Origin of the sequence: Chitinophaga sp. Ak27, from assembly GCF_012726295.1 — a bacterium.
GTDB lineage: Bacteria > Bacteroidota > Bacteroidia > Chitinophagales > Chitinophagaceae > Chitinophaga.
The window spans coordinates 1-115,343 of the sequence record NZ_JABAOB010000006.1 but is presented as its reverse complement, the minus strand read 5'-3'; the positions used below and the strand labels follow the sequence as shown (position 1 = coordinate 115,343).

At 45.6% G+C, this 115,343-nt stretch carries 103 protein-coding genes (1 of these 103 running past the window's edge); 49 read left to right on the top strand and 54 right to left on the bottom strand.

The window, feature by feature from the left end:
- The 3 genes from HGH90_RS20155 to purH all read right to left on the bottom strand — a co-directional run.
- On the bottom strand, positions 1-707 hold the 5' portion of the coding sequence (locus tag HGH90_RS20155) for an energy transducer TonB (protein ID WP_169191782.1). 553 nt of this gene lie to the left of the window's left edge; only the first 707 of its 1,260 coding nucleotides appear in the window; it begins with the start codon at positions 705-707; its stop codon lies beyond the left edge, outside the window.
- Complete coding sequence (locus tag HGH90_RS20150) at positions 700-1,254, bottom strand: RNA polymerase sigma factor (RefSeq protein ID WP_248277042.1); 555 nt, start codon at positions 1,252-1,254, stop codon at positions 700-702. Before HGH90_RS20150 ends, HGH90_RS20155 begins: the two co-directional genes overlap by 8 nt.
- A 176-nt stretch (positions 1,255-1,430) precedes the next feature.
- The gene (purH, locus tag HGH90_RS20145; protein ID WP_168765139.1) at positions 1,431-2,945 is read right to left on the bottom strand and encodes a bifunctional phosphoribosylaminoimidazolecarboxamide formyltransferase/IMP cyclohydrolase; all 1,515 of its coding nucleotides are present in this window, start codon (positions 2,943-2,945) and stop codon (positions 1,431-1,433) included.
- A 395-nt stretch (positions 2,946-3,340) separates the two neighbouring features.
- Here purH and HGH90_RS20140 point away from each other — a divergent pair, with 395 nt between their 5' ends.
- Positions 3,341-4,321 carry a hypothetical protein gene (locus HGH90_RS20140; protein WP_169191780.1) on the top strand — a complete coding sequence of 327 codons (981 nt, stop codon included), beginning with the start codon at positions 3,341-3,343 and terminating at the stop codon, positions 4,319-4,321.
- A 101-nt stretch (positions 4,322-4,422) separates the two neighbouring features.
- Here HGH90_RS20140 and HGH90_RS20135 read toward each other — a convergent pair whose 3' ends face one another.
- Both HGH90_RS20135 and carB read right to left on the bottom strand, forming a co-directional pair.
- Positions 4,423-6,522 carry a ComEC/Rec2 family competence protein gene (locus HGH90_RS20135; RefSeq protein ID WP_169191779.1) on the bottom strand — a complete coding sequence of 700 codons (2,100 nt, stop codon included), beginning with the start codon at positions 6,520-6,522 and terminating at the stop codon, positions 4,423-4,425.
- A 448-nt stretch (positions 6,523-6,970) separates the two neighbouring features.
- Positions 6,971-9,787: a carbamoyl-phosphate synthase large subunit gene (gene carB, locus HGH90_RS20130; RefSeq protein WP_168765136.1), complete on the bottom strand. Its 2,817-nt coding sequence runs from the start codon at positions 9,785-9,787 to the stop codon at positions 6,971-6,973.
- Positions 9,788-10,153: 366 nt separating this feature from the next.
- Between carB and HGH90_RS20125 the strand changes: the two genes are divergently transcribed.
- Genes HGH90_RS20125 through HGH90_RS20115 form a run of 3 tightly spaced genes read left to right on the top strand, consistent with a single transcriptional unit; the run spans position 10,154 to position 12,030 of the window.
- The gene (locus HGH90_RS20125) at positions 10,154-10,393 is read left to right on the top strand and encodes a hypothetical protein (protein ID WP_168765135.1); all 240 of its coding nucleotides are present in this window, start codon (positions 10,154-10,156) and stop codon (positions 10,391-10,393) included.
- 52 nt (positions 10,394-10,445) lie between these two features.
- Positions 10,446-11,372, top strand: coding sequence for a DUF692 family multinuclear iron-containing protein (locus tag HGH90_RS20120; RefSeq protein ID WP_169191778.1), 927 nt, complete (start codon positions 10,446-10,448; stop codon positions 11,370-11,372).
- A gap of 4 nt (positions 11,373-11,376) precedes the next feature.
- Positions 11,377-12,030: a hypothetical protein gene (locus tag HGH90_RS20115; RefSeq protein ID WP_169191777.1), complete on the top strand. Its 654-nt coding sequence runs from the start codon at positions 11,377-11,379 to the stop codon at positions 12,028-12,030.
- A gap of 2 nt (positions 12,031-12,032) precedes the next feature.
- On the opposite strand, the gene HGH90_RS20110 is transcribed toward HGH90_RS20115, so the two are convergent.
- Positions 12,033-13,187, bottom strand: a complete 1,155-nt coding sequence (locus HGH90_RS20110) for an MFS transporter (protein WP_168765132.1) — start codon at positions 13,185-13,187, stop codon at positions 12,033-12,035.
- 26 nt (positions 13,188-13,213) lie between these two features.
- Positions 13,214-13,963, bottom strand: coding sequence for a DeoR/GlpR family DNA-binding transcription regulator (locus tag HGH90_RS20105; protein WP_247679922.1), 750 nt, complete (start codon positions 13,961-13,963; stop codon positions 13,214-13,216).
- Between the two features lie 79 nt (positions 13,964-14,042).
- Between HGH90_RS20105 and HGH90_RS20100 the strand changes: the two genes are divergently transcribed.
- Positions 14,043-14,576, top strand: a complete 534-nt coding sequence (locus tag HGH90_RS20100) for a 5' nucleotidase, NT5C type (protein WP_168765131.1) — start codon at positions 14,043-14,045, stop codon at positions 14,574-14,576.
- A 77-nt stretch (positions 14,577-14,653) separates the two neighbouring features.
- Here the strand turns inward: HGH90_RS20100 and HGH90_RS20095 are convergent, their stop codons facing one another.
- Positions 14,654-15,253 (bottom strand): helix-turn-helix domain-containing protein, encoded by a 600-nt coding sequence (locus HGH90_RS20095; RefSeq protein ID WP_168765130.1) that lies wholly within the window; start codon positions 15,251-15,253, stop codon positions 14,654-14,656.
- 478 nt (positions 15,254-15,731) lie between these two features.
- On the opposite strand from HGH90_RS20095, the gene HGH90_RS20090 reads away from it, so the two are divergent.
- The 4 genes from HGH90_RS20090 (at position 15,732) to HGH90_RS20075 (ending at position 20,369) form a co-directional block, all read left to right on the top strand.
- The gene (locus HGH90_RS20090; protein WP_145661455.1) at positions 15,732-16,007 is read left to right on the top strand and encodes a hypothetical protein; all 276 of its coding nucleotides are present in this window, start codon (positions 15,732-15,734) and stop codon (positions 16,005-16,007) included.
- A gap of 176 nt (positions 16,008-16,183) precedes the next feature.
- Entirely contained in the window at positions 16,184-17,329 is a 1,146-nt protein-coding gene (locus tag HGH90_RS20085; protein WP_169191776.1) for a hypothetical protein, read from the top strand.
- A gap of 112 nt (positions 17,330-17,441) precedes the next feature.
- A complete protein-coding gene (acs, locus tag HGH90_RS20080) occupies positions 17,442-19,355 on the top strand; it encodes an acetate--CoA ligase (RefSeq protein WP_168765128.1) in 1,914 nt (637 codons plus the stop codon).
- A 72-nt stretch (positions 19,356-19,427) separates the two neighbouring features.
- The gene (locus HGH90_RS20075) at positions 19,428-20,369 is read left to right on the top strand and encodes an alpha/beta hydrolase (RefSeq protein ID WP_168765127.1); all 942 of its coding nucleotides are present in this window, start codon (positions 19,428-19,430) and stop codon (positions 20,367-20,369) included.
- A gap of 177 nt (positions 20,370-20,546) precedes the next feature.
- On the opposite strand, the gene HGH90_RS20070 is transcribed toward HGH90_RS20075, so the two are convergent.
- The 6 genes from HGH90_RS20070 to HGH90_RS20045 all read right to left on the bottom strand — a co-directional run bounded on the left by HGH90_RS20070 (position 20,547) and on the right by HGH90_RS20045 (position 27,263).
- Positions 20,547-21,113, bottom strand: a complete 567-nt coding sequence (locus HGH90_RS20070; RefSeq protein WP_169191775.1) for a murein L,D-transpeptidase family protein — start codon at positions 21,111-21,113, stop codon at positions 20,547-20,549.
- Positions 21,114-21,242: 129 nt separating this feature from the next.
- Positions 21,243-24,179: a M16 family metallopeptidase gene (locus tag HGH90_RS20065; RefSeq protein WP_169191774.1), complete on the bottom strand. Its 2,937-nt coding sequence runs from the start codon at positions 24,177-24,179 to the stop codon at positions 21,243-21,245.
- 162 nt (positions 24,180-24,341) lie between these two features.
- Complete coding sequence (locus HGH90_RS20060) at positions 24,342-24,671, bottom strand: hypothetical protein (protein ID WP_168765124.1); 330 nt, start codon at positions 24,669-24,671, stop codon at positions 24,342-24,344.
- A gap of 31 nt (positions 24,672-24,702) precedes the next feature.
- Positions 24,703-25,653 carry an outer membrane beta-barrel protein gene (locus HGH90_RS20055; protein WP_169191773.1) on the bottom strand — a complete coding sequence of 317 codons (951 nt, stop codon included), beginning with the start codon at positions 25,651-25,653 and terminating at the stop codon, positions 24,703-24,705.
- A 16-nt stretch (positions 25,654-25,669) separates the two neighbouring features.
- Positions 25,670-26,737 (bottom strand): anti-sigma factor family protein, encoded by a 1,068-nt coding sequence (locus HGH90_RS20050; protein WP_169191772.1) that lies wholly within the window; start codon positions 26,735-26,737, stop codon positions 25,670-25,672.
- 40 nt (positions 26,738-26,777) lie between these two features.
- Positions 26,778-27,263, bottom strand: coding sequence for an RNA polymerase sigma factor (locus HGH90_RS20045; RefSeq protein ID WP_145661482.1), 486 nt, complete (start codon positions 27,261-27,263; stop codon positions 26,778-26,780).
- Positions 27,264-27,629: 366 nt separating this feature from the next.
- Between HGH90_RS20045 and kbl the strand changes: the two genes are divergently transcribed.
- The 4 genes from kbl (at position 27,630) to HGH90_RS20025 (ending at position 31,760) form a co-directional block, all read left to right on the top strand.
- Positions 27,630-28,817 (top strand): glycine C-acetyltransferase, encoded by a 1,188-nt coding sequence (gene kbl, locus HGH90_RS20040; RefSeq protein ID WP_168765121.1) that lies wholly within the window; start codon positions 27,630-27,632, stop codon positions 28,815-28,817.
- A gap of 146 nt (positions 28,818-28,963) precedes the next feature.
- Positions 28,964-29,734: a penicillin-binding transpeptidase domain-containing protein gene (locus HGH90_RS20035; protein WP_248277041.1), complete on the top strand. Its 771-nt coding sequence runs from the start codon at positions 28,964-28,966 to the stop codon at positions 29,732-29,734.
- 187 nt (positions 29,735-29,921) lie between these two features.
- Positions 29,922-30,944, top strand: a complete 1,023-nt coding sequence (locus HGH90_RS20030) for a VWA domain-containing protein (RefSeq protein ID WP_168765120.1) — start codon at positions 29,922-29,924, stop codon at positions 30,942-30,944.
- 15 nt (positions 30,945-30,959) lie between these two features.
- Complete coding sequence (locus HGH90_RS20025) at positions 30,960-31,760, top strand: tetratricopeptide repeat protein (protein ID WP_169191771.1); 801 nt, start codon at positions 30,960-30,962, stop codon at positions 31,758-31,760.
- 368 nt (positions 31,761-32,128) lie between these two features.
- On the opposite strand, the gene HGH90_RS20020 is transcribed toward HGH90_RS20025, so the two are convergent.
- From HGH90_RS20020 to HGH90_RS20005, 4 genes are all read right to left on the bottom strand, one after another.
- Positions 32,129-33,253, bottom strand: a complete 1,125-nt coding sequence (locus HGH90_RS20020) for an efflux RND transporter periplasmic adaptor subunit (protein ID WP_211093008.1) — start codon at positions 33,251-33,253, stop codon at positions 32,129-32,131.
- 38 nt (positions 33,254-33,291) lie between these two features.
- The gene (locus tag HGH90_RS20015; protein ID WP_169191770.1) at positions 33,292-36,534 is read right to left on the bottom strand and encodes an efflux RND transporter permease subunit; all 3,243 of its coding nucleotides are present in this window, start codon (positions 36,532-36,534) and stop codon (positions 33,292-33,294) included.
- Positions 36,535-36,589: 55 nt separating this feature from the next.
- Positions 36,590-38,005 carry a TolC family protein gene (locus tag HGH90_RS20010; RefSeq protein WP_169191769.1) on the bottom strand — a complete coding sequence of 472 codons (1,416 nt, stop codon included), beginning with the start codon at positions 38,003-38,005 and terminating at the stop codon, positions 36,590-36,592.
- A 112-nt stretch (positions 38,006-38,117) separates the two neighbouring features.
- Positions 38,118-38,981: a helix-turn-helix domain-containing protein gene (locus tag HGH90_RS20005; protein ID WP_168765116.1), complete on the bottom strand. Its 864-nt coding sequence runs from the start codon at positions 38,979-38,981 to the stop codon at positions 38,118-38,120.
- 174 nt (positions 38,982-39,155) lie between these two features.
- On the opposite strand from HGH90_RS20005, the gene ispG reads away from it, so the two are divergent.
- From ispG to HGH90_RS19975, 6 genes are all read left to right on the top strand, one after another.
- Positions 39,156-41,114 (top strand): (E)-4-hydroxy-3-methylbut-2-enyl-diphosphate synthase, encoded by a 1,959-nt coding sequence (gene ispG, locus HGH90_RS20000; protein WP_168765115.1) that lies wholly within the window; start codon positions 39,156-39,158, stop codon positions 41,112-41,114.
- 83 nt (positions 41,115-41,197) lie between these two features.
- Complete coding sequence (locus tag HGH90_RS19995) at positions 41,198-41,533, top strand: hypothetical protein (RefSeq protein ID WP_168765114.1); 336 nt, start codon at positions 41,198-41,200, stop codon at positions 41,531-41,533.
- Positions 41,534-41,756: 223 nt separating this feature from the next.
- Positions 41,757-42,752, top strand: a complete 996-nt coding sequence (locus HGH90_RS19990; protein WP_168765113.1) for a c-type cytochrome — start codon at positions 41,757-41,759, stop codon at positions 42,750-42,752.
- A gap of 21 nt (positions 42,753-42,773) precedes the next feature.
- On the top strand, positions 42,774-43,193 hold the full coding sequence (locus tag HGH90_RS19985; RefSeq protein WP_168765112.1) for a DsrE family protein: 420 nt from the start codon (positions 42,774-42,776) through the stop codon (positions 43,191-43,193).
- Positions 43,194-43,203: 10 nt separating this feature from the next.
- On the top strand, positions 43,204-44,121 hold the full coding sequence (locus tag HGH90_RS19980) for a molybdate ABC transporter substrate-binding protein (RefSeq protein ID WP_168765111.1): 918 nt from the start codon (positions 43,204-43,206) through the stop codon (positions 44,119-44,121).
- Positions 44,122-44,143: 22 nt separating this feature from the next.
- On the top strand, positions 44,144-45,037 hold the full coding sequence (locus HGH90_RS19975) for a LysR family transcriptional regulator (protein WP_168765110.1): 894 nt from the start codon (positions 44,144-44,146) through the stop codon (positions 45,035-45,037).
- A gap of 16 nt (positions 45,038-45,053) precedes the next feature.
- Here HGH90_RS19975 and HGH90_RS19970 read toward each other — a convergent pair whose 3' ends face one another.
- The 7 genes from HGH90_RS19970 to HGH90_RS19940 form a co-directional block, all read right to left on the bottom strand.
- On the bottom strand, positions 45,054-45,560 hold the full coding sequence (locus HGH90_RS19970; protein WP_168765109.1) for a GNAT family N-acetyltransferase: 507 nt from the start codon (positions 45,558-45,560) through the stop codon (positions 45,054-45,056).
- A 25-nt stretch (positions 45,561-45,585) separates the two neighbouring features.
- On the bottom strand, positions 45,586-46,338 hold the full coding sequence (locus tag HGH90_RS19965) for a metal-dependent hydrolase (RefSeq protein ID WP_169191768.1): 753 nt from the start codon (positions 46,336-46,338) through the stop codon (positions 45,586-45,588).
- A 188-nt stretch (positions 46,339-46,526) separates the two neighbouring features.
- On the bottom strand, positions 46,527-47,018 hold the full coding sequence (locus tag HGH90_RS19960) for a lipocalin family protein (RefSeq protein ID WP_168765107.1): 492 nt from the start codon (positions 47,016-47,018) through the stop codon (positions 46,527-46,529).
- A gap of 127 nt (positions 47,019-47,145) precedes the next feature.
- Positions 47,146-47,637, bottom strand: a complete 492-nt coding sequence (locus HGH90_RS19955; protein WP_168765106.1) for a hypothetical protein — start codon at positions 47,635-47,637, stop codon at positions 47,146-47,148.
- 131 nt (positions 47,638-47,768) lie between these two features.
- A complete protein-coding gene (locus HGH90_RS19950) occupies positions 47,769-48,248 on the bottom strand; it encodes a hypothetical protein (protein WP_168765105.1) in 480 nt (159 codons plus the stop codon).
- A complete protein-coding gene (locus HGH90_RS19945) occupies positions 48,239-48,739 on the bottom strand; it encodes an RNA polymerase sigma factor (RefSeq protein WP_168765104.1) in 501 nt (166 codons plus the stop codon). Before HGH90_RS19945 ends, HGH90_RS19950 begins: the two co-directional genes overlap by 10 nt.
- Positions 48,740-48,861: 122 nt before the next feature.
- Entirely contained in the window at positions 48,862-49,365 is a 504-nt protein-coding gene (locus HGH90_RS19940) for a GNAT family N-acetyltransferase (protein ID WP_169191767.1), read from the bottom strand.
- A gap of 144 nt (positions 49,366-49,509) precedes the next feature.
- On the opposite strand from HGH90_RS19940, the gene HGH90_RS19935 reads away from it, so the two are divergent.
- The 3 genes from HGH90_RS19935 (at position 49,510) to HGH90_RS19925 (ending at position 52,497) form a co-directional block, all read left to right on the top strand.
- Positions 49,510-50,781 (top strand): acetyl-CoA hydrolase/transferase family protein, encoded by a 1,272-nt coding sequence (locus HGH90_RS19935; RefSeq protein WP_169191766.1) that lies wholly within the window; start codon positions 49,510-49,512, stop codon positions 50,779-50,781.
- Between the two features lie 129 nt (positions 50,782-50,910).
- Positions 50,911-51,438, top strand: a complete 528-nt coding sequence (locus HGH90_RS19930) for a hypothetical protein (RefSeq protein WP_168765101.1) — start codon at positions 50,911-50,913, stop codon at positions 51,436-51,438.
- A gap of 39 nt (positions 51,439-51,477) precedes the next feature.
- Positions 51,478-52,497: a lipid A deacylase LpxR family protein gene (locus tag HGH90_RS19925; RefSeq protein ID WP_169191765.1), complete on the top strand. Its 1,020-nt coding sequence runs from the start codon at positions 51,478-51,480 to the stop codon at positions 52,495-52,497.
- Here the strand turns inward: HGH90_RS19925 and HGH90_RS19920 are convergent.
- Positions 52,492-52,965: an SRPBCC family protein gene (locus HGH90_RS19920; RefSeq protein WP_168765099.1), complete on the bottom strand. Its 474-nt coding sequence runs from the start codon at positions 52,963-52,965 to the stop codon at positions 52,492-52,494. The two genes, HGH90_RS19925 and HGH90_RS19920, sit on opposite strands and share 6 nt — an antisense overlap.
- Before the next feature lie 107 nt (positions 52,966-53,072).
- Between HGH90_RS19920 and HGH90_RS19915 the strand changes: the two genes are divergently transcribed.
- Positions 53,073-54,533 (top strand): Ig-like domain-containing protein, encoded by a 1,461-nt coding sequence (locus HGH90_RS19915; RefSeq protein ID WP_168765098.1) that lies wholly within the window; start codon positions 53,073-53,075, stop codon positions 54,531-54,533.
- A gap of 61 nt (positions 54,534-54,594) precedes the next feature.
- Complete coding sequence (gene recR / locus HGH90_RS19910; RefSeq protein WP_168738168.1) at positions 54,595-55,215, top strand: recombination mediator RecR; 621 nt, start codon at positions 54,595-54,597, stop codon at positions 55,213-55,215.
- A gap of 85 nt (positions 55,216-55,300) precedes the next feature.
- Here the strand turns inward: recR and HGH90_RS19905 are convergent, their stop codons facing one another.
- Positions 55,301-55,519, bottom strand: coding sequence for a hypothetical protein (locus HGH90_RS19905; protein WP_168765097.1), 219 nt, complete (start codon positions 55,517-55,519; stop codon positions 55,301-55,303).
- A 419-nt stretch (positions 55,520-55,938) separates the two neighbouring features.
- Between HGH90_RS19905 and HGH90_RS19900 the strand changes: the two genes are divergently transcribed.
- From HGH90_RS19900 to HGH90_RS19875, 6 genes are all read left to right on the top strand, one after another.
- Positions 55,939-56,955, top strand: coding sequence for a homocysteine S-methyltransferase family protein (locus HGH90_RS19900; protein WP_169191764.1), 1,017 nt, complete (start codon positions 55,939-55,941; stop codon positions 56,953-56,955).
- Positions 56,956-56,999: 44 nt separating this feature from the next.
- Positions 57,000-59,762 (top strand): methionine synthase, encoded by a 2,763-nt coding sequence (gene metH / locus HGH90_RS19895; RefSeq protein ID WP_168765095.1) that lies wholly within the window; start codon positions 57,000-57,002, stop codon positions 59,760-59,762.
- Between the two features lie 83 nt (positions 59,763-59,845).
- Entirely contained in the window at positions 59,846-60,610 is a 765-nt protein-coding gene (locus HGH90_RS19890) for an exodeoxyribonuclease III (RefSeq protein ID WP_168765094.1), read from the top strand.
- 18 nt (positions 60,611-60,628) lie between these two features.
- On the top strand, positions 60,629-60,931 hold the full coding sequence (locus HGH90_RS19885; protein ID WP_168765093.1) for a DUF4286 family protein: 303 nt from the start codon (positions 60,629-60,631) through the stop codon (positions 60,929-60,931).
- A 316-nt stretch (positions 60,932-61,247) separates the two neighbouring features.
- Positions 61,248-61,517 (top strand): HU family DNA-binding protein, encoded by a 270-nt coding sequence (locus tag HGH90_RS19880; RefSeq protein WP_012788562.1) that lies wholly within the window; start codon positions 61,248-61,250, stop codon positions 61,515-61,517.
- Positions 61,518-61,667: 150 nt separating this feature from the next.
- Positions 61,668-61,787 carry a 30S ribosomal protein THX gene (locus HGH90_RS19875; protein ID WP_145661582.1) on the top strand — a complete coding sequence of 40 codons (120 nt, stop codon included), beginning with the start codon at positions 61,668-61,670 and terminating at the stop codon, positions 61,785-61,787.
- Between the two features lie 118 nt (positions 61,788-61,905).
- Here the strand turns inward: HGH90_RS19875 and pdxH are convergent, their stop codons facing one another.
- Positions 61,906-62,553: a pyridoxamine 5'-phosphate oxidase gene (pdxH, locus tag HGH90_RS19870; RefSeq protein ID WP_211093007.1), complete on the bottom strand. Its 648-nt coding sequence runs from the start codon at positions 62,551-62,553 to the stop codon at positions 61,906-61,908.
- Positions 62,554-62,639: 86 nt separating this feature from the next.
- Here pdxH and HGH90_RS19865 point away from each other — a divergent pair, with 86 nt between their 5' ends.
- Positions 62,640-63,758 carry a DUF3298 and DUF4163 domain-containing protein gene (locus tag HGH90_RS19865; protein ID WP_169191763.1) on the top strand — a complete coding sequence of 373 codons (1,119 nt, stop codon included), beginning with the start codon at positions 62,640-62,642 and terminating at the stop codon, positions 63,756-63,758.
- A gap of 121 nt (positions 63,759-63,879) precedes the next feature.
- Here the strand turns inward: HGH90_RS19865 and pyrH are convergent, their stop codons facing one another.
- The 6 genes from pyrH to HGH90_RS19835 all read right to left on the bottom strand — a co-directional run bounded on the left by pyrH (position 63,880) and on the right by HGH90_RS19835 (position 68,712).
- On the bottom strand, positions 63,880-64,593 hold the full coding sequence (gene pyrH, locus HGH90_RS19860; RefSeq protein ID WP_145661588.1) for a UMP kinase: 714 nt from the start codon (positions 64,591-64,593) through the stop codon (positions 63,880-63,882).
- Positions 64,594-64,784: 191 nt separating this feature from the next.
- Positions 64,785-65,609: a translation elongation factor Ts gene (gene tsf / locus HGH90_RS19855; RefSeq protein ID WP_145661593.1), complete on the bottom strand. Its 825-nt coding sequence runs from the start codon at positions 65,607-65,609 to the stop codon at positions 64,785-64,787.
- Between the two features lie 155 nt (positions 65,610-65,764).
- On the bottom strand, positions 65,765-66,760 hold the full coding sequence (rpsB, locus tag HGH90_RS19850; RefSeq protein WP_168765091.1) for a 30S ribosomal protein S2: 996 nt from the start codon (positions 66,758-66,760) through the stop codon (positions 65,765-65,767).
- Between the two features lie 92 nt (positions 66,761-66,852).
- Complete coding sequence (gene rpsI / locus HGH90_RS19845; RefSeq protein WP_145661599.1) at positions 66,853-67,242, bottom strand: 30S ribosomal protein S9; 390 nt, start codon at positions 67,240-67,242, stop codon at positions 66,853-66,855.
- Between the two features lie 14 nt (positions 67,243-67,256).
- Entirely contained in the window at positions 67,257-67,700 is a 444-nt protein-coding gene (rplM, locus tag HGH90_RS19840; protein ID WP_145661602.1) for a 50S ribosomal protein L13, read from the bottom strand.
- Between the two features lie 322 nt (positions 67,701-68,022).
- Positions 68,023-68,712 (bottom strand): zinc metallopeptidase, encoded by a 690-nt coding sequence (locus HGH90_RS19835; RefSeq protein WP_168765090.1) that lies wholly within the window; start codon positions 68,710-68,712, stop codon positions 68,023-68,025.
- A 558-nt stretch (positions 68,713-69,270) separates the two neighbouring features.
- Between HGH90_RS19835 and radA the strand changes: the two genes are divergently transcribed.
- The 6 genes from radA (at position 69,271) to HGH90_RS19805 (ending at position 75,551) form a co-directional block, all read left to right on the top strand.
- Entirely contained in the window at positions 69,271-70,647 is a 1,377-nt protein-coding gene (gene radA / locus HGH90_RS19830) for a DNA repair protein RadA (RefSeq protein ID WP_168765089.1), read from the top strand.
- A 21-nt stretch (positions 70,648-70,668) separates the two neighbouring features.
- Entirely contained in the window at positions 70,669-71,358 is a 690-nt protein-coding gene (locus HGH90_RS19825; protein ID WP_168765088.1) for a ComF family protein, read from the top strand.
- 140 nt (positions 71,359-71,498) lie between these two features.
- On the top strand, positions 71,499-72,020 hold the full coding sequence (locus HGH90_RS19820; protein ID WP_168765087.1) for a glutathione peroxidase: 522 nt from the start codon (positions 71,499-71,501) through the stop codon (positions 72,018-72,020).
- Positions 72,021-72,148: 128 nt separating this feature from the next.
- Entirely contained in the window at positions 72,149-72,703 is a 555-nt protein-coding gene (locus HGH90_RS19815; protein WP_168765086.1) for a hypothetical protein, read from the top strand.
- Positions 72,704-72,758: 55 nt separating this feature from the next.
- Complete coding sequence (locus tag HGH90_RS19810) at positions 72,759-73,898, top strand: ATP-binding protein (RefSeq protein WP_168765085.1); 1,140 nt, start codon at positions 72,759-72,761, stop codon at positions 73,896-73,898.
- 147 nt (positions 73,899-74,045) lie between these two features.
- Positions 74,046-75,551 (top strand): stage 0 sporulation family protein, encoded by a 1,506-nt coding sequence (locus HGH90_RS19805; protein ID WP_168765084.1) that lies wholly within the window; start codon positions 74,046-74,048, stop codon positions 75,549-75,551.
- A 204-nt stretch (positions 75,552-75,755) separates the two neighbouring features.
- Here the strand turns inward: HGH90_RS19805 and HGH90_RS19800 are convergent, their stop codons facing one another.
- Positions 75,756-76,808, bottom strand: a complete 1,053-nt coding sequence (locus HGH90_RS19800; RefSeq protein WP_168765083.1) for a nucleoid-associated protein — start codon at positions 76,806-76,808, stop codon at positions 75,756-75,758.
- A gap of 156 nt (positions 76,809-76,964) precedes the next feature.
- On the opposite strand from HGH90_RS19800, the gene HGH90_RS19795 reads away from it, so the two are divergent.
- Entirely contained in the window at positions 76,965-77,870 is a 906-nt protein-coding gene (locus HGH90_RS19795; protein ID WP_168765082.1) for an SMP-30/gluconolactonase/LRE family protein, read from the top strand.
- Between the two features lie 90 nt (positions 77,871-77,960).
- On the opposite strand, the gene HGH90_RS19790 is transcribed toward HGH90_RS19795, so the two are convergent.
- The 8 genes from HGH90_RS19790 to lptB form a co-directional block, all read right to left on the bottom strand.
- Entirely contained in the window at positions 77,961-80,981 is a 3,021-nt protein-coding gene (locus HGH90_RS19790; protein ID WP_248277040.1) for a glycoside hydrolase domain-containing protein, read from the bottom strand.
- A gap of 116 nt (positions 80,982-81,097) precedes the next feature.
- Complete coding sequence (locus HGH90_RS19785; RefSeq protein ID WP_168765081.1) at positions 81,098-82,555, bottom strand: RagB/SusD family nutrient uptake outer membrane protein; 1,458 nt, start codon at positions 82,553-82,555, stop codon at positions 81,098-81,100.
- A 21-nt stretch (positions 82,556-82,576) separates the two neighbouring features.
- A complete protein-coding gene (locus tag HGH90_RS19780; protein ID WP_169191762.1) occupies positions 82,577-85,747 on the bottom strand; it encodes a TonB-dependent receptor in 3,171 nt (1,056 codons plus the stop codon).
- 255 nt (positions 85,748-86,002) lie between these two features.
- Positions 86,003-87,103: a FecR family protein gene (locus HGH90_RS19775; RefSeq protein ID WP_169191761.1), complete on the bottom strand. Its 1,101-nt coding sequence runs from the start codon at positions 87,101-87,103 to the stop codon at positions 86,003-86,005.
- Positions 87,104-87,178: 75 nt separating this feature from the next.
- Positions 87,179-87,709, bottom strand: a complete 531-nt coding sequence (locus tag HGH90_RS19770) for an RNA polymerase sigma-70 factor (protein ID WP_168765078.1) — start codon at positions 87,707-87,709, stop codon at positions 87,179-87,181.
- 153 nt (positions 87,710-87,862) lie between these two features.
- A complete protein-coding gene (gene fabG / locus HGH90_RS19765; RefSeq protein WP_168765077.1) occupies positions 87,863-88,612 on the bottom strand; it encodes a 3-oxoacyl-[acyl-carrier-protein] reductase in 750 nt (249 codons plus the stop codon).
- 17 nt (positions 88,613-88,629) lie between these two features.
- Positions 88,630-90,162 carry a GH3 auxin-responsive promoter family protein gene (locus HGH90_RS19760; protein WP_169191760.1) on the bottom strand — a complete coding sequence of 511 codons (1,533 nt, stop codon included), beginning with the start codon at positions 90,160-90,162 and terminating at the stop codon, positions 88,630-88,632.
- Positions 90,163-90,184: 22 nt separating this feature from the next.
- Entirely contained in the window at positions 90,185-90,946 is a 762-nt protein-coding gene (gene lptB, locus HGH90_RS19755) for an LPS export ABC transporter ATP-binding protein (RefSeq protein WP_145661658.1), read from the bottom strand.
- Positions 90,947-91,105: 159 nt separating this feature from the next.
- Between lptB and metF the strand changes: the two genes are divergently transcribed.
- Complete coding sequence (gene metF, locus HGH90_RS19750; RefSeq protein ID WP_145661661.1) at positions 91,106-92,059, top strand: methylenetetrahydrofolate reductase [NAD(P)H]; 954 nt, start codon at positions 91,106-91,108, stop codon at positions 92,057-92,059.
- 284 nt (positions 92,060-92,343) lie between these two features.
- Here the strand turns inward: metF and HGH90_RS19745 are convergent, their stop codons facing one another.
- From HGH90_RS19745 to HGH90_RS19735, 3 genes are all read right to left on the bottom strand, one after another.
- On the bottom strand, positions 92,344-93,030 hold the full coding sequence (locus HGH90_RS19745; RefSeq protein ID WP_168765075.1) for an outer membrane beta-barrel protein: 687 nt from the start codon (positions 93,028-93,030) through the stop codon (positions 92,344-92,346).
- 179 nt (positions 93,031-93,209) lie between these two features.
- Complete coding sequence (locus tag HGH90_RS19740; protein ID WP_168765074.1) at positions 93,210-93,827, bottom strand: porin family protein; 618 nt, start codon at positions 93,825-93,827, stop codon at positions 93,210-93,212.
- Positions 93,828-94,082: 255 nt separating this feature from the next.
- Positions 94,083-95,489 carry a TlpA family protein disulfide reductase gene (locus tag HGH90_RS19735; RefSeq protein ID WP_168765073.1) on the bottom strand — a complete coding sequence of 469 codons (1,407 nt, stop codon included), beginning with the start codon at positions 95,487-95,489 and terminating at the stop codon, positions 94,083-94,085.
- Positions 95,490-95,573: 84 nt separating this feature from the next.
- Here HGH90_RS19735 and rlmD point away from each other — a divergent pair, with 84 nt between their 5' ends.
- The 10 genes from rlmD (at position 95,574) to HGH90_RS19685 (ending at position 107,173) form a co-directional block, all read left to right on the top strand.
- A complete protein-coding gene (rlmD, locus tag HGH90_RS19730) occupies positions 95,574-97,025 on the top strand; it encodes a 23S rRNA (uracil(1939)-C(5))-methyltransferase RlmD (protein WP_169191759.1) in 1,452 nt (483 codons plus the stop codon).
- Positions 97,026-97,031: 6 nt separating this feature from the next.
- Positions 97,032-97,856: a rhomboid family intramembrane serine protease gene (locus HGH90_RS19725; RefSeq protein ID WP_168765071.1), complete on the top strand. Its 825-nt coding sequence runs from the start codon at positions 97,032-97,034 to the stop codon at positions 97,854-97,856.
- A gap of 47 nt (positions 97,857-97,903) precedes the next feature.
- On the top strand, positions 97,904-98,833 hold the full coding sequence (locus HGH90_RS19720; RefSeq protein WP_168765070.1) for a rhomboid family intramembrane serine protease: 930 nt from the start codon (positions 97,904-97,906) through the stop codon (positions 98,831-98,833).
- Positions 98,834-98,929: 96 nt separating this feature from the next.
- On the top strand, positions 98,930-100,018 hold the full coding sequence (locus tag HGH90_RS19715; protein WP_168765069.1) for an endonuclease/exonuclease/phosphatase family protein: 1,089 nt from the start codon (positions 98,930-98,932) through the stop codon (positions 100,016-100,018).
- Positions 100,019-100,046: 28 nt separating this feature from the next.
- Positions 100,047-101,189, top strand: coding sequence for an endonuclease/exonuclease/phosphatase family protein (locus tag HGH90_RS19710; protein ID WP_168765068.1), 1,143 nt, complete (start codon positions 100,047-100,049; stop codon positions 101,187-101,189).
- Positions 101,190-101,347: 158 nt separating this feature from the next.
- Positions 101,348-102,847 (top strand): cysteine--tRNA ligase, encoded by a 1,500-nt coding sequence (cysS, locus tag HGH90_RS19705; RefSeq protein ID WP_168765067.1) that lies wholly within the window; start codon positions 101,348-101,350, stop codon positions 102,845-102,847.
- Positions 102,848-102,869: 22 nt separating this feature from the next.
- Positions 102,870-103,862 carry a M28 family peptidase gene (locus HGH90_RS19700; RefSeq protein ID WP_211093006.1) on the top strand — a complete coding sequence of 331 codons (993 nt, stop codon included), beginning with the start codon at positions 102,870-102,872 and terminating at the stop codon, positions 103,860-103,862.
- Between the two features lie 60 nt (positions 103,863-103,922).
- Positions 103,923-104,564, top strand: coding sequence for a DNA-3-methyladenine glycosylase family protein (locus HGH90_RS19695; protein WP_168765065.1), 642 nt, complete (start codon positions 103,923-103,925; stop codon positions 104,562-104,564).
- A 157-nt stretch (positions 104,565-104,721) separates the two neighbouring features.
- Positions 104,722-105,627, top strand: a complete 906-nt coding sequence (locus HGH90_RS19690) for a hypothetical protein (RefSeq protein WP_169191758.1) — start codon at positions 104,722-104,724, stop codon at positions 105,625-105,627.
- A gap of 109 nt (positions 105,628-105,736) precedes the next feature.
- Positions 105,737-107,173 (top strand): META domain-containing protein, encoded by a 1,437-nt coding sequence (locus HGH90_RS19685; protein WP_169191757.1) that lies wholly within the window; start codon positions 105,737-105,739, stop codon positions 107,171-107,173.
- Between the two features lie 75 nt (positions 107,174-107,248).
- Here the strand turns inward: HGH90_RS19685 and HGH90_RS19680 are convergent, their stop codons facing one another.
- From HGH90_RS19680 to HGH90_RS19645, 8 genes are all read right to left on the bottom strand, one after another.
- A complete protein-coding gene (locus tag HGH90_RS19680; protein WP_168765062.1) occupies positions 107,249-107,677 on the bottom strand; it encodes a VOC family protein in 429 nt (142 codons plus the stop codon).
- A 45-nt stretch (positions 107,678-107,722) separates the two neighbouring features.
- Positions 107,723-108,484 (bottom strand): helix-turn-helix domain-containing protein, encoded by a 762-nt coding sequence (locus HGH90_RS19675; RefSeq protein ID WP_169191756.1) that lies wholly within the window; start codon positions 108,482-108,484, stop codon positions 107,723-107,725.
- Positions 108,485-108,574: 90 nt separating this feature from the next.
- Positions 108,575-108,919 (bottom strand): IPT/TIG domain-containing protein, encoded by a 345-nt coding sequence (locus tag HGH90_RS19670; RefSeq protein WP_168765060.1) that lies wholly within the window; start codon positions 108,917-108,919, stop codon positions 108,575-108,577.
- A gap of 217 nt (positions 108,920-109,136) precedes the next feature.
- Positions 109,137-109,883, bottom strand: coding sequence for a succinate dehydrogenase/fumarate reductase iron-sulfur subunit (locus tag HGH90_RS19665; protein ID WP_169191755.1), 747 nt, complete (start codon positions 109,881-109,883; stop codon positions 109,137-109,139).
- 13 nt (positions 109,884-109,896) lie between these two features.
- Entirely contained in the window at positions 109,897-111,807 is a 1,911-nt protein-coding gene (locus HGH90_RS19660) for a fumarate reductase/succinate dehydrogenase flavoprotein subunit (RefSeq protein ID WP_211172660.1), read from the bottom strand.
- Positions 111,808-111,813: 6 nt separating this feature from the next.
- Entirely contained in the window at positions 111,814-112,482 is a 669-nt protein-coding gene (locus HGH90_RS19655) for a succinate dehydrogenase cytochrome b subunit (protein ID WP_169191754.1), read from the bottom strand.
- 21 nt (positions 112,483-112,503) lie between these two features.
- Positions 112,504-113,934 (bottom strand): anion permease, encoded by a 1,431-nt coding sequence (locus HGH90_RS19650; RefSeq protein ID WP_168765057.1) that lies wholly within the window; start codon positions 113,932-113,934, stop codon positions 112,504-112,506.
- Between the two features lie 11 nt (positions 113,935-113,945).
- Positions 113,946-115,118 carry a porin gene (locus tag HGH90_RS19645; RefSeq protein WP_168765056.1) on the bottom strand — a complete coding sequence of 391 codons (1,173 nt, stop codon included), beginning with the start codon at positions 115,116-115,118 and terminating at the stop codon, positions 113,946-113,948.
- Positions 115,119-115,343: the final 225 nt, after the last annotated feature.

Below are 115,343 nucleotides of genomic sequence, written 5' to 3'. Positions count from 1 at the left end.
TTTCTTTTGTATAAGTTAGAAGATACGACCACCTGATCACCTTCGCTACGGCCAGTTGGCTTCGCGGGAGGCGCTCCAGGCGTCAAGCTAGCCGGACTGGCTGATTTTAATACTGGTGCTGCTACAGGCGCCGGTGCAGCGGTCACCGTGGGAGGTGGAGGTGTTACCGCAGGTGCAGCTTCCTGCACTTCGTCTTGAGTGGATGACAGTTCAGCAGGTGGCGCATTTTTCCTGTTTTTAGATAACACTTGCGGCGCCCGGGACGTTTCCGGGGCAATTTTTTCGGCATTAGCTAATTTATCTGTACCGGGCACCGGCGCAGGTACCGCTGAATCTGCTGCCGGCGTGGGCGCAGCAGGGATACCTGCAATCGGAGGAGCTGCTTGTTGCTGATTCCAGAGGAACCACCCGGCTGAAAACATAAGGAACAAGATAGCGGCGGCAGCGGCCCATCGATAGTATAGTGTCCTGATTCCCCCCTTCTCCGGGGCTATCCGCCGGGCCAGTCTGGCTGTAAGATCGGCCTGTTGCGCCTGTTGATCCGCTGAATGCTGGGCGTACCCATCCAGGGCATCGGCCAGGAACGGGTCGTCAAGCGCCTGCCGCTCCAGGTTATGCATAGCTTTATCATCCAGCTCTCCCTCCAGGTATTGGCGGATTAAGCCAGCCAGCTCTTCCGGTTTTATATGTTGACGCTTGTCAGACATTTTGTTGTTCCATACATATTTTCAGGTTACGCTTTCCGTTCTGGATATAGCTTTTCACCTTGTTCATTTCGTAACCAGTAATAATACTTACTTCCCGGTAGCTTTTTTCCTGAAGATAAAACAGGTCTACACTCCGCTTCTGTTCTTCCGGCAAAGTCTCCAGGCACTTTTCCATGCTCTGGAGATTGTCCTCCAGCGTTATTCCGTTCACATGATGCCCTATTTCCTCATTTTCCACAACTGGGTGGGCATCTATAGACACCTGCCGGGATTCCTTGTTTTTCATGGCTCTCAGCTTCATCAGGCAGTGGTTACGGCTCAGCACATGCAACCAGCTTTTGAAATTCTGTACCTCATGAACCTTCAACTTATCGATTAGTTCTTCAAATATCTGCATTACCGCATCCTTACTGGCTTCTTCATCAAAATATTTCAGGCATACCCCATATACCAGGTTCATATAACGCTGGTAAAGGGCTGCAAGAAAATCCAGTTTGCCGGAGGCTTTATACTCCCGGATCAAATCTGCATCTGCTGCATCTTGCATGATATTTTGCTGAATAAAGGGCATTGGGTAGCCGCTGGCTTTCGCCGCTTAGCGGTAGCATACTATTGGTTTACAAAGCAACAATACTATTATTTTTTTTCGAATATTAAGCTATTAAAACCGGAAAGCGCCGGAGAATTCCGGCGCTTTCCAAGCTATTGCTTTGTATACGTTTATTAGTGTCTGAAATGACGCATCCCCGTCATTACCATCACCATATCGTGTTCTTTGCAGAATTCAACGGAATCATTATCCCTTACTGAGCCACCAGGCTGAATCACCGCGTTAATACCCTGTTCATGCGCAATGCTTACGCAGTCGTTGAATGGGAAGAAAGCGTCGGACGCCATTACAGCGCCTTTCAGATCAAAGTTGAACTGTCCTGCCTTTTCGATGGCGTGACGTAAAGCATCGATACGGGAAGTCTGGCCACAGCCTTTACCAATCAGTTGTTTATCCTTTACCAGCGCGATAGCGTTTGATTTCAGGTGTTTACATACGATGTTGGCAAATTCCAGGTCAGATTTCTCTGCTTCAGTAGCCGGACGAGCACCTACTTCATTCCATTCTTTGTAGTTGCCATTATCGCTGTCCTGTAGTAATACACCGTTCAGTACATTTTTGAACATGTATTTACTCTTCACTGGTTGCTTTTGTTCGAGTAAGATGCGGTTCTTTTTGGCTTGCAATACGGTTAGTGCATCGGCATCAAAGCCAGGTGCGATCAGGATTTCAAAGAATATTTCGCTGATAGATTCCGCGGTGGTTTTATCAATGATTTTATTGGTTACCAGTACGCCCCCAAAAGCACTTTCCTTATCGCCTGCCAGCGCTGCTTCCCAGGCTTCCTTCAGCGTGGTACGGGAGGCAATACCGCATACGTTGGTATGTTTGATAACAGCAAAAGTGGTGGCTTCAAACTCCTGGATCAGCTGGCATGCGGCATCTACGTCTACCAGGTTGTTGAAGGATAATTCCTTACCATGCAGTTTATTAAATATTTCGTTAAGGTTGCCGTAGAAAACACCGCGTTGATGAGGGTTTTCACCATAACGGTTTACCTGCCCTTCAGGAACAGACAGCTGGAAGTTAGCCCCTGGCTCGTTGTTCAGGAAATATTGGGAAATGGCTACATCATAGTGGGCACAGATCTCAAATGCCTTGGCTGCAAAGCCTCTGCGTTCTTCAACAGAGGTAGCTCCGTTGTTATCGGTTAATACCTTTTCCAGGTCGGCATACTGATCTTTGGAAGCTACAATCACTACATCTTTGTAGTTTTTGCCAGCTGCACGGATCAGTGAAACACCCCCTATATCAATTTTCTCAATGATTGTTTGTTCTACGCTGGTACTCTTTACAGTTTCCTCAAAAGGGTACAGGTCTACTATTACCAGGTCTATTTCCGGTATCTGGTATTCCTTCAGCTGCTCCAAGTCCTGCGGGTTATCGCGACGGGCCAGAATACCACCAAACACTTTAGGGTGCAGGGTTTTTACACGTCCCCCTAAAATAGAAGGGTAAGCGGTCAGGTCTTCAACTGCTACGCATTTCACACCCAGGTCCTCAATAAATTTTTGCGTACCGCCGGTAGAGTAGATGGTAACACCTTGTTCACCTAACTTTTTAACAATGTTCTCCAGGTTATCTTTATAGAAAACGGAGATCAAAGCTGATTTAATTTGCTTTTGCATGAATGGAAAACATTAGAAATTAATAACATAGGTCCCCTGGTCTGGAACCGAAAAGAAGCGCAAAGTTAACACGTAACAATCATTTTTCCATTCTTCTACCCCGTAGAAATAGAATCTGACGCTAAAAAATCACAAAAAAATGTGGGTAACTTATTCGTTGATAACTGCTTAGATACCCATAAAGTTTATATCTTGGTTTCACTGTAGCCCGTTTGTACCCGTTTAAAACAACTCCCTATATGAAAAACATCCTCTTATTGTTTTTCCTTACATGCATACTTTCTGGCCTAAAGGCTCAGATCTTTTGTGATACCGTAGTTACGTATGCCCGAGGCTCCAATCCGACTAATGGGGTTAAGATTAAAACTAATTTACCATTTAGTAATGGTGTGGAAATGCCTACGATAATCCTGGAGGGTTATAACTATGGCACATCATCGCCTATTGGGCTGATCATTAACTTCTATGTTTATGACAATATCTTCCAGAGCGTACGGGCCTCGTCATTTGGAGCTTATACTCCACGCTTGTACCTAGCCAATGAAAATGGCAAGGTGATAATTTTCATTGATAGTAAAGATTATTTTCAACGCTTTGCTATCAGGGCTTTTGCAAAGGGTCTGCCGATGGACGTTCCATCCAGTTACCAGGGATGGAGCTTGTTAGATGAGGCCATTTCCGCTTCTGCTACGCAGAAAACCGAAATCACTTACTATAACAAATTTGGCGGCACTGTTTCATTCCCCGGAAATGGCATCTGGGCACAATCGGGGCGTGTTGGGATCAACAACGGCTCGCCCCGGGCGCCTTTAGATGTTGTTGCTACCGCTACCGACACGGCTAATGGAATTAAACTGGCAGCTGTTCTTGGCAACGCATATAATGAATGGACCACTTTTGGTGCTCCAACCGGGGGAAGAATCCGGGGTAGTAACGAAGGTTATCTTGTGCTCGAAACCAATTCTGCCGGCACTGATAACAAACTATATATGAATACCGCTTCTACAGGCAACATTATTATGGCAACCGGCGGTGGCAGTGTTGGCATAGGAACCGTTAATCCAGGTGCTTGTAAATTGGCCGTAGAAGGGCTACTTGGTGCAAGAAAAATAAAAGTTACCCAATCTCCCACCTGGGCAGATTATGTATTCCATGATGACTACACCATTATGCCGCTTTACGACACGGAAAAATTCATCAAAGCGAATAAACATCTTCCCGGTATCCCTACGGCCAAAGAAGTGGCCGAAAACGGATATGATGTTGGAGAGATGAACAGGTTGTTACTGGAAAAAGTAGAGGAAATGACCTTGCACCTGATTCGTATGCAGAAGAAAATTGACGAGTTGGAAAGCAAGCTGCAAACAACGCTGTAAAAGGCCAGCTATAGACCAACAAGACATATGTCAGCCAATGCATGAGTGACGAAATTCTGCATCGCATGCATTGGCTGACAGCTATCCGGGGTTGTATTCCTTTATCTTATCTCTGCTACGAATGCCCCTTGCTCGCCAACAACGTAATAAGGATGCCCTATCGCTTCGCAAGCCTGCTTCCAGCGCAATATCCGTTTAGCATAATTGTTGGCAGCAAAAATGACTAGCCGGTAGTCATACAAACTATCCAGCTGGCTGATATCAACCCTGGGATTATGGGTAAGCAAGATATAATCGGTCTGCAACTTTCTGCCAGTCACTTTCTGTGGCAAGATACTATCGATGATCAACAGGCTTCTTCCATAAAAGCAACTGTAATGCCCGTGCTGTAGAAAGCCATTTGGAACACCTGCATGTATACCCATCTCATTCCTTGCGGCCAGCAAAGCCTGGGCGCTGGCAGCTTGCCAGATGCTGTCATCGCCAATAAACCGGGCCTGCCGTCCATATATACAGTCAATTGCCGTATAGGCGGATACGTTATACACAACAATTTTAGATTGTTGCTGCACCCGTGCGAGCCATACAGCCCGCGTAACCAGGCATCCCCACAGGCTCAATGCGGCCAGCCAGGCACCCGGCCGCCAGCCGCTAAGCCACCATAGAGTAATTCCTGCCAGCAGCGAGTACAAACATATCATGAGTAACAGCGAACAATGGATATTCATGACAAGCGCATGGGGTAGCGTTCCTAACCACCTTACACAACTATTCATAGCAAAAATAAGGAACCGGATAACCAGTCCTGCGAACGCGGCTAATACCGGAAATGGAGAAAGCCCCAATAGTATCACTTCTCCATAAATAATAACAGTAGATAATGGCACTGCCACGAGATTAGCTAATAAAAAGTAATTGGGAAACTGGTGAAAGTAAAACAGGCTCACCGGAGTAGTCATTAACTGTGCGGCCAGCGATACCGACATCATTTGCCAGAGTATTATCATCCACTTCCGCTTAATGTTCCACAATTCGTACAAGGGCTGATAGAAAAGCAATATGCTGAGTACTGCCAAATATGACAACTGAAAGCCGGCATCTATAGCCAGATATGGCTGATAGGCTAATAACAAAAACGCGGATGCAGCCAGGGTATTATAAATGCTGCTGTAACGCTCCAGTATAAAACGGCCAAGCGTAATGCCGGTAAACATCACCGCGGAACGGAGCACAGAAGCCGATGCCCCGGTAAGCAGTGCAAATCCCCATAGCACTCCCAAAATAAGAATCGCTTTCAATGCACCTGCCCATTTGCCGGGCGGCAACCAGCGCAAACACCAGAGGAGCGTACCATACAACAGCGCCAGGTGCATCCCGGAAATAGCGATAATGTGCACAATACCAGTGTTACTATAGTCTTGCACCACTGCCTTATCCAGATCCTGTCGGTACCCTATCAGCAATGCTTCTGCCATTCCGGCTTCCGGCCCTGCCCCAATATATCTCCTAAAACAGGATAAACAGTAATCTCTCGCATGCAACAACCAACGATTTATGACACTGCCACCCGTGCCGGATAATTTGTAATAATCGGTAGCCTGTAAATACAGCTGCTGATAAAGCTGTTGAGATTCACAATATTGCAGATAGTTGAAGCCTCCGGGATTGCCGTTGTTCCTGATCAATTCTGGCTTTTTACGGACAACGAGCCGGTTGCCATACGTAAGCAGCGGAGGCATAGTATCCCGGGCAATATAAAGCAGCAAATTGCCTTTTGCGGGCACCCACCGGTGTTGTATAAATAGCGCTATCACCCTGGCAATGGATTTAAATGATCTTGCTTTCGGTTGCAACGGCTCTTCTATCTGCAATAAAACCAGGGATGTATCCGTTCTGTTATCCTGGAAAAAGCCCTGTTGATGCCGGGTATCTGCTTTATATAAAACCAGGGCCCCACTTCCGGCCACGCTTATCTGTAACAGCATACCTGGCAACCACGCCTGTTTAAACCGCCATTGTACAGGCAGATAGCGAAACTGCCATGCACAACAGGTACAAACAACCACTGTACATAGCCACAAAAGTGGCGGCAACGCTGTATAAAATTGTATACTTATCCCCGCCAGGAAGGGTAAAATAAGGCGTAAGAATGGTGCTTGTTTCCAGCACATCACAGTAAATGCTGTAGACTCAAAATGCATGTGGGGTTAACTTTTATCAAAAACAAACCTAACTTTTAACATCCTGTAAAGTGTTTCAAAAATGTTAAAAATGGGTTTAGTTAATAGATAATATCTTTATATGATGTCTTGAAAACTTCTCCTTATAATGAGAAAAATGGCTGAAATCGGTAACAAATGTCTCTTGTCTAGACAATTAATAATCAATTATTAAAATATTATATATTATTTCATCTGTTATTGATTAGTTAACATCTCTTTTAAATATAATATTATTTGTAAACTGCATTACCGGTCACGCTATATGAATTGTATCAAGATTCAATAGTCGTGTCTTTAATGGTTATTTTGAGGGAAAAGAAGGAGCCTGATTTTTATCAGGCTCTGTTTTTTTGACAACCTTACTTTATATAAAAAGCCCTCCCCGCTATAGCGAGGAGGGCTTTTCGTTAACACTTAGCTAACAATATTATTTACTCAGGTACATACTCTTTTCTTTGAAGAGTTGTCTGAAATATGGATCGCGCAGATCTTTGATAAAGCGTATTGCTTCTCCGGTTGATTTCATTTCAGGTCCGAGTTCCTTGTTTACCCCCGGGAACTTGTTGAAAGAGAATACAGGCTCCTTGATAGCAAAACCGGTAAGTTTCTTTTCAATGGTAAAGTCTTTCAGCTTTTTGGCGCCAATCATCACTTTGGTAGCAATGTTCAGGTAAGGCACCTGGTAGGCTTTAGCAATAAACGGTGTAGTACGGGAAGCACGCGGATTCGCTTCAATCACATATACATTGCCATCTTTAATTGCAAACTGGATATTAATTAAGCCCTGGATATTCAGTGCACGCGCAATCTTTTCTGCATAGTATTCCATGGTAGTTACTTCGATCGGCGACAAGTTGAAAGCTGGTAACAACGCATGACTATCGCCACTGTGGATACCCGCCGGCTCAATATGCTCCATCACACCCATTACATGGAAATCAGTACCATCAAAGATGCCATCTATTTCTGCTTCCTGGCAGCGATCCAGGAAGTGATCGATCAATATCTTGTTACCAGGCAAGTGTCTTAACAGGCTCAGTACAGATTCTTCCAGCTCCTCTTCATTGATAACGATTCTCATACGCTGCCCCCCTAATACATAGGAAGGACGCACCAATACCGGGTAACCTACTTCTTTCGCCACTTCTATCGCGTCGTCTGTATTGTAAGCAGTGCCATATTTAGGATAAGGAATACCCAGTTCTTTCAGCATATCGGAGAAACGACCGCGGTCTTCTGCAATATCCATGTTGTCGAAAGAGGTACCGATGATTTTCACCCCTTTCTCTTCCAGCCGTTTGGCCAGCTTCAACGCGGTTTGTCCACCCAACTGCACAATCACGCCTTCCGGTTTTTCCAACTCAATGATCTCCCAGAGATTTTCCCAGAATACCGGCTCGAAGTATAGTTTATCGGCCATGTCGAAGTCGGTGGAAACCGTTTCAGGATTACAATTCACCATGATAGCTTCATAACCGCAATCCTGGATCGCCTGTAAACCGTGTGTACAGCAGTAGTCGAACTCAATACCCTGCCCGATTCTGTTAGGACCGGACCCCAATACAATGATCTTCTTTTTATCGGTTACCTTGCTTTCATTTTCGGTATCGAACGTAGAGTAGAAGTAAGGTGTTTTTGCTTCAAACTCCGCGCTACAGGTATCTACCATTTTGAAAGTCCGGGTAATGCCCAGTTCCTTACGCTTAGCGTATACTTCGTCTTCATCGCAATCACCAAACAGAATCGCCAGTTGCTTGTCAGAGAAGCCCATTTTCTTGGCATCTTTCAGCATTTCTACTGAAACGCTCTGCAGATCAAGCTCCAGCAATTGTTTTTCCAGGTTTACGATGTCCTGGATCTGGTGCAGAAACCAGCGGTCGATATAAGTGAGCTGGTGAATATGCTTTACGGAAACTCCTGCCATCAAAGCATCTTTGATGCGGAAAATACGATCCCAGGTAGGACGTTTTAATTTCTCGATCAGTTGCTCACTCTTCAGGAGAGACTTACCATAGTAGCCGAGGCCGAGTGCATCATTTTCGAGACTCTGACAGGCTTTCTGTAATGCTTCAGGGAAAGTACGTCCGATAGACATTACTTCTCCCACTGATTTCATTTGCAGGCCCAGGGTATCATCGGCTCCTTTAAATTTATCGAAGTTCCAGCGCGGCATTTTTACGATCACGTAGTCCAGTGCTGGTTCAAAGAATGCGGAAGTAGTTTTGGTGATCTGGTTTTCCAGTTCATCCAGTGTATAACCAATAGCCAGTTTGGCAGCAATTTTCGCAATCGGGTAACCCGTTGCTTTAGAGGCCAATGCAGAGGAACGGCTCACACGAGGGTTGATTTCGATAGCAATCAGCTCTTCTGTTTCCGGGTTCAGCGAAAACTGTACGTTACAACCACCGGCAAAATTGCCCAGGTCGCGCATCATCATCATCGCTTTGTTACGCATCTCCTGGAAAGCCGTATCGCTCAGGGTCATTGCTGGCGCCACCGTAATGGAATCACCTGTGTGGATACCCATCGGGTCGAGGTTCTCCACAGTACAAATGATTACTACGTTATCATTCTTGTCGCGCAACAGTTCCAGTTCATATTCTTTCCATCCGAGTACCGCTTTTTCTACCAGCACTTCATGGATAGGAGAAGCTTTCAAACCGCGGTCCAGCGCTTCATCCAGGTCGTCTTTGCTGTGTACAAATCCACCACCGGTACCACCTAGGGTAAAGGAAGGACGGATTACCAGCGGGAAACCTATTTCCTGTGCAAATTCTTTTCCTTCGAGGAAAGAGTTAGCTGTTCTGGCGGGCGCCACCGGGATACCCAGTTGGATCATCCACTGACGGAATTGTTCACGATCTTCTGCTTTATCAATCGCTTTAATGTCTACCCCGATCAGGCGAACATTGTTCTTTTCCCAGATGCCCAGTTCGTCTACTTCTTTACAAAGGTTCAGCGCAGTTTGGCCGCCCATGGTGGGTAATACGGCATCTATCTGGTTTTCTTCCAGGATCTGCTCAATGCTTTCCACGGTCAATGGCAGCAAATAAACCTTATCGGCCATCATTGGATCCGTCATGATGGTAGCCGGGTTGGAATTAATCAATATCACTTTAATTCCTTCTTCCCGCAGCGAACGCGCTGCCTGAGATCCGGAATAATCAAATTCGCAAGCCTGACCAATAATAATGGGTCCAGAACCGATAATGAGAACAGATTTGATAGATGAGTCTTTTGGCATTTGTGTAATCTATTGAAAATGAAAAACCAAATTGATCTTTATGCCGTGTGAGGGACCAAAAAAATCGTGCAAAGTTACGTGATTAGAATCTTTTTAGCGCAAAAAATTTAAAAAAATGGAAGTTTTTTTTGACGATAGTCTAATAACTAATATAGATTTAATTACTAATATCTACTCCGGTCGGCCTAACGTAGTTTTGACCGGCATCCACTTTCCGTATAAATACTTATCGAGATATTCATTTATTCTCCTAACTTTATGGTACAGCATTCTCAAAAGACTGGCGCAACGAATACAAGAGCTTCTACCCCAAAGAATCGTTTTCGTTTTTTACACATACATTTTACACCCCAAAAATCAAACGTCATGCGTACAGCTGAAGTTCATTACGGCGCAAATGGTCATATCGACCTCACCGTTCCCAAAGGCACTAAACTGGAAGACGTCACCAAATTACAAGCATTGGTGCTGAGACAAATTAACCCCCGCGGTTGCCAGGCCTGCCTGTCTGGCGTACACTTCAATATCCGGGAAAAACTGGAAGAAGTGATTAACGTAGACCTGGAAAAAATGGCTATTACCAAGGCAGCCGTTGCGCAACATTAATCCGGTGATACCGTCCTGGCCTGTGCCAGGACGGTATTTAAATGTTCCTGTCATGTTACAAGTAATATCACCTGCCCGTACAACCCAGCTGTACCAACAAACTATTCCCCGGCTAGGCGTAGGGCTGCTATACAACCCCTCCCTGGAGCTATACCTGGAAGCTTGTCCGGGGATTTGCGATTATGTGGAAATCATTCCCGACATGTTCTGGACAGATCGTGGAAACCGCCAGCAGGAACGGTTTGAAGAGATTGAATCCTGGATGATTGTGCTGGATAAGATAGCCGCTACCTACCCATTAACCGCTCATAACATATCTTACTCGCTTGGCAGCGCCGGCATTTTTGATAAAACATACCTTCAGAAAATGCAGGAATGGCACCAGCGTTACGCATTTAAATGGCATAGTGATCACCTGTCTTTTGTAAAAGTACATAACGATCAACAGGAAGAACATAATGCAGGACTCGCAGTACCGGTGCCGTACGACTATGAAGTGCTGGATATGATCAGCGGCCGTATCAATGCCATCGAAAGGGCTATCAGTACCCCTTTCCTGGTAGAGAACAATGTATACTTTATCGATTTGCCGGAGCAGGAACTCAGCGAAACGGCTTTCCTGAATGAGTTATCAGATCGTACCTCCTGTGGGCTGCTACTCGATATTCACAACGTATATACTAATGCCGTTAATCATCATTTTGATCCCAAGGAATTTATCAACCAGCTACAGTTGGATAAAGTGATCGAAATCCATATAGCCGGCGGCAACGAGATGGCTGGCATGTACACTGATTCTCATGCAGGCCCTTGTCCACCGGAGGTATGGGACTTGCTCGATTATACATTACCGTTAGTGCATAACCTATGCGGCATTACCTTTGAATTTCATGAATCTTACTTTCACCTGTTGCAGTTTGAGGGTATTACCCGCGAACTAAACCGGGCGAAAGCTACCTGGAACCTTTATCATACCTGATGATATGTCATTACTCTCTTTCCAGAAAGCGATCACAGATCTAATTGCCTCCCCGCAATTGTGCCTGGCGTTACGGGAGCAGCCGGCGGAAATTCTCTCCCGGTATGATCTTACCCCCCGCGAGCAAATGCGTTTGCAAACGGTAGTACGCCAACCGGGCATGTCAGTGAGTTGTACCTTATATCGTGTAAACAGGATCACCCCTATCTATACGATGCTTCCCTATACCTGTTTTTTATTAGGCACATCATTGATGCCGCTTGTAGAAGCATTCTGGCGTATTTGCTATAAATCCGATTTGCAGTTTAAGCGGGAGATCAATGTATTTGGTGATTTTTTACTTGAGAAGATAGCTGCGGGGGCCCTTGAAAACCCATATTTGCAGGAGATTTTGTTAATGGAACTAGCCATTAATGACCTGAAATTTTTGCCTAAAGAAGCTTTACTGCATACACCTGCGGAAGAAGAAGCACTACACCCATTAATAAGACTGGTTCCTTTTGATCATTCACCGGAGCCTTTACTGACAGCCCTTGCCGGCATGCAACTGCCGCCGGCTCTTCCTGCCACCGGGGAATTTTTACTGTTAGTAGATTACCGCGGAGAGGAACTCTCCTTCAGCACACTGCCCCGCAAAAGCGGCGCAGTGGCAGTGTAAGTTTATAATTTTATCCTGGCAGACATTACGGCGATAGCTGCTCCCATTACAGCAATCATGGTGAAGGCAACTCCCAGGTTAGTAGCTTGGGCCACAAATCCAATCAGTGGCGGGCCAAAGAGGAATCCCAGGTAACCGATAGTGGATACGGTAGCCAACGCCATACCGGGAGATAGTGTTTTTGATTTGCCGGCAGCACTGTATACCAGCGGTACTACGGCTGATACGCCGGCGCCTACCAACATAAAGCCAAACATTGCTGTGTAGAAATAAGGGAAAATAACGGCTACCAGTAACCCTGCTGCGGTAAGGCTTCCGCTGATCAGCAGCATCTTCTTTACACCCAGCCTGGTGGTAAGCCGATCGGCAATAAATCGTCCGGACGCCATAGTGCTCATAAACGCAGCATAGCCTGCACCGGATAAACCATCCTTCACGGCTATCACTCTACGGAAATATACACCGCTCCAGTCGAACATTGTTCCCTCACAAATCATAGAACACATGGCAATGATACCCAACGTAATCAGGAAAGCATCAGGTTTTCCAAATAGAGAAGGTGCATTATTTTCGTTGGGCACGGTAGTTACCAGCTTATTCATGGTTAATACAATCAGCGTCCAGGCGATACCGGCAATGATTAAGAAGTGATATACCGGTGCCAGGTGTAGCCCAGACATGCCGGCTCCTATGGCGGCGCCTGTAAACCCCGCTACGCTCCACAAGCCGTGGAAGGAAGCCATAATAGACCGTCCATATATTACCTCTACACCTACTGCCTGTGTGTTTACCGCTATATTGGCAATGTTGCCGCAGAAGCCGAACAATACCAGGAAAATACTCAGCTCCCATGCATGCTGGGCCAGGCCAAGGGCAGGTAATACGGCGGCATAGGCTACACCGGCAATCAATAATACCTGCCGGCTGCCGTATTTTGATACCAGTAGTCCCGCCACCGGGAGGGAAATCAGGGATCCTACCGGCAATGCCAGTAACAGGCTACCCAGTCCTGCGTCATTTAAGCCCAGGGCTTGCTGGATATCCGGTATCCGGGAGGCCCAGCTGGAAAAACATAAACCAGTAAGGAAAAATAAAGCGCTGACGGCAATACGCGTTGCTCTCTTATTCGTCGCCACCATCGATAGATCCTGTAACATCTTTGTTAAGATAAAAATTTAAATAATCAGATCACCTGGATTCCCAGGTTGATATAGGGCTTTAATGAAGGCAGGTCGGGATTATCGGTAATAATAGTATCCAAACCTGTAATATCACATACTTTAAAAGGCTCCGCCGTACCCATTTTATCGCTGGTGGCCAGTGCAATGGCCTTGTTGGCCGATTCCACCATCACGCTTTTAACATCTGCCTCTCCAAGATCCAGACCGGTTACGCCGGCAACAGGATGGAGACTGCAAATACCGAGGAAGCAAATGTCGGCCCGCAATTTCTCGAGCATACGAATGGTATCCATTCCACCGGAGGTCTGCGAGTTCTTGCCAATTAATCCGCCGGTAAAGATCAGTTCAATACCTGGATGATCCATCAACTGCGAAACAATCGGAACGCTGTTGGTAATGACCGTCAGGTGCAGGTTTGCGGGAATTAATTTGGCCAACATTAACGTGGAAGTACCTCCATCAAGCATAATGGTTTGTCCATTACGCAAGAATGACAAGGCTTTGGTGGCAATATGTTTTTTATCTTCTTCGTGATATTGTATGCGTTCCTTGAACGAATAAGGGTTGGGAGAATGGGGAATAGCCCCTCCCCGTACTTTAATCAATTGCCCGTTTTGGGCAAGAGATTCGAGGTCTCTCCTTACCGTATCTTCCGACACCTGCAAATCGCTGCTGAGTTCTGCCTGCAGTACTTTATGATCTGTTTGCAGCTTCTTCAGGATATATTCCAGCCTTTCTTCCTTTAACATCATTTGCCGTTTTGTGCAAAATTATGAAAGATTATGCAATAATCTGCAACATACTGCATAACTTTGCAAAAAACAGCAAATTATGGCAAGAATAGCAATTGACATGGACAATGTAATGGCAGACCTGCAACAACATGTATTAGCCGTGTACGCTAAGGAATACGGGGAAGTAATAGATCCCAGGCGTTTGGATAATGTGCCGGAAGGCAGCGTGTTCCCTGAAGGAGTAATGGCAGAAATGTTGAATACACCCGGCTTTTTTAGGAACATCCCGGTGATGAAAGGTAGCCAGGAAGTGGTAAAAGCCCTGGCAGCGCAACATGAAGTATTTATTGTTTCTGCGGCGATGGAATTCCCTTTTTCACTAGCGGAGAAACTGGCCTGGCTAAATGAGCACTTCCCGTTTATCCACTGGCGGAATATTGTGTTCTGCGGCTCAAAAACTATTGTAGAGGCGGATTACATGATAGATGATCACGACAAAAACCTGCGTTCATTCAAGGGCACTCCCTTATTATTTAGCGCTCCGCATAATTTACCATTGACTGGTTACAAACGTTTAAACAACTGGGAAGAAGTAGCAACATTTTTTGAATTAAGTGAAGTAGCCGCCTAACGGTGTCCCAGTACAGGTTAGCTATTAAAGAAACCCCGCTTTATAATGAATATTATTATAGTGACCGGTGTATTTCTTTAATCTTTTTGTTTACGCAGTGTGGTTATTTCTTTTTTCACCTGTAACAACTCATCTTTTATGGTGGCATAGCTTTTCAGTAACTGGGTATGCTCTTCAAGCAATTTGTAATACTTCTCCCTCATCAACATCATTTCTTCACTGTCAGTAACTCTTGACTCCTGTACCGTACCTGGATTCAGGAAGCCTTCTACGGTCATGTCCAATCCTTTGGCGACACGCTCCAGCTCATCGGGCGAGAAGCTTTCCTTTTCGAAGAGATTGTACATGGTACGACGGCTCATATCCAGGCGGCCGGCCAGTTTACTCTTATTAAGGCCTTTTTCAGCAATAATCTGCTGTAAGCGGTCGCCGTGGTGAATATTTTTGCCCTGGCTAAGTTGCATAGCGCCATTCCACCGCATAAACTCGTCGGGAGTAATATCTATTAATGTGCAGAAACGCTCCATGGTAGCACGTTTCATATCATTTTTGCGTAAATGATAATGGGCTATCTGGTTGGTAAAACCGGCCATGGCAGCAAAGTCTACGATCTTTATCTTCTTTTGCTTCAATATCTGCTTCAAGCGGTGTCCCATGTGTATCAGGCTCGACTGCATCCTTTATGTTTTAAATTATGATGCTACAGACAGGATGGCCCCTGTTGTATTATCGTATAATTTAACAATTAATATTTCATTTTGTAAATAAATATATCAATTTAACAAAAAAATATACACCTGTCGGCAGCATTAATCAACCATAACAATTATATAACGGTAACGTATATACGCAATATGGTAACAACAAACATTTATCAATATGACAACATAAAAATCGTAGTGATAATCACAATAAAATGACTGATAATTATTGTGTAAACGATACACATCAACTAACCTTTACAAACAGCCTCAAACCGTTTACCACACTATATTACATGGGGCATTATTTTTTTTAAAGAAAGTAATGTTTTATCATTATAAATTGCACGATTATGAATATATTTGTTTACACATAAAATATTGTTTTATATGCTTAAAATAATCGTCAATCTTTTTGTTAACCATAACCAATAATTAGAAAATAATACCCATTATGAGCAAAGAATCACTGAATGTTCTGCTTGACATTCACACAAAACTCTCCGGACTCCCGGTGGCCTTTAGAGAAAGAGTGTGTGAAGAATGCAATTGGAGTACACCTACTTTTTATCGTAAAATGCGCGGTAAAGACAAACCAAATCCTAATGAGAAAGGCAAGATTATTCCTGCACTTAGCAACGCTGAAAAGCAAAAAATCATCGAAGTAATGGACGAGGTGTACGCATTGGGACAAGAGTACTTCGAAAAGTACCAGCGATCTTCTAAATAATATGAGGTAATATTTCTTTCGCTGTCTGTAGAAACTTACTCCTAAATGGCATCCTCATATAATAAAGCCTTGTACCCCTACCCGGGATTACAAGGCTTTTTTATTTACTTATCTTTATCAACTAAGTTTTTCTTTTTAAAACTAAATTCTTAGTTTTAAAAAGAAAAACGATATTTATGTACACCATTTTAACCCGCGGCCTAGCGCTGCTACTGCTGCTATGTTCTTTAGAAACGGTACTGGGCCAGCAGCCCATTGACCGCGATCAACTGATGGAATACCTGCAGCACCAGGAATACGACCAGGCCATCGGCTACCTGCAACCAAGGGTACAGGAAAACAATATTTCGCAATTATCGTTACTCGCCTACACTTACTATCTCTCCGGGAAAACAAAGGATGCCGGCGCCACCTATGAAAAAGTACTACAGTTGGATAGCAACAGTCTCACCGCACATCAGTACCTGGCCAGTATTGCCATGCAAATGGAAAATCCCCTGGCGGCTATCAGCCATTACCGGTACATTGCCAGCATACAACCTAATAACGCCATTGCCTGTAAACAACTTAGCTTTGCCTGCTATGCCGTCCAGCAGTTCGATACCGCCTTTGTATGGCTCCTGAAGGCATATCATCTCAATCCTTCCGACCCCAAAGTAGCAGCCCGTCTGGCCGAAGAGTGGCTGGGGAAGGAAAATTACCAGCAAGCTGATAGTATCACCTGCGCCTTTATGGCCTCCGACTCCCTGCAACCACCTGTGATAATGACCGCCATCCGGGCCGCCTGGTTCCTGAAAGATTATACCCGCTGCACTACATTGGGCACGCAATTAATGAACATGAAAATTGTTTCACCCAATACCTTCAGTATAGTAGCCGCCGCCTGGTATACCCTTAAAAAATACCAGGAGTGCATCGGCATACATGAATATATGACCGCCAACAGGGGACAGTCGGAAAACATTATGTACTACGCGGCCCTCTCCTATACCGCGCTAAAAAATTACACTGCCAGCAATGAGCTGCTACAAACGTGTATTGACCTCGCCATGTCCCAAAGCCTGGATAGCTATTTCAGTGGTAAATCGGTCAATTATGAAGGATTGCAGCAATATAAAACAGCCATTGCCCAACTGGATACGGCGTATTATCTTTCCCGCAAACCGCTGCGCCAGTATAGCATTGGCCGTATCTACGACATGCATCTCCACAATAAACCACTGGCTACGAAATACTATAAACGCTACCTGCAGCTAAGCACACCCGGCAACCCCGCAGCGCCAGAGATTTACAAATACCTGAAGTCTTACGTTGAAAAATAATCCGCTTTTAACATGTTTTTTTAGATTATTTCTATTAAACCACCTGGTTTTTCTTAAATTTAAACCCCGTTAGGAAAATGCTTGTACTTAACCAATAAACAAATACGGTGCTATGTCGTACCCATACCAGATTAAGAGTATCGAAGATTATCAACAGGCTTATCAACAAAGTGTCATTGACCCCGAGGGCTTTTGGGCCAATGTAGCAGACCATTTTTACTGGCGTCGCAAGTGGGATAAGGTTTTGGACTGGAATTTCAAAGAGCCGGATATCAAATGGTTTACCGGTGCTAAACTGAACATTACGGAAAACTGTCTGGACCGCCACCTGGGTACATTAGGCAACACTCCGGCCATTATCTGGGAGCCCAACGATCCGGAAGAACGCCACCGCATTATTACTTACCGCGACTTATACAATAAAGTTTGCCAGTTTGCGAATGTGCTAAAGAACAATGGGGTTAAGAAAGGTGATCGCGTATGTATTTACATGGGAATGATTCCTGAACTGGCTATTGCCATACTGGCCTGCGCCCGCATCGGTGCTGTACACTCCGTAGTATTCGGAGGATTCAGCGCTCAATCGATCGCCGACAGGATCCAGGATGCCCAGTGCAGCCTCGTTATCACCTGTGATGGCGCTTATCGCGGTGCTAAAGATATTCCGCTGAAATCGGTAATGGACGACGCCCTTATGGCCTGTCCGTCTGTAAAGAAAGTAATTGTTTGTACACGTACCCGCACCCCGGTTAGCATGCTGAAAGGCAGAGACGTTTGGTGGGAAGATGAAATCAAGCAAGTAGAAACCATGGGAAATCCTCCCTGCCCGGCAGAAGAAATGGATGCAGAAGACCTGCTGTTCATTCTCTATACTTCCGGTTCTACCGGCAAGCCTAAAGGCGTGGTACATACCTGTGCAGGCTATATGGTATATGCCAACTATACCTTCGTAAATACCTTCCAGTATCAACCCGGCGAAGTATACTTCTGTACTGCAGATATCGGCTGGATCACCGGCCACAGTTACATCGCCTATGGCCCGCTCAGTGCAGGGGCTACCACTCTCATGTTTGAAGGAGTACCTACCTATCCCGATGCAGGGAGATTGTGGGAAATTGTAGATAAATTCCGTGTAAACATCTTATATACTGCTCCTACAGCTATACGCAGCCTGATGAGCTATGGCCTCGGCCCTGTAAATCATAAAGACCTCAGCTCACTCCGTAAACTGGGTAGCGTAGGTGAACCTATTAATGAAGAGGCCTGGCATTGGTTTAAAGACAACATTGGTAAAGGCAAGTGCCCGATTGTAGATACCTGGTGGCAAACTGAAACCGGTGGTATCATGATTACCCCAATAGCCGGCATTACCAAAGAAAAACCAGGCTATGCTACCCTGCCTCTTCCCGGCGTACAGCCTGTGCTGGTAGACGAAAACGGCAAGGAGCTCAACGGAAATGGCGTAAGCGGCAATCTCTGCATCAAGTTCCCATGGCCTGGTATGCTCCGCAGCACATACGGCGATCATGAGCGTTTCCGTAAAACTTATTTCTCTACCTACGAAAACATGTACTTCACGGGCGATGGCTGCTTAAGAGATGAGGACGGATACTATAGAATTACCGGCCGTGTAGATGATGTACTCAACGTTAGTGGTCACCGTATTGGTACCGCAGAAGTAGAGAACGCTATCAATATGCACGCCGGCGTGGTGGAAAGCGCTGTAGTGGGCTATCCGCACGATATTAAAGGTCAGGGCATTTATGCATATGTGATCATGGAACGCTTAACGCACGATGCGGAACTCACTAAAAAAGATATCGCACAAACCGTTAGTCGTATTATTGGTCCTATCGCCAAACCAGACAAAATACAGATTGTAGGCGGTTTACCCAAAACGCGTTCCGGTAAAATCATGCGCCGTATCCTGCGCAAGATAGCCGAAAATGACCTGGATAACCTGGGCGATACTTCTACCCTGCTGGATCCGGCTGTAGTAGATGAAATCAAAAGAGGCAGACTATAAGTCATTTTTAATATTTTCAGAGAAGGGGTGCAGAAGTGGTTTTTCTGCATCCCTTCGTTATAAGACGGACCCATGAAACGTTTTTTCAAAAAGGCTGGCTGGACGTTGCTCTGCCTCTTTATACTCCTCAATATCGTCGGCGCCTTCCATGCATGGAAGTTTACCCATTTCTACGATGATGGCGGCAAAAAGAATAAGCTACCGGAGCAGATGAGCGCCGGAGAAAAGCTAGGTATCGTCCTGTTTGGCGTCCGGATCTCCAAATCTGCCACCACCCAATATCCTACAGTTCCTTATGATACAGTGCACCTTCATACCACCAACGGATTATCCCTGGAAGGCTGGTGGATACCCGCCCCAAATCCTGTAGGCACGGTGGTCCTGTTTCATGGCTATAATGGCAATAAAGGCTCGCTATTACCCGAAGCCGATCGATTCAGATCACTCGGCTATAACACTTTTCTACTCGATTTCCGAGGGCATGGCAACAGTGAGGGTACTACCTGCAGTGTAGGATTTAAAGAAGCGGAAGATGTAAAGCTGGCATGGGAGTATGTAAAACAAAAAACAACCCAGCCAGTTGTACTCTGGGGAGTGAGCATGGGCGCAGCCGCCATTCTGAAGGCCGTCCCTGAATATGGGCTTACCCCGCAAAAGCTGATCATCCAATGCCCTTTTTCCACGCTGACAGATGCCGTAAAAAGTCGTATGAGAGCTGTACACCTGCCTGCATTTCCCTTATCACAAATCCTTACCTTCTGGGGCGGAATAGAGCAGGGATTCTGGGGAGCTGGGTTTAAGCCTGAAAGCTATGCCCGCCGGATACATATGCCCGTATTATATTTTTACGGTCAAAAAGACATCCGGGTAATGCCCCATGAAACTAACGAGGTATTTTCTCACCTCGGCACCACCCAAAAGAAATTATATGTATTTCCCAATGCAGGCCACCAGTCGTTTTGCGGGAAAGACAACGATGCCTGGATGAGAGAGGTAAGCGCCTTCTTGCAATAAAAAAGCGTGCACCATACGAGTGGAGCACGCTCTTCACAGGATCCTACCCGCCATTTTATATTGGAATCATGACGTGGATTTACCGCGTCACTAGATGCAATCTCTTATAAGCAATCGTTACAAATTTATATTAGCTGGCTGCCACCAGGAGACACCTTACCGGTAAACAGCAAAATCTTACCTACGTATTACAACAGGCGTACCTACTTTCAGCACATCATATAATTCGTTGACATCGGCGTTTTTCATACTGATACAACCGAGGGTCCAGTTGATCCTGTTATCTACATAATTATCCCTGATACCGGAAGCATATTCCACACCATGAATACCAATTGCCCCACCAATTGTGGCAGTGGCAGATACCAGCCCATCCGATTGCCGCTGGTGGAACTTAGCCCAGGAACTCTCATTGGGATAATCCAGCAACATAAAACGGCTCCAGCTTTTATCTACTCTTTTCGTTAAAATATGAAAGGTGCCTTCAGGCGTTCTGCGATCGCCTTCGGTTTGTTTATCCGTTTGGTCACGGTTACCAAATACTACTTTGTAGATCTTTCTCAACGTAACATCTTCATAAACATACAAGCGGTAGTCGCTTTTATCTATCAGCAGGAAAACTTTATCCGGATCGACGTTGGCAGCATTTAACCTTACATTATATAAATCTGGTTCGTTGATAAATCCACTTAATGGCAACAGCAACAGGATAACTGTCAGCCAGTAATAACAACACTTCTTCATAGGAGTAATAAATATGCAGATAACGTAACGGAATAAAGATTTATTGTCTTGTTACATCCTATAAAAACTAAAGGCACAAAGCGTTATGCCTTGTGCCTTTAGTTCCGTATGGATAATAAGTGGATACTATTAGTAGCCGAAAATCTCCTCCAGGGAGAGTTTCTTCACTTCTCCATATTTCTTCAGCTCTTCGCCCACTTTCTTCTCAGATGCAACGATGCAATAAGTATATGGTTTATGAGCGAGATATTCATCATGGAATTTCTTCACTTCATCAAAGTTCATTTTATCGATAGACTCATACACCTGCTTACGGATATCTGTGTTCAGCCCCAGCTTTTGTGCGGCCAGGTAGCTAAAAATAATACCATCGTTGGTGATACGTTCTGTTTCGATATCTTGTTTCATGCTTTCCTTAGCTGTTTCCAGCAGTTTATCGGAACGAGGAATATCATTCAGTAATTCGTTCATACCAGTAATCGCATCATTCATTTTGTCGGCCTGGCTACCTACGTAAGCGATGGCAGAATAACGTTCGCTCTTCCTATCTGGCGATGCCAGGAATGCATAAGTTGAGTAAGCCAATGCCTTAGATTCACGGATAGTCTGGAATACTACGGAACCCATTCCACCCCCAAAGTAGCTGTTAAACAGCGTTACAATACCGGTTTTAGCAGGATCGTACACATCGGCATTTCTCAACCAGTTTACTTCTGTTTGTACCATATCGTAGTCAGCAAACAGTACCTGGTTTTGAGCCTGGTTGTCCTTTACAAACTTAACGGCTGCCGGTGCTGCCTTAAAGCTGGCGGGCAGTGTATGTAGTTTTTTCACATCAGCAGCAGCTGTTTCCAGTGGCTGAGGTCCCCAATAAATGATCGTATGTTTATAGGTAGGCAGTTCGTGCAGCATATCAGTCAACTCAGCAGCAGTGATTGCATCCAGTTCTGCCTGGCTTAATTGGTTATTGAACGGGTTTTTAGCGCCATACATGGCATAGTTTACCACACCTTTCATGATAGCGCCTTTATTCAATTTACTATCTGCACGGGCTTTCTGTAAACGGCCTTTCAGCGCGGCCAAAGCAGCTTCGTCTGGCTTACAGTTAGCAATTACATGTTCAAATAAAGCAACGGCTTTATCGAAGTTATCCTGCAAACCCGAGATGGAAATAGTGGTATTGTCTGTAGAGGCTGATATATTGAAGTTACAAGCGATGTTATAAAACTCTTTGCTGATCTGCTCGGAAGTGTATTTATCCGTACGCAGGAATTGCAGGTATTGCGCTGCCAGCGGGAGTTTTTTGTTATTCCAGCTCCCCATATCGAAACGATAGTATAGGTGGAACAGACCATTGTCTTTGTTCTGCACATACATCATATCGGTATTACCAACAGTGGTTTTCTGGATATCTTTTTCATAATCCAGCCACTGTGGCTTTACTGGAGTAGCAGGCATAGCAGCCACCTGTTTCAGGAATGCAGATTGTGCTTCCCTGTTTACTTCTACCGGTGTAATAGCAGGCTTCTCTACTTTCTGGATATTTTTATCTTCGCCTTTGCGTTTGTAGATGATCACATAATTATCGTTGAGGTATTTATTGGCATAGTCAACGATTTGTTTTTTGGTAACAGTACCCATATCATCTACATAGGCTACATCATGTGCCCAGTCCTGTGCCCGGCTTTTAATAAAAGCATCCATCAGGGAGGTAGCGCGATTATTGTTGTTTTCCAGTCCCTGGAGCTCGCTCAGCTTGGCGTTGTTAACGATGGCTTTTACCAGGGTTTCATCAAATTCGCCTTTTTTCAGGATTTCCAGCTGGCCCAGTAACAGTGCTTTTACGTCTTCCAGGGTTTGGCCTTGTTTGGCTTTACCGCTGAGAGAGAAGATAGAGTAATCTTTCAGGCTCATTACACCTGCGCTGGCATTCAACACCTTTTGTTGTTTGTTGATATTCAGGTCGAGCAGGCCCGCTTTTCCATTTTGGAGGATAGCACCCATTACGCCCAATACGAGGTTAGATTTAGTATCCAGCGCACCGGGCATTCTGAAGGCGATATCTACGCTTTCAGCATCGGGACCCAACACTTCCTTTACAACGGGCGATTTGATAGGCGCTTCCGGTGCAGGCTTATATTCCTTTACCGGCTTAGCTTTCATGTAAGCGAACTTTTGATCAATCAATTTGATTACATAATCCGGGTCGAAGTCACCCGCCATTACTACCGCCATATTGTTAGGTACATAGTATTCATTGTAGAACTGGCGAATCGCCTTCAGGTTGGGATTCTTGAGGTGTTCAATGGTACCTATGGTAGATTGCTGGCCGTAGTTATGTGTTGGAAACAAGGCAGCAAGCATAGTTTCATATACTTTGCGGCCATCATTATCCAGTCCACGGTTCTTTTCTTCGTACACGGCTTCCAGCTCTGTATGGAACAGGCGGAAAACGGGGTCGCGGAAGCGTTCTGCCTGAACGGTCAGGTACTTATCGATGGCGTTGGATGGGATGTCTTCTTCATAGATGGTTTCTTCCACCCAGGTGTGGGCATTGGTGCCCTGGGCGCCCATACCGGTCATCATTTTATCGTATTCGTTGGCAATCGCATATTTGGCGGCGATACCGGATACGCTGTCGATTTCATGATAAACAGCTTTGCGGGCAGCTGGATCCACCGTTTTGTTGTACTTATCGTACAAATCGGAGATTTTGCCGATCAGTGGTTTTTCTTTTACCCAATCAAGGGAACCGTATTGCTGGGTACCTTTAAACAGCAAGTGCTCCAGATAATGGGCCAGTCCTGTATGATCTTTCGGATCATTATCGCTACCCGCGCGGGTTCCGATCAGGGTCTGGATTCTGGGGTCTTTTTTGTTGACACTCAGGATAACGGTCAATCCGTTTTTCAACGTGTAAAAACGGGCCTTCATCGGGTCATTGGAGATGTACTTATAGGTGTATCCACCAGAAGTACCCTCTTTCCATTGATATTTTTCCTGGGCTCCTGCGGTTTGTAGGGTGCAGGCAAACAGGAATAGTGATACGACTCTTTTAAGACTCATACAATAGTTGGTTTTTTGAAATTTGTCTGTCAAATATACCGGAAGTGAAAAATAAATAAATATAAAAAAGGGGAGAATTGTATGAGCGGTAGACAAAACGAGGGGGCAACCGATTGTTAAACCGGTCATTATCTTAACAAGTGGATGATTTCAGGGATAATTTCAGGGAATATTGTTGTTATACAAGGAATATTTTCCTTTGGCCAGGGCCTGGCGAAACAACAGGGAATCAAATGCTTTGGGAGCGTGATCGGGCTTTTTAGCGCGGCTCCTGATCCTGGAAGGATTTGCTGGCAGGGTAACAAGGCTAGCCGCATGGGCAATATAATTAACAGGTTTGGCCGGAGCCTCCATCGTTACATATATCTCTGGTGAAGGAGTTACCTTATTTTCGTTATTTTTTTCAAGTCTTACACCCAAAAGGCGCTTCTCACAGGAATGAATCCATGCAATGCAGACAATACATGTCATCAGAGCAACAAAAGAACGCATAAATACAATTTTGGACTGGCTAAAATAGAGCTTAGAAGCCGTTCAACCGGATACCGATTGAGAACGGATATTGCTGTAACCCATAATCATGCAACGGCGTGAGGGCAAAATTTGCATACAACTTCACAGGACCATAGCCCAACTCACTGGTTAAACCGAAACGCCATTTGTTGAGATTAAAGTCATCGGTTTTCCTTACTTTACCTCTTTCCTGGCTGATTTGTTTTGTCCGGGATTTGAGCAGATAACCACCAGAGACACCAAAGCTCGCCTGGAACGCGCGGCTCGGGCGGGCGGGGTTAGAATTAAAATTAAGCATTACCGGTACGGATATATATTCGGCGAATAGCTTATTCTTTGAAAATTCTACGGTATCCCGGATTATTTGTGTAGGATAGCCCGGCAGATATGTAATACTGCGGGCAAACCTATAGTTATTCATTTCTAATCCTAAAGCGTATAACAAGTTTAGTTTGTGTTTTGTTATATTAAGTCGCTGTTCAAACAACCAGATATTAAAATTGATCGATTTTCCGGTGATAAGTTTAAATTCAGATGGTGTTAAAGGTTCACTTGCTTCCCGGGGAGCAAAGGTAGCCAGTCCGGCTGCAGAGTAATCGTATGACCGCTGGACCGCGGCGTTCATGGCCACAGCGCCATTATAATAATTGCTGTTATTGGGATAATAATTGATAAAGCTGGCGCCTGTATAATCGCTGCGATCGATATAGTTATTGAACCCCAGGTCAAATACAAACCATTTGGTTTGCAGGTTTTTCTTCAGCTTATGCCGGGTATAGGCGGTATCATTATAAAACTTATAACTGGTACGCCCCTTATCATTCTTCCCTTTTATGATGATGAGTCCTTTTATCTGTATGGTATCCGGGGTAGCCGGGGTGTTTTTTGTATCTGCCTTTTGCGCATGAGCCCATTCGCCACATAATACCAGTAACAAAATGAGTAAAATTTTATGCTTCATATGCTATGACCATGATTTATTGTTTGTTCCGTTTACGGGAGAAAAACTTTGCTACGTTGGTTACTTTGTCGAGTAATTTACTGTCGCTGCCGCTTACAGACATAATCAGCTCACCCTGAATGGGCTGTGGTGCTTCAGCGGGCGCTATTTTATTAATACCGGCGCTATTAGGAATTTTAGTGTTGGCAGCCAGCATGGGTTCGTTACTCACTTCCGGATGAATGGCCGTCGAAATAGGTGTATTATCTGTTTGTTGCCTGTGCTGTGCCACTACTTCTTCCACTGAATTACGTTGTGGAGGTAGCTGCGACATAACCGGCGCATCTGTTTTTGAAGTTGCGGCGATGGCCTGCTCTTGTGGTGTCTTTACAGCAGTGGTTGTTTTTCTTTCCCGGGTAGCCAATTTTTTATGATTGGTAGCCAATAGCGGTGACGGGGTTGAAGAGGTAGGTGTTGCTACCGGCGGGGCTGTTACGGGAGTTTCAGCGATTGGCGTGGCTGTTGGAGCTGTGACAACCGGCTTAGGAGCCGTTATGGTTCCTTTATCTGCCAGGGTAGGCACTCCGGCAGGGTGATTGCCTGTTGGCAGCAGCCAGATAACCAGGCCGGCTACCACCGCGGCGGCAGCTGCTACCCATCCCAGGCGGCGATAAATGGGTGCTGTTTTGTGCCCGCTGCTCCGATAGAGGGACGTTTTATCTGTAAATACCAGGCCGGTATCAGGTGTTAATTTGGTAGCCTGCAGCAATGCCAGCTCTTTCCGGGCGGCCGGATGTTGTTCCAGGTATTCCTGCAATGCTTTCTCTTCTTCCGCTGTCAATTCTCCGTCGATATAGCCCAGCATGAGTTCTTCTATGTCAGGCAATGCCGGAACTCCGGTTCTGTATAAAGCAGATTTATTACTAAAGGAAATCGCTTCATCCGGAACCAACCGCGTGCCTTCCAGCAATTCCAGTTCCTGCCGGAATTGAGGATGCTCCTGGAGAAAAAGTTCCAGGGCTGCCTGTTCTGCCTCATTCAACTCGCCATCGATATAGCTGAGCAGAAAGGACTCATAATTTGATATGTTAATCTCGTTTGACAAGATTCTTATTTATTATCAATATTTTATAAAATAAAAATAATTATATTACATTTTCCATCTTTACCAGGTAATTTTTAAGATGAATCCTGGCTCGATGCAGGTACACTTTTACCTGGGATGGGTTTAAACCCATCATTTCTCCAATTTCGTCGTAAGAGTATCCTTCATAATCCTTCAGCATTACGAGGGAGCGCTGCACTTCACTCAATTTGGACAAAGCTTTTTCAATCACTTCCTTGGCATTGTGCACTTTATGATCCGATATTTTCTCTTCGTCTTTAAATTGTTCTACCAGTGTAACCCGCTTAACCTTACGTACATGGTCGATCATATTGTGGTAGCCCACTGTAAACAGGTATGACTTTGCCTTTTCGAAAGGCACATCCTGACAGTGTTTCCACAATATTTCGAATGAATTCTGTACTACGTCCCTGGCGTCTTCCGCATGTTCCAGATTTTTAACGATAAAGCGGAACAGGTTGTCTGAATACAGATCCACGCATTTATTGTACTCCTTTTCCGTCATTCCGGTGGTGCGGGATTTTAGTGCTAAGATCCGACAAATACTTTAATACCCATCATTGACAAATCCATCGTAGTTACCCACACCAGCTCTAAAGTCCGAAAATTCATTCCTCCACAGTTGTAGTAACATCATTTAAACTAATAATCAACCCTTTATCCAATATGCTCTTTTAGCATTTCTTTGCGGGAAGTCGTTTATCAGTTTTTCATTTCATGGCATTTATAATCATGATAGTACTATGACGCAGTGCAACGGCTAAATGTTACACCTGGGTCAAACTTTTTGGTTATCCACCCGTTACTCATTTACGCGAGCAATTATCGTAATACATTTATTGCTAGATTCAATCTAAATATTGGAATTTTTATGAACGAGCAGTTTATCACCCGTTTACGGGAAGAACTCGGCGATATTAACAAAGCCGGCCTGTATAAGAGAGAACGTATTATTACATCAGAACAGGGAGCTGAAATACAGGTGGGAGGTAAAACGGTGCTGAATTTCTGTGCCAACAACTACCTGGGGCTGTCTTCTCATCCGGCGGTTATCAAAGCAGCCAAGGACGCAATTGATACTCACGGCTATGGAATGAGTAGCGTACGCTTCATTTGCGGTACACAGGATATTCACCGGGAACTGGAAGAAAAGATTTCTAAATTCCTGGGTACAGAAGATACTATTTTATATGTATCCGCTTTCGATGCCAATGGAGGTGTATTTGAACCCCTGTTTAACGAACAGGATGCCATTATATCTGATGCTTTGAACCACGCCTCCATTATCGACGGGGTGCGCCTGTGTAAAGCACAGCGTTTTCGTTACGAGCACAACAATATGGCCGACCTGGAGACGAAACTCCAGGAAGCTAAAGATTGTCGTAGCCGTATCATCGTAACAGACGGATCTTTCAGCATGGACGGCACCATAGCCCAGCTGGATAAGATCTGTGAACTGGCCGATAAATATAATGCCATTGTCATGTCTGATGAAAGCCACTCCTCCGGCTTCCTGGGCAAAACAGGCCGTGGCACCCATGAATACAGAGGCGTAATGGGTCGCGTAGATATCATTACTGGTACTTTGGGTAAGGCTCTCGGTGGAGCTTCCGGTGGATTTACCAGCGGTCGCAAAGAGGTGATAGACATCCTGCGCCAACGTAGCCGTCCTTATCTCTTTTCAAATTCCGTGGCGCCCTGCATAGTAGGGGCCTCCATTGCAGTGCTGGATATGCTGAGCGAAACCACCGCCCTGCGTGATAAGCTGGAATATAACACCAAATATTTCCGCACTAAAATGACGGAAGCTGGCTTTGATATTAAACCCGGCGATCACCCGATTGTGCCGGTAATGCTGTATGATGCCGTATTAAGTGCCCAGTTTGCCGACAAACTGCTGCAAGAAGGCATTTACGTTATAGGCTTCTTCTTCCCGGTGGTCCCTAAAGGTCAGGCACGTATTCGTGTACAGCTGAGTGCGGGCCACGAACAGGAACACCTCGACAGGGCCATTGCCGCCTTCACCAAAGTGGGCAAGGAACTGGGAGTTATTAAATAAGGGAAAAACTGAAAGCATAAAGCAAAAAGCTACTGAGGCGAAGCATCTCTGCGGGTATTAAAGTCGCGCTGGTCATTCACCTCAGTAGCTTTTTGCTTTATGCTTTCAGCTTTTTGCTACTTTTGCAGCTCATAATTCAATCATTTATGCTGATGAAACGGTTTGGCTGGATGTTATTAGCGATAGGTTTGTCGCTCGCGGCCTGCGCGCCCAATAACGTAAAAGAAGAAAAAGGCTGGGAAAAATACTTCGCCCAATACAAGGTAGAAGGCACTTTTATGTTATTTAACAATAGCCAGGGCACCTTCCAGGTATACAATCTAGAAAGAGCCCAGAAACGCTTTCAGCCAGCTGCATCTTTCGATATATTCACTTCGCTTATAGGCGTACATACCGGTGCTATCAAGGATACCAACATGGTGATCCAGGACCTGAGCATGGCTCAGGCTTTTAAACAGTCGAACGTTCCTTATTTTCAGGAAGTGGCCCGCCGTATTGGTCAGCCGACCCTGAAAATGTGGCTGGATTCTATCAAATATGGTAACATGAAAATCAGCCGGGTAGATACTTTCTGGTTGGACAACTCCCTGCTGGTATCTGCGGATGAAGAACTGGGTTTTGCCAAAAAGCTGTATTTCGATCAGCTGCCGTTCGCTAAAACCACGATGAAAACCGTGCGGGATGTGATGCTTATGGAAAAAACGCCGAAATATGAACTGTCCTATAAAACCGGGTGGGATAGCGCCGATGTAAAAAAGCTGGGCTGGATAGTAGGTTGGATAGAAGAAAACAGGCACCCTTCGTTCTTTATACTGAATATAGAAACAGAAGATCCCAAAGTGGATATCCCTGCCGTACGCATGGCTATCCTCAAAGATATCCTGACAGATGCCGGATATTTTAAAGGAGAAATGTAATTTTTTATACTATAGTGGTTTGCAGGCAACAAGACCTGCAAACCACCACCAGGTTCCCCGCTCCCACACTGCCGATCGTTAAAAAAACGATAAAACCCCACCCCAACGGCTTGCAATACGTGACAAAAAAATTATTTTTGATACCTTACCAGGTTTACTACCGGTAACGGATATCTTAAAATCGAATATGTTACGATTTCAGCATAGTGAGTATTTATGGGCTTTGATACTGCTACTGGTACTGCAGGTGGCCTTTTTGGGTGTATCCTGGTGGAAACGCCGTTCCATACGCCGCATTGGCGACCAGGCACTGGTAGAAAAGCTTTTTACCGGCTATTCCCGCAAACTCTTTGTAGTAAAGTTTCTGCTTATCTTCCTGGCCTTCTTCTTTGGAGTTGTGGGTCTTGCCAACCTGCAGAAAGGCAGCCGTATGGAAAAGATCACCCGTAAGGGCGTAGATGTGATGATAGCCCTGGATGTGAGTAAAAGTATGCTGGCTACAGATGTGCAACCTGATCGTCTCACCCGTGCCCGTCAGCTCGTTAGCAAGTTAATGGACAAACTGGATAATGACCGGATTGGGCTGGTAGTATTTGCCGGCAACGCTTATCTCCAGATGCCGCTGACGGTAGATTATTCGGCCGCGAAAATGTATCTCAGTACCGTATCTCCAGAAATGATTCCCTCACAGGGAACCGCTATCGGGCAGGCCATACAGGTAGCAGATGATGCTTTCAATAAAAAGGAACGCAAACATAAAGCCCTCATTATCATATCAGATGGGGAAGATCATGATGAAACCGCCATCCAACATACCAAAGCTGCCTTCGAAAACGGAGCAGTTACCAACACCATCGGCATTGGCTCTCCATCCGGATCCCCGCTGCCCGACCCGGAAACCGGCGGTTATAAAAAAGACAGGGAAGGCAAAACCGTTATTTCCAAACTGAATGAAACGGAACTCAAATCTATTGCGGCCGCAGGTAAAGGCATCTATCAACATCTGGATAATAATACAGATGATGTAGTAGCCACGCTGGTGAACAAGATAGATAGCATGGAGCAGAAAGAATTTGGAGAAAACGTTTTCACTGACTACAATAGCTATTTTCAATATTTTCTGGGCGTATGCCTGGCACTGCTGCTGATAGAATTTTTTATACCTGAAGTACGGCGCAAACGTACTACTGATACTACCTCAGCAGCTTAATTATAATAATGGCTCATGAAAATTATTTTTTTAAAATATTGTTTTATTACCACGGTAGCCTTGCTTTCCAGTGTTAGCCTGTTTGCACAAAACGGCGCCAATAAATACATTCGCAAGGGAAATGAACTGTATCAAAAACAACAGTTCTCCGATGCTGAAGCAGCCTATAAAAAAGCGGTAGAACAAAATACACAATCGCCTATAGGGAGCTATAACCTCGGAAATTCATTGTACCAGCAAAAACGCTACGATGATGCCCGTACCCAATACGCCAACAGCCTGAAACTGGGCAACAAGCAGGGCCTTAAATCCGATGCCGATTACAACATCGGCAACACTTACATGGAAGGGAAAAAATGGGAGGAAAGTATTAAATCCTACAAACAAGCATTGAAACTCAACCCTTCTGATGAAGATGCCAGGTATAACCTGGCGTACGCTCAGGCTATGCTAAAAAAACAACAGCAAGGCGGCGGCGGTAACGATAAAAACAAAGACAAGAATAAAGACAAGAACAAGGATAAAAATAAGGACCAGGACAAAAAAGATCAAAACAAAGACCAGGACAAAAAAGACAAAAACAAAGATCAACAGGATAAAGACAAAAACAAAGACCAGAATAAAGATCAGAACAAAGACCAGCAGAATAAAGATAAAGAAGATCAGGAGCAGCAGAAACCGCAGCCACAGCCCAGCAAAATGAGCAAACAGGAAGCGGAACGCTTATTACAGGCATTGTCGCAGGAAGAAAAGAAATTGCAAGATAAAGCCAAGAAAGTAAAAGGACAACCGATGCAGGCGGAAAAAGACTGGTAATTGGTAATAGCGTCAAATGATATCAACCTCCCGGAGTATTTCTTTGGGAGGTTTTATTTTTTACAAAAGGGTAAGTAATAAAAAACCGGAATAAGACTATTCCGGCCGTTTTACCTAAACCTACAACTGTTACCCGTTGGTAACAATTCTCTTTGCTTGTGGTTTAAAGCAACAGCGCCTCCTTTTACAGAAGCGCTGATAGCTCATTCATCAGGGAAATAGTTTGCCTGCTATAGGTCACTCTTTACATTACCGTATATAGGCCGATTTATTGATGCTTCATTATTGATCCGTTTAACCATTGTATTGATTCATCTACCAAATTGATTCATCTGTTCACAAACTATTCCCTTCCTTAAACACACACATTATTTTGCTATCACCTGCAAAGGTGTTCCGTCTTTTATTTCATCACTACCGTTTTGCACCAGCTGATCATTGTCCGATAGATCACCAAATACTTCTACCTTCCCGTTCGATTCGTTACCGCATTTCACCGGTGTCCATACAGCCTTATTCATTACTGATTTAATTACAAATACTTTCTCTGAATTGCTTACCACGGCAGACTTAGGCACCACATAGACGTCTTTTTTCCCTGGCAGCGGCATTTGTACTTCTGCATACATACCCGGTAATAATCTGGCGCTTTTGTTGGCCACATCCATCTCAAGGGTTTCAGAGCGCAGTTTCACATCCAGGCTACCGGCTACACGGCTCACCTTTGCGGTAAAAGTATCGCCTGGCAGGGATTTTACCGTAAAGCGAACATTTTCTGCCTGATGCGCCTCTTCTGTATATACTTCTGGAACGGCAATGGATAAACGTAGTTTTTGCTGTTCTTCTATGCGAAACAGCGGCTTGTCTGATCCTTTGCCTGCAGGGCCTACATAAGTTCCGGGGTGTACGTTACGCTGACTGATAACGCCACTGAAAGGCGCCCGGATCACCAGGTAGCCCAGCATTTGCTGTACCTCGTGATAAGAGGAACGGGCAGACAACAGCTCGGCGCTGTCGGCGCTCATCTTTTCAAAGGCCATATCCAGGTCGTTGGGAGAAATAGTTCCAGGCACCTTGCTCGTTTTCAGTAAACGCTCGTAGGTGGCCCTGCTGGCGCGGAACATGGCTTCTTTGGTATGAAGGCGGGACTGCGCTTCCAGCAGCTGTGTATTCATTTCCGGCGCATCGAGGGTAGCCAGTACCTGTCCTGCTGTTACCTGGCTTCCCAGGTCTACATTCACATTCTTCACATAGCTATTCACTTTGGCATACAGGTCGGCAAACTGGAAAGGCTTTATTTCACCCGGCAGCCGGAGGGAAGCGTCCAACTGGCTTTTCTGCAAATGAATCACTTTTACCTGCACACTATGACTCTCAGTGCCGGATTCATCTTCTGCATGGGAGCTGTGGCAGGATGCGAAAAATAATCCAAGGGGCAGCAATGCAGCAGCCGTCATTACAGTATACGACAGGCTGTATTTATTTATGTTCATGATATTGATATGTCGTTTAGTCATTATAGTTATACTCATTAAACGCGCGAAGCGCCGGGCACATAATACTCGCTATTTTCATCTTCCGGATCGAGCGACACTGACTTTACGCTGGTTTTCTGTTGTACCCAGGAGAAGATCAGTGGCAGAATAAACAGGGAAGCCATGGTACTGGCAATTAAGCCGCCAATAACCGCGCGTCCCAGCGGAGCGGTCTGATCGCCGGCCTCACCCAGGCCGGAGGCCATTGGAATCATACCGGCTACCATTGCAATACTGGTCATCAGGATAGGACGCAAACGGATAGACGTTCCTTCCAGCGCTGATCTTCGGGCATCATGGTTTTCAAGTCGCAATTTCTCTGCGTTGGTAATCAACAGGATTGCATTGGCTACCGACACGCCCACCGACATGATAATACCCATATACGATTGCAGGTTCAATGTGGATCCCGTAACCAGCAACATAATTAAAGATCCCGCCAATACTGCAGGGATGGTAGACACTACCACCAGCGCTACTTTAAACGACTGGAAGTTGGCTGCCAGGAGTAGCAGGATCACCACGATAGCTACCAGCAAACCAGATTGCAGGCTGTCCAAAGTTTCATTCAACAGGTTCATTAAACCGCGTTTCTCCACGGAAATGCCACGGGGAGGCTCACCGGCTCTTTTTATTGCTGCTGCTACCGCTTCAGATGCCTTGCCCAAATCTTTCTTATGAATATTAGCGCCGATAGATACAATCCTTACCGGGCCAATACGGTCATACTCTCCCACTACCGTATCAGGTGTTAAGGTGGCCACATCTCCCAGGGAAGGACGGGTTTTATCCTTGCTGACAGGAATGGCTGCCATATCACTGATAGAAGTCATTTCATTTTCAGGCACCGATATCTGTACAAAATACGAAGTGGCATTACGTTCATCCAACCAGTTATTTTTTTCTGTAAAGCGGCTGGATGAAGTAGAGGCTGTTAATGACTTGGCAATATCTGTAATACTTACCCCCAGCTGACCAGCCCTCTCGCGATCAATGTTGATACGGATAGCAGGGTAGTTCATAGGCTGGTTGATTTGTACATCCCGCAGATAAGGAATCTTCTTCATTTCTTCCATTACTCGTTCTGCGTAGGGTACACTTTCTTTCAGGTTTTTGCCCATTACTGCAATTTCAATAGGAGTAGACGCTCCCTGGCTCATCACTTTATCTGTGAGGTCTATCGGCTCAAAACTCATTTTCACTTCCGGCATTTGTTCATGGATACGCTTACGCAGCTTTTCCTTGAATTCGTCCATATTCACCTTGTAATCTTCCTTCAGATTTACCTGCAATACGGCTTCGTTAGGGGTAGCCATAAACAGGTAGATGGGATTGGTGGAATAGGACGATGGGTGGGTACCGATGAAGGAGGAGGTGATATCGATATTCTTTTCGCCCACCAACTCCTTCAGGATATCCGTTGATTTTATAACCATGGTTTCCGTCCGTTCCAGCCGGGTACCAGTTGGCTGCCGGAGACGCAACTGGAATTGCCCGTTATTCAGTTTAGGTAATATATCACGGCCTATAACGCTTATACATAATACTACAATGGCGATAACACCAATAAAATAAGCGCCTATTACCAGTTTGCGTCTTTTCAGTAATGTTTCCAGCCAGCCTATGAAACGCAACTTAAACCGGTCGAAGCCTGAAATGGTTTGTTGGTGCTGCTTTTCATCGGCAATCTCTGTTTCAATATAGCTGGCGGTTTTATGTGGATCACCGCTGTGTACATGTGGCCGGGCATGATGCTGGAATTTTTCTGTTTTCAGCATCCAGTTAGCCAGGATGGGTACCAATGTTTGCGATAGCAAGTAAGAAGCGATCATGGAAAAACCGATGGCCAGCGACAATGGCATAAACATCGACCTGGGCACACCCACCATCGTAAAGGAAGGTGCAAATACCGCCAGGATACAAAACAGGATCAGCAGCTTTGGGAAAGCTATTTCCTGGCAGGCATGCCACACCGCCTGGGCCTTGGTTTTGCCCATTTCCAGGTGTTGGTGAATATTTTCAATGGTTACTGTTGACTCATCTACCAGGATACCAATAGCCAGCGCTAATCCGCTCAACGTCATAATGTTGATGGTTTGCCCGGCCAATCTCAGGCACATTACTCCAACGATGATGGAAACCGGGATGGTAATGATAACGATATAGGCGCTGCGGCGGTCACCCAAAAACAGGAGCACCATTAAAGCCGTCAATACCGCCCCTATAACCCCTTCACTGATCAGGCTTTTTACCGCATTGATCACATACACACTCTGGTCAAATACGAAAGATATCTTCACGTCTTCCGGCAGCAGTTTCTGGATATTCGGCAACGCCGCTTTCAGATTATTTACCACCGTCCAGGTAGAGGCATCTGCGGTTTTAATTACGGGGAGATAAACAGAGCGTTTCCCGTTGATTACTGCGTAGCTGGTGGTTACGTCTGCCGCATCTTCGACCTTCGCCACATCTCTTACAAACACGGTAGGTCCATCTCCCATGATCAGCGGAATATTTTCAAATTCCTTTACTGTACGGATAACGGTATTGGTGGGTGTGAGGTAGGTAATATCACCGATACGTACGTTACCTGCGGGAGATATCTGGTTATTGTCTTTGATAGCAGCTACTACCTGGTCGGCTGTAAGATGGTGACTACGCATCTGCTCAGGGTCCACATGAATTACAATGGTACGGGAGTTTCCTCCAAATGGCGCCGGGGAGGTAAGTCCTGCGATACGGCTGAAAGACGGGCGTACCACGGTCATCGCCAGATCCTGCAGTTCGTTGTTAGAGCGCTTGGGACTACTGAGCGCCAGCTGCCCGATGGGTAAAGTAGAAGCATCAAAACGGATAATGAAAGGCGGTTGTGTACCAGCTGGCATAGCAGAAAACGCACGATTGGCCATGGCGGTAACTTCTGCGGCTGCCTGCGCCATATTGGTCCCTTCGTAAAAAGAAATCTTGATCATGGTGAGGCCCTGTATGTTCTTGGCCTCAATATCTTTTACCCCGGTTACATACAGGAACAGGTTCTGGTAGTTGGTAGCAATAAACCCTTCCATCTGCTGTGGCGACATACCACCATAAGGCTGTGATACGTAAATGGCAGGCAGGTTGAGGTCGGGGAAAATATCTATCTTAATATCCCGCGTAGCTTTAATACCAAAAAACAATAATCCCATCACGACTACGATGACGGCTATTGGTTTTTGTAAGGCGGTTTTAATCAGGTTCATAAATACTCGTTCAAAAAATGATGATTGGCTGTTTAACGCTCACTTTCACTCCCACTCAAAGCTGGTTCAGAAACAACTGCAAATCTCCTACGGTAGCAGACTTATACAGGATGGCCTGCCATACGCCGTTGTAGGCAATATCACGGTCTGTTTCTGCACGATTAATATTATAAAGGGCCTGGGCCAGGTCTGCGATATTGGATAACCCGTTTTCATACAGCGTACTTTTCTGTAGGAAAGCGTCACTAGCGGCTTTCAGACCAACGGGGGCTTCCCGGTATTTCTTCACTGCATTTTCTATTTGTTGTTCCGACAATTGCAGCTGGTGTTGCAGGCGATTATATGTTTGGTTGTATTCGTTCTTAAGTCCTTCTGTTGTGTAATGCTGACGGGCTACCTGTGCATGGGTGCGCCACAGGTCGGTCACTGTCCAGGAAAGATTCAGCCCAACCAGATAGTTGGCTACCTGTGGCTTTATGCCTGACCAATACCCCTGGCTGAAATGCGAAGGGTTAGCAACCCCGTAGTCGTAATCAAAGCCAGAGCCACGGGTTTGCATGACGCCCATAAATGACAGGCGGGGCATGGCATTTTTGCTAAGCAGCTGCTGATTGGCTTCGCTCAATGATATCCTGGAGCCAAATAAACGGAGCAGGGGTTGTGCCTTTAGCGACACAGTATCCTCCGCTGATACAGTTTCCAGCAGCTGATTAGGTATTTTGATCACGAAAGTAGTATCCAGTGTAAAATCCTGGTCGGGTATATCCATCATTTCCGCAAGCTTATTGCGTTGCGCATTTTCATAGTTCACGGCATCTATAAGCGTTAGCTGTGCTTTGGATACTTCTGCATTGGCGATAGAGCTGTCTACTCCGGCAGTGAGACCATTCAAAGCCCTAGAAACGATCAGGCGCCGAAGGTCTTCCGCCCTTTTGAGGTTAGACTCCATAGACCCTCTGAGCCGCTGTGCAGCCAGCAGGTTGAGATAGGCGCCGGCGATACGTACCTGTTGTTCAAATTTTTCCTGTTCCAGGTCGGCCTGGCTGGTGTTCAGTTGTTCTTTAGCGGCCAATACTTTGGCATGTTGACGTCCGAATGTAATCACATCCCAGCTGATATTGGCCAGGTATAGCCCGCCGAAGGCGGCATTCCAGTTTTGTGACGGCATAGCCGGGCCGGAAGCGCCGGTAGTCCAGCCTTTATATCCCCAGGTGGGGCCATTTTCTCCATTTACGGTACCATAACTATTCTGTGCGGCGAGATTCAGATCAGGTAGATATTCCCTTTTAACTGCGCTGATGTTTTCTGTAGCTGCTTTAGCATAGTTTTCTTTAGCCTTAATGGACTGATAATTTTTCAGGCCTGTTTGTAATGCTTCCTGCAGGGTTAGCGGGCGGGTTTGACCCATCACAGCCGCTGTACTGCAACCTGCCGACAATGCCAGCAGGAAAAGCGGTTTCCAGATGTTCATATATTAATCTATAGCGTCTAAAAATTGCCGTTGATAAGGGTTGGCAAATAAGTACGCAAATATACCCCGGGGTAAAAGGAGGGTGTTAGGACTATTTATCCATTGACTTGGACTATTTGAACATCATGTCCCGGAAATCCTGTGGAGAGATCCCTGTATTATTTTTAAAAAAACGGCTAAAGTAAGCAGGGTCCTCAAATCCAAGCTCATAGCAGATCTCCTTGACACTTTTATGACTAAAGGCCAGATTACGTTTGGATTCGAGTACAATACGATCGTGAAGTAGTTCGGTAACGGTGCGGCCCGCCGTTTCTTTAGTGATTTCGTTTAGTCTTTTAGGCGTGAGTGCAAAGGCGTTGGCGTAAAAAGCCACCTGGTGCTCCGTTCTGTAATGTTGTTCGAGCAAGCGGCGTAATTGCACTACGCGGGCGTCGTGGGTAAAAGGCATCATCGTTTCTGCCGCATTGCGCTTTTTCTCCCGTTCAATAAGCAACAGAAAGGCGTTGAGGTAATGCTTTACAATCCCCTGGCTACAATGAGGCGCGGTAGTTTTCTCCTGCGCCATGAGCGAGATCAGGCCGTGCAATGATGTTGAGGTATGATTACTGATGGTAATAGGAGCATATCCATGCCAGTTGTCGAACAAGTTGGTAAAATCGTAGAGCGTTTCCTTATCATGCTTATTGGTAAAATAAAACTGCTCGGTGAAGTACAGGAAATGGCCTTCCCGTTCGCAGTCCAGCTGATGTACCTGTCCCGGACGGAGCAGAAAAATCATATTGTCCTCTACTTCATACCAAACAAAATCCACCATATGCCTGCCTTTGCCCCTGGTTATCCAGATAATCTGGAAATGATCATGGCGATGGGGCTGGTCGGTGAGCTCATTGCGGAATATACCCAATGGTGCTACATTGAACTGCCCTTTGAAAGGTAGTTGCTGATAAGGAATATCTATGCTTTTATTCACTAACATATGGAAGTCCGAAATTACGCCTTTATCCCCTATTTCCTGTCCCCTGCTTCTGCCGTTCGTGGAATTTAATGTAGCTTTAAGCCGTAGCGGTAATTGCCGGCTTTCGGAGCGCCATTTTAGCAAATTTTTACCCTACATGTTTACTAACTTTGCTCCGCAGGAAAACAAAAATGTATGCAACTCTATTGCAACTCTTTAACAGAATATAAGCGACTGGCCACCCTGGAAGTAAAGGTGGGAGATCTGATCATTGGTAACTTTAACCCGGTGCGCATTCAAACGATGACCACCACCGATACCATGGATACTGCGGCCACTGTAGCCCAAACCATCCGCTGTATTGAAGCAGGGGCTGAGCTGGTAAGAATTACCGCTCCCAGTAAGAAAGAAGCGGATAACTTATTGGTTATCAAGAACGAACTTCGTAAACAAGGATATACAACTCCCCTGGTAGCCGATATTCACTTTACTCCCAATGCCGCGGAAATTGCTGCCCGTATCGTGGAAAAAGTGCGTGTAAACCCCGGGAATTATGTAGATAAAAAGAAATTTGAACAGATTGATTATACCGACAGCGAATACCAGGAAGAGATAGACCGTATCCGGGAGCGTTTTTCCCCGCTGGTAAAGATCTGTAAAGAATACGGTACCGCTATGCGCATAGGCACCAACCATGGTTCCCTTAGCGATCGCATCATGAGCCGCTATGGCGATACCCCCATGGGTATGGTGGAAAGCGCCATGGAGTTCTTACGTATCGCGGAAGATCTGCACTACCGCAACATAGTGTTGAGCATGAAAGCCAGCAATCCGCAGGTAATGGTACAGGCGTACCGCCTGCTGGTACAAACCATGCAACAGGAGCTGGGACATTGCTACCCGCTGCACCTGGGCGTTACAGAAGCCGGCGATGGTGAAGATGGCCGTATTAAATCGGCTATCGGCATCGGTACCCTGCTCGAAGATGGTGTTGGCGATACTATCCGCGTATCTCTCACAGAAGATCCTGAATTTGAACTCCCGGTATGTAAGGATATCGTGAAACGCTATGCCAACCGCCAGGACACTATTGCGCTCCAACCGGTTACACAGGTGCCCTATTCCCCGTTTGAATACCAACGCCGGGAAAGTGTGGCCGTAGAAAATACCGGCGAAAAACAAGTACCGGTGGTAGTGGCTGATTACAGCCAGCAGGCCGCACTTGAACCCGAACACCTGCAAGCTATCGGCTACGTTTACGATGTCCCCAGCGATAAATGGAACATCGGAGATGCAGCCGCAGACTACCTGTATACCGGCAAACAAGTTCCTGGCTTCGGCTTACCGGGCACCCTTCGCGTGGTAGTAGATGCCGACCACTGGCAGCGCACAGCTTCTTCCACTGAGATAGTGCCTTACTTTACCGCCGCACAATACGTACTAGCCCTGGCCAATGGCCAAACCGCGCCGGTGAACTTTGTACAATACAACTGTAACAACAGTGACGCTTACCAGCAGGAGCTACTCCACCAATTGCAACAACCAGCCGTTGCCGCCAATACCGTACTGGTGGCCACTGCCACCGGCAGCAATGCGATGGCTGCCATTAGGCGTTTATTTATTTCCCTGCTCACCGACAATATCAAAGTACCGGTAATCATACAAAGTATCAGTCAACAGCCGACGGCCGATGAACACCTCATCCACCATGCTACCGAAGCTGGCGCTCTCCTGCTGGATGGCTTCGGCGATGGCATATGGCTGACCAACCAGGCGCCTGTTGCCGGCGAAAATGCTACGCTCAACAATATTGCCTTTGGTATCTTGCAGGCTACCCGTACCCGTATTTCCAAAACAGAATATATTTCCTGCCCTTCCTGCGGCCGCACCTTATTTGACTTACAGGAAACCACTGCCAGAATACGGGCGGTAACCCATCACCTGAAAGGCGTTAAAATTGCCATCATGGGTTGTATTGTAAATGGACCAGGCGAAATGGCCGATGCCGATTTTGGATACGTGGGAAGCGGTGTAGGTAAAATTACCCTGTACAGAGGGAAAGAAATCGTGAAAAGAGGCCTTAACAGCGAGGTAGCAGTGAATGAACTTATTAACCTGATCCGCGAAAACGGCATGTGGGTAGATAAAAATTAATTATTAAATATTGCTTAAAAATAAAGCCTGGCGGATACAGCAATGGAGAAAAAAGCTTAAATTTTCATAAAACATATTTGATCATGAAAAAGCTCCTCACCGGATTACTGGCCATGTTTATGGGTTTCACCGTAATGGCACAGGCACCTGCAACTGCAGCAAAAAAAGAAGTAAAGGCAACCAAGGCTAAAACTGAGAAGGTTGAAAAGAAAGCTGAAAAAGTAGAGAAGAAGGCCACTGCTGCTACTCCGGCAACTCCCGCTGTTCCTGCTGGTCCTACCAAGAAAGATGGTACTCCTGATAAGCGCTTTAAAGCCAACAAAGCTGCTGCCGCTCCAGCAGGTCCAACTAAAAAAGACGGTACTCCTGACATGCGTTACAAATCAAACAACAAGAACGCAGGCAAGAAAAAAGCATAACCTGGTCGTCTGACTAACGCTAAATATTTAATTTCCAGAGCCCCGTACAGTTGTTGCTGTACGGGGTTTTCTTTTAAAAATATTTTTACTTATTTTTATCGCTTCACGTTTTTATTACCTGGTGTCTATAACTAAATGTTATCAGTAATAGTTATTAGTTATTTGACATCGCTTTGGGGGACGGCTACCTTTGTAGCATCATTCCACCAACCTGTAATTTCAAATGGAAGCCAGAAAAGTTCAACGTTATAAGCGGGTCTTATCCGGAGCCCTGATATGCCTGCTTATTTTAGCATTATTGGTAGGTATAGAAACCTATTTGTTATCCGTTCGTCCACTTATGCATTTGGGCCCGGCGGCCGGCGTACCAGAGCCGGCGGCTACACCCTGGCAACCGCCCGCCGCCAACACCCTGCCCAACGGCGAAGCCGGTATCACCGTGCTTTATGGGCAGGCACTGATTCGCGAAACAGCCACTTTCTTTGGCCCTAACGGGAGTATACGCCCGCTCACCAATGGTATGAATTGTCAGAACTGCCACCTGCAGGCCGGCACCAAACCATTTGGTAATAACTACAGCACCACCGCCCGCTCCTACCCTAAATTCAGGGCTAGGTCCAACAGTGTAGAAACGCTGAACAAGCGTATCAGCGACTGTTTTGAACGCAGCTTAAACGGTACTGCACCAGATACCAATTCACGGGAAATAGGCGCCATCAGGGCCTATATCGAATGGCTGGGCACCGGAGTATCCCCCGGTGAAAAACCAACCGGTAGCGGCATTCCCAAACTGGCGTTGCTGTCGCGCGCAGCCAACCCGGAAAAAGGCGCTAAAGTATATACGCAGCAATGCAAAACCTGCCATGGCAACCAGGGAGAAGGCGTAAAGAATCCCGATAGTGTCACCTACGTATATCCGCCGCTATGGGGCCCTCACAGCTACAATGATGGCGCCGGCCTATATCGCCTGAGCACCTTTGCAGGTTATGTAAAATACAATATGCCTTTTGGCGTAGATTACAACAGCACCCGGCTTACCGATGAAGAAGCCTGGGATGTAGCCGCATTTATTAACTCACAACCAAGGCCGCATAAAGATCAGTCGGCCGATTGGAAGGACATAAAACAAAAACCTATTGATTTTCCATTTGGTCCGTATGCAGATGCATACTCCGAAACACAGCATAAATACGGGCCTTATACTTCCATGCAACATTAATCGTAAACATTTAAACGCCTTATGAAGAAGCTAATTTTTCTCCTTTGTGTTTTTAGCCTGCTGGGTACACAGTATGCCATGAGCCAGCACAGATCGAAGTACAAAGCTGTTTATCAGCTCAACAGTGACGATGACAAAGTAATTCGCAATACGTTACGTAACATAAAAAATGCCTTGGAAGATCCCCGGTTGCAGAACAAAGTAACCATAGAACTGGTAGCCCACGGCGGCGGCGTTACTGCCTATAAAAAAGATAAGCCTTATGAATCGCTGTTGCAAGACCTGCTGAATAAAGGTGTTATCTTGGTAGAATGCGAAAACACCATGCGGGAAAGGAATATCACCAAAGACGAACTTTTTCCTTTTGTTCAATATACGCCCAGCGGTAATGGTGAATTAATTATCAAACAGTCTGAAGGCTGGCATTACGTACACCCATAAACGAAAATACATGAAGTACTTTGCAACATGGCTGATAGTAATGGTATTATTGGCCGGGGAAATATATGCCCAGGATCACCGGTTCGACCCACCCTGGAATACACCACTGGCTGCTGGTGTATCGTTTACCGTACCTGGCATCGATAATGCGCCCGATCTATATGGCGATATCATAGACCCGCAGCTGGTAATCTTCTTTGCCGGTAACCAGTTTATGGTGATAGACTCGCTCATCCATGATTTCAAACAGGCGTATCCTCAGTACCAACGGGTATTTGCGGAAACACTGCCACCAGGTATACTGGCGCAGCAAATCCTTACCGGCTCCCTGGTAATGGGAAATCTTCGTATAGCCATACGGCCAGATATTTATACCGCTGGCAAAAGTCGCATTGATCAGCTGAAAGACAGCTTTTCCCTGGTAAGGAACTATGCTGACAACATGCTGGCCATTATGGTACAAAAGGGCAATCCAAAAAAGATTAACGGGTTGAAAGACCTGGGCCGCAAGGATATACAGGTGGCCATGCCCAACCCTGCCTGGGAAGGCATTGGCAAACGTATAGAAGAAGCCTATGTGAAGGCCGGCGGCCCCTCCCTGAAGGAAGCTATCATGAAAGATAAGACCGCCCAAGGCAGTACTTATCTGACTAAAATTCATCACCGGGAAACCCCGCTGCGCATCCTGTATAAACAGGCAGATGCCGGCCCCGTATGGTTTACCGAAGCCTGGTACCAGCAAATGATCGGGCATCCCATAAGCCTGGTTAAGATCCCTGAAAAAGAAAATATCAGGGCTACTTATTGGGCGGGTATTCTTAAATCAGCCCCTCATCCGCAGGCCGCAAAAGATTTTATGGATTTCCTGATGGGAACACGAGGGCAACAGATTTATAAACACTTTGGCTTTGCCCCGCCTGAGTTGTAAGGTTATTTTGTACTTTTATTGCATGTTCGATTTCAGACTCAGGGTATTTCATACCGTCGCCAAACGCCTAAGCTTTACCAAAGCTGCAGAGGAGTTATATATTTCCCAACCTGCTGTGACCAAGCATATTCATGAGCTGGAGCAACAACTGGGAATGGCTCTCTTTGAAAGGATAGGCAACAAAATTAAATTAACCCGCGCCGGTATGCTGGTCATGCATCACGCAGAAATCATTTTTACCGACTACCGGAACCTGGAATACGACGTTAATCAGTTAAAACATATGCAGGGTGGTTTGCTGCCCATAGGAGCCAGCACCACCATTGCCCAATACCTCATACCGCCGCTGCTGGCTAAGTTCAACCAACGGTACCCGGATGTAAAAACATCATTAACCAACGGTAATACGGAGCAGATTGAGCAGGCGCTGTTTGAAAAAACGATACAGCTGGGTATCATAGAAGGTAGTTCCAAAAATCCATTATTGAAGTACGTGGAGTTTGCGAAAGATGAAATTGTGCTGGTAGGGAATGTAAAGCACCGTTATGGCAATGGAGAACCCCTTACCGCTGCCGACCTCAAAACCATTCCCCTGCTGATGCGGGAACATGGCTCCGGTACGCTGGAGGTAATTACCGAAGAGCTGAAACGGTTAAAGTTAAAGATCACCGATCTGAATGTAGCCATGTATATGGGTAGTACGGAAAGCATCAAATCATACCTTCACCATTCACCCTGTGCCGCCTTTATTTCCCTGCAGGCGGTGCAACGTGAGCTGGAACTGGGAGAGTTTACCATTTTGCCGGTAAAAAACTTCAAGCTGGTGAGAAAGCTCCATTTTACGTACCTGCAGGGCTTACAGGATAAACTTTGCCAGCTTTTTATCCGGTTTGCGCGGCAAAATATGACGGAATAACGTACATACCCCTACGCTATTTATTAAACAGGTGCCAGTGTAACATTTCTCCAGAAGTCATGGTTTCTTTCATTCCCAGATGTTGTAATATTTTCCTGGAAGATGTATTGGTAATATCGCATTCTGCTATCAGTTTCCTGACATGGGGTTGCTGGAATGCCCATGCTACCAGTGCAGTAGCGGCTTCCTTCATATAACCTTGTCCCCGGTGAGGAGGTAACAGGGCGTATCCTATTTCCACGACTCCGTTTTTATCTGGCCGTCCTTTAAATCCAATATCTCCGAGCACTATTTTATCGGCTTTGGACACAATAATCCAGAGCATCCAGGGATAAGAGGCCGGGTCGTGTTGCAGCAGCTCAATAAAGTGCGGCAATTGCTCCCTCAGATCTTGCTGTGGCCATTCGTCCGGAATGTTTGCTTGTATTACCTCTCCGGCATCCGGATGCCGGAGATAGATCTGCGTCAGCAAGGGCAAACGGCAGGGATATATTAATAAGCGTGCAGTATCAAGGGGTAACATAATTCTTATTTAATCATTTCTATAGCTAATGGTTTCCTGGTTTCACTACAAAAGTGTCCAGTGTTTCTCCTGGTTTGAGTGCATGAATGACCAGGCGTTCAATGTCTTCTGTCAATGCTTTCAATTTCTCTGGCGTACCGGTTAAGGTAGACATGGTACCATAGTGACAGGGAATAACATGTTTTACTTTCAGCAGCCGAATTGCAAACGCTGCTTCCAGCGGCCCCATGGTATATCTGTCGCCTATTGGTAAAATAGCAATATCTGGTTCATATATCTCTCCTAATAATTCCATATCGGCAAACACGGAGGTATCGCCGGAGTAATACACAGAAATATCGTCACTCATCCAGATAATAAATCCATTGGTAGTATGTGGATAGCCGATTTTTCCATCTGGCAGGTTCACCTGGGCAAAATGAAAGGCATTCGTCATGGTAATTTTAAGATCCATAACGGATATGGTGCCGCCGGCATTCATTTGTTCAAAAGTATGTTCAGGTACTCCCTGTTCCTGCAGGTAATAGCGAACAATAGGATTGGCAATTACTTTCGGTGATTTGGTACGGATCAGCTCTATAATGTTACGGTCCAGGTGGTCGCGGTGGCCATGCGTAATCAGGATCAGGTCTACCCGTTCCGGGATAGTGATATCTGTTGGTAAAAATGGATTGTTGGTATACCAGGGATCTACCAGGATAACGCGACCTTCGGGGGTATTGATCCGGAAGCTGGCATGGGCCAGGAACTGAATTTGAGAATGCTGCGTGCTCATCATATGGCGCTTTATGGTTCCTTTCTAAATATAACATTAATAGCACACAATGGAGGAAGCTAAAAAGCAGAAAGCTAAAAGCAAAAAAGCTATGAGAGTGAATGATCTGTGCGGATATTAAAGATCGCATTCGGCATTCGCTTCCATAGCTTTTTTGCTTTTAGCTTTCTGCTTTTAGCTTTTATTTTATATTACTTCCTTTGCAGTGTATAGATAATAGCGGCATTGTTACCTTCAAAATTCACATTTGCTCTCCAGGTCATAATGCTTCCTGCGCCGGTTACTTCCATGCGATATCCTTCTGTTACATTTTTAGCTTTATCGCCGGAGTAGAGCTTTTTGAAGCCAAACAAGGTAACGCCGTTAGATTTGGTGAGCGTCCAGGCAATTTTCTGTGTAACGGGGCTGCAACCGTTTTCTGTGGAAGAAAGTGCGTAGGAACCGCCTGCCCAGTTATCAGGGAGTGTCCATTGACTACCGATAAAGCATTTTGCGCTGGCTTCATCGAATACAGTTACCTTGGCGTTATCCGGAATACCTTCATATTTAACATCGGTCAGCACCCAGTTACCCTTTACGGAACTTTTGGTAATGTCTTGTGTTACGCCTTGTTTAGGGGAACAGGAAGATGCAAAAACGGCCACGATAGCCATCAGTAATGCTGCAAATGAAAATTTTCTCATGGGAAATTAATTTGTGTGTTTAAATGCCATAGTATTCAACACGCAGTTATCAAATAAGGTTTATAACAGCACGAATACGGCGGCAAGTTCTGCATTTACAATAAACGTACCAAATGAAACCAGGTTATTAATGGGTTATGTCGGTGGAGTGAGTGATGGCGGCCACTTTGAGCTTTATTAATACCTCTTCCAGTTGCTGGGCGCGCTGGTGAAAGTACCAGGTGCTGGCGGCCAATGACATAGTAAGTACTGCCATGGCGATAAACCCGCATCTCCACCAGATACTTACAGTAATTCGGCGGTTCCAGAAAGGCTCGAGGTGTACATAAGTATTACCGGGATTCGTAGGTCTATGGGTGTTATAGTTCCGCCAGGCCTGTTCTTCCTTTCTCTTGTCGGTTCGGAAACGTTGTAAAACCAGGGTTCTCAGCTCATCAGGCGGTACTTGTCCCTCTTCCTGTAATTTATCTTCAATCCTTAGTTCAGCCGCAGTAATTTCGATATCCAGCAGTGGATAAATAAGGCGCAGGTGTAACAGCTCTTCTTCCTGGTCTGGTGAAGTGAGGCCGAGCACGTAACGCTCTATAATGCCACTTTCGATATAGTCGCTAATGTTCAAACCCTTAGTTTACAAAAATCAGCCACCATAAATATGATTAATTAATACCATATCTATAAATACGGTAAATCACCCTGGGTGGATTGCCAAATTTATATTTTTTTTTAAATAACGATTCGCGGAGGTAAAAATTACAACACCCGGCTTTGTACTTGCTCCTGTTGATAACGTGGATGCAGTAAATTGCTGTGCTGTTGTTCCTGTGACTGGCGGTATTTGAGATAATAGAAAATGGCCAGGAACAGGAAAACCTTGGACATAATAAAGAAGATGATAAAGAAGATTTTCCACCAACGATGCACCGTAATATGATCACCGTCTTTAGGTTGGATATTGATAAAGGTATAGTTGGAGTTGTTGTCTCCGAAGTGGCCGCCATTATTGTGGTCCCAGCGGATTTTCTGCAATATACGATCGCGGATTTCCACAGGAGGCAAAACGGGCTCATCAAATGCAGCCCTTTCCAGCCTGCGCTCAACGAATTCCACCTCCGTATTGAGTTCCGGATAAAGCCTTCTCATATGTTGCAGCTCTTCCACTTCTGCTTCAGAAGCAAGGCCCAACACGAAGGACTCAATAATACCGCTTTCTATGTAGAATTTTAGTTCCAAGTATCTTTTAGGAATTGTCTGAAAGATCTCATAGCATCTCCCAGGATGTCATTTATTTGCTCGTCCGGCAAAGCCAGTAAACGAGCTATCGTTGTGATTGATAATCCTTTAAAATAAGAAAGCCTGAACACTTGCTGCTGATCTGCTGGCAGCACCAGGTAAAACCGTTGCAAAATACCTTCTTCCTGTCTTATTAGTTCTGTGCCGGTTAACGCGGTTTCCGGTACAACTTCTTTAATGGCGAATTCTCTTGCTTTGCGCATCAGCCATGCAAACAGTGTTTGGTAGCCGGATGAATGAAACGTTCCAATGTGATGAAAGGCCCAGTTAAATACTTTTACAATGACTTCGTTTGCTCTGTGTTTAACGGGTACCAATTGCAGTACCATATTGTATAGCGCTCCTGCATACCGGTCATACAATAATTCTCTCGCCGCTGGGTCTTCTACCAATAAGCGTTCGATAAGCTGCTGCTCACTTATATGTGCCAAACCTCGCCGCAAAGATGTTGTGTACCGGGTTTTAGATCGCTAATATAGATCAAATATCCCATCTAAGTGTCATAACATATGATCAATATTTATCCACCGATTGAGCTAAAATGGATAACGTTTCAAGAGAGACCCATATAATATAGCCAGTATTGCTGGCCTAAAATAGGCTCCAGCTCCCGTGCTACCCTAAAGCCCAGCTGCTCATACAGGTGCCTGGCATCGGGCATAATAGTACTGGTATGTAACCCCAGGTGCTGTTCCCCGTTTATACGTGCCTGTTGAATAGCCATTTCCACTAAGCGGCGTCCGATTCCACATCCCCTGAAACGGGAATCTACTCCCAAACGACGGATATAGGCCCATTCTGCCGGACAAGGATAGGCAGGGCATCCGGAAGGTGTAAGGAACAATACTCCTGCCAGTTGGTCATCGACCTCGCATACCAAGGTGGCCGAAGTGCGCATCAGCTCCTGTAATTTGGCATCATCTGACAGGCTATGCTTCATTTGAGCCCAATACTCCGGCGCCAGCACTGCTTCAAACTGCCCGTAACTTAATAAAGTAACGTCTGTAATGGCCGCCGCATCGTGTCTGTCTACCCAACGATAGTTTAGTATGCCCATATCCGTTATTTAAGCGCCCGGTCCAACAAATTACCTGGTTATTTGTTGACATGCAAACAAATGACAAGAATCAAAACTACAATATGACTTTACTCATATTTACTTTTTTTTCCGCACGATAATTTTGCAGCAAACTAACAGATAATGTCCTACACAACTATCTCAAACGCAGTATCACTTATACAATCAGGGCACACCGTATTCCTTCACTCTGCTGCCGCTACGCCAAGGGAACTGGTAAAAGCCATGACCGCCCGCAGCCATGAACTGCAGAAAGTACGCCTGGTGAGCATTCATACCGAATGGGAAGCTACCTATGCTGAACCTGAGCATGTACATGCTTTTTATGTAGATACCTTCTTTGTAGGTAAAAATATCCGCAAAGCCGTTAATGAAGGACGGGCCAATTATATTCCCATGTTTCTCAGCGAAATACCCCGGTATTTCCGAAGCAACGAACTTCCCATCGATGTGGCGATGATTGCTGTATCCCCTCCCGACAAAAACGGTTATTGCACCCTCGGCGTATCTTGCGATGTCACCAAGGCGGCTATTGATATGGCCAAGATCATCATTGCCGAGGTGAATCCTCATATGCCCCGCGTACTGGGCGACGGCGTTATCCATATTTCCCGGATCGATGCGGCAGTGGAGGTAGATTACCCTATTTTTGCCCAGCAGATAAACCCACCCAGCGATACAGAATTAGCCATAGGCCACCATGTAGCTTCCCTGATAGAAGACCGGGCCACCTTACAGATGGGTATTGGCGGTATCCCTAATGCAGTATTGCAATGTCTCTCTACTCATAAGGACCTGGGCCTGCATACGGAAATGTTTTCGGATGGCGTAATAGACCTGGTGAAAAAAGGCGTTATCACCGGCAAATATAAATCTGTACATCCCGGGCTCCTCATTTCCAGCTTTGCCATCGGCAGTCAACGCTTGTACGATTTTATGGATACCAATCTCATTATGCGGCTGATGGATGTAGAATACGTGAATAATCCTGCTACGATCCGGAAAAATCCCCGGGTAACTGCTATCAACAGTGCAATAGAAATAGATATTTTTGGGCAGGTATGCGCCGATTCAATTGGGTTCCGGCAATATAGCGGTGTGGGCGGACAAATGGACTTTATGCGGGGGGCAGCCCTCTCCGAAAGGGGGAAACCCATTATCGCCATTCCATCCATTACGTCTAACGGTATGTCCCGGATTGTATCCCGGCTACAACCCGGCGCCAGCGTGGTAACCACCCGGGCACATGTACACTATGTGGTAACAGAATATGGTATCGCACACCTGCTGGGGAAAAACCTTCAACAACGTGCGCACGCCCTGATCAATATTGCCCATCCCGATCATAGGGAACAATTACAGAAGGATGCATTCGAAATATTCAAGGTATTCTGATAGCAACTAAACAATAACGGACATACGAAGATAACGGTCTCTTAACATGCAGGGTGGCTGTTAATCTCCATCTCCCGAAAAACTATTCCCGGTAATGAATGTTATTACAAGTAATAAATATCATCCTCCATGTACATTAAAATTACACTATTGGCAGGCTCTTTATTGGCTATTATCTCCTGCGCCGGCAATAATAAAAATGCAGGAAATGATACCGACACTACCCTGTCGGTGCAGCCCATTAATTCCAGTCAATTGGAAGTAAAGCCACTTTCCGGCTACTTCCTGAAAAATACGATCAAGGTAACGGATAGTCTTACTTTTTGGATAATTGATAACCAGGCATCTTTTGACAGCTTGTTTGGTGTGGCCAAAACCATGAACAACTCCATTGACCAGCCTGATTTTGGTACCCAGGTGGTGGTGGCCGCCACTATGCCCGCAACCTACTACGATACCCAAATACAGCTGGAGTCGGCTACCTCAGACGATATGACCAACAATGCAGAAATGCACTTTGTTGCCACCTCCAGCCCGGATAAAAACAGTGCTGCCATCGTACCCCTGTGGCTGGGGGCCATTCCCAAAACAGGGAAAAGCACTTTTAAGCTGTTTACCGGCGACAACCTGACTAAAACAATTACCACACAACAATAACAGGCCTTCTTTCCAGGAGGTTACCTTAACGCCAACTGTATGAAATGCCGTATCATTTGGTTACTGCTCTGTGTCTTAGCTGAAACAGCACAGGCACAGGTTATGCAGGATGCTACCAAACAGATACGGATATACGAGGATGATGATTACTTTAATTTATGGGGGCGGGGCACCGACCGGGCCTATAGCAATGGGCTCGCTATCGGCTACTGCTATATGAAAAAAAAACCATCAGTATTTCTTGATAAATGGATATTGCGGGAAGCCGGTCCAAATGCCATTAACGTATTTAGCTGGCAGGTGACGCAGGTAACGATGACACCGAATGACATTTCTGCTACCACTTACCAACCCGATGATTTCTATTATGCTGGAGGCCTCTTTGCAAGCCATGGGCTTACTTCCTATAATCCGGACCGGAAACATAGCTTCCATACCGAATTTCTATTTGGAGTGATGGGTCCCTGGGCACTATCGAAAGAAGGACAGACGCTGGTACACAATGTTATCAGTTATCAGCGTCCCAAAGGCTGGAGTAATCAGCTGCCCAATGCTCCATTATTCAACTACAACTTCACTTATGAAGCGATGTTGTGGAATCCGCTCAAGAGTTTTGAAGTGATCGGTGGCGGTACCGCCAGGCTGGGATTGATGGTAAACAGCGTAACGGCTTCCCTGTGTTTACGGTATGGGTTGATTAACCCCTACTTTGGCCACCAGGACCTCGCCACAGCCACCCGTCGTAAATTTCAGCTATATATAATGGCCAGGCCTCAGCTGAACTTTGTTGCTTACAATGCCCTGTTACAGGGAGGGCTTTTCAGTAGTACAGATAGCCAGTTTGCCGCACAAAAAGCCGAGCAGCGCACACATATGCGGATGTTGGTGGCGGGCGTGGATTATGGCGTGGGGATCGTGATAAAACGGACGACTATCCGATACACTCAGCGGTCTTCCACTGAATGGATGGCTGGCACCCATAAACATTCGGTAGGTAATTTTACCTTTTTGATACCGATATCCCGTCAAAGAACGGTTCATCGCACTCCTGCTTTATAAAACCGGTGGGCCAAAGATCTTTTCAACGGTTTTATACCGGTATTCAAACAGCGCTACCAGCTGTTGTTTTACAAACAGGCGATGCGCCAACTTTCCAAGCCATCCCAGGGGCAGCCGGTAATGCACCAGGTCGGTCATCTTAACGCCACCGGGTACCTGCTCAAAGTGGTGCTCATGGTGCCAGATATGATAGGGCCCTACTCTTTGTTCATCTACGAAATAAGAAAGGTAAGATACATGCGTAATTTCCGTCATCCACTCCAGCGGAATGCCCGCCAATGGTGATATCTTATAGGTAATCACCTGCCCTGGATACACCTGGCCGGTGTAAGGGGTGGAAGTAACCGTAAAACGCATCGCCGCAGGCGTAATATGCTGCAGGTTAGCCGGGTTGGAAAAATAGTTCCATACCTCCTCGAGCGGAGCGGGAATTACCTGGGTGCGTTGTAATAAATAAATGCTGGCCATGTATAAGATTAAGGAAAAATAGATAGATCTGCCGGCCGGAAGGTAGCAAATTCGTAATTCTTTAAATGAGTTCGTAAGTTTGTAGCCTACTTAATACGACCAGGTACATGAATCAATATATCAGGAGCTGGATTTTCTGGCTGATGTTTATTATCGTTTCCATTACATTTACACGGTGTGCCAACATTGTGCCGCCCAGTGGCGGTCCCAGGGATAGCTTACCCCCCGTGTTGCTACAGGTAACGCCGCGGGACTCTTCCCTTCATTTCAAGAGTAAAAAAGTGTCCTTTATTTTTGATGAATATGTAGAGCTGGACAATGTAAACGATAAGCTGATCGTTTCCCCCACCCTAAAGGCAACGCCCATCGTAATAGCTAAGCTGCATACCGTTACCCTTGAAATCAAGGATACGTTGCAACCCAATACCACCTATACTTTCAACTTTGCCGATGCCATCCGGGATATTAATGAGCGTAACGTTGCCCAGGATTTTCAATACGTGGTATCTACCGGCGACTACCTGGACAGCTTGCAGGTATCCGGTCACCTTATAGATGCTGAGAATGGTAAAGTGGACAGTAACATTGCGGTGATGTTATACCGTGACCTAAGCGACTCGGTGGTATCCAAGGAAAAGCCGGTGTATTACGCCAAAACCAAGGGGGATGGCTCCTTCCGGTTTAAAAATATTGCCCCTGGTGCCTATAAGATTTTTGCGCTGAAAGAGGAAGACCGCGACCTGCAATACAACCAACCCAGCGAGTTAATCGCCTTTGTAGAGGCCCCTGTAGTATTAAAGGAAAACAATGTATCGGATGTAAATATGCTCCTGTTTATGGAAACAGATAGCACAATTAAGCCGCCACCAGAGCCGATAGATTCTACTGACCTTCAGCAGGAAGAAGATAAGGATAAGAAAAAGAAAAAGCTGCCCAAACTCACAGCTACCGCCGTTTTGGATGGCGGTATGCAGGAATTGCCGGCGCCGTTGAAAATAACCTTCTCACTGCCCCTAAGAAACCTGGACAGTAACCGGACGATATTGGGAGAAGACAGTGCCTACAACAGCGTACCATTTACCAGTAACATGGATTCGACCCGGACACAGCTAACCATTACCCATACGTGGAAGGAAGGCACTCCCTACCGGTTTATTATTCCTAAAGATGCACCTACGGATACAGCGGGGCAACAGCTTGTCAGAGCCGACACCATTAGCTTCCGAACGAAAAAAGTGGCAGATTATGCCATTTTTACGGTCACGGAACTTACTATCAGTGATAGTACCCGGGAAGCGATCAATGATAGCAGTATGCATTATGTGGTGCAGCTGGTGCAGGATAAAACCATTAAATATTCGGGGACTATTGTGAATGGCAAATGGAGCCAGCGCTTTATTACGCCTGGCGAGTACCAGATCAGGCTGTTGCTGGATACCAACGGCAATGGTAAGTGGGACCGGGGAAACTATTATACCCAGCCAAAGAAACAGCCGGAACGGGTTATTGTGATCGACAAAGTAAATCTTAAGGCTTACTGGACTGTGCCGAAGAAAATAAGTATTTAATCTGATCGTATCGGAGGGAGCGCTGCTGTTCCCTCCGCTGCAATATTCCTACCTTTGCACCATGATATTTTCCTCTGCACTGATAGAAAACGCGGTAAATGAATTTGCAAAACTGCCTGGTATCGGCAAAAAAACGGCCTTACGCCTGGTATTGCACCTGTTAAAGCAGGAAACAGCCCAGGTGGAGCAGTTTGGAGAAGCTATTGCCAGGATGCGGCAGCAGATCCAGTTTTGTAAAGTGTGCCATAATGTGTCAGATGCTGAAGTATGCAGTATTTGCAGCAGCCATTCGCGGCAAAAGCAGGTGGTATGTGTAGTAGAGAGCATCCGGGATGTGATGGCGATAGAGAACACGCAGCAATTCAATGGCTTATATCATGTATTGGGAGGCATCATCTCTCCCATTGATGGCATTGGCCCCGATCAGCTAAACATACATTCACTCGTAGAGCGGGTGCAGCACCAGGGAGTAGAAGAGGTAATTATGGCGGTAAGTCCGACGATTGAAGGAGATACCACCATTTACTATCTCTCCAAAAAGTTACAGGCATTTCCGGTAAAAATTACCACAATAGCCCGTGGTATTGCCTTTGGCGGAGAGCTGGAATATGCCGATGAGATGACGCTGGCACGTTCTATCAGCAACCGCTTACCGCTGGAGAGCTATGTGCAAAACAAATAAGTGAGAACATAAACAGCTGAAAATAAATACGGGTGCTCAACAGCACCCGTCTTCGTTTAACCTGTAATTCCACGTTATGAAAAAGTTATTTGACAGTACCCCTGGCAGGGCTGTCTGGTAATATTTTATGATTGGTTTCTGATGTTTGTTGCTCTTGCAAGGCTTTCCAGCGCTGCATTTCATGTTTATTTAAGAAACATACCTTGAATACTTCCGATTGTGAATCGTTTGACTGGGGCACAGGTTGTAAACCAAGGCTGGCCAGATGTTTATGCAGGGTATGGATATGTTCTGAGATAGTCATGACTGACGATTTTGTTGTTGTAATAAAAAAATGGGAGAACTAATGACGAATATGTTAGCGGCAACAGCAGCTACACGAGTTGCAGGTAAAGGACTGGTGGGTGGCCAGGGCTGGTAAATTCACACTGTTTCTATCATTTCGTTGCATGATATCATTTATTACTCCACAAATATAGTAGACTTTGTAGACTTCTGCCAAATTAAATTTATAATATAATCAAAATCTATATTTAATAGCAACATTATAAGCATATCTCAAAACCTGTTTAAAGGCTGATTACTTCTTATTTCCCGTAAATACACAAATCAAGAAAATAGCTGGGAAAAGGTTATATTTGTGGCACTTTTACGGGGTGGATTTGTTTATTGTTCGACCCCGTTATCATTTCTTAACTGTAACTAATAAACGCCTTAACAGATATGAAATCTTTACAGGACTGCGCTGATGAGCGCATACTCATTATCGATGGTGCAATGGGCACCATGATTCAACGCTACCAACTCCAGGAATCAGACTACAGGGGCGCCCGATTTGCCGACTATCCCAGCGACCTTAAAGGGAACAATGACCTGCTGAATCTTACCCAGCCTCAGATTATCGAAGCCATTCACAAGGAGTACCTGGAAGCAGGCGCTGACATTATTGAAACTAATACCTTCAGCAGTACTTCCATTGCCATGGCCGATTACGACATGCAGGAACTGGCGTATGAGCTAAATGTAGCCGCCGCCAGGATTGCGAAGAAAGCAGCGGCGGAATACACTGCCAAAAATCCCGATAAGCCACGCTTTGTAGCCGGCGCCATAGGGCCCATGAACAAAACCCTGTCGCTGTCGCCAGACGTTAACAACCCCGGCTTTCGCTCCGTTTACTTCGATGAAGTAGCAACAGCTTATGAAGAGCAGATCAGGGGCCTGTACGAGGGCGGTGTAGATATTTTACTGATAGAAACTATTTTCGATACCCTGAACTGTAAGGCGGCCATTTACGCCATCAAAAAGTATTTCAGGGAATCCGGCAACCCAGAGTTGCCTGTCATGATTTCCGGTACTATTACCGATGCTTCCGGCAGAACCCTGAGCGGACAAACGCTGGAAGCATTCTACATTTCCGTGATGCACGCCAATCCATTTTCAGTTGGCCTCAACTGTGCACTGGGCGGACAACAAATGCGTCCTTATGTAGAGGAATTATCCAACATTGCCAGCTGCTATGTAAGCTGCTATCCCAATGCAGGCTTGCCTAATGCCTTTGGAGAATATGACGAAGAACCGGAAGATACTGCCTGTATTATAGAAGATTTTGCTGCATCGGGCTTTGTGAACGTGGTAGGTGGCTGTTGTGGGACGACCCCGGATCATATACGCCACATTGCGGAACACGTAAAACATATTCAACCACGCAGTAGGCCTGTATTAGCCGAAACGCTGGCATAACCTATCTCTGGACAGTTTTTTATTAAACACCACCAACAGCAACAATGAGCGAAGCTATTATCAATAATACCGACATCAGTGAACCAATTGCCAGTGAAGGTCAACGGGTTATCAAACCCTATCTGCGCCTGAGTGGATTGGAACCGCTGGTGGTCAGACCTGAAACCAACTTTATCAACGTAGGGGAACGTACCAACGTAACCGGTTCAAAGAAATTTGCCCGTCTTATCAGGGAAGGACATTTCGAAGAAGCCCTGTCTGTTGCCCGTCAACAGGTAGAAAGCGGAGCCCAGATCCTGGACGTAAACATGGACGACGCCCTCCTCGATGGCGAAACAGCCATGACTACTTTCCTGAACCTGCTCGCAGCAGAACCGGATATTTCCCGCATCCCGATCATGATCGACTCCAGTAAGTTTTCCGTGATCGAAGCAGGGTTGAAATGTGTACAGGGAAAGTGTATTGTAAACTCCATCAGTTTAAAAGAAGGAGAAGCCAAATTCATTGAACAGGCCCATATCTGCAGAAGTTATGGCGCCGCCGTAGTGGTAATGGCTTTTGATGAGCATGGACAAGCCGATACAGAAGAAAAGAGGGTGCAGTTCAGTCATCGTGCCTATAAGATCCTGACTGAAGTTGTAGGCTATGAACCACAGGATATCATATTCGATCCCAATATATTTGCCATTGCTACTGGTATTGAAGAGCATAACAACTACGCCGTAGAATTTATCAGCGCTACCCGCCGCATCAAAGAACTGATGCCTCTGGCAAAAGTGAGTGGCGGGGTCAGTAACGTATCCTTCTCATTCCGCGGTAATGAAACCGTGCGGGAGGCTATGCACTCCGTATTCTTGTTTCATGCCATCAAAGCGGGCATGGACATGGGTATTGTAAATGCCGGGATGTTGCAGATTTATGACGACATAGAACCACAGCTCCGCGAATTATGTGAGGATGCCATACTAAACAGGCGGGATGACGCTACAGAAAGATTGATACAGTTTGCCGAAACCGTAAAGGCCAAAGGCAAGGTAGTGGAGAAAGATGAAACCTGGCGCACGGGTACCGTAGAAGAAAGATTAAGTCATGCACTGGTAAACGGTATTACCGACTATATAGATGGAGATACTGAAGAGGCCCGTCAGAAATATCCTCGTCCACTGGATGTAATTGAAGGCCCGCTGATGGCGGGAATGAACATAGTGGGCGACCTATTTGGCAGTGGTAAAATGTTCCTGCCGCAGGTAGTAAAAAGCGCCCGTGTAATGAAAAAGTCCGTAGCCATCCTCACCCCTTATATTGAGGAAGAAAAGGCCCGGATCCAGGCTGAACAAGGCGGCGAAATAAAGAATGCCGGTAAAATACTGCTAGCCACCGTAAAAGGCGATGTACACGACATCGGTAAAAATATTGTGGGTGTAGTACTGGCCTGTAACGGCTATGAAATTATTGACCTGGGTGTAATGGTGCCGGCAGAGAAAATCCTGCAAACGGCCCGCCAGGAAAATGTGGATATTATTGGTCTCAGCGGCCTGATTACCCCCAGCCTGGATGAAATGGTGCACGTAGCCCGTGAACTGAAAAGACAGGATTTCAACATTCCGCTCATCATTGGCGGTGCTACCACCAGCCGTACCCATACTGCCGTGAAGATAGCGCAGGAATACGGGCATGGAGTAGTACACGTACTGGATGCTTCCCGCAGTGTAACCGTTACGGGCAGTTTGCTCAACAAAGCCCTGAAACCCGGTTTCCTGGCTGGTATTAAAAGCGAATATGAGAAGCTGAGCGAGGCATTCAAGAATAAAAAACAAACCAAACAATTTCTCCCCATTGCCGCAGCCCAGGAAAACAAAACGGTGATAGACTGGCCGGCTTTCACCCCTGTAAAGCCCAAAATGACCGGTATCCGGAAATTTGAGCAATACGACCTGGGAGAAATTGCAAAATATATTGACTGGCAGCCATTCTTCATTGCCTGGGAACTACATGGTAAATTCCCCCAGATCCTGAGTGATGAGATAGTAGGGGTAGAAGCCACCCGCCTGTACAAGGATGCACAGGAGCTGTTGAAAAAAATTGTTGCAGAAAAATGGCTGACGGCCAATGCAGTAATAGGCATTTTCCCGGCTAATCGTGTGGCTCCGGACTCTGTGAAAGTAACGCCCGAGCAGCCGGACATTCCCCCTGTACAGCTGGAATTCCTGCGTCAACAGGTGAAGAAGGCGCCGGGCCAGGCAAACTTGTCACTCGCGGATTTCATTGCCCCGGTGGAAACCGGCAAAACCGACTATATTGGCGGCTTCGCCGTAACAGCTGGCATTGGCATTGAACAGTGGCTGGAAAAATTTAAAGCCGAGCATGACGACTATAACAGTATAATGCTGAAAGCACTGGCAGACAGGCTGGCAGAGGCTTTTGCGGAACTGATGCACGAGCGGGTTCGTAAAGAGTTCTGGGGATATGCCTCTGAAGAACATCTTACCAATGAACAGCTGATTAAAGAAGAATATGCCGGTATACGTCCGGCCCCGGGTTATCCTGCCTGCCCAGACCATACCGAAAAGTACAAGCTGTTTGACCTCCTGAATGCCACCGAAAATACCGGCATTACCTTAACCGAATCGCTTGCGATGTACCCTGCATCCAGCGTTAGCGGCTGGTATTTTGCCAACCCGGAAGGCAAATACTTCGGACTTGGAAAAATAGAAAAAGACCAGGTAACAGACTATGCAGCCCGTAAAGGCTGGACAGTAGAGGAAGCAGAACAATGGCTCCGCCCCAACCTGGAATACGATATCTAAATAAAGTAATAGCTGGTGTTGGGCCGCGCATACTCCCCTATGCTACTTGTCGCTAAACACCGGCTATTCAAAGTTTACAGCGCATGAGAATCATATCTTACAACGTTAATGGCCTGAGATCGGCCATGACCAAAGGATTTACCGAATGGTTACAATCTGATCCTGCCGATATTATCTGCCTCCAGGAAATAAAAGCCCACCAGGAAAACGTCGACTTTCAGCAATTTGAGCAACTGGGATATGAACATTACTGGTTTCCGGCCCAAAAGAAGGGCTACAGCGGCGTGGCCGTGTTGACCCGTATCAAACCGGATTTTGTTCAATATGGCAACGGCCATGCGCAGAGCGACCAGGAAGGCCGCTTTATACGGCTGGATTTTGGCGATATTACGCTGATCAATACCTATTTCCCCTCCGGCACCAGCGGAGAGGACAGGCAAACCTATAAATACCAGTGGCTGGAGGAGTTTTTCCAGTACCTGGATGTTCTGAAGAAAACCCGTCCAAACGTAGTAGTATGCGGTGATTACAACATTTGTCACAAGCCCATTGACATCCACGACCCGGTAAGCAATAAAAATTCGACTGGCTTTTTACCTGAAGAACGGGCCTGGATGGACCGCTTCTTTGAAAGTGGCTTTGTAGACAGTTTCCGTCATTTCAATCCCGAACCACACCAGTACAGCTGGTGGAGCTTCCGGGCCAATGCCAGGAACAACAATAAAGGCTGGCGTATTGACTATATTAACGTAACATCTCCTCTAAAAGACCGGCTTAAACATGCCTCCATTTACCAGCAGGTAAAGCACTCCGACCATTGTCCGGTGTTCGTGGAGCTGGCCCTTTAAACCTTATAAACGGAAGGTATGATCATATATAATGTAACCACAAAAGTGGCCACAGAACTAAGTTTTCAGTGGCTACAGTGGATGAGGGAGGAGCAAATTCCGGCTATCATGTCTACCGGGCTATTCCGGGAATACCGTATAAGTAGGTTATTGGAGCAAGACGATGAAGAGGGACCTACCTATGTTGTGCAATACCTCGCCGATAGCCTGGAGGAATATAATCTGTTCGTAACGCAGCATCAACAAGCCCTGCGGCAGCGTGCCTACACCATCTTCGGCGATAGTTTTGTGGCGTTTAATACCGTCATGGAGGTCATTTAAGTAAGGGGTCTTGACTAAACTTATCCACAGGAAATCCACTATTTTCAAGGCATCCGGACTTTGGTACAATACTTGGTCCATAGCCGCGTTAATAGTAAAAAAACGGGTAAACATGCTTCCACAAAGGGTTTCATGGAATTATGCTAAAGTCGGGCACTTTAGCATATTATAGCCTAATCAGCTGTAACCGTTACCAGTAGCGTTTTTCAGCCGATAAAATTTTCTATAAAAAAGTTGTAAAAAATTTGGTAATCTGATAAAACGCGCTATATTTGCTCACATCAAACATTTTTTCACTAGTTAAATCTTACTAACTATGAACAAAGCCGAATTAATCGACAAGCTTGCTAAAGATGCAGGCATTACCAAAACCCAAGCTAACGAAGCTCTGGATTCTTTCACCAAAGCTGTTGCTGATACCCTGAAAAAAGGTGGTAAAGTAACTTTGGTTGGTTTCGGTACTTTCTCCGTTTCTAAACGTGCTGCACGTAACGGTAGAAACCCACAAACCGGTCAGATCATTAAGATCAAGGCTAAGAAAGTTGCTAAATTCAAAGCTGGTAAAGCTTTATCTGACAAGCTCTAATCAGTTAGCACAACTTATTCAAGCAAGGAACAATCATGTTTCTTGCTTTTTTTTTATATCAAAGGGCCAGCACTACACTATTTCATCGAATTACAGTAATTTGCAGGCTGATAACATCATATTTAAACAACAAACTTCAAATTATTCGTTATGGGTAGAGGAGATATTAAAACCAAAAGAGGTAAAATCTTCAGTAAATCTTTCGGCAAAGTAAGATCTGCTAAAACCAGAAAAAATTCTGCAGCTAAAGCAGCAGCGCCAAAAGCGTAAGAAGCTGAAAGCTTGAAGCATAAAGCAAAAAGCTATTGAGGCGAATGAACAGAGCGATTTCATCATATCCGCTTTGATCATTCGCCTCAATAGCTTTTTGCTTTCGTCTTTATGCTTTTTAAGGGGCCAGTCGCTCTATCTTCCAGCTGCCTTCGGCGGTCAATGTATACAGGATTCTATCATGCAGGCGGTTACTTCTGCCCTGCCAGAATTCAATGACCTGTGGCTTCACCAGGTATCCACCCCAGTAATCGGGTCTTTGGGGGTCTTCCTGCGTATATTTTGAAGCTACCTGGTCTACCTGTTCTTCCAGGAAAGATCGGTCAGGAATGACCTTACTCTGGGGCGAGGCAATAGCTCCTATCCTGCTTCCTAATGGCCTGCTGTTATAATATTCGTTACTGACAGCCATTGGGGCTTTACTCACCGTACCTTCTACGCGTACCTGCCTTTCCAGTTCCCGCCAGAAAAACAACAACGTTACATGCGGATTGGCGGCCAGCTCTTGTCCTTTGCGGCTTTCGTAGTTGGTAAAAAACAGAAAACCTTCTTCATCAAAACTTTTCAGTAATACAATACGCGCAGAGGGATGCCCGTCAGGCGTGCTGGTAGCCAATGTCATGGCATTAGGCTCATCTATTTCACTATGGATAGCATCCTTCCACCATTTATCGAACTGGGATAATGGGTAAGACGCTACTTCGCTTTCATCCAGGGAAGCCAACTTATAATCTTTCCTTAAATCCGCTATTTTCTGGTTCAACATGCGCAGTTAATTTTATTGGTTCAAACGGGTCCTCAAAGGTATGGAAGGATAATAGTAATTTTGAGCTACCTGATATAAATCATACTATGAAAAGAGCTTCATTTCTGCTGTTGATATTTGCGGCTGCCCTGTTTTCCTGTCACTCGCGCAATGGCAACGGTAACACCGGCCCTGGCGATACCACTAACGTTATTGTTCCGTTGGCGTCTACCCCTCTCTTTTATACACAGCTGAAAGGGAAACTAGGCGACAAGGAAATTACCATGCAGCTGTTAAAAACAGCACCGCACTTGTTTCGTGGCTACTATTGCGACGACAGCACCGGCAGGCCGGTGGGTTTATGGGGAACGTTGGACTCAGGCCTGGTAAATCTTTACGAAGAAACCAATAATAGTACAGAAGACCGCCTGTTCAGCGGATACCTTTCCGACGAAGGGAATTTTAAAGGAGTCTGGCATGGCAATGGTACCTCCTATCATTTTAATTTTCATACCGACCTGAAAAAGGCGGTGCCTTTGCAGGTATATTACCAGATAGATTCTGCGAGTTTAATTCCGTCCTTTCCGAAATCACCTATTGGAACCGTTTCCAGCAGCATTATCTGGCCGGATTCGCTGGTAGATAGCACTACGGCCAATTTTATCATCCAGCAGGTAACCGGCAGCACTGCGTTGCGGAACCCGCAGCAATATATACGGAGGGGTATTGATTCATTTATTATGAGTTACCGGGTATCCGCCAAAGATGCCGATAGCAGCGAGTTTAACGATGCTTCCGCTGCCTTGTCCTGGAATTGGACCACCGACAATGATATGAAAGTAGTATACAATACCTGGCCGTTGCTGGTAATCGAAAAGTATGCATATGACTTTACTGGTGGTGCACATGGCAATTGGGGAGCTATTTATAAAACCCTGGATCTCTCTAAGAAGAAGGTACTCACCCCGGATGATATTTTCAAGCCGGGATATAAGGAAACGCTGAGTACTTTGCTGGATAAGGCTTTCAAAGACCGGTTTCATATGAGTGAAGAAGAAGCGCTGGATCAGAACCTGCTGGTAAAAAGCATTCCGCCTAATAATAACTTTATAATTACCAATAAAGGGGTTGCCTTCAGTTATGTTCCATATGAAATAGGGCCTTATGCATTGGGACAAGTAACCTTGTTTATACCGTTTACAGCGATGAAGAATATACTCCGCTAGGGAGCAGAAAGGATAAAGCGAAAAGCATAAAGCTATTGAGGCGAATGACCTTAGCGATTTTTAATATTCGCTTTGATCATTCGCCTCAATAGCTTTATGCTTCCCGCTTTTCGCCTTGTGCTTATCCTTGCACCAGTGTTCCTACATTTTTCCCCATGATCACGTTCAGGAGGTTGCCCTGGCGGTTCATATCGAATACGATGATAGGCAGCTTATTTTCCTGGCAAAGGGTAAAAGCTGTCATATCCATTACGTTGAGGGATTTCTGGTATACTTCAGAGAAGGTAATTGTTTCGAAGCGGGTGGCTGATTTATCTTTTTCCGGATCGGCGGTGTAGATACCATCTACACGGGTACCTTTCAGGATAACATCTGCTTGTATTTCGATGGCCCGTAAAGAAGCAGCGGTGTCGGTAGTGAAGTATGGGTTACCGGTACCGCCACCAAATATTACAACACGACCTTTTTCCACGTGGCGGATAGCGCGGCGACGGATATAAGGTTCAGCGATTTGTTCCATTTTAATGGCAGACTGCAGGCGGGTATATAAACCTACTTTTTCCAGTCCACTCTGGAGGGCCATTCCGTTAATCACTGTTGCCAGCATTCCCATATAGTCCCCCTGTGCTCTTTCAATGCCGGTTTCGGCTTCGTTCATACCGCGGTAGATATTTCCTCCACCGATTACGATGGCTACCTGTACCCCGAGGTCAGTAACGGCCTTGATATCGTAGGCATACTGAGTTATCACCTTCGGATCAATACCATAATTTGCATCCCCCATGAGGGCCTCACCGCTCAATTTGAGCAAAATACGCTTATACTTTGGCAACATGACGCTATAAAATATTGTAAGATTGTGATTTCCTAATCTGGTTACGGTATTCTAATATACAACTTAAAGGCAGAAAGAAGGAAAAAAGTGCTTTTTCTTGTTACTGTTCCCGATAGATTTAAGTGTATGATTAGTTATGCACAAAAAAAAGGAGAGAAACGATTTCTCTCCTTTTTTTTAATGCGGTGATATTAACCTAAAGCGATTCGCTTAAAGCCAGCCACTTTCAGGTCAGCATCTACTGATTTCAGGTAATCGGCTACAGACTTGTTATTGTCTTTTACGAATGCCTGTTGCAGCAGGGTGCTTTCTTTGAAGAATTTATTTACTTTACCTGCAGCGATTTTTTCCGCCATTTCAGCAGGTTTACCTTCTGCCTTCACTTGTTCAACAGCGATTTCTCTTTCACGGGCAATCAGGTCAGCAGGAACGCTATCAGCATCTACTGCGATAGGGCTCATTGCTGCAATCTGCATAGCGATGTCTTTACCTACTTCTTCAGAAACAGGTTTAGAGAAAGCTACCAGTACACCCATGCGGTAGTTACCGTGGATATAGGAAGTTACGCCACCTGCTTCAACGAATTCGAATTTATTGAGGGTGATTTTTTCACCGATTTTTGCTACCTGGTCGTTTACTTTATCAGCAACGGTAGCACCATCCAATTGAGCTGCATTCAGGTCTTCAACAGTTTTGATGCCATTAGCCAGAGCCAGGTCAACGATTGCCTGAGCAAATTTTACGAAGTCTTCGTTTTTAGCTACGAAGTCAGTTTCACAACCCAGACCTACGATCACACCGGATTTACCATCAGCTGAAGTTTTAGCGATGATAACGCCTTCTTTGGTTTCACGGTCAGAGCGTAATGCAGCCACTTTCTGGCCTTTCTTACGCAGGTAGTCTACTGCTTTTTCAAAATCACCATCACTTTCTACCAGTGCCTTTCTGCAATCCATCATACCAGCACCAGTTTGCTGACGCAGTTTATTTACATCAGCTGCTGTAATTGTTGCCATGAGCTATAATTAGTTTAATTGTTGTAAAAATTATTGCAATACTATCACCAGCTTTCAACTATTAGCCTCTAGCGGTTAACAGATGCTGCGAAGATAGGAATCATCAACTGCTGCATCTATTAAGCGCTAAAGGCTAATAGCTTATAGCTAATAAATTATCTTCCGCCGCCTGGTTTTCTTGGACCATTGCTGCCAGCACCAGATGGACGACGTTGTCCACCCTGAGCACCACCGCCACGGTTAGCGCCACCACCACGGTTAGCACCACCGCCCTGGCCACCTGGGCCACGACCGCTGCCGCCACGGTTAGCACCGCCGCCTTGACCGCCCTGACCACGACCACCGCCTTGAGCACCTGGTTTACGACCTCTTTCGCGATCTTCACCGCCTTCAACGTCGAACTTACGTGCCTTATCGTCTGCTTCTTCTTCTTCCTCTACTTCTTCATTTTTCTCTGTAGCTCTTTCAGACAGACCTTCAGCGATAGCTGCGCAGATGTAGCTGGTAACGATAGCGATAGATTTAGTAGCGTCATCGTTCGCAGGAATCGCGAAATCTACTTTAGTAGGATCGGAGTTGGTATCCACCATACCGAAAGTAGAAATACCCAGACGTTTAGCCTCTGCCAGTGCAATGTGTTCGTGGCTGATATCTACCATGAACAGCGCAGCTGGTACACGTGCCAGTTGAGCGATACCACCCAGCACTTTCTCCATTTTCTCTTTATCGCGGCTTAAAGTCAGACGTTCTTTCTTAGTGATGTTGTCGAATGTGCCGTCCTGCAGCATTTTTTCGATGCTCTGCATTTTCTTTACACTCTTACGGATAGTAGCGAAGTTAGTGAGCATACCACCTAACCACCTTTCAGTAACGTAAGGCATGTTGATGTTACGCGCAGCATCTGCTACGATTTCTTTCGCTTGCTTTTTAGTAGCAACGAACATGATCTTTTTACCGCTCTTAGCGATAGATTTCAGGGCAGCTGCTGCTTCCTGTAATCCTTCTACGGTTTTGTTCAGATCAATGATATGAATACCTTTCTTTTCTGCGAAAATATAAGGCAGCATCTTGGGATTCCACTTTTTCTTCAGGTGACCGAAGTGAACACCTGCCTCCAGTAACTGCTGCTGCAATGAGGTATTATTTTCCATGTTTATATTACTCAATTAAAAGGATCAAATAATGTTTAGCTTTTAGCATCCGGCGAATTAGCCAGTAGCTAATAGCCAATAGCTCAAAAATATTAGCGTTTAGAGAACTGGAAGCTTCTTCTTGCTTTCGCTTTACCTGGTTTCTTACGTTCAACGCCACGTGGATCACGTTTCAGCAGACCAGCAGCTTTCAGTGCCGGACGGAACTCAATGTTCACTTCGCAAAGCGCACGGGCAATACCCAGCTTAATTGCTTCTGCCTGACCTTTGATACCACCACCCTGTGCATTGATTTTCACATCAAACTTATCGAGTGCATCAATCGTTTTGAAAGGCAGTTCCACCTGGTTTTGCAGGTAGATCAGAGAAAAGTAGTTTTTATAATCTTTGTCGTTTACAGTAATGTTACCGGTACCCTTGTTGATATACACGCGGGCAACAGCTTCCTTACGACGACCTATTGTATTTTTTTGCTTTTCCATGTATCAGAGAAAAATTAGAAAGTTAAAGGTTGTGGTTTCTGCGCTGCATGAGGATGTTCAGCACCGGCATATACAAATAATTTTTTGTACATAGCACGGCCCAGGCGGTTTTTAGGCAACATACCTTTAACAGCCTTTTCGATCAATACCTCAGGACGACGACGGATCAGGTCCTTAGCCAATTCAATTCTCTGACCACCGGGGAAGCCAGTGTAGTGCATATATTCCTTTTCAGCCATTTTGTTGCCGGTTAAAGCAATCTTTTCGGCGTTGATTACGATGATATAATCACCACAATCAGTATGAGGCGTATAGTAAGGCTTGTTCTTACCTCTCAGGATAGCAGCCATTTTGGAAGCAACCCTACCAAGTGTCAGGTTAGTCGCATCTACTATATGCCAGTCACGCTTTACGTAAGCGTCGTTAGCGGATTTAGTTTTGAAACTTAATGTATTCATTGTTGTATACGATAAAAATTACGTCTTGTAAACAATTCCCTATTATGAGGAGTGCAAAGGTACATTGCTACTGTTGAATAACCATACATTTTGCACACTTTTTTACATGACACCTTTATAATTAATTGGTTTTCAATAAAAAATTTGTATTAAAGTTATTAACAGCACAAAATCCCACCGTGAATAACTGCTTTTCAGGCTATTTTACAAAGATGGAAACGGGGAAAGACCCTGGCACTTACCAATCTCTGCCAGGATATGATAGTAAAACAAAAGGCGCACCCTCCCGGGTACGCCGCAGGTTATTATATAGTATGTGTGTTTATCTTCTATCCCTGGCGCCCATATATATTAATATATACTGGAACAAAGTGGCTAAAGAAGCCAAAGCCGCTACCACATAAGTCATCGCCGCCCACCAGAGGGCATTTTTAGCCTTATCATGCTCTGCCGGCCTCATCACCTGGCTGTTATCCAGCCAAATCAGCGCCCGGCGCGAAGCATCAAACTCCACTGGCAGCGTCACCAGGGCAAATACCGTAGTAATGGCAAAAAGAATAATACCTGCCAGGAGCAGCTGCGGGAAGGTGTTAATCAGTAGAATACCACCCAGCAACACCCAGGATACAATATTGGAAGTGAATTGCATGGCCGGCACCAGCCGGGACCTCAATCCCAACCAGGGATATGCGGCGGCATGCTGTACAGCGTGTCCGCATTCATGGGCCGCTACGGCCGCTGCCGCCACATTGGCGCCATTATATACATCAGGACTCAGGTTTACCGTCCTGCTTGTTGGATCATAGTGGTCAGACAAGAAACCCTCGGCCAGCCTTACCTGTACTCCGTAAATCTGGTTATCTCTCAACATTTTCTCGGCTATTTCTTTGCCAGACAAACCGGAGGAAGTGGGTATTTCACTGTAAGCCCGGAACTTACTTTTCAGCACCGAACTTACCAGCAAGCTGATCCCCACAAAAATCAGCGAAACGAACATAATTCCAGGTGTCATTTTTCATTAATTAAGTTGCCTAACCGGCACAAATATCTTTCCAGTCAACCTACTTTAAGTTATATTTAGCATTTACCTGTCATCCCTTCTTTTTGCCGCCAAATTATAAATTTAACACTGTCATTATGGCGTAAAAAATATTTTTTTGCGTAAAAAGGCGCCTGTTTGTCATTTACAAAAAAGTATTTTATTAGTATTTTTTCATATACAAAAATGATCGACATCAAGCCTATTTATCAACATTTTACGAGTGCCCAATGAAAGTAATATTGGATAAAAACATGCGCTGAAACAAGCGATGGCAGCCACTTTGTTTGATCTGACAGATAGCTCAAAAGTTATTCACATCAATTAAATAAACTTTTTTATTCTGAAGCCATTTTGTAATTTAGACCTGAATTTAATGGGTTAGTAAGTAGAAAGAGTCAGCGGAATCTTCCGTTTGGCTCTTTTCTCTTTTACACCTTTTTACCTCCCCTTTTTCATACCCACTTTTTATCATTTCGATGCAATAAGTATAAAACCATTTACTTTGTATGCATCCTGTTTTTAAAAATTATGAGTAAAATAAGAACTGCTTTTTTCTGTCAGAATTGTGGATACGAATCAGCTAAATGGAATGGAAAATGTCCGAGTTGTGGAGAATGGAATACTTTTGTTGAGGAGAGAGTACAGAAAGATATTCCACAGAAGCAACAAGAATGGAAAAATAATGATACTCCCTCTCCCCGCACCCAAAAAATAATTAACCTTTCAGAAGTCGTTACCCGGGAAGATGAAAAAATACTGACTCCCGATAATGAATTGAATCGCGTGCTGGGAGGCGGTATAGTAGCGGGTTCCCTGGTATTGGTAGGTGGAGAGCCCGGCATCGGGAAATCGACCCTCTTCCTGCAAAATGCATTGCAGCTGAAAAATATAAAAACACTATACATCAGTGGAGAAGAAAGCGAGCAACAGATAAAAATGCGGGCCGACCGCATCCAGAATTCCAATGAGCAGTTTTACCTACTCACTGAAACATCTACGCAAACCATTTTCCAGGAAATCAGGAAACTACAGCCTCAACTGGTGATTGTTGACTCCATCCAAACGCTGCATTCTCCTTTTATAGAATCTGCGCCAGGCAGCGTTTCCCAAATCAGGGAAACCACTGCTGAGCTGCAACGTTTCGCTAAAGAAAGCAATATCCCCGTTTTCCTCATCGGCCACATCACAAAAGATGGTTCAATTGCCGGCCCTAAAGTGCTGGAGCATATGGTGGATACCGTATTGCAATTTGAAGGTGATCAACATTACGCCTACCGCATTTTACGCACGATCAAAAACAGGTTTGGCTCCACTGCCGAACTGGGTATTTATGAAATGACCGGCACCGGGCTGCGACAGGTAACCAACCCCTCTGAAATTCTTATCTCGCAACGGGAAGATCTCCTGAGCGGAGTAGCAATAGCCGCTACTATGGAAGGAATGCGCCCATTACTGGTAGAAGTGCAGGCGCTCGTTACCCAATCTGTTTATGGTACGCCTCAACGTACCGCTACGGGTTTTGATTTGCGCAGGTTGCAGCTGCTGCTGGCCGTACTGGAAAAACGCGGCGGCTTCCATTTCGGCGTAAAAGATGTATTCCTTAATATTGCCGGCGGTATTCGGGTGGAAGATCCGGCCATCGACCTGGCAGTTTTGTGTGCCTTGTTATCTTCTTATGAAGACACCGCTATTTCACCCAAAATATGTTTTTCTGGAGAAGTAGGACTGAGTGGAGAGATAAGAGCTGTAAACCGCATTGAACAAAGAATTGCAGAAGCGGAAAAACTGGGCTTCGAAAAAATTTTTATCTCCCGTTATAACAAAAAAGGAATTGATTTCAGTAAATTCCATATTGAAGTTATTCCTGTAGGAAGAGTGGAAGAAGTATACCAGCGACTCTTTTAACCCCTTTTAAAACATACTTTCATGCTTACCCGTTTGTTATCCCCCCTGGTTCATTTATTTTATCCGCATTGCTGCGAGCTGTGTGGTACAGATCTGCCGGCAACCGGCGATCTTCTATGTTTACGTTGCTGGCAAACATTACCTGTCACCGGTTTTCACCGTTACCCTGATAATCCGGTGGCTAACATTTTCAATGGCCGTGTAACCGTACAACAAGCTACTGCCACCTATTATTACACCCAGTCATCCGGTGTACAACAACTCATTCACCGGTTCAAGTACCGGCAACGGCCCGATATTGCCGTGTCACTGGGAAAACAAACCGGGTATCAATTATCTGAAAGTACCTGGATACCAGGCATTGACTTCCTCGTACCGGTTCCACTGTTTCCACACAAAGAAAAGTTACGTGGCTACAATCAGGCCACTCAGCTGGCTAATGGCATTGCACAGGTAATCGCATTGCCGGTATATCCCAAAACACTGAGCCGGCTGCAGTTTACCGCTACTCAAACCAGGAAAGGGCGGGCTGCCCGTTGGCAAAATGTAGCCGCCGCTTTCCAGGTAAATGGCAACCAGGTAAACGGATCACACGTATTACTGGTAGACGATGTGATTACCACCGGCGCTACTACCGAAGCTTGCTGCACGGCCCTGGTACACGCCGGCGCCAGGGTAAGCGTATGTTGTATTGCTTTCGCCTGGAGCTAAATACCATAACGATTAAATACTGTTAAATACCTGACAGGCAGCTCATTAACACGGTTAAAAAAGATGCCGTTTTTTCGCCCGGGAATATTAACTTTACAAACATCTGCAATCATTTAATCAGTCTTTATAAAAACTACGATATGTTCCGTTTAGCAATCTTGTCAATAATGATGTTTTTTGCTTCTTCTCACCTTTACGACTTTAAAGTAGATGCAGTGGATGGCGGGAAAATAGATTTTTCCAAATACAAAGGAAAAAAAGTGTTGATCGTAAATACCGCTTCTCTTTGCGGTAACACCCCACAATACGAAGGTTTAGAAAAGCTTTATAAGAAATACCAGAATAAGCTGGTGATTGTAGGATTTCCGGCTAATAATTTTGGTTCCCAGGAACCAGGCAGCAACAAGGAAATCCAGGAGTTCTGCACAAAAAAATATGCAGTGACCTTTCCCATGGCAGCCAAAATATCTGTAAAGGGCACCGACATTCACCCCTTGTATAAATGGCTGTTGGAAGAAAGTAAAGCCAAACACTTTGAACCAGCCGAAGTAACCTGGAACTTCCAGAAGTACCTGCTGGATGAAAAGGGAAACCTGGTGGCGGTATTTTCCCCAAAAACGCAGCCTGAGTCTGCGGAAGTAATTGCAGCTATAGAAAAATAAAATATAGATAAGGCATTTCGCCTGTTGCCAACTTTGTGTTTAAACTTTTTTATGCAGACGCCTGCTTAAACGTGTATTCGTTTAAGTGAGTGCCTGTCATTTACTGTTCACAATCGGCAACTATATTCATGAAACAACCAATCACCTACAGACGAACACTGCTGCTGACTGCGGCCCTATACGCTTTCATTATTGGTTTCACCGCCTGCCAGCATCCCATCGATGATCCTTCTTTTTCATGCCCTGACATGGACATGACAGCTTCTCTAAATGGCCAAACGCGCAAAATGATGCAGACCAACAGTATTCTCTTCCGGCAGGAAACTGATTCGGGGGGGCTTAAATACTGGAGCATGGAATCAATTTCCGATTCCTTTAAGATAGTGCTGAATGTGACTGATGGCATGTTTAATCAAAACGCCATTAAAAATGATACGATTCATCTGGATACCTTTACATTCCGGCGAGGCAGCACCAATCCGATACACAAAGGGCTGGTGATGGCAGGGATTTACAACGCTAACGGCAGCTATGATTTCTTTAATACCGACTCTTCTGCTATCATTATCCGTTGGATAAATACCAAACGTCAGGTAATAGCTGGTAACTTTTTCTTTACAGCCGACAATAAAAGGGTTATGGGGAGCGGTACCTTCAACAGTGCCTGTTATGTGACACAGTGAACAAGAGCGCTTCTCCGCCCCGTCCTGATTAGCCCCTTTTTATTATCTTGCGTCCATGCTATTTTCAGATATCATAGGACAAGCAGACATTAAGCAACAACTCATCCTGTCTGTTCAACATAACCGGCTCAGTCATGCCATGATATTGCTGGCACCAGAGGGAGCTGGTGGTCTTCCCCTGGCCCTGGCCTTTACCCAATACCTGGTTTGTGAAAACAAGCAGGAGCAGGATGCCTGTGGACAATGCGCGGCCTGTACCAAGGCTGCCCAGTTTGTGCACCCGGATATCCACTACTCCTATCCTGTTATTCCGCGTAAAGCGGGAGACAAGCCGGTAAGTACGGATTATATCAGCGAATGGCGGGAATTTGTGACCACGCATCCTTATGGTAATGCTTATGACTGGCTCCAGTTTATAGGAGCAGAAAACAAACAGGGCAATATCACGGCCACCGAATGCCAGGATATCATTCATAAACTGAACCTGAAAAGCTTCGAAAGCGGATATAAGATACTGGTGATGTGGATGCCGGAATACCTCGGCAATGAAGGCAACCGTTTATTAAAACTGATTGAAGAACCACCCGCCAATACCCTTTTCATCCTGGTAGCAGAAAACCAGGAACAGATCCTGGCCACTATCTTATCCAGGACCCACCTGATAAGAATAAATGCCCTGGCCAAGCAGGACCTGGTAAAAGCTTTGGAAGAACAAAACAACGTGCCGGCTGCCAGGGCACAGCAAATTGCCACGATTACCGCGGGCAATTACCGGGAGGCACTATATCTCTTACAACATTCCGACGACGATTACCATGAATTGCTTCGTAACTGGCTCAATCATCTGTTTACTGGTAACCGGGTAGCCCTCCAGGAATGGATTGAAGGGATTTCCAGTGCCAAAACCGGCAGGGAAAACCAAAAGCAGTTTCTTCGCTATTTCATTAACCTGCTGGAACACACCATCAGGTTGCAGTATATCGATCGGAGCCTGCTAGCCTTTTCGGAGGAAGAAATGGATTTTGCGGCCAAACTGGCTAAACTGGCCAACCTGGAGCAAATGCAACAAATTGCCGATGCACTGAATAATGCCAGCTATTATATTGAGCGGAATGCAAACGGAAAAATGCTATTTCATGCATTGTCACTCAAGCTCCAATATATATTTAAAAAGAAACCTTTACCGGTTCTGTAATTAGCTTCGGAGTGCTAAGGGGCTTATCGACTGCTTTTCCCTATCTTTGTTGCTTCCGGCCTTTTGTTTTTCTGGAAGGAAAAACGTATTTTGAAGAACTGGAATAACCTGAAATGCTTATTTATAAAATTTAAACTAATTAATAATATGGCTTGTGCCGGATGTGGTACGGGTGTGGATGGGAAGCCGTCAGGATGCAAGAGTAATGGAGGATGCAGCACAGGAGGTTGTAACAGACTGAATGTATTTGATTGGCTGTCCAATATTCCCCTTGGTGATAGCTTAGCACCATTTGACATTATAGAGGTAAGTTTTAACAATGGCAGCCGCAAAGACTTTTTCCGGAATGTGACCAAACAACTCTTTGATAAAGGAGAAATGGTAACAGTGGAAGGAGTGAGCGGATTTGACGTTGGCACAGTGAGCCTGACAGGCGAACTGGTAAAACTCCAGATGAAGAAGCGACGCGCGGAAGATACACCCGAAGTAAAAAAAATTCTCCGTCGTTCTACCAACGATGACCTGCAACGAATGAGTGACAACAAGGCCCGCGAGAAGGAAGCCCTCATTAAATCGAGAGCGCTTGCCCGTAACCTGGGGCTTGAAATGAAACTCGCAGAAGTGGAAATACAGGCCGATGGCCGTAAAGCCACCTTCTTCTACACCGCAGATGATCGCGTTGATTTCCGTGAACTCATTAAAGTGTATGCCTCCGAATTCAGGGCCAAAGTGGAAATGCGCCAGATAGGCGCCCGCCAGGAAGCCGGAAAAGTAGGAGGTATCGGCAGCTGTGGCCGGGAGCTCTGTTGCTCTACCTGGCTATCAGATTTCAAAAGCGTAAATACCACTGCCGCCCGTTATCAGAACTTGTCTATTAACCAGGCAAAGTTATCCGGGCAATGCGGCCGCCTGAAATGCTGCCTCAACTATGAACTGGACACCTACCTGGATGCCCTGAAAGACTTCCCCGAAGATGCCGATAATATCGAAACTGCCGGTGGGGTAGCTCATCTCCAAAAAAGAGATATCTTCAAAAGCCTCATGTGGTACTCCTACGAAGGCAGTAACAAACAATATCCACTTACTATTTCCAGGGCCAAAGAAATACGCCTGCTCAATAAACAGGGTATTAAACCGGATGATCTGAAACCAGTGGAAGTGGTAACAGCCAAACCTAAGGAAGCGGATCTGGGGTATGCAGATGTGGTGGGACAAATCAGTCTTAAATCTCTCGAGAAGACCGCCCAGAAGCGTAAACAAAAAGATAAAGACAAACAAAAACAACAGCGGGGCGAACAAAAGCCCGCCTCACAAGGACAACCTAAAAGCGATCAGCCCAAAGGTGGTCAGAAGCCAGACAACCGGCAACAACAATCGGAGCGCAGATCCAGACAGGAGAACCGTCCGCAGCAACAACAACGGCAGCAAGGCCAGGGAGGACAGCCCAGGCAGGGACGCGAGCAACAGCCTCGTCCTGAACAACAGGCCCGCCCCGATCAGGGAAGAGAACAAAGGGAACCAAGGCAGCAGGGGCCTAAACAGCAACAACCTGCCCAGGGCCAGGGACCTAAGCAAGACAAACGGCCGCCCAGGCACCATCATAAAAAGCCTGGCCAGCAAAGCAAGAACAGCAATCCCGAAAAGGGAGCCTAAATAACAAATAAAAAAGACAACCATGATGGTTGTCTTTTTTATTGCCTGTTCCTGGCAGCATGCATTTTAAAAATAAAAGGCCGCCCAGACGAGGCAGCCTTTGTTAACAATTGGTTTTTGCTTATGAGAAAATTGTAAATATGCTATCTTATCCCTCTTCACAAAATCAACCGCACAGCTGCCCTTAGTGTCTGCTACACCTGTCTACGCCTCATTTTCAAATAATAGCTTATAATAGTTCATGTTGGTCGCCTCATCAAATCCCCGCTCTATCATTTCACGATTCCCATGAATATATATATGAAAATTCTTATCTAATTTCAATATGCTCTTAAATACTTTCTGCTGTTTCTTAACAGCAGGTGCAGATATCTCAAACTCATCAGGGATGTCTTGCTGAAAGTGGTTTGCATATTCATTCCGGTATTCCTTGAAAGAAGCAATGGCATCAGGGTGTCCTAAAACTTCTTTGGCAAAATCGTCCAGCTGAAATTGCTCTTTCTCTTTAAAATAAGCAGCCGATTTATTTAACAAATCTACCTGGTCTACCCTATCCATTTCATACTCTGTTGGCAGCTTATTGTGTATAAACTGTTTGCACATGTCCACTGCTGTTTCTGTTTGCAGGTAGCTATCTTCCCGGCGCTGTACCTGTAAAAAGGCATCCTTCCAGTACACCGCCTCGGTTTGTTTACTGTTGCTGTCTACAATACTTACTTTAAAACCTTCAGATTCTTCGGTGTTAAAAACCAGGCAGCCTTTATCCAGCTTATTAATATTTATTCCATCCTCGTAATTAACCTGGTAGTTCTCGTCTGACAGAAATACTTTCAAATAGGTATCGCGATTCTCAGATTTAAAAATGCCTATGGCTTCCACTTCTTCACCATCCACAAGACACTTGCTAAAGTAGGCTATATAAAGCTCGCCCCCTTTGATTTTAGGATGGGTGGAATGTTTATATAGATGTTTGGCAATATTGATCGACTGCTCCTGGAAGTCGTTCTGGTCAGTAAATATACGCCGACAATATTGAAAAATTTCATTCAATTCCAGATCTGCATCATGCCGGAACCTGAAATATTCTGCTGCGTTGGCAAATGGTTGAATAAAATACGTGATCAATAACTGGCTGATCGTTTCATCCTCCAGCTGCAGTGGCGCCTTAGAACACAGTAGCGCCTCATCATTGGAGGAGTTTCCTACCTTGTGAATCGTCAGCTGCGCCAAATCTTTAAACTCCGAAACATGGATCATGGGCGCAAAATTAATAAATTAGTTGACAGGCCACCGATTCGTTTATAACGGTAATTATTTCTTGATAATTTCATTACACAACAACCCATCTCTCCGTACTCCTCCCGTAAAATTCTGAAATTGTTTTTTAATTTAAAGCTCCAAAACCAATAATACATGAAAATACAGATATGCCTCCTCGCAATGCTGACTGCGTGGGGATTACCCGTGCTAGCACAACAAAAAACAAGTAACCTGCCGGTGTTTGAAGCCCACGACCTGACTGCAGAAAATATGTTCTCGGTCAATATCGAAGGACCCAACTTTGACAAATCAGGTAATTTTTATGTCGTTAATTTCAAACAGGATGGTACTGTAGGAAAGATCAATACCAAAACCGGTACCGGCGAAATATTCGTGACACTGCCCGATAGCAGCGTTGCCAATGGTATTCACTTCAATAGCAAAGGTACCATGTTCCTGCCCGACTTCATCCGCCACAATGTATTAACGGTGGATATGAAGACCAAAAAAACAGCTGTATTTGTGCACTCCGATAAATTCAACCAACCTAACGACCTGTGTATCAATAGCAAGGACCAGATCTTTGTAACAGATCCCAAATGGGCCGACAATACCGGGCAACTCTGGCGCATAGATCCTAAAAATCGTCAGCTTGTTTTACTAGAAGGCAATATGGGTACCACCAATGGAATAGAACTAAGTCCCGACGAAAAAACACTGTATGTGAATGAAAGCGTGCAGCGGAAAATATGGAAGTACCGGGTAGACAAAGCGGGAAACATCTCCCACAAAACCCTCTTCGCGTCTTTCGCCGACTACGGTTTTGATGGCATGAAATGCGATAAAGTAGGTAATCTTTATATAGCCCGCTGGGGTAAAGGGGTAATTGCGGTGCTATCTCCCAAAGGAAAATTAATACAGGAAATACCCTTGAAAGGAAAGCAATGCAGCAACCTGGTATTTGGCGACAAAGACGGGAAAACCGTGTATGTTACCCTGCAGGACAGGAAGTGCGTAGAAATATTCCGGGTAAATATACCGGGAAGAAAATTTGAGTAAGTAATTCACGCAAAGAAACAAAGGAGCAAAGACGCTAAGGTTATAGATAACTTAACGTCTTTGCTCCTTTGTTTCTTTGCGTGATAATTTCTATTTAATAATTAACAGCCATCCTTTATTTTTTGGTACCGGGATGCTGGCATCCTTGCCAAAAACCTGGCCCCGCTGGAAATTACGTATATCCGGCGCCGTAATCGTTGCCCGGACGGGGTCTATCCCCAGGGCTTTCCAGTCGATACTCAGTTTAACAGCCACGTCTTCCGGCGCCCAACTGGCTATAGATACCAGTACTCCCCCATCTTTCCGGTAAATCGTAGCCGGCACCAACGGATTATTGGTCTTCACCGGATTATTATCTACCCAGTACCCAATCATTTTACTTCCCTGTATGCCAAAATCGTCCCATACTTTCCAGATTGGACGGGGATCTGAGTTTTCCGTCCATGGCATACGGTTAGTCATGCCGTAAATCATACCTCTCCACTGGTTGCCGCCGTCCTGCAACATTTCGCCCATTAGGCCAAATGGAATACCACTCACTTCGGTGAGGAAGAAATCAGGACTATTTTGCTCATAATCGAAATATTCGCCGAACCAAAGCCGGTTCAGGTAAGGGAAATGCTCCATATACAACACTGCGCTGTTAATAAACCCATCGGATTTATTGTACTGGTTAGCAGAGTGTAAATCGATAATCCCAGGGTGATTATCTTTTGTCAGCACCCTTTTTACCCGCTTCATAGTTACCCGGTCGAAAGCCACATCATCAAGATAAATACCGTCGATACCTACGTTTTGTACCAGCCAGTTCATGCCTTCTACATAGTAATTATGCCAGCGATTCATCCCACTGTTAATGATGGCAGCGTCTTTGAATTCCGGCACAAACCAGGCAGCAATATAGTCTTTGGCGATATGCTCCTGCAACCAGGAAAAGCCGCCTCCATTACCAGGGCTGTATACTTCATGCCCCAGGCTCCGCAATGGGAAAGTTTCCCAGGCATGGTTAGACAGCTCTCTGACCGTATTATAAATTTTCACTTTGAGTCCTTTGCTATGGGCCTCCTCTATATAATCCTTCATTTTCTTCCACTCAATAAATGGGTAGTTGATCCAGGGATTAATATCGTTGCCATGGTGGATATTCACTACGGTTGCTCCGGTAGCTTTAATGCTATCCAGGTTGTGATACCTGTGATAGAAGCGGGTAGCCCATTGAAAGTCGGTATTAATTGGGTGAAAGGGTGTTATGATGAGGTGGAAGTTATAGTACAACACGTCTCCTTTGTGCATAGTTCTTTCTCCGCTGTAGCTGTTTACCAGTATAGCGGTTCCTTTTTCGCCAATAGTAATACCGCCTTTGTTGCCATTCCCCCAGGAAGTGGGTAACAGTAAAGGTTTCTGGAGGTAAAAATTTGTATTTAATGGACGCACATAGTTTTCATCGCGGAGATTGAACTGGATACCGGCGTTCACATCTCCAATCCAGGCGCCGTCCTGGTTTTTATGTGCCACATCCCATTTCCAGTCGATCTTTTCGGGGCGTAGGCCACCTTTCTGGTTAAGGCCCATCATATACCTGGCAGCACCTTTATCGAACGGCAGGTGCATGGTAATTTCTTTCAGGGCTACATCCTCCAGGGCCGTTACTTTTACGGTATAGTCGAGGAAACCATCAAATTCGAGTGCTGCATTTACCTCCATTTGCAGGCCAGTAGCGGTATTGATGGCTTTCCAGCTGATTTTACCGGCTTCCCGGGAAGTAAGCTGCCAGCCTTGACGAGCCCATATCAAATCCTTGCCTGTAGCAGCAGAGATAAAGTGAAAGTGTACCGGTTCTGTAAATATGTTCTTGGGCTGCGTGGTGAGCGATGTCATTTCAGGCGTAAAAAACGTTTGTATCTGTGCCGGGAAACCATCTTTATTGATACCGATTTTGCGGCCCAATAAGCTGATCACGCTATCTTTCATTTCCAGCGGCGTATAAGGTGCAATCACGGTGTTATCCTGTGCCAGCGTGGAGTTGAGCCATTTCAACCGGGTTTGTTTCCAGGGCTCATTAAAGCCTCCGTTCACCGCCAGTTTATTCGTTACCGTGATAGTGAGGCGGATAGGCATATCGGGCATGTCGGCCGCCTTTAAAACGGCGACTCCTTTATAAATGCCCGGTGCTGCATTCTCTGGTACATCAATCCCGCACCACAGGGCCTGTACTTTACCGGCAGGAATATTTACGGTGGCGCTAAACGGCCTGGCATCATAGGTAGTGCCATTGGTATTAATACAATTCAGCTGGGCCGCTGGAATGGTTTTGCCATTACCGGCGCTCAGGTCACCAAACGTAACCTGTACATCCTTCATGTCCCGGCGGGCATAAATGCCCAGCTGAAAGGCATAGTACTCTCCTTTATCGGCTATTCCGGCGAAAATCTGTGAAGGTCCTTTCTTTATCCAGCGCTGGGGTAGGTCGTCGGTCATTTTAATGGGAAACTGGCGGTCTTCCGGGAATACCATATATCCGCCCCCCGGATGTTTGAGCTTCAGCTGCTGCATTTCGGCAGCAGTAGCAATCACTTCCATGGGATAAAAAGAGTTGAAGGTATCTATCGACTCCAGCTCTTTCACCGTGGTATTGGGTTTTATGCCATCCGAAACTGTTTGCAACCAGGTATTATCGGCAGTTTGTTCCGGCGCCAGGTACACGCCTTTCGGATAGTTATTCCTGCCTTCATTTTTGGAAGGCAGGTAGTATATATAGTATTCGCCTTTACCGGAAGTAGGTTCAAAGCAGATGTCGCCCTGCTCACGGGTAAGCGCCAACGTTTTTACATTGGCTACTTTCTGTTTTGTTTTTGCATCCTCTATGATGATGCGTTTTGCTTCGGGATGTTCATCGCGCCGGCGCCATGGGATTACCACGCGGGCCACATTGGCTGCTCCGTTAAAAGTAACTACCGCCCGGTGGTTACCTAGCGAATCCGCATTCCAGTTATTATTTCCGGAGGTATACTTCAGCTCCTGGGCCTGTGCGGCGGTAAGAAAGCAGAAGGCAAATCCTGCCAGTAACAATCCTTTTCTGTAATGGCGGAAATGATGGCTGTACTGATACATGTAGACTAAGAATTTTTTAAATGTTCACCGGTTATAAATTTACTACTGTTGGCTCTTCTTTTCCGGATTATTTTATAAAAGCGAAAGCCCCATTCAAGGGGCTTTCATCAGGTATTTTATTGTATTGGGTTCTGTACCAGGTTGGGGTCCAGCAATATTTCCTGTTGTGGGATGAAGTGTACTACCCTGGCATCGGTATAAGAAACTGTTTGCGGATTGGTTTGTACACCCGGGTAATTACGGTATACATTTCTGTTGTTGCGGAACAGGTCAAACACACGATGTGTTTCAAAAGCCAGCTCCAGGCGGCGTTCATCCAGTACTACGTCCAGCACCGAAGCGTAGCCTTTCAGATCGGTGGGCGTAAATAATGCAGCGCCGCTCAGGCCAGCCCGCTGGCGGATTATGTTCACATCTGCGATGGCAGCAGCATTGTTGCCCAGCTTGGCATTGGCCTCTGCCCGGACCAGGTACATTTCTGCCAAACGCAATACTACCGGGGAACTAAGTGTAGGTACGTTATCCTGGTTAGAGTATTTGAGAATATACCATTTAGGCACACCATTGCGGGTGGCCAGCACTTTATTCCCGTTGGCATCGGTCGTATATACAGCTTGTACAAATTTATTTCTTACATCTTCCGGATGTTTATGCAACAGATCGAGGTAGGACTGGGATGCATAAATTTCGCCATAGCCCATACCACCGGGCGACATATAATACATAGAACCGATAGAGCTCCAGGTACGGTCGTCCTGTAAAGTGTGGTGAATGGCAAAGATAGTTTCCTTGTTATTCTCGTTACTCTTGGTATAATAACCGGGTAAATCAGATGTAGATACCAGGGAATAATTACCAGAGGTAATCACGGAATCGGCATAGATACGTGCCGAGTCATTTTTACCCATATAGAGATATACCCTTGCCAACAGCGCCATAGCAGCACTTTTGGAGGCATAGCTATTGGTATTGGAATTATCCATCAGGCCAGTGCCCTTCTTTAAATCGGCAACTATTTGCCCGTATACATCCTTCACTGTATTGCGCGCAGGCAAAGCGTTGATATCAAACTTAGTAATAACAGGTATGCCTGGATTAGTTTCGGGGCTTTGTGTATAAGGACGACCGAAGCTCCGTACCAGGCCAAAGTGAACAAAGGCGCGAATGAAAAGGTTTTCACCAATCATTTCATTAATAGCAGCCGATTTCCCTTCGGGCATTACTGCCAGGAGTTTGTTGGCGCCATTGATGGCTTTATAGCCCATACGCCAGATCTGCAGCGTGTTTCCCTGGTTGGTCAGGTGGCCGTAGGTATAAGAGTAAAACAGCGGATCGGTGGTGGCACCGCTGAGTGCTACATCATCACTGGGAAACTCTCCCATCTGGAAATAATTGCGTGTAAAATTTTCCTCCTTCAACAACGCATAGTTTCCTGCAGTAGCCGCCGGCCACTTGGTTTCATCATTCAGGATGTTGGAATCCGGTAATGCACTATATGGGTCTTTCTTCAATGAACAGGAAGTTGCCATTGATAGCAGCAACAGGCCTGCAAAATATTTTGACATGTGTTTCATGATAATCTCTTTTAGCTCCTGTTAAAAATTAATTTCAAGGCCTGCAAACCACTTGGTGCTGGATGGGTACTTAATGGAGTTGATACCGCGATCATCTACTTCAGGATCCAGACCAGAGAATTTGGTTAATGTCCACAGGTTATCACCGCCGATAGAAATTCTGGCGTTGCCAATATGCACGCGGTCCAGCCAGGCTTTAGGCAATGCATAGCTCAGGTTAACATTTCTTAAACGCAGGTAGCTACCGTCTTCCAGGAAGCGGGAAGATGGTTTATGTGAATTTTTGTTACCCTTGATTTTAAATAATGGGTGGGTGGCATTGTCCCCGGGCTTCTGCCAACGGCTCCAGCCATTATCCAGCTCCATCATATTATAGGTATAGTAAGCGCCGTCGTTGTCCATCAGCTCCCGGGTGCTGTTATACACCTGGTTACCCGAAACAAAGGCCAGGAAGGCACTCAACTGAAAGTTTTTGTAGGAGAAAGTATTACGCATACCTCCGAAGAACTTCGGCGTAGCAGAACCTACAATTTGCAGAGAGGCATCGTTGTAATTATTAGTCGTGGTTTTACCGGTTACTTTACCATCGGCATCCGTAATCAGCTTTTCCCATAGTGGGTCACCATTAGACGGATCTACGCCGGCCCATTTACGCATATAGAAGCTGCGCATGTCTTGTCCCTGGCGTAATACAAAATAACCGTTGATAGGATCTATGATCTGGTCTTTACCACCGTATAATTCTGTTACCCTGTTTTTGTTGAAGCCAATATTGAAATCGGTGCTCCATTTAAACGCACCCACCAGGTTATCGGTACTAAGGCTGATTTCAATTCCCTTATTACGTACGGACCCAACGTTCTGTGAAATGTAGCTATAGCCGGCGGTTCCGGGCAGAGGTACATTAAACAGCAGGTCTTTGTTATCTTTCTGATAAAGTTCCAGTGTCAGGTTAATCCGGTTGAATAAACCCAGGTCGATACCGATGTTGGAATTGTACGCTTTTTCCCAGGAAAGATTCGGTACATTATAAATGCTTTGGTAAGCGCCGGGAAATCCATTGTACTGGGTATTGATGGCATAGGCGCCAATAGCGCTATAGTCGCCTATTTCGGCATTACCGGTAGTACCATAACTGGCTCTCAGTTTCAGGTTGGTAATGGCTTTGATCTGCTTGATGAAGTTTTCTTCGGAGATAGCCCAGGAAGCACCAAACGCATAGAAGTTACCATATTGCTGGTTAGCACCGAATTTGGAAGAGCCATCTCTTCTAAAGGAAGAGGTGAAATAATATTTATAATCGTAGTTATAGTTGGCCTGAACAAAGTAGGAATTGAAGGCGCGATCTATCTTAGAGCCTCCGATAGACATTGGGGCAGAAGTACCATCCAGTACACTTACCCCTTGTATAATACCTTTGCCTTTTGCGTTAATATCATTTAGGTGAGTTTGCTGGAATTCAGCGCCTACCAGTCCATCCAGGTTATGTTTCTTGTTGATGGTATATCTTGCCCTTAACAGGTTGGAGCTGATATAGCTGGAAGTATCCTGGTAGTAGTTGTACAGGTTACCACGATCGTCGGAACCGGCGGATGTTCTTACATCCCCATTGCTTTCCTGGTTAAAATGATAATATTGTGCGCGGTTGGTCGTACTGAAAGACAACCATTTGGTAATGTCGTATTCCAGCTTCACCAATGCTTCGAGCGACTGCCTTTTATTTTTGGTATAGTTATATTGTTGGTCATACAGGAAGTTAGTCATATCCCTTCCGTACCAGTTGTCTGCCGTGAGTGGGTTTACCGGCTTGCCTTGTGCATCGTAGGCCTTATCCCAGGGCAGGTTGGTATAGTATTGATACAACGAACCGTTGGAATTATCTTTATCAGATGTTTGGGTTCCGGCCACGTTAAAGGTAACGCGGAATTTATCGGTAATGTTGTGGTCGAGGTTGAGGCGTGTGCTGAAGCGCTCTACACCTGTACCTTTCAGGATACCATCTTCTTTATAGTAGTTACCGCCGAGGTAGAATTTAGTTTTTTCATTTCCGCCGCTGGTAGATAGTTCGTAGTTCTGATTGGAGGCATTCTGGAAGGCCAGTTTTTGCCAGTTTGTATTTATATTCCGGAGAGATGGATCTAACTTGGCTCCTGCGGCGGTTTGCAGGTCATACAGTTCGGTACCGTTCATCAGGTGAAAGTGTCCGGTATTGAGGTGGGCCGTTCCTACATTGGTGCGGAAGTTGACCTGTGTTTTACCGGCTTTACCTCTTTTAGTAGTGATAACCATTACGCCATTGGCTGCGCGGGCGCCATATAGCGTGGTAGCTGCCGCATCTTTCAGGATGGTCACACTTTCGATGTCGCTGGGGTTGGGTAATCCGCCGATGATTCCATCTACCACTACCAGCGGAGAGTTACCGGCAGTTAATGTACCGTTACCACGGATACGGATGGCTGGCGCTGCTGCCGGGTCGCCGGAGCTGTTACCGACAAATACGCCACTCACTTTACCCTGGAGCATTTTGTCCATGCTGCCGGCGGTAACATCTTTCAGTTTGGCGCCGCTTACCGCTTGTGCAGCCCCGGTGAGGTTTTTGGTGGTAGTAGTGGTGTAGCCCATTACTACTACTTCTTCCAGTTTTTTGGTATCTCCGTCCAGTTTTACATTAATTTCCTGCCGGCTGCCCACCACTAATTTTTGTGGTGTATAGCCGATAAAGGAAAACACCAGTACGCTACTTTCGGAAGGCGCCGTAATAGTATATTTCCCCGTAGCATCTGTTACTGCACCAATGGTAGTTCCTTCTACGGCTACGGTTACGCCAGGCAGCGGTTCTTTTGTAACAGCATCTGTTACATAACCGGTTACTTTTACTTGTGCGGTATTGATGGGAGTAATCACTACCAGGTTGTTTTCCAATACCCGGTAAGTTACGTTGGTACTGTTAATGAGCAGCTTCAGGATATCATTGATCTTTTTGTCCTTTACATCAATAGTGACCGTCTTATTTAAATCCGTGAAGTTCTCGTTATAGAAGAAGCGATAATTGCTGCTGTTTTCAATGAGCTTAAATACTTCTTTTACACTAGTATTTTCAGCGTGTAGTTCTTTTATTTTATCCTGCGCAAAAGCGCCAGCAGATACTTGTAAAAAACTTCCGAAAATCAGCAGCCCCGTCAATTTTGTCATGAGCAAGAATTTTCGCCCGGGGCAAAAAAATGCCGCCAGGTTTGCAGTGGATTTCATAAACTTGTATAGATTTTAGTTAAACGAATGATTACGGTGGATGCCCGTCGCAAAGGCATTTCACCATCAAGTGATGTTCGTTGATTGGGGTAAGTCGCATTACCCCAATTTTTTTAGTTGTTCATACCGTACATGTAAGTTGATTTTACAGGTTATTGAATAATACTTCTTCCTATATTCACCGGTAATTTTACCGGTCTAAAATGCTTTTAAATATTTGTTTTTCAATTCGTTATCTAGCTGCAGCGTCACTACTCCGTTATCAATGGAATATTTTAGCGGCGCGGTTAACTTCAGGATATTTAATACCTGTTCAAGGGTCTCCTGGCGGAAGGTGCCACTGAACCGGTATTCTTTTAGTTCCTGATCTTTAAAAATCACCTTTACATTAAACCTGCGTTCCATGGTGATGGCCAGTTCGTCCAGGGTTTGAGCGGCCACCATCCAGTTGCCGTCTTTCCAGGAGGTGTATATTTCTGTATCTTTTACCTCCTGGCTCTCTATTGGGGTAGCGGTGCTGCTATCTCCCGGGTTATTGATCTTTTTCTGTTGTTCACCTTTGTTGATAGATATGGTTTTGTTATACACCACATGCTGGTGAGGCTTCATCATGATTCCGAAAGGCGTTTTAGTGTTGCTCCCATCAATTTTCACTTCCCCTTCTACCAGGGTGGTTACCACCGTTTTATCTTCCGGGTAAGCCTTCACGTTGAAAGAGGTGCCGAGTGCGAGTATCCGCAGATCCGAAGCCTTTACCGTAAAGGGTTTCTGCGCATTGGTATGTACTTTAAAAAATGCTTCTCCTTCCAGTTTTACTTCACGGCCGCGAACATTGTAAGATTGTGCGTATTGCAACTTACTGCCTGCATTCAGCCATACTTCCGTGCCGTCAGACAATTCAATTTTGGTGGTAGCCCCTTTGGGGCTGATCACGGTTACGATCGCGTTATTGCTATCGTTCTTCCGGGATACAGACCAGGCATATACCAGCCCTCCGCCAATCAGGAACGGCAGTGTATAGGATGCTGCTATCCGGAGATAATTTTTCCATTTGCTCACTTTTACCACCGGTGTTATGCTCATACTTTGCTGCACACTATCCCAGGCGGCGAGAGTATCATAATTCCCTGGTTGTGCCGTCATTTGCCAGGCATCCCTCAGTTGCAGGAAATAAGCCTGGTTTGCTGGCGTTTCATTGATCCACTGCTCCAGTATTTCTTGTGCATCCCCGGAAATATTACCGGACAAAAAGTGCGCGATCAGGTCATCTACCTGCTCCTGTGTATAGTTAAGCCCCATAATCTCTGTAAACAGATACTAAGACAACATTCCGGAACAAACAGGGTGACAAGCGTAAAAAAAATTCTTTTCAGTTTAATCGTTCACTTTCAGCAGGGGGAGTAGCTCATCCCGCAATCGTTGCAGCGCGCGGGTCATTTGGGTTTTAACGGTATTGACAGAGATGCCCAGGTGGCGGGATATTTCGGGATAACTCAATTGTTCGAAGCGACTGAGGCGAAACACATCCTGGCATTGCGGGGGCAGTTTCCGGATGGCTTTCTCCGCCAGTATTTCCAGCTCAGCGTGTTCCAGCTTTTCAACGGGCGAATGGGTAGACGCCATACTGAGCAGGGAGATACGGGATTCCACCTGTTGCAGTAATTCGTTACTATACCTCGCTCTTACCTTATGTTGTTTAATATAATTAAGACAGTTATTTTGTACAGCCCTGTATAGATATGCCTTTTCAGACACCTGGATATCCAGGTCGTCAAACTTCTCCCATATTTTCATGAAGGTGTCCTGTACAATTTCCTCCGCTAATTCATGCCTGTTTACAAAATCATAAGCAAATGTGCAGAGCGCGGGGTAATACTTCTTGAATAACGATTCAAAAGTGGGCATTCGATGTTGTTGCTGGGCAATATTTTTACTTCGTTCCTCCAAAATCTATAGTCATCCTCACCATGTTCACTGTGCCGAAAAGATACGGAAACTAGCCCCAATAAAAAAACGCGGGTTTATAGCCCGCGTTTTTCTACTATTTAATTAATTGAATTACATACACAAACCACCGCAAGCGCTGATCGTTTGGCCGGTTACATAGCTGCTCATATCGGAAGCCAGGAACAGGCATACATTGGCGATATCTTCAGGTGTACCAAAGCGGGCCAATGGAATTTGCTGAATATAGTTGGCTGCCCCTTCTCCTTCTTTGAGGTATTGGGTCATATCTGTTTCCACGAAGCCCGGCGCCACCGCATTACAACGGATGTTACGGCTACCCAGTTCCTGCGCAATGGATTTGGAGAATCCGATAATACCGGCTTTCGAAGCGGCATAGCTGCTCTGCCCGGCATTACCCATGATACCTATCACAGAGCTCATGTTAATGATGCTGCCGCTCTTTGCCTTCATCATAGGGCGTATTACCTGCTTGGTCATATTGTATACGCTCTTCAGGTTGATGTTCATTACATCATCCCATTGATCTGGGCTCATGCGGAGCAGGAGATTATCTTTGGAGATACCAGCGTTATTAACACAGATATCTATTTTGCCGAATTCTTTCAGTACATCTGCTACCAGTGTTTCGCACTCTTCGTATACGCCGGCATTGGATTTATATGCTTTGGCTTTAACACCCAAAGCAGTCAGTTTTGCTTCAAGGGCTTTGGCTTTCTCATCAGAGCTTACATAGGTAAATGCTACGTCAGCTCCCTGTGCTGCAAATTTTAAAGCAATGGCTTCTCCGATACCACGGCTGGCGCCTGTAACTATCGCTACTTTGTTCTCCAGTAATTTCATGTTATAGTTGATAGGTTTTAAGCATTCATGTTATCAGCCGCAAATTTCAGAATTTCTTCCAGGTAATTACGGTCATTGTTTAAACGAGGCACTTTATGTTGTCCACCAAGTTTACCTTTACTTTTCAGGAACTCACAAAAAGTACCGGCCGGCAATACATGTATCAACGGCATATGGAGGGCAATATCTTTATACCTCTTGGCTTCGTAATCAGAATTGATGGCTTTGAGCGTATTGTCCAATACCGTGGTAAACCGGCTAATATCATCCGGCGCTACTTCAAATTCCACCAACCATTCATGTCCACCATTACCATGATCACTGAAGTACACAGGGGCTGCAGTATAATCATTTACCACAGCGCCGGTAGCTTCCGCAGCTTTCGCAATAGCGGTGTCAGAATTTTCCACGATCACTTCCTCTCCAAAAGCATTGATAAATGATTTGGTTCTGCCGCTTACTTTAATGCGATAAGGAATCAGGGATGTAAACTGGATGGTGTCTCCCACCATATAGCGCCATAAGCCACCATTGGTGCTGATTACCAGCGCATAGTTCTTACCCAGTTCCACTTCCTGTAACTGGAGCGTACGTGGCTCTTCTTTACCCAATTCCTCCATGGGCATGAACTCGTAAAAGATGCCATGGTTAAGAAACAGGAGCAACCCATCTTCTCCAATCACGTCCTGTGCAGCAAAGAAGCCTTCTGATGCATTATAAGTTTCCTGGTAATGCATCAGGGGTTTGCGGATCAGTTTTCTGAACTGTTCGCGGTAGGGCGTAAAGCTTACGCCACCGTGCATATATAACTCCAGGTTGGGCCATACGTCAGCCAGGTTGTCTGTACCGGTGAGTTCAAAAATACGTTTAATCAATACGATGGTCCAGGTAGGTACCCCTGCGATAGAGGTTACATTTTCATGGATAACCGCATTGGCCATACGTTCTATCTTTTCTTCCCATTCATCCATGAGAGCTATTTCCAGGTCGGGGGTACGGATCATATTACCGTAGAACGGCATATTCTGCAGCATTACCGCACTCAGATCCCCAAAATAGGAGTCGCTGTTTTCCGACAGTTTGTTTACCTGGTGACTGCCGCCGATGACCAGTGATTTACCGGTAAACACATCGGAGTCAGGGAAGTTATTATAATAGAGAGAAATTACATCGCGGCCCGAGCGGTAGTGGCATTCATCGAGACTTTCCACCGTTACGGGAATAAACTTGCTTTTATCGGCCGTAGTTCCGCTCGATTTAGCAAACCATTTGATGGGAGTATTCCAGAGCACATTCTGTTGTCCTTCCATCGTGCGTTGTATATAAGGCTTGATGGTATCATAAGTATGAATGGGAACGCGCTGCTTATATTCTTCTATCTTATAAATTTTCGAAAAGCCGTATTGTTTACCAAATTCGGTATACTGAGCGGCACTAATAAGGTTTTGGAATACCTGCTGCTGCACCTGCACGGGATACTGCATAAAATATGCAATACGCCCCATGCGCAATCTTGCCAGTTGTGATATTGCAGGACTTAAAATTCTCATATAGGATGCTGTAGAATTATTTTTACTGTTTTGCTGCTTCGTCGAGGTAATCTTTCCGGCGCAGGATAAAATTCTGGCCAAGATACACTTTTCTTACCTGTTCGTCAGCCGCTAGCTCTTCCGCCGTCCCGGATTTAAGGATTTTACCTTCAAACAGCAGGTAAGCCCGGTCAGTGATAGAGAGCGTTTCCTGTACGTTGTGGTCTGTGATCAGGATACCGATATTCTTATATTTCAGTTTGGCTACAATTCCCTGTATATCTTCCACCGCAATAGGGTCGATACCGGCGAAAGGTTCATCCAGCAAGATAAATTTTGGATCCACGGCCAGGGCCCGGGCTATCTCAGTACGACGGCGTTCTCCCCCGCTCAGTACATCTCCGGGGCTTTTGCGCACATGAGTAAGCCTGAATTCGGCCAACAGGCTCTCCAGTTTTTCTTTTTGTTCTGCTTTTTTCAGCTTTGTCATTTCCAATACGGCAGCGATGTTGTCTTCCACGCTGAGTTTCCTGAATACCGAAGCTTCCTGCGGGAGATAGCCAATACCCATTTGTGCCCTCTTGTACATGGGCAGCTTGGTAATGTTCTGGTCATCCAGGTACACGTTACCTTCGTCTGGCTTGATAAGCCCTACCACCATATAGAAAGAGGTTGTTTTACCTGCTCCATTAGGGCCCAGCAGCCCTACTATCTCACCCTGAGACACCTCCACAGATACATGGTTTACCACCGTTCTGTTGCCGTAACGCTTTACCAGCTGGTCTGTATGTATTCTTAATGCCATATGATCAAACTTAGCAAAAATAAGCAATTCATTCACTTAGCCTAGTTATAGTTGAGATAAGATTAAAATTGATCTGATTATAATTAGGGGATATCTTATTTTTGCCCGCGTATTTTTAGCTGGAATAAGGGTACCCCATTCCTTAAAGACGATAACTTTATGAAAGTAACTGAACATATTGCGCAGGCAAAAGACACGCTGATTTCTTTTGAAATCCTTCCCCCGCTGAAAGGAAAGAGCATTGAGTCGATCTACGATCACCTGGACCCCCTGATGGAGTTCAAGCCGGCTTTTATCAATGTTACCTACCATCGCAGCGAGCATATGTTCAAGAAGAAGGCAGATGGTTCGTTTGAAAAGGTAGAAATCCGTAAACGCCCCGGTACAGTAGGCATTTGTGCGGCCATTATGAATCATTATACTGTGGATGCGGTACCTCACCTTATCTGTGGCGGCTTTAGCCGGGAAGAAACAGAAAATGCCCTGATAGACCTCAATTTCCTCGGAATTGATAACGTGTTGGTATTACGTGGCGATGCACCCAAAAATGAAACTTTCTTCGAACCAGATCCCCATGGACATAGCTATGCCATTGAATTACTGGACCAGGTGGCCCATATGAATAATGGCGTATACCTCGAAGACGACCTGCAGGGAGGCGTTAAAACCAATTTCTGCATCGGGGTTGCCGGCTACCCGGAGAAGCATTTTGAAGCACCCAATATGCAAACAGATCTCGCCCACCTGAAGCGTAAAGTGGAAAATGGCGCTGATTATATCGTTACACAAATGTTTTTCGACAACCAGAAATTCTTTGATTTCGTCACCAAATGCCGGGAAATGGGTATTACAGTACCTATCATTCCGGGGTTAAAACCATTGACCAGCCGTAAACAAATGACCATGCTCCCCAGGATCTTCCACGTGGATATTCCGGCGGATCTGTCTACAGAAATCCTGAAATGTAAGACTGATAAGGATGTTGAGTTGGTAGGAACCGAATGGCTAATTGCCCAATCAAAGGAATTAAAAGCATTTGGCGTTCCGGTGCTCCATTATTATACCCTTGGTAAACCAAAGGTGATCCAGAAAGCGGTGGCAGCAATCATGTAATCATCTGATAAATAACTGACAATGAAATAAGGGAAGGACAGAAGTCTTTCCCTTTTTTGCTGTCTTTCATATTAAAAAAATGCCATCACGTAGATACGTAGTGGCATATCCCTATAACTGTCACACTTTTAATTATAACTGTCCAATGATCGATGTCACCTGCTGGTGATATCTTTCGGTAATAAGACGCAGTAAACAGACCTCTCCCCTATCCATCTCTAAAAAAAATAAGAAAGACCACCCCGGAAGGCGGTCTTTCTTACAAATAATGTAGTTGGCTGGCCCTACCAGTCTTCCCTGTCAAACAGAAAACCCAGGCTTACTCCCCAATAACGGTTTTTAAATTCATTGTTCGCTGATTTGTCTATATCCACCATACCATAACCATAGGTGGCTTTCAGCGTAAGAAAACAATTGAACTCCAGCCCGGCGGTGAAGTTCAGTCCTGCATCCCATCGCTGCAGGTTCATGTCAGTACCAAAAATGTTGGGAGATGCATTGAAATCCAGCGAATGCGAGGAAGATTGCACCTCTTTACCATTGGTATAAATGGATAGATCGTACTTGCCGCTCAGGCAGTAGGCTGCATAAGGCCCGGCGCCAATCGTAAACTTGCCGATACCTATCGGCACTTTATAAACCATGTTCACTGGCAACTCAAGGTATCTCAGTTTCATCCGGGAGGTGCCTGAAGTAAATACTTCCGCCGGATGCGATATGGTGTAATCCCACTGGGCGCCCTTCACAATATAATCGAGGCCCGGTGTCAGGTACCCATTCTTAAAGAGGGGTACATTAAAATAAACTCCCGCATGCCAGCTGTTCATCGTTGTAGGTTTCGAGGAAATACTCTTGCCGGCCGACTCCAGCCCGCTGTTAATGTATCCTCCACGGATCCCTAAACTCACCTGCGCATGGGAATTCAGTACAATCACTACAATCGCAGTAGAAAACAGTGTAAAGAACTTCATCAGTGGTTCGGTAAATAATAAATAATAATGAAAACCTCGACGCTTATTTTGGGGAAATATTGCTATAACTAAATTGGTTACTGGTTTATGGGTGCTAAAATAAACAAAGGTTTCGATATATAATAAAAAACCACCCGGGAATCCCGGGTGGTTAATAAAAAAATCATATAGCAACAGCGCTATTTTCCGCCGAATTTATATCCAACGGATACACCAAAAGAAGTGTTTTTAAAGCTAGCATCATTGGCTGTGTTCTTCATCGCATTTACCAGGCCCAAATCAGTATTCAGACCAAAGAATAAACCTGCCGGCAGCTCGTAACCAACGTTAACGCCTACACCGGCATCAAAACGTTTTAATTGCAAGAGGCCAGCTTCATCTTCAAACGCCTTTCTTTCTCCAATTACCGGAATATCTTTATACTTTCCGCCTACACCATAAGCTACATAAGGACCTGCAGCCAATACCAGCCGGCCACTACCTACTTCTGGCTTAAACATGAAATTAACAGGGAGCTCCAGGTAAGATAAACTGGTTTTCATATCGGAGTTCTTATCTTTTCCTCCTTTACCTGAGTATAATAACCCGGTTCCAATATAAAATTCATCTGCCAGTGGAATATCTACGGTAACGCCCGCTCTGACACTGGTTAGTATTTTACTGGTTTCTTTACTGGAATTCGCAGATTTTGTGGTTACGCTTGAAAATTGCGGACCAGCAACAATCCCCCATTGCACCTGTGCGAAAGTCATACTTGCGATCAGCAAGGCTGCAACGGATAAAACTAATTTTTTCATACAATTTTGTTTTACAATGGTTAAAAGCGGTGCCCAACAGGCAAAAGCACCGCTAACTTTTTGTTTGCCAGCTTTTAAATAGCAACCCTGTTTTTTGCTTGCCAGGTATTATTAGCTGAGTACCCTTATTGTTTGATAGGCACACAGCACTTCCTGACTTCATGCCCTCCTAGCCAAAGACTATGCCAAAGGAATGTTAAAACAAGATAACTTACTGACAATCAGCACACCATTGTCTGGCAAATATCCGACAGATCAATGCTTTTGCGCCTCACTCCTGGCCATATTTCGGTCTAGAAACTCCTGTAATTGCTCCACTCCTAATTTTTTTGCCACAATTTTCTTTTTGTCGTCCAATAGGTAGATCATAGGCGTACTATATACATCATAAAGACGGCGATAGTTAGTGGCTGCCTGCGGATCCGTGCCATGCACCCATCCGCTGAGATGATGCTCGTTAATAAACTGCAGCCATTCTTCACGGGTTCCTTCCGTTTTCACACCTACCATGGTGACCCCTTTGCTTTTCCAGTTGGCCCGGTACGCTGAATCCAGCCGGGGAAGCTCTGTTTTACAATGTCCGCAGGTAGGATCCCAGAAAACCAATATGGTATATTTGGCGGGCGTTTTATACAGGGAAAGCATGTTATTGGAAGAATCCTTAAACTCCAGCGGAGCAGCTTGCTTTCCAATCAGATTGGGCGCTATGGTATAAGCCCGGTCAACAATTTTGTTGAGCTGTTCGTTGCTCAGCCAAAATGCTTCTCCTGGTACATAATATTTTTCTACCAGGTGCACAAAAACCGCATCCATGCCCATGTAAGGAGAGCTTTCATAATTATAGGTAAGCCACCATAAAACAAATTTGAAAGCTTCCCTGCTCTTACGCGTGCGGGCAATCACTTCGTCGCAGTCTACCATAATAGAGTCCGGGTTAGCCACCACCAGCTGGGTAAAGTATTTTTTTAGTTTCCCTTCCAGGATGGGCGTTCTCACCAGGCGGTCGCTACTCAGGTCCACCTGGTCCCAGTAGTGGCTCTTGAAATAGCGCCAGGCGAAGGACGAATCTGCTCCTGCAGGCTGTTGCGGTACTTCCGGCTCCTTCATGGCCAGGAAAATAGTACTGAGAATGGTGCCCGGATGTTGCGCAATAAAGTCGTTACGGAAATGCTCTATTTTCTTTCCCAGCTCCTTTTGCAAAGGCAACACCTTTGCGGAATCCGCGGCACTTCTGGCGGTTTGTAACTGTGTTTGTATGCTCCTGCTCAGCGATTCCTGCTGAAACAGGAATTTGTTATACCCCAGGAACAGGTCGTTGTCGGGACTACCTTTATAAACCGTTTTATTAACCAGGTCCGCTGTATCTATGCTCACATTGAACACCTGTTGCCGGTCGATCAGCGTTTCGATGTATTGTTGTTTACCGGGTAATACCAGGAGATAGATCCCGGGCAGCAGTTGCTCCTTTCCCTTCAACACCGCGTCGCCGGAGGCACTTACATCTGCCGAATCTGCCAGGTAGGTAGTCCTGCCCATGTAGTGAGCCAGGAAAAACTTTCCGCCGGTATAATTTTTCAGCTTAACGGTAATCTGATACCCCTGTGCGGCGGCATACAATGGGCCTAAAAGAGCGGCTATCAGTATAACAAATAATTTACGCATAACATTTGACAACAATATGTAAATGTAAGCGGAAAAAAGCAAAAACAGAAAGCGGTGTGGTAAGCGGTAAATACATGAATTCCTATGTTGGATTCAGCATTTCCAATTACCTTTGCAGCCGTGAGGAAAAAAAATGTTGTTTTAGAAAATGTACCCGTTACTGCCTATGCGGCAGAGGGTAAAGCCCTGGCCCGGCATGACGGGAAAGTAATTTTTATTGAAGGCGGCGTAGTGCCCGGCGACGTGGTGGATGTGCAGCTGAGTAAAAATAAAAAGGACTGGGCAGAAGGAAAGGCGGTCCACTTTCATAGCTATTCCGATAAAAGAGTGGCGCCATTTTGCCAGCATTTCGGCACCTGTGGCGGATGTAAGTGGCAAATGCTACCCTATTCCCAGCAGTTGGCCTATAAGCAACAACAGGTAGCTGATCACCTTCAACGGATTGGCAAACTGGTATTACCTCCGATGGAACCTATTCTTGGTAGTGTTCATACCGAACATTACCGCAACAAGCTGGAGTTTACCTTCAGCAACAAGGCCTATCTTACCAATGAGGAAGTAAAAGCCCTGAATGGTGAAATACCTGTGAGGCCGGCACTGGGCTTCCATGTACCCAAACTTTTCGACAAGGTATTGAATATAGATACTTGTTACCTGATGCAGGAACCTGTTAATCTCATCCGCAATTCCATCCGGGAATATGCAGTGGCGCACGGACTTACATTTTACGATATCCGTGCCCAGCAGGGCTGGCTGCGCAACCTGGTTATCCGGCTGTGTACCACCGGGGAAATTATGGTGAACCTGGTCATTCATCATGAAGACAAAGAAAACAGGATCGCTTTACTGGATCACTTGCTGAAAACAGTACCGGCTATTACCACCGTGCTGTATACCGTTAACCCGAAAGGAAACGATTCTATTTTTGACCTGGAACCGAAAACCTATTTTGGCAAAGGATATGCAGAAGAGAAACTCGAAGACTTTGTGTTTAAAATAGGGCCCAAATCTTTTTTCCAGACCAATACCTACCAGGGAGAAGTATTATACAAGGTTACCCGGGATTTTGCTGGATTGACCGGGTCGGAAATTGTATACGATTTATATTGCGGTACCGGCAGCATTGGCATTTTTGTTTCCCGCAATGCCGGCAAAGTAGTGGGTATTGAGCTAATCAAGGAAGCAATAGATGATGCACGGGAAAATGCTGCCCGGAATAATGTTACAAACGCCACTTTTTTTGCAGGCGATGTAGTGGATATTTGTGATGATGCCTTTTTTGCGCATCACGGACAACCGGATGTCGTCATTACAGATCCTCCACGGGCAGGAATGCACGAAAAACTGGTTAATAAGCTGCTTGAAATTGCGGCACCTAAAATTGTATATGTTAGCTGTAACCCCGCTACACAAGCCAGGGACCTGGCATTGCTGGATGCACTTTATACAGTGGAAAAGGTACAGCCGGTAGATATGTTTCCACATACACACCATATTGAAAATGTGGTGTTGTTGAAAAAAAGAGTAAATAACTAAGCTACAATGAACGAGTACAGGCCTGGAAAATTTCAATACCTGCCAATGGTGATCAAAAACCTGATGATCATTAATGGCCTGGTTTGGTTAGTGCAGATTACGCTGCTGAACAGATACGGTTACGATTTGAGTCGTTTGTTTGCCCTGCATTACTGGGGCTCTGAACTATTCAGACCACATCAGTTCATCACTCACCTTTTCCTGCACGATCCGAAAAGCATTACGCATGTGCTCTTTAATATGTTTACGTTGTGGATGTTCGGGGCCACGCTGGAAAACCTCTGGGGGCCAAAGCGGTTCCTGATTTTCTACATGGTGTGCGGGCTGGGAGCGGCTTTATGTCATATGGGGGTTCTTACATACGAAAATATGAACCTGACCCATTATGCCAATAATTTCCTTAACGACCCGTCCTTTAGCAATTTTGCCTTGCTGGATAGCAAATTCGACCTGGGTAATGGTACAGACAGTATGGAAAGTCTGAAAACCGCCCTGGCCAACCACGATCCGCAGGCTGTTGATATTGCCCGCCTATATGTCAGGGATTATGTGCACATGTACCGTAGCGGTGCTACGCTGGGTGCCTCCGGGGCTGTATATGGTATCCTGTTCGCATTCGGCTACCTGTTTCCCAATACGTATATGTACATCTACTTCATGTTTCCGGTTAAAGCGAAATATATAGTAGGGTTTATGATACTGGCCGAATTGTGGTCTGGTATTCAGAATTCCGCCGGCGATAATGTGGCGCATTTTGCGCATCTCGGCGGAGCACTTTTTGCCTACCTCCTACTGCGGGGCTGGTCTAAAAGGCGCTCAGATTTTTATTAATACAACTGTATTAAAGCCGTAAATTTGTACTGAAAAATATTTGTACCATGCATGCGTTGGAAAAGGAGAAATTACCCCGCCTCTCTTTAGGAGAAGGAAGAAATATGGTAACACAATTATTGGTGGCTAATCTTACCATCTTTATTTTTCTGCTTTTTACCCTGGTTATCTATAAGATGGAAGATGTGGGCGAACCCAGATTTCACCAGGATATTATGACCTGGTTGAGGCTTCCCGGCAATCCGGCTAAATTATTAACACGTCCGTGGACACTGGTTACTTCGCTGTTTACACATATCGGTGTTTGGCAGGTATTTACCAATATGGTGTGGCTGTGGTGTTTCGGCACATTTATGCAGCACCTGGCAGGCTACCAGCGGATATTGCCCTTATATCTCTTTGGAGGCATTTGCGGCAACCTCTTTTATGTGGCAGCTATGCAGCTGATCCCTTCTTTTCACACACTGGCTGGTAATGAATACTTCCTGGGCGCTTCCGGCAGCATTATGGCTATTGCTATTGGTGTTACCACCATTGCGCCCCGCTACCGGATATTCCCATTGCTGGGAGGAGGTATTTCCCTGTGGATAGTAACGCTGCTCTTTATTTCGCTTTCCATTAGCACCTTATTAATGACATCTTCCTATGGTTATACTTACCTTCCTGTATTGGCAGGCGGAGGATTTGCCGGCTGGTTATATATGTGGCAGTGGAAAAAGGGAAGCGACTGGGGCGCCGGCTTCAACAGGCTCACCTTTAAACTCACACATGTATTTCATCCTGCCTCCCAACAGATAAACCCCGACGATCTCAAAAAAAAGATCACCGTAACTGAAGCAGAACAACCCTTTAGACGCATTGGCAAAGTACCGGAACAAAAGCTGAATGAAATTCTTGATAAAATAAACGAAAACGGACTGGCATCCCTATCTCCTGAAGAAAGGGAAACCTTGCTGAGAGCCAGCCGTACTGAGTAGTTAAGAGCTGAAAAATTTTTTAAGGAGATACATCATTTGTGTCTCCTTTTTTATGTTGTATTTTAGCCAATATCACCATAAATTGCTTGTTCCCCTATGCTCATCATCATATTTAAACGCTGTTTACAGTGGCTGAACCTGTTGCTGACAACAGCCCTTTTATTAAGTACCTGGCTTCCTTACCTCAACCCCGGTAAATGCTGGATAGTTGGCTTTGCGGGCCTGTTCTTTCCGTTTCTTTTTCTCGCCTGCATATTCTTTATCCCCCTCTGTTGGTGGTATAAAAACAAAAAGTACCTGATGGCAAATGTGATCGCTGTATTGTGTGGCATACCAGCCGCACTGGATACCTGGGGCCTGCATGTGTTCCCGCGGACGGCGAAACCTACCAGTGGTCAATTTACACTGATGACGTATAACTGCAGCAGTATGGGACTCCACGCATACCAAACCGATACCGCCAGAACCAGGGCTATTTATGACGTATTGGAAAAGGCCAGTCCGGATATGCTTTGCATACAGGAGTTTTATACAAACGACGAGCGGGAAAAGGGACAGCATCTGGAAAATATCCGTTTGAGCGGTCGTTATTCCCATCACTTCTTTACACAGGATAAGATACACTGGAATACCTGGCATTATGGCATTGTATTGTTTTCCCGTTACCCGATTATAGCGGCTACCAGCATCCCCTGTGGAGAAAGCAAAGCGGGCAGCGGCAGTACTTTTCTACAGGCCGATGTAGCGATAGCGGGCGACACTGTCCGGGTGTTTTCGGTACAGTTAACGTCGTATATGTTCAACAGTGAGGATTATCAACAAATGAAAACCCTGCCGGGGAAAGGCCTGTTGTATAAAATGCGGCATGCGGTTGAAAAAAGAGCTGCCCAGGCTGTTCAATTAGCAGGTCTTGTGGCCACCAGTCCATATCCCACCATTGTTTGCGGCGATTTCAACGATACGCCGGCATCATTTACCTATAAAACGGTTGGCCGGCATTTACAGGATGTGTTCCTGGCAACAGGCAGTGGCTGGGGGCGCACCCTATCCTACCTATCGCCTTCCCTGCGGATAGACTACATTTTACCGCAGCCTTCCTTTGAAATCCATGGCGGACAGGTTTTCCCGGTAACACCATCGGAGCATTTCCCGGTTATGGCCTGTCTGTCGTTGAAAAAACACTAACTTTAGTACTTCAACAAAGTATGACGCGGTGCGATTTTTAAGACTATTTACGAAAGGATTTTTTCTGACTATCAACTTCGCCGTAGTATTACTTTTCCTGGGTGCTTGTTTGGCGCCCTATATTTCACCGGCATGGTTCTGGCCTATCAGCTTTTTAACACTGGCGTTCCCGTTCCTGCTGGCATTGCTGGTAATATTCCTTTTAGGATGGCTATTTTTTAATTATCGCTATGCCTTATTATCACTGATCGCCCTGTTGCTGGGGTGGAAATCTATCAGCGCTTTTGTGGCTTTTCACATGCCTTCGGGTAATAAGCCTGTTGCCGACAGCAGCAGCCTCACCGTGATGAGCTATAATGTAAGCCAGTTTGGCCTATACCGTGAGAAGGACAGTAAATACAACCGGCAGGCAATGTTTGCCATGATCAAAAAACAGGAGCTGGATATTGCCTGCTTTCAGGACTTTTATACCTCGGAAAGAAAGAACGATTTCAATAACCGGGAAGATATTTCGCGGGAAATGGCATTGCCTTATCGCTATTTTTCCAGCGATTTTAACCGCAATGGCATGCAACACTGGGGATCTATTATTTATTCCCGCTTCCCGATCATCGCGTCCGATAAGGTGAAGATGAGTATGGGCCCCCGTAGCGAAAGCCTGATATATGCCGACATTGTAAAAGGAGTCGACACTATCCGCATTATTAACATGCACCTGGAATCTTATCGCTTCAATGAACGGGATTACTCCGATATCAGGAAAATCAAGAACCAGGAAGATACCGGCCTGAAAGCCACTAAAAATATCATCCAGAAAATGAGAGAGGCGTATATCCGCCGCAGTCAACAGGCCGATATTGTAGGAGGTTTTATTCGTCAGAGCCCCTACCCGGTGATTGTTTGTGGCGATTTCAATGATACCCCCGCCTCATACACCTATTTTACCATTAAAGGAGACCTGCAGGATGCTTTTCTGCAAAAAGGTTTGGGAATAGGACGTACTTTTACAGGGCTGGCACCTACATTACGCATTGATTATGTTTTTGTAAGCAACTATTTTAAAGTGAATAGCTTCCGGAAAATCACGTCAGACCTGTCTGACCATTATCCTGTAATCGCCAATATGAGCTTAATCGGCAGTGGTAAAACGGAAGTCCAGGTAAATAAATAATCACACACATTATGAAAATGAATTATGTTTTTATGGCTGACCGATGTTGTTGCCCGAGTTTTACTATACCCGGAAAACAATTTTTATCTTTGCCATCCATCAATAAAAAATAAGATGTCAGCCTGTTTAAGTCCGTTGACATCTGTCATTTACAGCATATGTCAGAACTAAGGATATATAATTCATTACACCGTCAAAAAGAAGTATTTACATCATTAACACCCGGTCACGTAGGCATGTATGTATGCGGACCTACCGTATCCGGGGAATCGCACCTGGGCCATGCCCGCCCCTATATTACCTTTGATGTGGTATACCGCTATTTACAGCATCTGGGCTACAAAGTGCGTTATGTACGTAACATTACCGATGCCGGCCACTTTGAAGAAGAAGGCCGCGCTGCAGAAGACAAAATCTCCAAATTTGCCACACTGGAAAAGCTGGAGCCCATGGAACTGGTACAGAAATATACCAACCTGTTTCACTGGGCCATGCTGCAATTCGGCAACCTGGAACCCAGCATAGAACCTACCGCTACCGGTCATATCATTGAGCAGATTGAAATGATTAAAACGATCATGGAAAAAGGCTATGCTTATGAAGCAGATGGCAGCGTATATTTCGACGTAAAAAAATATGCCGCCAGTTATGATTATGGTATCCTGAGCGGACGCGTACTGGAAGACATGCTGGAAACCACGAGGGAACTGGAAGGCCAAGACGACAAGCAAAACAAAGCCGATTTCGCTTTGTGGAAAAAAGCCCCGCCCGAACATATTATGCGCTGGCCAAGCCCCTGGGGCGAGGGTTTCCCCGGATGGCACATTGAGTGCTCTGCCATGAGTTCCAAATATCTGGGTAACCAGTTCGATATCCACGGCGGCGGAATGGACCTTCAGTTCCCACACCATGAATGTGAGATTGCACAAAGCGAAATTGCACATGGCGATATGATGGCCCGCTACTGGATGCACAATAACATGATTACCATCAACGGCCGTAAAATGGGTAAAGCTTATGGCAATACCATTAAGCTTACGGAGATGTTTACCGGCGATAACCCCCAGCTGGAGAAGGCATATAGCCCCATGACCATCCGCTTCTTTGTGTTGCAAACGCATTACCGCAGTACACTGGATTTCTCCAATGAAGCCCTGCAGGCCGCCGAAAAGGGCTTACAGCGCTTATGGGCAGCCTATGAAACCTTGCAGAAGCTTTCCTACAACGCAACTGCCGGTCAACCGCTCAATGAAGAACTGGACAAGCAGGTACGCCAATGGTGCCTGGAATGCGCCGAATTCATGAACGATGACTTCAATACAGCAAAAGTATTGGCCAACCTATTTGAAACAACTTCGGTAGTGAACTCCCTGAAAGGTGGACAGATAAAAATGCACGAAATCAGCGAAACTACTTTCCGCCTGTTGCAGGAAACCTGGAAAACTTACCTGGTAAATATCCTGGGTATACGCCAGGAAACGATTACCGGAGAAGACAATAAACTGGATGGAGTATTACAGATGCTGATCGAGATGCGCAAAGAAGCCAAGAGCCGCAAGGACTACGCAACTTCCGACAAAATCCGGAATGAGCTGCTGGCCATCGGCGTACAGTTGAAAGATGAGAAAGACGGTACCGTTTCCTACAGTCTTCAATAATATTAAAAATACACCTGAAATAATGCGTAAAGCTCTTATTGCACTGACAGCGCTGGCCATAACGGCCAGCGCTTGCCAGCAGAATAGCCAGACTACTGATAACAACAACGACAGCACCGGCGCCGGCAAAGTAGCCAAAATAGATGTGCCGGTGCCAGTCTTCCAGGCCGATTCTGCCTATGCTTATACTGCCAAACAGGTAAGCTTCGGGCCAAGAATCCCCAATACACCAGCACAGGAGAAATGTGCCAGTTGGCTGATCAGCAGCCTACGCCCCTGGGCAGATACCGTATACGTACAGCGTACCACGGTTATTGGCCCCAAAAAAGAAAAACTTCCCTGTATTAATATTGTTGCCAGCTTCAATCCTGCTGCCAAACAACGTATCCTGTTGCTGGCACACTGGGATACCCGTCCCTGGGCTGATGAAGATGCTTTCGATAAAACCAAAAAGCTGGATGGAGCCGATGATGGCGCCAGCGGCGTAGCAGTTTTGATGGAAGTAGCCCGGCAAATGCGGCAGCAGAAACCAGAAGCAGGTGTAGATATCCTGCTGGTAGATGTGGAAGATTATGGCGCGAAGAGCGATGAAAATTCCTTTTGCCTGGGTACCCAATACTGGGCGCACAATCCCCACATACCTGGCTACAAAGCTAACTACGGCATTTTGCTCGACATGGTAGGCGGTCGCAATTCGCAGTTCTACATGGAAGGTTCTTCCAAACAATATGCCCCTGCACAAATGAAAATGTTCTGGGATGTGGCTAACAAGTTGGGCTACTCTGATATGTTCCGCTACGAAAATAACGGGGCTTTCATTACCGACGATCACATCGCGGTTAATACGATTGCTAACATTCCTACATTCGATATCATTGCATTACAGGCCAATAACGACTTTGCGCCACACTGGCACACACAGAATGATAATATGGATGTGATAGACCGCAAAACACTGAAAGCAGTGGGTCAAACCCTGCTCCAGGTTATCTATACACAGCCTTTCAGTTATTGATAACCCGGCCGATGCGCCGGAGTTGTGGATGTTAGGACGTATCAACTAAAACACAGTTTTATGCCCAGGTCAAACGGCACTCCGGCAGCCGAGCCGGTTCATTACCAGGTACATCTCAGTAAGGATAAGAAACTGCAAAAGATTATTACCGGTCCTCTGTCAACCTTACCTATACGAAAAAACATTGCGCTCAAACTGATTGGCTCCATTATGAGCCAGCAGCTATCTACCAAGGTAGCAGATGTTATCTACGCCCGCTTTTTAAATCTTTATGCGGGTGAAGAACCCACCGCTCAGCAGATCCTCGACACGCCGGCACTTACCCTCCGGGGTATAGGACTATCCAATGCTAAAGTAACCTACGTACATAATGTAGCGGCTTTTGTGATCGCTGAAAAATTAACAGATGCGAAGCTCCGGAAAATGAGCGATGAGGACGTGATCACGTATCTTACCCAAATCAAAGGAGTAGGCCGCTGGACAGTAGAAATGCTGCTCATGTTTTTCCTGGGCAGAGACGATATATTTTCCCTGGACGACTGGGGACTGCAACAGGCCATGATAAAGCTTTACAAGCTGGACCGGGACGATAAAAAAGCCTTTCGCGATCAGCTGCGCCGGATATCGGCGAAATGGTCGCCCTACCGCACTCATGCCTGCCGCTACCTGTGGGCCTGGAAAGATAACACCCCGGATAAGTAACATCACATATACATTGCGTAGCACGTCGGTATATTTATACCCTGAACGTACCGGAACACCATCAGTTGCGGCTACTGGCCATAGTTTGCAATTGAAAAATTGAAAAGAACCGACCCTGTTTTGCTGATTTAACCACCCTAAAAAGAATGCATCTACTATGAAAAACCTTGTTTTATTAATCGGAAACGACATTAACAACATCTCCCGGGGACAAAGCTGGAAGGACCTGCTGGGAGATATCATCTCCTTCTGCCATGCCAATGATACCGTAGTATTGGATGAGAAAAAACCCTTTCCCCTACTATATGAGGAAATTTTCCTGACAGCCAGTAAAAACCACCGGATACGGGAAAAAGATCTGAAATCCTTTATCGCCATTAAGGCCGCGGAAATCAAGGGCAACGGCATCCATAGCGCCATCCGGGCACTAAAGCCTGCACATATCCTCACCACCAACTATGAATTTACACTGGAAGGAATTACGCCGTTAGAGAATACCAGTATTATCAATGAAAAGTTTTACAGCATTTTCAGAAAATATAGCGTTAACGACATCAATTACTGGCATATACATGGCGACTGCCTGAATCCTATGAGCATTAATCTAGGCTTCGAGCACTATGGCGGCCAGTTACAGCTCATGCGTAATTACGTAGTCAGCGGTACTGTATATACGTCTAAAGAAGTTCCAAAGCCTTCTTTACTCAAACGTATTCATACCAGGCAGGTATATTTCCATTCCTGGATAGACCTGTTCTTTACGGAAGATATCCACATTTTTGGCTTATCACTCGACTTTGTGGAAACTGACCTCTGGTGGCTGCTTACTTACCGGGCCAGGCAGAAGTTCCATCACAAGAATGTACCGGTGCCTAATAAAATTTATTACTATATCCCGAACGACTATGTGCCAGCTTCAAAATATAAACTGGATTTGCTGAAAGCAAATGACGTTACCGTTGTCAGCTTACCGGCTCCCGATAAGGCGACGTATTATGAATCTATTATACAATTACTGGGAACGCCCAGTCAAATAGCCCACCATGGCTCCCTGAGCCAATAAGAGGTGGCCAACGGCCAGACTGGCAGCGTTTTTGCAAAATATAGCGCAATCTAACAAAAGGCAAAACCTGATGGCTCCTTTTGTTGTTAATTATTAAAATCTATATTTTATGCTATTTGAACTAGCGATTACGTTCGCCACTACTATTCTGGCCCCGGTACAGCAAAAGCAACCCAGCACCAAAACACAGATTATCTATGTAAAAGAATCTAAAGAACCCTGTACCGGAGTAGCTCCTATGGAATGCCTGCAAGTAAAAGAATCCGCCAACGCAGATTGGTCTAACTTTTACACGAACATTAACGGATTTAAATATACGCCAGGCTACCGATACAAATTGAGGGTAAGGGTTACTCCTGTCAAAAATCCACCAGCAGACGCCCCCAACGTAAAATACACATTGGTGAAAGTGCTGGAGAAAAAAAGAGTGCGTGTTAGTACTACCAACGGCCAGTGGGCAAACATTGCCGGTAAGAAATGGATCTTGTCAAAAATGGATAATGCCGACCAGCCGGATGAGGCAATATGGGTGGAATTTGATACAGACAAGCAACGTATCCATGGAAGAAGTGGCTGCAATAACCTCATGGGAGGCTTCTCTACATCCGGCAACAGCATCACTTTTTCCAAAGTTGCCGGTACCCTGATGGCCTGTGAATCAAGCCTGATGCGCCGGGAAGGTTCGTTCCTCAAACAATTGGGAGATCATACCTTCAAATACCAGGTAACTGGTCAACAAGTGCACCTCCTGCAAAATGGTAAACCTGTATTGCAATTCAAATTGCAGGATAAAGATGCCGGGCAGGAGCAGGTCAGCAATGGCAACACCGACTGGGCCAGCATCAGCGGCAAAAAGTGGGTAATGACGCGTTTAAACGAAGCCAGTATCAGCAATTCCGGCATATGGCTGGAATTTGACCCCGCCAGGAACCGCTTCTATGGTAAAGGAGGATGTAACAACATTTCCGGTGGCTATTCTACCGCCAACAATGCGATTACTTTCACACAGGCGGTAAGCACTTTCATGGCTTGCCCCGATGCCGGCGTAATGAGCCGGGAAGCAGATTTTCTGAAAACACTCGGTGGCCATACATTCAAATACACCCTTACAGATGGTACCATTAACCTTTTTGAAAACGATCATCTCATTATGCAATTTGCCATGGAAGATAAATCCGCCGGTGCCGCAAATCCTAACCCGTGGTCGTTTATCGGCAGCAAAAAATGGAATGTCATTAAGCTCAATGATGCCACGCTGACTGATTCCGGGATTTGGATTGAATTTGATACAGAAAAAAATCGCTTTCATGGCAAAGGCGGATGTAATAGTATTTCCGGAGGGTATAACGCTACTGGCGACCAGATTAAGTTCGCACAGGCTGTCAGCACCCGCATGGCTTGCCCCGACCCTGCCGTGATGCGCCGGGAAGCAGATTTTCTGAAATTACTCAGTGAAACTTCTTATCGCTATGATGTAGCCGATCAAACGCTGAACCTGTATAAAGACGGGAAAATTATAGTGATGTTTGGCATGCAGGATAAATAACTGTCTTCACTGAATTTAAAAGCCTGGCTCATCGTACCTCCGTATACGTTAGTCAGGCTTTTCTTTGGCACTATCTTACAATGGCAGTACTATATCGCCCTGTTCATTCAATTCCCAGAAAGGATTATGCGCTACCTCCACCAGGTGGCCATCCGGATCGCGAAAGTAGCCACTATAGCCGCCCCAGAACACTTCCTGCGCCGGCTTCGCAATCTGCGCACCCGCGCTGCGCGCCTGTTCCAACACCGCATCTACTTCAGCGCGGTCGATGGCATTGTAAGATAGTGTAAGCCCTCCAAAGCCGCTGCCTCTGGCAGGAATGCCCACATCTTCTGCCAGGCGTTCCCTGGAATAAAGCGCCAGCACCATACCTCCCAATGGGAAGAACGCAATCTCCCCTTCGCTGGCAGGTGATTTTTTCCACCCCAACCCCTGTTCATAAAACCGTATTGCACGTGAAAGGTCCTGCACTCCCAGCGTGATTAATGTTAATTTCTGTCGCATAACAGCTGAATTGAATAGTAAATTAAATTCCAGGAGGTAAGCATATTACCGCCAGCAGCTGGGATTATCGCCGCCCAATAATTTAAATTCACGGGTGAAGTGCGCATGATCATAAAAACCATGCTCCAACGCCAGCGATAATAAAGTAGACGTCCTTTCCTTTTTCAACGCACGACGGATGCTCACAAACCGTACGATTCGCGAAAACGTTTTAGGAGATACACCTACCATCTGCAAAAAATTCCTTTCAAAAGTACGGGGACTCATAAACGCTTTACCTGCCAGCATTGCAGGTGCTATATTACCGTTCGACTGACGGATATGGTGAATGCTTTCCTGGATTTTATTTGCAACAATATTATTCGCAGGCAGTCGCTGCAATAAGAAATTCTCCAGGCAGTTAACTTTTTCCGAAAGCGATGGCGTTTTTTCCAACAAAGGCTCCAGCATGGTATGCCAGTCGTGGGTAATATCGGTGAGCAGAAGATGCTCGTCGGTGGCCAGCTGCAATGGCAGTGCCGTAAATGCATGAAGTCCTCCGGGTTTAAAACGGATTCCTAACATACTAGTATTCCCTTGCCTGGCAATATCACGAAAAGCGGTCATCGTACCTACTACGAATGCCGTATTCGGCGCTATCCATATAGCATTATTACCAGCAGTAACCGGCTGGTCACTGATATTAAAAATGATATCAGCACAGGTATCCGGCAAAATTCGCTGTTGCGAAAATTGCGTAGCCCTGCTTACCCAGTATGCATCCACATAAGCAGTCAATAAAGGATGTGGCTGGAAAGTGCTGTACATACTGCAAGTGTAGCAAAAAAAACGCACTTAAAAGGCAATGGGTAGATGATCTGAAAAGACCTCCACCCACTGCTTTTAATTTAATTGTTTTTAAAATTTAGAAGCTACCAGTTTGCCATGGTAGGCAAACAACATCGCGTTGGATACATTATCTCCAACTGTAACCATTACAGGCACTGTAGCAGCAGATTGTACTGGCACCTGTACCACCAGGCTATTGGCATTGGCACTCAGCACCTTCGCGGTTACGTTGCCAAAAACCACCTTATTCTGGTTTCTGTTTTCACTAAAACCATGTCCTTTGATAATCAGGAAATTACCTGCTTGTCCTTCTACGGTAACTACTTCTTTTGTGTTTTCTTTGGGATTGAGGTTACAAGCCACCATAGCTACCATAAGCAGCAGGGCTACCACAAACATTTTACAATGTGTCATCTTGTTATTTTCTTTTTTGGGGGGTCGGTCACAAACCCTTTTTACTAAAAATTCACCGGGGTTAACACTATTGCGATTGCAACTCGGATAGCAACAGCATATATTCGGTATTCAAACGGATGCAAATTTACAACCTATTTTTTAAATAAACATCGATGCAGGAAAATATCTTACAAAATAGGTAGTACTACGTATATGCTTATAGGAAAGGAGTGCGCTATTTTTTCAGTATCTGTGCTTTGTTGTATTCATAGTTCATCCGGGCAATATGCAATACAGAAATTTGTTGCGGGCATTCGACCTCACAGGCTTCCGTATTACTGCAGTGGCCAAAGCCTTCCTTGTCCATCTGGTTTACCATATTTCTTACCCGTGTTTGTGCTTCTATCTGCCCCTGGGGCAGCAATGCCAGGTGCGCTATTTTTGCACTGGTAAACAATGCTGCGCTGGAATTTTTACACACTGCCACACAGGCGCCGCAACCAATACAAGCTGCAGCATCAAAAGCAGCTTCTACCTCAGGCGAACCAATAGGAATGCTATTGGCTTCCGGCGCCTGTCCTGTGTTCACTGCAATAAATCCGCCGGATTGTATGACCCTGTCAAATGCAGAACGATCTATTTTTAAATCACATTTTACCGGAAAAGCACTTGCGCGAAACGGCTCTATAATGATCTCTTCATTATCCGTAAAAGTACGCATATGCAACTGGCAGGTAGTCGTATTTTTTAAGGGGCCATGTGCCCGGCCATTGATCATTATCCCGCATTGTCCGCATATTCCTTCCCGGCAATCGTGATCAAATTCTACCGGGCGGGTGCCATCTTTCAACAGCTGCTCATTCAGGGTATCCAGCATTTCCAGGAAAGACATATGCGGGTTGATATCTTCCAGTGTGTAACTCATCATTTTCCCAGGTTCATGCTCATTTTCCTGGCGCCATATTTTTAATCGTATACGCATAGCCGTTATTTTTTTATTTATAGCTTCTCACTGTAGGCGTAACAAATTCGAAATGCAAAGGCTCTTTGTGCAACAGTGGCGATTTGCCCGCTCCAGTCCATTCCCACGCTGAAATAAACGAAAAGTCCTGGTCGTTACGCATCGCCTCTCCTTCCGGCGTTTGATATTCTGTGCGGAAATGCGCACCGCAGGATTCGTTACGGGTAAGGGCATCATAACACATCAATTCTCCTAGCTCCAGGTAATCTGCTACTCTTCCTGCTTTTTCCAATTCGCTGTTGATAGCGTATCCCCCCGGCACATATAATCGTTGCCAGAATTCCTCCCGCAAGGCAACAATATCGCTAATAGCCTTTTCCAGTCCGTCTTTCGATCGACTTAACCCACACTTATCGTACAATATTTTACCCAGTGCTTTATGAAAATGATCTGCACTTAAATTGCCCTGTATGCCCATCAAGAGATGTAATTGCTGCTGTACATTTTCTTCTGCGGCAGCAAAGGCTGCATGGCGTACATCTATTGGGCCCGCTTTTATTTCATCTGCCAGATAATTGGCCATGGTATAAGGCGCTATAAAATAACCATCGATACTCGCTTGCAGGAGAGAATTAGCCCCTAAGCGGTTAGCCCCATGATCTGCGAAGTTAGCTTCTCCCAAAGCAAACAAACCAGGGATGGTAGTCATTAGTTCATAATCCACCCATAGGCCTCCCATAGAAAAATGGGCGGCAGGTGAAATTCTCATAGGCTCCAGGTAAGCATTTACCCCGGTAATTTTTTCGTACATGCGAAACAGGTTGCCATACTTCTTCCGGATCTTATCTTCCCCCTGGTCTTTTATCGCTCTGGAAAAATCCAGGTATACGGCGTTCTTCAGCGGGCCTATTCCAAAACCTGCATCAATACGTTCTTTGGCTGCTCTTGATGCAATATCACGGGGCGATAAATTACCGAATGCGGGATATCTCCGTTCCAGATAGTAATCCCTCTCTTCTTCGGGAATCTGGTTAGGCTCTCGTTGTTCGTCTTTATTTACCGGCACCCAAATACGGCCATCATTACGCAGCGATTCCGACATCAATGTAAGCTTAGACTGGTACTCCCCTGATTGTGGCAAACTGGTAGGATGTATCTGTGTCCAGCTGGGATTGGCCATAAAAGCGCCTCGTTTGTGTGCCCTCCAGATGGCCGAACCATTGCACCCCATCGCCAGGGTAGACAGGTAGTATATTTTACCAAATCCGCCGGTTGCCAGCACTACAGCATGCGCCCCATGACGTTCTAGCGCGCCTGTATCCATGTTGCGTACAATAATCCCTCTCGCCTTTTTTTCTATCACTACCAGGTCCAGCATTTCATGCCGGGCAAACAATTGGACATTACCAGCCCCCACCTGCCGCATCAGCGCCTGGTAAGCACCCTGCAATAACTGTTGCCCGGTTTGACCTCTCGCATAAAAAGTACGGGATACCTGCACCCCGCCAAAGGAACGGTTGTTCAGGTATCCGCCGTATTCCCGTCCAAAAGGCACGCCCTGCGCCACCGCCTGATCAATCAGGCTGGCACTGCACGCTGCCAACCGGTATACATTTCCCTCCCTCGCACGAAAGTCACCGCCTTTAATCGTATCGTAAAACATTCGGTATACACTGTCGCCGTCATTCTTATAGTTCTTGCAGGCATTCACACCTCCCTGTGCTGCCACGGAGTGGGCACGGCGGGGCGTATCCTGGAAACAGAAACATTTTACATTATATCCCATTTCTCCAAGCGAAGCTGCAATAGAACTGCCCGCCAGCCCTGCTCCAACCACAATCACATCCAGTTTTCTCCTGTTGGCGGGATTTACCAGCTTTGCATGAGTTTTGTAATAGTTCCACTTCTCTTCCAGTGGTCCCGCAGGTATTTTTGCATCCAGCATAATCAACTATTTTAAGCAATAAACATACAATGGTATCGCAGCAAATCCGCTACAGATAACTATGCTGAATACCCAACCAAAAACCCTGACCGCGTGTGTATAACGTGGATGATATAATCCCAATGTCCTCGCGGCACTAAAAAATCCATGCAGCAGGTGATAGCAGAGTGCGACCATACAAATCACATACAGTATCACATACCACAACTCGCCGTAAACGCTTACCACTAATAGGTAGAGATCTTTGTGCCCATCCGCGTCCATTGGCAAACGCCCAAATTTGTAGACATACCAGAAATCACGCAGGTGTATCACCAGGAAAATAAAAATAATGGTCCCCAATAAGCCCATATTGCGGCTATACCACTTACTGGCAGCTCCCCTTCGGTCGTAATGATACCTGATCTTTCTTGCCCGGTTATTGGCCACTGTAATGATAATGGCGTACACCACGTGACCAATGATACAGGCAAAAAGGATATAGGAAATTGCCTTAATGATAAGGTTACCCGACAGGATATGCGAATAGAGGTTAAACTGCCGGTGTGCCCGTTCTGCCGGCAAAAATAATTGCAGGTTGCCCGCCAGGTGTATCACCAGGTAAAGGCAGAGAAACAGCCCTGTAAAAGCCATCCAGTTTTTCCTGGATAAAGTTTGTTGCTTCCATTGACCCATAATATCTTTTTTACCCAATGTTTACCAGATACCGATTACCTTCCACCAGCCGCCACCAACGCCCATCCAGATGATAATCAGTGCAATACTCAGTATAAACCCACATTTCCACCAGTCTTTCAGATCTACATAGGTACTTCCGAAAAATACTGGCGCAGGACCATGTCCATAATGCGTGAGCGTTCCGAAAATGCCACCGCAAAAACCCAACACCAACGCCAGCAAAGTACCCGGAATGCCTACGGAAATACCCACGCCTAAAAAGGCGGAATACATGGCCGCCACATGGGCAGTAGCGCTCGCAAAAATGTAATGACTATAAAAATATACCAGCACAATTATCGGAAAAGCTACCGTCCATTGCAAGCCCCCCACCTGCTGTTTAATCAGGTCGCTGAACCAGGGAATAAAGCCCAGGGTATTCAGGAAACTCGCCATCATTACCAGGGCAGAAAACCATACGATCGTATCCCAGGCGCCTTTTTCCGACTTTACATCTTCCCAGGTGAGTACCTGTGATATCAACAGGAATATGAGCCCTATCAATGCTGTAGTAGTAGCATCAATACCAAACAAATCACCGGTAATCCACAAGAATAACAGGATCACAAAGGCCAATAACATCAGCCACTCATTCCGGTGAACGGGTCCCATCTCTTTAAGCTTCTCTGCTGCCATCGCCGGTGCATCGCCGGTAGATTTGATCTCGGGTGGATATATTTTATACAGTATCCAGGGAACGGCAATAACAGAGAGCAATGCGGGCACTATGGCCGCTGTAAACCAGGACATCCAGGTAATATCGATGCCCATATTTTTGGCAAACTTCTGACACATCGGGTTGCTGGCGGTACCGGTTAAAAACAGGGACGAAGTGATGAGGTTCATATTGTAACTGTTCAATGTGAGATAGGCGCCCAGCTTACGATGGGTGGCAGGATCTTCCGGAACAGAACCAAAGTTCATGGCCATCGACTTCATAATAGGATAAATAATTCCTCCTCCCCTGGCGGTGTTGCTGGGCACTGCCGGCGCCAGCACCAGGTCGGCCAACCCCAGCCCATAAGCCAGGCCCAATGAGCTGCGACCAAATACACGAATAAACAGGTAGGCTATCCGTTTCCCCAGGCCGGTTTTTATGAATCCACGGGCAATGAAAAAGGAAATGCCTATCAGCCATATTACTTTATCTCCAAAGCTGCTCAGCGCCAGTGTAATGGATTTAGAAGGGTTTCCCGGCGCCAGCACGCCGGTAACCGCAACCAGCGTAATAGCGATCATAGACATAGTGCCCATGCTGGCCGCTTTCATAATAATACCGACAATGGTCGCCAGGAAAATAGCCAACAGGTGCCAGGCCTCTTCCTTTACGCCCGCCGGCGCAGGAATAAACCAGACGATCAGGCCAAATGCCAATGTAATCAACAATTGCGGATACTTGATTTCTTTCATAATAACGGGCTTTAAAATCTGCATTGGACCTGTGCTATCAACAGGTTACTGTTATGTGTTTTGGTACCTGGTATATCGCGGTTATATTGATCTATCTGCATTCCTAACTGGATACGGCCGCCATAATCTTTCAGGAAGGCCAGGCTCACCATAGGAATATACGATTGCCGCACGGTACCATCGTGCTTTTGGTCGTCTTTAAAATATTCATAACGCATTGATACTTCGATAGACGTGAGCTTATGGAAGTTAATCTTGTAGCGGAAATTGGGAAGAATATACACGCCGTTCATAATATACCGGCTAACCGGTTCTTTACGCAAACTATCCGGCAGAGCATAATAGTGCTGATGGTTATTGCCCTGCTTATATTCCGACTGCAATTGCAGATCCCATTTTGGCGCCAGTGGGATTACGCCGCTAACATCCACGCCTAATGCATATACGCTTTGCCGCTTTACGGCGCCAAAGCCGCCGTTGAGGCCCAGCGACAGCTTATTCATATCGCCCAGCTCCAACCGGGCAGTTCCCAACTTACCATTATCATTGTCCGATACCTGGTTGCGGTTATTACCATTCACTACAGAGAGAGCATATTTCATAGGCACTTTGCTGTCTTTATTGAAGGCGCCAAACATGGATACGCCTATCTGGAAACTCTGCCAGCCGTTGCTGCCAAAGGCATAGTACTGGTTAGAGAAATCCATCGACTGTATAATATCTACTGGGTATAGGTCCTCCAGGCCAAAAGAGGGCCTGAATTGCCCGATAGTGAAGTTGAGGGCATCATTCCATCGGTAAGATACGTAGGCGTTTTCCAGCACCTTCCCTTTAGTGTCGCCGGAAAACTCCGCGAGATTAATCAATACTGCCGCAGTGAAGCGATCGCTTACCTGCGCCTTGGCCTGTAAGCGGGCCCGTTTGATACTGAAACTATTCCGTACCACTTCTTCTGCATCCGGCTGATGTACCCCATTTACATCCACATCTTTTACCAGGGAGCCGGTATAACGGGCCTGGAAGACGCCTCCAAATGAAATTTTCTTTATAAATCCCGGAAGCAGGCGGGCAGTATCCTTCGCCGTACTATCGCGTATGGCCGGCAACGAAAGTGCGGCAGAAGCAGGACATGCAATCAGACAGCATACAAGTAAGGTGGCAACGCGTAAAAATCGTTTATGCATGCAGGGGAGTTATAAGGTTTTCGATAATGAACAGCAACAGCCTTACTCCGGATAACACCGCTTAACAAAAAAGGTTCGATACGCTATCTATAGAAAGTGGGGCTGACCAAAAAGGTCGGCCCTTTTCTTTGCAGAGAAAGGGCCGATTAGTAATTTTAATTACCACATTGAAATTACTATGGCCAAAACTAAGACTAAACAGGTATTTAAACAATATACGCCTAA

Bases quoted from the DNA above. Each gene is read 5' to 3' on its own strand.
- HGH90_RS20150 (WP_248277042.1), bottom strand. From the start codon at position 1,254: ATGCAAGATGCAGCAGATGCAGATTTGATCCGGGAGTATAAAGCCTCC.
- purH (WP_168765139.1), bottom strand. From the start codon at position 2,945: ATGCAAAAGCAAATTAAATCAGCTTTGATCTCCGTTTTCTATAAAGAT.
- HGH90_RS20140 (WP_169191780.1), top strand. From the start codon at position 3,341: ATGCCTACGATAATCCTGGAGGGTTATAACTATGGCACATCATCGCCT.
- HGH90_RS20135 (WP_169191779.1), bottom strand. From the start codon at position 6,522: ATGCATTTTGAGTCTACAGCATTTACTGTGATGTGCTGGAAACAAGCA.
- carB (WP_168765136.1), bottom strand. From the start codon at position 9,787: ATGCCAAAAGACTCATCTATCAAATCTGTTCTCATTATCGGTTCTGGA.
- HGH90_RS20125 (WP_168765135.1), top strand. From the start codon at position 10,154: ATGCGTACAGCTGAAGTTCATTACGGCGCAAATGGTCATATCGACCTC.
- HGH90_RS20120 (WP_169191778.1), top strand. From the start codon at position 10,446: ATGTTACAAGTAATATCACCTGCCCGTACAACCCAGCTGTACCAACAA.
- HGH90_RS20115 (WP_169191777.1), top strand. From the start codon at position 11,377: ATGTCATTACTCTCTTTCCAGAAAGCGATCACAGATCTAATTGCCTCC.
- HGH90_RS20110 (WP_168765132.1), bottom strand. From the start codon at position 13,187: ATGTTACAGGATCTATCGATGGTGGCGACGAATAAGAGAGCAACGCGT.
- HGH90_RS20105 (WP_247679922.1), bottom strand. From the start codon at position 13,963: ATGATGTTAAAGGAAGAAAGGCTGGAATATATCCTGAAGAAGCTGCAA.
- HGH90_RS20100 (WP_168765131.1), top strand. From the start codon at position 14,043: ATGGCAAGAATAGCAATTGACATGGACAATGTAATGGCAGACCTGCAA.
- HGH90_RS20095 (WP_168765130.1), bottom strand. From the start codon at position 15,253: ATGCAGTCGAGCCTGATACACATGGGACACCGCTTGAAGCAGATATTG.
- HGH90_RS20090 (WP_145661455.1), top strand. From the start codon at position 15,732: ATGAGCAAAGAATCACTGAATGTTCTGCTTGACATTCACACAAAACTC.
- HGH90_RS20085 (WP_169191776.1), top strand. From the start codon at position 16,184: ATGTACACCATTTTAACCCGCGGCCTAGCGCTGCTACTGCTGCTATGT.
- acs (WP_168765128.1), top strand. From the start codon at position 17,442: ATGTCGTACCCATACCAGATTAAGAGTATCGAAGATTATCAACAGGCT.
- HGH90_RS20075 (WP_168765127.1), top strand. From the start codon at position 19,428: ATGAAACGTTTTTTCAAAAAGGCTGGCTGGACGTTGCTCTGCCTCTTT.
- HGH90_RS20070 (WP_169191775.1), bottom strand. From the start codon at position 21,113: ATGAAGAAGTGTTGTTATTACTGGCTGACAGTTATCCTGTTGCTGTTG.
- HGH90_RS20065 (WP_169191774.1), bottom strand. From the start codon at position 24,179: ATGAGTCTTAAAAGAGTCGTATCACTATTCCTGTTTGCCTGCACCCTA.
- HGH90_RS20060 (WP_168765124.1), bottom strand. From the start codon at position 24,671: ATGCGTTCTTTTGTTGCTCTGATGACATGTATTGTCTGCATTGCATGG.
- HGH90_RS20055 (WP_169191773.1), bottom strand. From the start codon at position 25,653: ATGAAGCATAAAATTTTACTCATTTTGTTACTGGTATTATGTGGCGAA.
- HGH90_RS20045 (WP_145661482.1), bottom strand. From the start codon at position 27,263: ATGACGGAAAAGGAGTACAATAAATGCGTGGATCTGTATTCAGACAAC.
- kbl (WP_168765121.1), top strand. From the start codon at position 27,630: ATGAACGAGCAGTTTATCACCCGTTTACGGGAAGAACTCGGCGATATT.
- HGH90_RS20035 (WP_248277041.1), top strand. From the start codon at position 28,964: ATGCTGATGAAACGGTTTGGCTGGATGTTATTAGCGATAGGTTTGTCG.
- HGH90_RS20030 (WP_168765120.1), top strand. From the start codon at position 29,922: ATGTTACGATTTCAGCATAGTGAGTATTTATGGGCTTTGATACTGCTA.
- HGH90_RS20025 (WP_169191771.1), top strand. From the start codon at position 30,960: ATGAAAATTATTTTTTTAAAATATTGTTTTATTACCACGGTAGCCTTG.
- HGH90_RS20020 (WP_211093008.1), bottom strand. From the start codon at position 33,253: ATGAACATAAATAAATACAGCCTGTCGTATACTGTAATGACGGCTGCT.
- HGH90_RS20015 (WP_169191770.1), bottom strand. From the start codon at position 36,534: ATGAACCTGATTAAAACCGCCTTACAAAAACCAATAGCCGTCATCGTA.
- HGH90_RS20010 (WP_169191769.1), bottom strand. From the start codon at position 38,005: ATGAACATCTGGAAACCGCTTTTCCTGCTGGCATTGTCGGCAGGTTGC.
- HGH90_RS20005 (WP_168765116.1), bottom strand. From the start codon at position 38,981: ATGTTAGTGAATAAAAGCATAGATATTCCTTATCAGCAACTACCTTTC.
- ispG (WP_168765115.1), top strand. From the start codon at position 39,156: ATGCAACTCTATTGCAACTCTTTAACAGAATATAAGCGACTGGCCACC.
- HGH90_RS19995 (WP_168765114.1), top strand. From the start codon at position 41,198: ATGAAAAAGCTCCTCACCGGATTACTGGCCATGTTTATGGGTTTCACC.
- HGH90_RS19990 (WP_168765113.1), top strand. From the start codon at position 41,757: ATGGAAGCCAGAAAAGTTCAACGTTATAAGCGGGTCTTATCCGGAGCC.
- HGH90_RS19985 (WP_168765112.1), top strand. From the start codon at position 42,774: ATGAAGAAGCTAATTTTTCTCCTTTGTGTTTTTAGCCTGCTGGGTACA.
- HGH90_RS19980 (WP_168765111.1), top strand. From the start codon at position 43,204: ATGAAGTACTTTGCAACATGGCTGATAGTAATGGTATTATTGGCCGGG.
- HGH90_RS19975 (WP_168765110.1), top strand. From the start codon at position 44,144: ATGTTCGATTTCAGACTCAGGGTATTTCATACCGTCGCCAAACGCCTA.
- HGH90_RS19970 (WP_168765109.1), bottom strand. From the start codon at position 45,560: ATGTTACCCCTTGATACTGCACGCTTATTAATATATCCCTGCCGTTTG.
- HGH90_RS19965 (WP_169191768.1), bottom strand. From the start codon at position 46,338: ATGATGAGCACGCAGCATTCTCAAATTCAGTTCCTGGCCCATGCCAGC.
- HGH90_RS19960 (WP_168765107.1), bottom strand. From the start codon at position 47,018: ATGAGAAAATTTTCATTTGCAGCATTACTGATGGCTATCGTGGCCGTT.
- HGH90_RS19940 (WP_169191767.1), bottom strand. From the start codon at position 49,365: ATGGGCATACTAAACTATCGTTGGGTAGACAGACACGATGCGGCGGCC.
- HGH90_RS19935 (WP_169191766.1), top strand. From the start codon at position 49,510: ATGTCCTACACAACTATCTCAAACGCAGTATCACTTATACAATCAGGG.
- HGH90_RS19930 (WP_168765101.1), top strand. From the start codon at position 50,911: ATGTACATTAAAATTACACTATTGGCAGGCTCTTTATTGGCTATTATC.
- HGH90_RS19925 (WP_169191765.1), top strand. From the start codon at position 51,478: ATGAAATGCCGTATCATTTGGTTACTGCTCTGTGTCTTAGCTGAAACA.
- HGH90_RS19920 (WP_168765099.1), bottom strand. From the start codon at position 52,965: ATGGCCAGCATTTATTTATTACAACGCACCCAGGTAATTCCCGCTCCG.
- HGH90_RS19915 (WP_168765098.1), top strand. From the start codon at position 53,073: ATGAATCAATATATCAGGAGCTGGATTTTCTGGCTGATGTTTATTATC.
- recR (WP_168738168.1), top strand. From the start codon at position 54,595: ATGATATTTTCCTCTGCACTGATAGAAAACGCGGTAAATGAATTTGCA.
- HGH90_RS19905 (WP_168765097.1), bottom strand. From the start codon at position 55,519: ATGACTATCTCAGAACATATCCATACCCTGCATAAACATCTGGCCAGC.
- HGH90_RS19900 (WP_169191764.1), top strand. From the start codon at position 55,939: ATGAAATCTTTACAGGACTGCGCTGATGAGCGCATACTCATTATCGAT.
- metH (WP_168765095.1), top strand. From the start codon at position 57,000: ATGAGCGAAGCTATTATCAATAATACCGACATCAGTGAACCAATTGCC.
- HGH90_RS19890 (WP_168765094.1), top strand. From the start codon at position 59,846: ATGAGAATCATATCTTACAACGTTAATGGCCTGAGATCGGCCATGACC.
- HGH90_RS19885 (WP_168765093.1), top strand. From the start codon at position 60,629: ATGATCATATATAATGTAACCACAAAAGTGGCCACAGAACTAAGTTTT.
- HGH90_RS19880 (WP_012788562.1), top strand. From the start codon at position 61,248: ATGAACAAAGCCGAATTAATCGACAAGCTTGCTAAAGATGCAGGCATT.
- HGH90_RS19875 (WP_145661582.1), top strand. From the start codon at position 61,668: ATGGGTAGAGGAGATATTAAAACCAAAAGAGGTAAAATCTTCAGTAAA.
- pdxH (WP_211093007.1), bottom strand. From the start codon at position 62,553: ATGTTGAACCAGAAAATAGCGGATTTAAGGAAAGATTATAAGTTGGCT.
- HGH90_RS19865 (WP_169191763.1), top strand. From the start codon at position 62,640: ATGAAAAGAGCTTCATTTCTGCTGTTGATATTTGCGGCTGCCCTGTTT.
- pyrH (WP_145661588.1), bottom strand. From the start codon at position 64,593: ATGTTGCCAAAGTATAAGCGTATTTTGCTCAAATTGAGCGGTGAGGCC.
- tsf (WP_145661593.1), bottom strand. From the start codon at position 65,609: ATGGCAACAATTACAGCAGCTGATGTAAATAAACTGCGTCAGCAAACT.
- rpsB (WP_168765091.1), bottom strand. From the start codon at position 66,760: ATGGAAAATAATACCTCATTGCAGCAGCAGTTACTGGAGGCAGGTGTT.
- rpsI (WP_145661599.1), bottom strand. From the start codon at position 67,242: ATGGAAAAGCAAAAAAATACAATAGGTCGTCGTAAGGAAGCTGTTGCC.
- rplM (WP_145661602.1), bottom strand. From the start codon at position 67,700: ATGAATACATTAAGTTTCAAAACTAAATCCGCTAACGACGCTTACGTA.
- HGH90_RS19835 (WP_168765090.1), bottom strand. From the start codon at position 68,712: ATGACACCTGGAATTATGTTCGTTTCGCTGATTTTTGTGGGGATCAGC.
- radA (WP_168765089.1), top strand. From the start codon at position 69,271: ATGAGTAAAATAAGAACTGCTTTTTTCTGTCAGAATTGTGGATACGAA.
- HGH90_RS19825 (WP_168765088.1), top strand. From the start codon at position 70,669: ATGCTTACCCGTTTGTTATCCCCCCTGGTTCATTTATTTTATCCGCAT.
- HGH90_RS19820 (WP_168765087.1), top strand. From the start codon at position 71,499: ATGTTCCGTTTAGCAATCTTGTCAATAATGATGTTTTTTGCTTCTTCT.
- HGH90_RS19815 (WP_168765086.1), top strand. From the start codon at position 72,149: ATGAAACAACCAATCACCTACAGACGAACACTGCTGCTGACTGCGGCC.
- HGH90_RS19810 (WP_168765085.1), top strand. From the start codon at position 72,759: ATGCTATTTTCAGATATCATAGGACAAGCAGACATTAAGCAACAACTC.
- HGH90_RS19805 (WP_168765084.1), top strand. From the start codon at position 74,046: ATGGCTTGTGCCGGATGTGGTACGGGTGTGGATGGGAAGCCGTCAGGA.
- HGH90_RS19800 (WP_168765083.1), bottom strand. From the start codon at position 76,808: ATGATCCATGTTTCGGAGTTTAAAGATTTGGCGCAGCTGACGATTCAC.
- HGH90_RS19795 (WP_168765082.1), top strand. From the start codon at position 76,965: ATGAAAATACAGATATGCCTCCTCGCAATGCTGACTGCGTGGGGATTA.
- HGH90_RS19790 (WP_248277040.1), bottom strand. From the start codon at position 80,981: ATGTATCAGTACAGCCATCATTTCCGCCATTACAGAAAAGGATTGTTA.
- HGH90_RS19785 (WP_168765081.1), bottom strand. From the start codon at position 82,555: ATGAAACACATGTCAAAATATTTTGCAGGCCTGTTGCTGCTATCAATG.
- HGH90_RS19780 (WP_169191762.1), bottom strand. From the start codon at position 85,747: ATGACAAAATTGACGGGGCTGCTGATTTTCGGAAGTTTTTTACAAGTA.
- HGH90_RS19775 (WP_169191761.1), bottom strand. From the start codon at position 87,103: ATGGGGCTTAACTATACACAGGAGCAGGTAGATGACCTGATCGCGCAC.
- HGH90_RS19770 (WP_168765078.1), bottom strand. From the start codon at position 87,709: ATGCCCACTTTTGAATCGTTATTCAAGAAGTATTACCCCGCGCTCTGC.
- fabG (WP_168765077.1), bottom strand. From the start codon at position 88,612: ATGAAATTACTGGAGAACAAAGTAGCGATAGTTACAGGCGCCAGCCGT.
- HGH90_RS19760 (WP_169191760.1), bottom strand. From the start codon at position 90,162: ATGAGAATTTTAAGTCCTGCAATATCACAACTGGCAAGATTGCGCATG.
- lptB (WP_145661658.1), bottom strand. From the start codon at position 90,946: ATGGCATTAAGAATACATACAGACCAGCTGGTAAAGCGTTACGGCAAC.
- metF (WP_145661661.1), top strand. From the start codon at position 91,106: ATGAAAGTAACTGAACATATTGCGCAGGCAAAAGACACGCTGATTTCT.
- HGH90_RS19745 (WP_168765075.1), bottom strand. From the start codon at position 93,030: ATGAAGTTCTTTACACTGTTTTCTACTGCGATTGTAGTGATTGTACTG.
- HGH90_RS19740 (WP_168765074.1), bottom strand. From the start codon at position 93,827: ATGAAAAAATTAGTTTTATCCGTTGCAGCCTTGCTGATCGCAAGTATG.
- HGH90_RS19735 (WP_168765073.1), bottom strand. From the start codon at position 95,489: ATGCGTAAATTATTTGTTATACTGATAGCCGCTCTTTTAGGCCCATTG.
- rlmD (WP_169191759.1), top strand. From the start codon at position 95,574: ATGTTGGATTCAGCATTTCCAATTACCTTTGCAGCCGTGAGGAAAAAA.
- HGH90_RS19725 (WP_168765071.1), top strand. From the start codon at position 97,032: ATGAACGAGTACAGGCCTGGAAAATTTCAATACCTGCCAATGGTGATC.
- HGH90_RS19720 (WP_168765070.1), top strand. From the start codon at position 97,904: ATGCATGCGTTGGAAAAGGAGAAATTACCCCGCCTCTCTTTAGGAGAA.
- HGH90_RS19715 (WP_168765069.1), top strand. From the start codon at position 98,930: ATGCTCATCATCATATTTAAACGCTGTTTACAGTGGCTGAACCTGTTG.
- cysS (WP_168765067.1), top strand. From the start codon at position 101,348: ATGTCAGAACTAAGGATATATAATTCATTACACCGTCAAAAAGAAGTA.
- HGH90_RS19700 (WP_211093006.1), top strand. From the start codon at position 102,870: ATGCGTAAAGCTCTTATTGCACTGACAGCGCTGGCCATAACGGCCAGC.
- HGH90_RS19695 (WP_168765065.1), top strand. From the start codon at position 103,923: ATGCCCAGGTCAAACGGCACTCCGGCAGCCGAGCCGGTTCATTACCAG.
- HGH90_RS19690 (WP_169191758.1), top strand. From the start codon at position 104,722: ATGAAAAACCTTGTTTTATTAATCGGAAACGACATTAACAACATCTCC.
- HGH90_RS19685 (WP_169191757.1), top strand. From the start codon at position 105,737: ATGCTATTTGAACTAGCGATTACGTTCGCCACTACTATTCTGGCCCCG.
- HGH90_RS19680 (WP_168765062.1), bottom strand. From the start codon at position 107,677: ATGCGACAGAAATTAACATTAATCACGCTGGGAGTGCAGGACCTTTCA.
- HGH90_RS19675 (WP_169191756.1), bottom strand. From the start codon at position 108,484: ATGTACAGCACTTTCCAGCCACATCCTTTATTGACTGCTTATGTGGAT.
- HGH90_RS19670 (WP_168765060.1), bottom strand. From the start codon at position 108,919: ATGACACATTGTAAAATGTTTGTGGTAGCCCTGCTGCTTATGGTAGCT.
- HGH90_RS19665 (WP_169191755.1), bottom strand. From the start codon at position 109,883: ATGCGTATACGATTAAAAATATGGCGCCAGGAAAATGAGCATGAACCT.
- HGH90_RS19660 (WP_211172660.1), bottom strand. From the start codon at position 111,807: ATGCTGGATGCAAAAATACCTGCGGGACCACTGGAAGAGAAGTGGAAC.
- HGH90_RS19655 (WP_169191754.1), bottom strand. From the start codon at position 112,482: ATGGGTCAATGGAAGCAACAAACTTTATCCAGGAAAAACTGGATGGCT.
- HGH90_RS19650 (WP_168765057.1), bottom strand. From the start codon at position 113,934: ATGAAAGAAATCAAGTATCCGCAATTGTTGATTACATTGGCATTTGGC.
- HGH90_RS19645 (WP_168765056.1), bottom strand. From the start codon at position 115,118: ATGCATAAACGATTTTTACGCGTTGCCACCTTACTTGTATGCTGTCTG.